Annotated in this window: 105 protein-coding genes and 7 tRNA genes (2 of these 112 running past the window's edge); 66 read left to right on the top strand and 46 right to left on the bottom strand. The window is 56.1% G+C overall.

The genetic code is table 11. The annotated features are described in order from the left end of the window. A protein-coding gene (gene mmuP / locus NHG65_RS19035) for an S-methylmethionine permease (RefSeq protein WP_099063626.1) crosses the window boundary here: on the bottom strand, positions 1-28 show its 5' end (the start). Its footprint begins 1,385 nt before the window's first position; only the first 28 of its 1,413 coding nucleotides appear in the window; its start codon is at positions 26-28; the stop codon falls past the left edge of the window. 194 nt (positions 29-222) lie between these two features. Here mmuP and NHG65_RS19030 point away from each other — a divergent pair, with 194 nt between their 5' ends. The 4 genes from NHG65_RS19030 (at position 223) to NHG65_RS19015 (ending at position 6,563) form a co-directional block, all read left to right on the top strand. Further along, the gene (locus NHG65_RS19030; RefSeq protein ID WP_499182545.1) at positions 223-1,056 is read left to right on the top strand and encodes a ChaN family lipoprotein; all 834 of its coding nucleotides are present in this window, start codon (positions 223-225) and stop codon (positions 1,054-1,056) included. Between the two features lie 119 nt (positions 1,057-1,175). Beyond that, positions 1,176-1,976, top strand: a complete 801-nt coding sequence (locus tag NHG65_RS19025) for a TonB family protein (RefSeq protein WP_099063628.1) — start codon at positions 1,176-1,178, stop codon at positions 1,974-1,976. A gap of 76 nt (positions 1,977-2,052) precedes the next feature. After that, on the top strand, positions 2,053-4,188 hold the full coding sequence (locus NHG65_RS19020) for a S9 family peptidase (protein ID WP_207978953.1): 2,136 nt from the start codon (positions 2,053-2,055) through the stop codon (positions 4,186-4,188). 131 nt (positions 4,189-4,319) lie between these two features. After that, entirely contained in the window at positions 4,320-6,563 is a 2,244-nt protein-coding gene (locus tag NHG65_RS19015) for a TonB-dependent receptor domain-containing protein (protein WP_099063629.1), read from the top strand. Positions 6,564-6,580: 17 nt separating this feature from the next. On the opposite strand, the gene NHG65_RS19010 is transcribed toward NHG65_RS19015, so the two are convergent. The 3 genes from NHG65_RS19010 to amiA form a co-directional block, all read right to left on the bottom strand. After that, complete coding sequence (locus NHG65_RS19010) at positions 6,581-7,036, bottom strand: YaiI/YqxD family protein (RefSeq protein ID WP_099063701.1); 456 nt, start codon at positions 7,034-7,036, stop codon at positions 6,581-6,583. Beyond that, positions 7,036-7,956 carry an oxygen-dependent coproporphyrinogen oxidase gene (gene hemF, locus NHG65_RS19005; RefSeq protein ID WP_099063630.1) on the bottom strand — a complete coding sequence of 307 codons (921 nt, stop codon included), beginning with the start codon at positions 7,954-7,956 and terminating at the stop codon, positions 7,036-7,038. The genes NHG65_RS19010 and hemF overlap by 1 nt, the downstream gene beginning before the upstream one ends. 69 nt (positions 7,957-8,025) lie before the next feature. Beyond that, a complete protein-coding gene (gene amiA, locus NHG65_RS19000; RefSeq protein WP_085118040.1) occupies positions 8,026-8,925 on the bottom strand; it encodes an N-acetylmuramoyl-L-alanine amidase AmiA in 900 nt (299 codons plus the stop codon). A 205-nt stretch (positions 8,926-9,130) separates the two neighbouring features. Between amiA and NHG65_RS18995 the strand changes: the two genes are divergently transcribed. Beyond that, complete coding sequence (locus tag NHG65_RS18995) at positions 9,131-9,556, top strand: GNAT family acetyltransferase (protein ID WP_129936646.1); 426 nt, start codon at positions 9,131-9,133, stop codon at positions 9,554-9,556. A gap of 43 nt (positions 9,557-9,599) precedes the next feature. On the opposite strand, the gene NHG65_RS18990 is transcribed toward NHG65_RS18995, so the two are convergent. Further along, a complete protein-coding gene (locus NHG65_RS18990) occupies positions 9,600-9,998 on the bottom strand; it encodes a YgiW/YdeI family stress tolerance OB fold protein (protein ID WP_012146173.1) in 399 nt (132 codons plus the stop codon). 174 nt (positions 9,999-10,172) lie between these two features. Here NHG65_RS18990 and NHG65_RS18985 point away from each other — a divergent pair, with 174 nt between their 5' ends. The 8 genes from NHG65_RS18985 to cysM all read left to right on the top strand — a co-directional run bounded on the left by NHG65_RS18985 (position 10,173) and on the right by cysM (position 17,391). After that, positions 10,173-10,637: a DUF2919 domain-containing protein gene (locus NHG65_RS18985; RefSeq protein ID WP_261416858.1), complete on the top strand. Its 465-nt coding sequence runs from the start codon at positions 10,173-10,175 to the stop codon at positions 10,635-10,637. A 129-nt stretch (positions 10,638-10,766) separates the two neighbouring features. Then, complete coding sequence (locus tag NHG65_RS18980) at positions 10,767-11,351, top strand: RpoE-regulated lipoprotein (protein WP_099063633.1); 585 nt, start codon at positions 10,767-10,769, stop codon at positions 11,349-11,351. Between the two features lie 167 nt (positions 11,352-11,518). Then, the gene (locus tag NHG65_RS18975) at positions 11,519-12,418 is read left to right on the top strand and encodes a Dyp-type peroxidase (protein ID WP_099063634.1); all 900 of its coding nucleotides are present in this window, start codon (positions 11,519-11,521) and stop codon (positions 12,416-12,418) included. A 200-nt stretch (positions 12,419-12,618) separates the two neighbouring features. Next, complete coding sequence (locus NHG65_RS18970) at positions 12,619-13,641, top strand: sulfate ABC transporter substrate-binding protein (RefSeq protein ID WP_085118030.1); 1,023 nt, start codon at positions 12,619-12,621, stop codon at positions 13,639-13,641. After that, entirely contained in the window at positions 13,641-14,474 is an 834-nt protein-coding gene (gene cysT, locus NHG65_RS18965; protein WP_499182544.1) for a sulfate/thiosulfate ABC transporter permease CysT, read from the top strand. Before NHG65_RS18970 ends, cysT begins: the two co-directional genes overlap by 1 nt. Next, positions 14,474-15,349 (top strand): sulfate/thiosulfate ABC transporter permease CysW, encoded by an 876-nt coding sequence (gene cysW / locus NHG65_RS18960; protein ID WP_085118026.1) that lies wholly within the window; start codon positions 14,474-14,476, stop codon positions 15,347-15,349. Before cysT ends, cysW begins: the two co-directional genes overlap by 1 nt. Further along, positions 15,339-16,427 (top strand): sulfate/thiosulfate ABC transporter ATP-binding protein CysA, encoded by a 1,089-nt coding sequence (gene cysA / locus NHG65_RS18955; protein WP_099063635.1) that lies wholly within the window; start codon positions 15,339-15,341, stop codon positions 16,425-16,427. The genes cysW and cysA overlap by 11 nt, the downstream gene beginning before the upstream one ends. Before the next feature lie 82 nt (positions 16,428-16,509). After that, positions 16,510-17,391 (top strand): cysteine synthase CysM, encoded by an 882-nt coding sequence (gene cysM / locus NHG65_RS18950; protein ID WP_099063636.1) that lies wholly within the window; start codon positions 16,510-16,512, stop codon positions 17,389-17,391. Between the two features lie 3 nt (positions 17,392-17,394). On the opposite strand, the gene NHG65_RS18945 is transcribed toward cysM, so the two are convergent. Further along, complete coding sequence (locus NHG65_RS18945; protein ID WP_198404439.1) at positions 17,395-19,344, bottom strand: MacB family efflux pump subunit; 1,950 nt, start codon at positions 19,342-19,344, stop codon at positions 17,395-17,397. Positions 19,345-19,346: 2 nt separating this feature from the next. Further along, positions 19,347-20,540, bottom strand: a complete 1,194-nt coding sequence (locus NHG65_RS18940; protein WP_099063637.1) for an efflux RND transporter periplasmic adaptor subunit — start codon at positions 20,538-20,540, stop codon at positions 19,347-19,349. Between the two features lie 175 nt (positions 20,541-20,715). On the opposite strand from NHG65_RS18940, the gene NHG65_RS18935 reads away from it, so the two are divergent. Together NHG65_RS18935 and NHG65_RS18930 are read left to right on the top strand one after the other, a co-directional pair. Beyond that, complete coding sequence (locus tag NHG65_RS18935) at positions 20,716-21,396, top strand: response regulator transcription factor (protein ID WP_012146164.1); 681 nt, start codon at positions 20,716-20,718, stop codon at positions 21,394-21,396. A gap of 5 nt (positions 21,397-21,401) precedes the next feature. Next, entirely contained in the window at positions 21,402-22,730 is a 1,329-nt protein-coding gene (locus tag NHG65_RS18930; protein WP_099063703.1) for an ATP-binding protein, read from the top strand. 76 nt (positions 22,731-22,806) lie between these two features. Here NHG65_RS18930 and crr read toward each other — a convergent pair whose 3' ends face one another. The 5 genes from crr to cysZ form a co-directional block, all read right to left on the bottom strand. Beyond that, positions 22,807-23,316 (bottom strand): PTS glucose transporter subunit IIA, encoded by a 510-nt coding sequence (gene crr / locus NHG65_RS18925; RefSeq protein WP_085118019.1) that lies wholly within the window; start codon positions 23,314-23,316, stop codon positions 22,807-22,809. A gap of 49 nt (positions 23,317-23,365) precedes the next feature. Then, positions 23,366-25,093: a phosphoenolpyruvate-protein phosphotransferase PtsI gene (gene ptsI / locus NHG65_RS18920; protein WP_099063638.1), complete on the bottom strand. Its 1,728-nt coding sequence runs from the start codon at positions 25,091-25,093 to the stop codon at positions 23,366-23,368. A 46-nt stretch (positions 25,094-25,139) separates the two neighbouring features. After that, complete coding sequence (gene ptsH, locus NHG65_RS18915) at positions 25,140-25,397, bottom strand: phosphocarrier protein Hpr (protein ID WP_004936458.1); 258 nt, start codon at positions 25,395-25,397, stop codon at positions 25,140-25,142. A 395-nt stretch (positions 25,398-25,792) separates the two neighbouring features. Beyond that, on the bottom strand, positions 25,793-26,761 hold the full coding sequence (cysK, locus tag NHG65_RS18910) for a cysteine synthase A (protein WP_099063639.1): 969 nt from the start codon (positions 26,759-26,761) through the stop codon (positions 25,793-25,795). A gap of 183 nt (positions 26,762-26,944) precedes the next feature. Continuing rightward, positions 26,945-27,706 (bottom strand): sulfate transporter CysZ, encoded by a 762-nt coding sequence (gene cysZ / locus NHG65_RS18905; protein WP_099063640.1) that lies wholly within the window; start codon positions 27,704-27,706, stop codon positions 26,945-26,947. Between the two features lie 221 nt (positions 27,707-27,927). On the opposite strand from cysZ, the gene zipA reads away from it, so the two are divergent. From zipA to NHG65_RS18890, 3 genes are all read left to right on the top strand, one after another. Further along, positions 27,928-28,923 (top strand): cell division protein ZipA, encoded by a 996-nt coding sequence (gene zipA, locus NHG65_RS18900; protein WP_112348740.1) that lies wholly within the window; start codon positions 27,928-27,930, stop codon positions 28,921-28,923. A gap of 78 nt (positions 28,924-29,001) precedes the next feature. Beyond that, a complete protein-coding gene (gene ligA / locus NHG65_RS18895; protein ID WP_499182543.1) occupies positions 29,002-31,023 on the top strand; it encodes an NAD-dependent DNA ligase LigA in 2,022 nt (673 codons plus the stop codon). Beyond that, entirely contained in the window at positions 31,023-31,238 is a 216-nt protein-coding gene (locus NHG65_RS18890; protein ID WP_099063643.1) for a DUF3820 family protein, read from the top strand. The genes ligA and NHG65_RS18890 overlap by 1 nt, the downstream gene beginning before the upstream one ends. A 36-nt stretch (positions 31,239-31,274) precedes the next feature. Here the strand turns inward: NHG65_RS18890 and NHG65_RS18885 are convergent, their stop codons facing one another. After that, a complete protein-coding gene (locus NHG65_RS18885) occupies positions 31,275-32,273 on the bottom strand; it encodes a bile acid:sodium symporter family protein (RefSeq protein ID WP_099063644.1) in 999 nt (332 codons plus the stop codon). A 95-nt stretch (positions 32,274-32,368) separates the two neighbouring features. On the opposite strand from NHG65_RS18885, the gene NHG65_RS18880 reads away from it, so the two are divergent. Continuing rightward, positions 32,369-33,289, top strand: coding sequence for a LysR family transcriptional regulator (locus tag NHG65_RS18880; protein WP_207978936.1), 921 nt, complete (start codon positions 32,369-32,371; stop codon positions 33,287-33,289). A gap of 1 nt (position 33,290) precedes the next feature. On the opposite strand, the gene NHG65_RS18875 is transcribed toward NHG65_RS18880, so the two are convergent. After that, a complete protein-coding gene (locus NHG65_RS18875; protein WP_099063646.1) occupies positions 33,291-33,767 on the bottom strand; it encodes a FlxA-like family protein in 477 nt (158 codons plus the stop codon). 58 nt (positions 33,768-33,825) lie between these two features. Beyond that, positions 33,826-34,374: a nucleotidyltransferase family protein gene (locus NHG65_RS18870; RefSeq protein ID WP_099063647.1), complete on the bottom strand. Its 549-nt coding sequence runs from the start codon at positions 34,372-34,374 to the stop codon at positions 33,826-33,828. Between the two features lie 141 nt (positions 34,375-34,515). Here NHG65_RS18870 and NHG65_RS18865 point away from each other — a divergent pair, with 141 nt between their 5' ends. Together NHG65_RS18865 and eutC are read left to right on the top strand one after the other, a co-directional pair. After that, the gene (locus NHG65_RS18865; RefSeq protein ID WP_499182542.1) at positions 34,516-35,901 is read left to right on the top strand and encodes an ethanolamine ammonia-lyase subunit EutB; all 1,386 of its coding nucleotides are present in this window, start codon (positions 34,516-34,518) and stop codon (positions 35,899-35,901) included. Then, positions 35,898-36,689, top strand: coding sequence for an ethanolamine ammonia-lyase subunit EutC (eutC, locus tag NHG65_RS18860; protein WP_099063649.1), 792 nt, complete (start codon positions 35,898-35,900; stop codon positions 36,687-36,689). Before NHG65_RS18865 ends, eutC begins: the two co-directional genes overlap by 4 nt. On the opposite strand, the gene NHG65_RS18855 is transcribed toward eutC, so the two are convergent. Continuing rightward, on the bottom strand, positions 36,668-37,570 hold the full coding sequence (locus NHG65_RS18855) for a LysR family transcriptional regulator (protein ID WP_129936630.1): 903 nt from the start codon (positions 37,568-37,570) through the stop codon (positions 36,668-36,670). The genes eutC and NHG65_RS18855 overlap by 22 nt on opposite strands. Positions 37,571-38,007: 437 nt before the next feature. On the opposite strand from NHG65_RS18855, the gene budA reads away from it, so the two are divergent. From budA to NHG65_RS18840, 3 genes are all read left to right on the top strand, one after another. Continuing rightward, the gene (budA, locus tag NHG65_RS18850) at positions 38,008-38,787 is read left to right on the top strand and encodes an acetolactate decarboxylase (RefSeq protein ID WP_099063651.1); all 780 of its coding nucleotides are present in this window, start codon (positions 38,008-38,010) and stop codon (positions 38,785-38,787) included. A 39-nt stretch (positions 38,788-38,826) separates the two neighbouring features. After that, the gene (gene alsS, locus NHG65_RS18845; protein WP_219016731.1) at positions 38,827-40,512 is read left to right on the top strand and encodes an acetolactate synthase AlsS; all 1,686 of its coding nucleotides are present in this window, start codon (positions 38,827-38,829) and stop codon (positions 40,510-40,512) included. A 139-nt stretch (positions 40,513-40,651) separates the two neighbouring features. Further along, entirely contained in the window at positions 40,652-42,259 is a 1,608-nt protein-coding gene (locus NHG65_RS18840; protein WP_219016730.1) for an ABC transporter substrate-binding protein, read from the top strand. A 181-nt stretch (positions 42,260-42,440) separates the two neighbouring features. Here the strand turns inward: NHG65_RS18840 and NHG65_RS18835 are convergent, their stop codons facing one another. Then, the gene (locus NHG65_RS18835) at positions 42,441-44,720 is read right to left on the bottom strand and encodes a TonB-dependent siderophore receptor (RefSeq protein WP_099063654.1); all 2,280 of its coding nucleotides are present in this window, start codon (positions 44,718-44,720) and stop codon (positions 42,441-42,443) included. 327 nt (positions 44,721-45,047) lie between these two features. Between NHG65_RS18835 and fes the strand changes: the two genes are divergently transcribed. From fes to NHG65_RS18820, 3 genes are read left to right on the top strand one after another with little or no spacing between them, the layout of a single operon-like run. Continuing rightward, complete coding sequence (gene fes / locus NHG65_RS18830; RefSeq protein ID WP_499182541.1) at positions 45,048-46,418, top strand: enterochelin esterase; 1,371 nt, start codon at positions 45,048-45,050, stop codon at positions 46,416-46,418. Continuing rightward, the gene (locus NHG65_RS18825; RefSeq protein WP_219016728.1) at positions 46,393-46,599 is read left to right on the top strand and encodes an MbtH family protein; all 207 of its coding nucleotides are present in this window, start codon (positions 46,393-46,395) and stop codon (positions 46,597-46,599) included. The genes fes and NHG65_RS18825 overlap by 26 nt, the downstream gene beginning before the upstream one ends. Before the next feature lie 32 nt (positions 46,600-46,631). Next, a complete protein-coding gene (locus tag NHG65_RS18820; RefSeq protein ID WP_499182540.1) occupies positions 46,632-50,576 on the top strand; it encodes an enterobactin synthase subunit F in 3,945 nt (1,314 codons plus the stop codon). Between the two features lie 74 nt (positions 50,577-50,650). Here NHG65_RS18820 and NHG65_RS18815 read toward each other — a convergent pair whose 3' ends face one another. From NHG65_RS18815 to fepD, 3 genes are read right to left on the bottom strand one after another with little or no spacing between them, the layout of a single operon-like run. Next, positions 50,651-51,454 carry an ATP-binding cassette domain-containing protein gene (locus NHG65_RS18815; protein ID WP_085117982.1) on the bottom strand — a complete coding sequence of 268 codons (804 nt, stop codon included), beginning with the start codon at positions 51,452-51,454 and terminating at the stop codon, positions 50,651-50,653. Continuing rightward, complete coding sequence (gene fepG, locus NHG65_RS18810; protein ID WP_099063658.1) at positions 51,451-52,476, bottom strand: iron-enterobactin ABC transporter permease; 1,026 nt, start codon at positions 52,474-52,476, stop codon at positions 51,451-51,453. The genes NHG65_RS18815 and fepG overlap by 4 nt, the downstream gene beginning before the upstream one ends. Further along, positions 52,476-53,549 (bottom strand): Fe(3+)-siderophore ABC transporter permease, encoded by a 1,074-nt coding sequence (gene fepD / locus NHG65_RS18805; RefSeq protein ID WP_099063659.1) that lies wholly within the window; start codon positions 53,547-53,549, stop codon positions 52,476-52,478. The genes fepG and fepD overlap by 1 nt, the downstream gene beginning before the upstream one ends. A 135-nt stretch (positions 53,550-53,684) precedes the next feature. Between fepD and entS the strand changes: the two genes are divergently transcribed. Beyond that, a complete protein-coding gene (entS, locus tag NHG65_RS18800; RefSeq protein ID WP_099063660.1) occupies positions 53,685-54,953 on the top strand; it encodes an enterobactin transporter EntS in 1,269 nt (422 codons plus the stop codon). Here the strand turns inward: entS and fepB are convergent. Then, a complete protein-coding gene (gene fepB / locus NHG65_RS18795) occupies positions 54,940-55,899 on the bottom strand; it encodes a Fe2+-enterobactin ABC transporter substrate-binding protein (RefSeq protein ID WP_489844087.1) in 960 nt (319 codons plus the stop codon). The genes entS and fepB overlap by 14 nt on opposite strands. Positions 55,900-56,096: 197 nt before the next feature. Here fepB and NHG65_RS18790 point away from each other — a divergent pair, with 197 nt between their 5' ends. The 4 genes from NHG65_RS18790 to dhbA are packed head-to-tail and all read left to right on the top strand — an operon-like array spanning position 56,097 to position 60,558. Further along, complete coding sequence (locus NHG65_RS18790; protein ID WP_099063662.1) at positions 56,097-57,305, top strand: isochorismate synthase; 1,209 nt, start codon at positions 56,097-56,099, stop codon at positions 57,303-57,305. Positions 57,306-57,313: 8 nt separating this feature from the next. Next, on the top strand, positions 57,314-58,942 hold the full coding sequence (locus NHG65_RS18785) for a (2,3-dihydroxybenzoyl)adenylate synthase (protein WP_499182539.1): 1,629 nt from the start codon (positions 57,314-57,316) through the stop codon (positions 58,940-58,942). 3 nt (positions 58,943-58,945) lie between these two features. Beyond that, positions 58,946-59,800 carry an isochorismatase gene (locus tag NHG65_RS18780; RefSeq protein ID WP_099063664.1) on the top strand — a complete coding sequence of 285 codons (855 nt, stop codon included), beginning with the start codon at positions 58,946-58,948 and terminating at the stop codon, positions 59,798-59,800. Continuing rightward, a complete protein-coding gene (gene dhbA, locus NHG65_RS18775; RefSeq protein WP_099063665.1) occupies positions 59,800-60,558 on the top strand; it encodes a 2,3-dihydro-2,3-dihydroxybenzoate dehydrogenase in 759 nt (252 codons plus the stop codon). Before NHG65_RS18780 ends, dhbA begins: the two co-directional genes overlap by 1 nt. A gap of 327 nt (positions 60,559-60,885) precedes the next feature. Here the strand turns inward: dhbA and NHG65_RS18770 are convergent. From NHG65_RS18770 to NHG65_RS18755, 4 genes are all read right to left on the bottom strand, one after another. Further along, a tRNA-Lys gene (locus NHG65_RS18770) sits at positions 60,886-60,961 on the bottom strand. Between the two features lie 7 nt (positions 60,962-60,968). Continuing rightward, positions 60,969-61,044, bottom strand: a tRNA-Val gene (locus NHG65_RS18765). Positions 61,045-61,083: 39 nt separating this feature from the next. Continuing rightward, positions 61,084-61,159: transfer RNA gene (locus tag NHG65_RS18760), tRNA-Val, on the bottom strand. Between the two features lie 40 nt (positions 61,160-61,199). Continuing rightward, a tRNA-Val gene (locus NHG65_RS18755) sits at positions 61,200-61,275 on the bottom strand. 292 nt (positions 61,276-61,567) lie between these two features. Between NHG65_RS18755 and gltX the strand changes: the two genes are divergently transcribed. After that, complete coding sequence (gene gltX, locus NHG65_RS18750) at positions 61,568-62,977, top strand: glutamate--tRNA ligase (protein ID WP_099063667.1); 1,410 nt, start codon at positions 61,568-61,570, stop codon at positions 62,975-62,977. A gap of 72 nt (positions 62,978-63,049) precedes the next feature. Here the strand turns inward: gltX and NHG65_RS18745 are convergent, their stop codons facing one another. After that, a complete protein-coding gene (locus NHG65_RS18745) occupies positions 63,050-63,835 on the bottom strand; it encodes a formate/nitrite transporter family protein (protein WP_499182538.1) in 786 nt (261 codons plus the stop codon). Positions 63,836-64,142: 307 nt separating this feature from the next. Here NHG65_RS18745 and NHG65_RS18740 point away from each other — a divergent pair. Then, a tRNA-Ala gene (locus tag NHG65_RS18740) sits at positions 64,143-64,218 on the top strand. A gap of 60 nt (positions 64,219-64,278) precedes the next feature. Beyond that, positions 64,279-64,354, top strand: a tRNA-Ala gene (locus NHG65_RS18735). A 125-nt stretch (positions 64,355-64,479) separates the two neighbouring features. Here the strand turns inward: NHG65_RS18735 and NHG65_RS18730 are convergent. After that, on the bottom strand, positions 64,480-65,667 hold the full coding sequence (locus NHG65_RS18730; protein ID WP_099063669.1) for a NupC/NupG family nucleoside CNT transporter: 1,188 nt from the start codon (positions 65,665-65,667) through the stop codon (positions 64,480-64,482). A 378-nt stretch (positions 65,668-66,045) separates the two neighbouring features. Between NHG65_RS18730 and NHG65_RS18725 the strand changes: the two genes are divergently transcribed. After that, the gene (locus tag NHG65_RS18725) at positions 66,046-67,278 is read left to right on the top strand and encodes an Nramp family divalent metal transporter (protein ID WP_112348763.1); all 1,233 of its coding nucleotides are present in this window, start codon (positions 66,046-66,048) and stop codon (positions 67,276-67,278) included. Positions 67,279-67,322: 44 nt separating this feature from the next. On the opposite strand, the gene NHG65_RS18720 is transcribed toward NHG65_RS18725, so the two are convergent. Continuing rightward, positions 67,323-67,733, bottom strand: a complete 411-nt coding sequence (locus NHG65_RS18720) for a DUF2502 domain-containing protein (protein WP_085117959.1) — start codon at positions 67,731-67,733, stop codon at positions 67,323-67,325. 230 nt (positions 67,734-67,963) lie between these two features. Continuing rightward, the gene (gene mgrA / locus NHG65_RS18715) at positions 67,964-68,953 is read right to left on the bottom strand and encodes an L-glyceraldehyde 3-phosphate reductase (protein ID WP_499182537.1); all 990 of its coding nucleotides are present in this window, start codon (positions 68,951-68,953) and stop codon (positions 67,964-67,966) included. Between the two features lie 248 nt (positions 68,954-69,201). On the opposite strand from mgrA, the gene NHG65_RS18710 reads away from it, so the two are divergent. After that, the gene (locus tag NHG65_RS18710) at positions 69,202-70,863 is read left to right on the top strand and encodes an alpha-keto acid decarboxylase family protein (protein ID WP_499182536.1); all 1,662 of its coding nucleotides are present in this window, start codon (positions 69,202-69,204) and stop codon (positions 70,861-70,863) included. On the opposite strand, the gene NHG65_RS18705 is transcribed toward NHG65_RS18710, so the two are convergent. Next, complete coding sequence (locus tag NHG65_RS18705) at positions 70,839-71,729, bottom strand: LysR family transcriptional regulator (RefSeq protein WP_099063674.1); 891 nt, start codon at positions 71,727-71,729, stop codon at positions 70,839-70,841. The two genes, NHG65_RS18710 and NHG65_RS18705, sit on opposite strands and share 25 nt — an antisense overlap. Before the next feature lie 157 nt (positions 71,730-71,886). Between NHG65_RS18705 and NHG65_RS18700 the strand changes: the two genes are divergently transcribed. Together NHG65_RS18700 and NHG65_RS18695 are read left to right on the top strand one after the other, a co-directional pair. Beyond that, entirely contained in the window at positions 71,887-72,339 is a 453-nt protein-coding gene (locus NHG65_RS18700; protein WP_112348768.1) for a multidrug/biocide efflux PACE transporter, read from the top strand. Positions 72,340-72,405: 66 nt separating this feature from the next. After that, positions 72,406-73,098, top strand: coding sequence for an aspartate/glutamate racemase family protein (locus NHG65_RS18695; RefSeq protein WP_499182535.1), 693 nt, complete (start codon positions 72,406-72,408; stop codon positions 73,096-73,098). Here NHG65_RS18695 and NHG65_RS18690 read toward each other — a convergent pair. Next, the gene (locus NHG65_RS18690) at positions 73,095-74,342 is read right to left on the bottom strand and encodes an ion channel protein (RefSeq protein ID WP_219016718.1); all 1,248 of its coding nucleotides are present in this window, start codon (positions 74,340-74,342) and stop codon (positions 73,095-73,097) included. The two genes, NHG65_RS18695 and NHG65_RS18690, sit on opposite strands and share 4 nt — an antisense overlap. Before the next feature lie 341 nt (positions 74,343-74,683). Between NHG65_RS18690 and glk the strand changes: the two genes are divergently transcribed. After that, positions 74,684-75,649, top strand: a complete 966-nt coding sequence (gene glk / locus NHG65_RS18685; protein ID WP_099063704.1) for a glucokinase — start codon at positions 74,684-74,686, stop codon at positions 75,647-75,649. Between the two features lie 97 nt (positions 75,650-75,746). On the opposite strand, the gene NHG65_RS18680 is transcribed toward glk, so the two are convergent. Then, positions 75,747-76,262, bottom strand: coding sequence for a DUF4823 domain-containing protein (locus NHG65_RS18680; RefSeq protein ID WP_413502840.1), 516 nt, complete (start codon positions 76,260-76,262; stop codon positions 75,747-75,749). A 184-nt stretch (positions 76,263-76,446) separates the two neighbouring features. Then, a complete protein-coding gene (locus NHG65_RS18675; protein ID WP_262260015.1) occupies positions 76,447-77,673 on the bottom strand; it encodes an L-lactate MFS transporter in 1,227 nt (408 codons plus the stop codon). A 398-nt stretch (positions 77,674-78,071) separates the two neighbouring features. Between NHG65_RS18675 and NHG65_RS18670 the strand changes: the two genes are divergently transcribed. Then, a complete protein-coding gene (locus NHG65_RS18670; protein WP_499182534.1) occupies positions 78,072-78,404 on the top strand; it encodes a DUF2502 domain-containing protein in 333 nt (110 codons plus the stop codon). Positions 78,405-78,414: 10 nt separating this feature from the next. On the opposite strand, the gene NHG65_RS18665 is transcribed toward NHG65_RS18670, so the two are convergent. The 3 genes from NHG65_RS18665 to NHG65_RS18655 form a co-directional block, all read right to left on the bottom strand. Further along, positions 78,415-79,149: a LytR/AlgR family response regulator transcription factor gene (locus NHG65_RS18665; protein WP_099063680.1), complete on the bottom strand. Its 735-nt coding sequence runs from the start codon at positions 79,147-79,149 to the stop codon at positions 78,415-78,417. Further along, the gene (locus tag NHG65_RS18660; RefSeq protein WP_499183494.1) at positions 79,146-80,837 is read right to left on the bottom strand and encodes a LytS/YhcK type 5TM receptor domain-containing protein; all 1,692 of its coding nucleotides are present in this window, start codon (positions 80,835-80,837) and stop codon (positions 79,146-79,148) included. Before NHG65_RS18660 ends, NHG65_RS18665 begins: the two co-directional genes overlap by 4 nt. Positions 80,838-80,946: 109 nt before the next feature. Next, positions 80,947-82,191, bottom strand: a complete 1,245-nt coding sequence (locus NHG65_RS18655; RefSeq protein ID WP_499182533.1) for a DUF1479 domain-containing protein — start codon at positions 82,189-82,191, stop codon at positions 80,947-80,949. A gap of 188 nt (positions 82,192-82,379) precedes the next feature. On the opposite strand from NHG65_RS18655, the gene NHG65_RS18650 reads away from it, so the two are divergent. From NHG65_RS18650 to NHG65_RS18635, 4 genes are all read left to right on the top strand, one after another. Next, on the top strand, positions 82,380-82,919 hold the full coding sequence (locus tag NHG65_RS18650; protein WP_099063682.1) for a GNAT family N-acetyltransferase: 540 nt from the start codon (positions 82,380-82,382) through the stop codon (positions 82,917-82,919). A gap of 121 nt (positions 82,920-83,040) precedes the next feature. Next, positions 83,041-84,261 carry an alanine transaminase gene (gene alaC / locus NHG65_RS18645; protein WP_112348774.1) on the top strand — a complete coding sequence of 407 codons (1,221 nt, stop codon included), beginning with the start codon at positions 83,041-83,043 and terminating at the stop codon, positions 84,259-84,261. A 111-nt stretch (positions 84,262-84,372) separates the two neighbouring features. Continuing rightward, a complete protein-coding gene (locus NHG65_RS18640; protein ID WP_499182532.1) occupies positions 84,373-84,897 on the top strand; it encodes a cytochrome b in 525 nt (174 codons plus the stop codon). A 107-nt stretch (positions 84,898-85,004) separates the two neighbouring features. Then, positions 85,005-86,218 (top strand): IS3 family transposase gene (locus NHG65_RS18635; protein ID WP_499182531.1). Its coding sequence is split into 2 segments (ribosomal slippage): positions 85,005-85,347 and positions 85,347-86,218, totalling 1,215 coding nucleotides; the frame shifts between segments, so codons are not numbered across the junction. 60 nt (positions 86,219-86,278) lie between these two features. Here NHG65_RS18635 and ypdK read toward each other — a convergent pair. From ypdK to NHG65_RS18620, 3 genes are all read right to left on the bottom strand, one after another. Next, a complete protein-coding gene (gene ypdK, locus NHG65_RS18630) occupies positions 86,279-86,353 on the bottom strand; it encodes a membrane protein YpdK (RefSeq protein ID WP_112349011.1) in 75 nt (24 codons plus the stop codon). A 555-nt stretch (positions 86,354-86,908) separates the two neighbouring features. Further along, complete coding sequence (locus NHG65_RS18625) at positions 86,909-87,349, bottom strand: type II toxin-antitoxin system HicB family antitoxin (RefSeq protein WP_207978899.1); 441 nt, start codon at positions 87,347-87,349, stop codon at positions 86,909-86,911. A 78-nt stretch (positions 87,350-87,427) separates the two neighbouring features. Beyond that, entirely contained in the window at positions 87,428-87,868 is a 441-nt protein-coding gene (locus tag NHG65_RS18620) for a DUF805 domain-containing protein (RefSeq protein WP_099063687.1), read from the bottom strand. A gap of 293 nt (positions 87,869-88,161) precedes the next feature. Between NHG65_RS18620 and mltB the strand changes: the two genes are divergently transcribed. Then, a complete protein-coding gene (gene mltB, locus NHG65_RS18615) occupies positions 88,162-89,247 on the top strand; it encodes a lytic murein transglycosylase B (RefSeq protein ID WP_413477972.1) in 1,086 nt (361 codons plus the stop codon). Between the two features lie 273 nt (positions 89,248-89,520). On the opposite strand, the gene NHG65_RS18610 is transcribed toward mltB, so the two are convergent. Then, positions 89,521-90,672 carry a porin gene (locus NHG65_RS18610; RefSeq protein ID WP_207978895.1) on the bottom strand — a complete coding sequence of 384 codons (1,152 nt, stop codon included), beginning with the start codon at positions 90,670-90,672 and terminating at the stop codon, positions 89,521-89,523. Positions 90,673-91,094: 422 nt separating this feature from the next. Between NHG65_RS18610 and NHG65_RS18605 the strand changes: the two genes are divergently transcribed. Both NHG65_RS18605 and NHG65_RS18600 read left to right on the top strand, forming a co-directional pair. After that, positions 91,095-91,385, top strand: coding sequence for a hypothetical protein (locus NHG65_RS18605; RefSeq protein ID WP_207978894.1), 291 nt, complete (start codon positions 91,095-91,097; stop codon positions 91,383-91,385). A 90-nt stretch (positions 91,386-91,475) separates the two neighbouring features. Then, a complete protein-coding gene (locus NHG65_RS18600) occupies positions 91,476-92,399 on the top strand; it encodes a DMT family transporter (protein ID WP_099063691.1) in 924 nt (307 codons plus the stop codon). Between the two features lie 323 nt (positions 92,400-92,722). On the opposite strand, the gene dsdC is transcribed toward NHG65_RS18600, so the two are convergent. The 4 genes from dsdC to NHG65_RS18580 all read right to left on the bottom strand — a co-directional run bounded on the left by dsdC (position 92,723) and on the right by NHG65_RS18580 (position 95,712). Beyond that, the gene (gene dsdC / locus NHG65_RS18595; RefSeq protein WP_207978893.1) at positions 92,723-93,652 is read right to left on the bottom strand and encodes a DNA-binding transcriptional regulator DsdC; all 930 of its coding nucleotides are present in this window, start codon (positions 93,650-93,652) and stop codon (positions 92,723-92,725) included. A 217-nt stretch (positions 93,653-93,869) separates the two neighbouring features. Next, positions 93,870-94,409 carry a DUF2058 domain-containing protein gene (locus NHG65_RS18590; RefSeq protein ID WP_207978892.1) on the bottom strand — a complete coding sequence of 180 codons (540 nt, stop codon included), beginning with the start codon at positions 94,407-94,409 and terminating at the stop codon, positions 93,870-93,872. Between the two features lie 168 nt (positions 94,410-94,577). Next, a tRNA-Arg gene (locus tag NHG65_RS18585) sits at positions 94,578-94,652 on the bottom strand. Positions 94,653-94,782: 130 nt separating this feature from the next. After that, positions 94,783-95,712: a formate/nitrite transporter family protein gene (locus NHG65_RS18580; protein WP_207978891.1), complete on the bottom strand. Its 930-nt coding sequence runs from the start codon at positions 95,710-95,712 to the stop codon at positions 94,783-94,785. A 253-nt stretch (positions 95,713-95,965) separates the two neighbouring features. Between NHG65_RS18580 and ccmA the strand changes: the two genes are divergently transcribed. The 10 genes from ccmA to mlaA all read left to right on the top strand — a co-directional run bounded on the left by ccmA (position 95,966) and on the right by mlaA (position 103,825). Next, complete coding sequence (gene ccmA / locus NHG65_RS18575; RefSeq protein WP_261416794.1) at positions 95,966-96,598, top strand: cytochrome c biogenesis heme-transporting ATPase CcmA; 633 nt, start codon at positions 95,966-95,968, stop codon at positions 96,596-96,598. Then, complete coding sequence (gene ccmB, locus NHG65_RS18570) at positions 96,598-97,257, top strand: heme exporter protein CcmB (protein WP_099063697.1); 660 nt, start codon at positions 96,598-96,600, stop codon at positions 97,255-97,257. Before ccmA ends, ccmB begins: the two co-directional genes overlap by 1 nt. A gap of 117 nt (positions 97,258-97,374) precedes the next feature. Continuing rightward, entirely contained in the window at positions 97,375-98,112 is a 738-nt protein-coding gene (locus NHG65_RS18565) for a heme ABC transporter permease (RefSeq protein ID WP_219016711.1), read from the top strand. Continuing rightward, entirely contained in the window at positions 98,109-98,345 is a 237-nt protein-coding gene (ccmD, locus tag NHG65_RS18560) for a heme exporter protein CcmD (RefSeq protein WP_112348790.1), read from the top strand. Before NHG65_RS18565 ends, ccmD begins: the two co-directional genes overlap by 4 nt. Then, positions 98,342-98,836, top strand: a complete 495-nt coding sequence (gene ccmE, locus NHG65_RS18555; RefSeq protein ID WP_012146100.1) for a cytochrome c maturation protein CcmE — start codon at positions 98,342-98,344, stop codon at positions 98,834-98,836. Before ccmD ends, ccmE begins: the two co-directional genes overlap by 4 nt. Continuing rightward, entirely contained in the window at positions 98,833-100,803 is a 1,971-nt protein-coding gene (locus NHG65_RS18550) for a heme lyase CcmF/NrfE family subunit (protein WP_085117899.1), read from the top strand. Before ccmE ends, NHG65_RS18550 begins: the two co-directional genes overlap by 4 nt. Then, the gene (locus tag NHG65_RS18545; RefSeq protein WP_112348792.1) at positions 100,800-101,351 is read left to right on the top strand and encodes a DsbE family thiol:disulfide interchange protein; all 552 of its coding nucleotides are present in this window, start codon (positions 100,800-100,802) and stop codon (positions 101,349-101,351) included. Before NHG65_RS18550 ends, NHG65_RS18545 begins: the two co-directional genes overlap by 4 nt. Next, the gene (locus NHG65_RS18540; RefSeq protein ID WP_085117898.1) at positions 101,348-101,821 is read left to right on the top strand and encodes a cytochrome c-type biogenesis protein; all 474 of its coding nucleotides are present in this window, start codon (positions 101,348-101,350) and stop codon (positions 101,819-101,821) included. Before NHG65_RS18545 ends, NHG65_RS18540 begins: the two co-directional genes overlap by 4 nt. Further along, positions 101,821-103,032 carry a c-type cytochrome biogenesis protein CcmI gene (gene ccmI / locus NHG65_RS18535; RefSeq protein WP_099063700.1) on the top strand — a complete coding sequence of 404 codons (1,212 nt, stop codon included), beginning with the start codon at positions 101,821-101,823 and terminating at the stop codon, positions 103,030-103,032. The genes NHG65_RS18540 and ccmI overlap by 1 nt, the downstream gene beginning before the upstream one ends. Positions 103,033-103,066: 34 nt before the next feature. Further along, the gene (gene mlaA / locus NHG65_RS18530; RefSeq protein ID WP_085117894.1) at positions 103,067-103,825 is read left to right on the top strand and encodes a phospholipid-binding lipoprotein MlaA; all 759 of its coding nucleotides are present in this window, start codon (positions 103,067-103,069) and stop codon (positions 103,823-103,825) included. A 114-nt stretch (positions 103,826-103,939) separates the two neighbouring features. On the opposite strand, the gene fadL is transcribed toward mlaA, so the two are convergent. Further along, positions 103,940-105,217: a long-chain fatty acid transporter FadL gene (gene fadL / locus NHG65_RS18525; RefSeq protein ID WP_099065652.1), complete on the bottom strand. Its 1,278-nt coding sequence runs from the start codon at positions 105,215-105,217 to the stop codon at positions 103,940-103,942. A 407-nt stretch (positions 105,218-105,624) separates the two neighbouring features. Between fadL and NHG65_RS18520 the strand changes: the two genes are divergently transcribed. From NHG65_RS18520 to sixA, 4 genes are all read left to right on the top strand, one after another. Continuing rightward, positions 105,625-105,921 carry a YfcZ/YiiS family protein gene (locus NHG65_RS18520; protein ID WP_099065653.1) on the top strand — a complete coding sequence of 99 codons (297 nt, stop codon included), beginning with the start codon at positions 105,625-105,627 and terminating at the stop codon, positions 105,919-105,921. Between the two features lie 193 nt (positions 105,922-106,114). After that, positions 106,115-107,425 carry an acetyl-CoA C-acyltransferase FadI gene (gene fadI, locus NHG65_RS18515; protein ID WP_099065654.1) on the top strand — a complete coding sequence of 437 codons (1,311 nt, stop codon included), beginning with the start codon at positions 106,115-106,117 and terminating at the stop codon, positions 107,423-107,425. Continuing rightward, entirely contained in the window at positions 107,425-109,590 is a 2,166-nt protein-coding gene (gene fadJ, locus NHG65_RS18510; RefSeq protein ID WP_499182530.1) for a fatty acid oxidation complex subunit alpha FadJ, read from the top strand. The genes fadI and fadJ overlap by 1 nt, the downstream gene beginning before the upstream one ends. A 406-nt stretch (positions 109,591-109,996) precedes the next feature. Further along, positions 109,997-110,479, top strand: a complete 483-nt coding sequence (gene sixA / locus NHG65_RS18505; protein WP_099065656.1) for a phosphohistidine phosphatase SixA — start codon at positions 109,997-109,999, stop codon at positions 110,477-110,479. 64 nt (positions 110,480-110,543) lie between these two features. Here the strand turns inward: sixA and smrB are convergent, their stop codons facing one another. Beyond that, on the bottom strand, positions 110,544-111,074 hold the full coding sequence (smrB, locus tag NHG65_RS18500) for an endonuclease SmrB (RefSeq protein WP_499182529.1): 531 nt from the start codon (positions 111,072-111,074) through the stop codon (positions 110,544-110,546). A 170-nt stretch (positions 111,075-111,244) separates the two neighbouring features. On the opposite strand from smrB, the gene prmB reads away from it, so the two are divergent. The 4 genes from prmB to NHG65_RS18480 all read left to right on the top strand — a co-directional run. Further along, complete coding sequence (gene prmB, locus NHG65_RS18495; protein WP_037423765.1) at positions 111,245-112,177, top strand: 50S ribosomal protein L3 N(5)-glutamine methyltransferase; 933 nt, start codon at positions 111,245-111,247, stop codon at positions 112,175-112,177. Positions 112,178-112,239: 62 nt separating this feature from the next. Next, positions 112,240-113,325, top strand: a complete 1,086-nt coding sequence (aroC, locus tag NHG65_RS18490) for a chorismate synthase (RefSeq protein WP_219016708.1) — start codon at positions 112,240-112,242, stop codon at positions 113,323-113,325. 5 nt (positions 113,326-113,330) lie between these two features. Then, the gene (mepA, locus tag NHG65_RS18485) at positions 113,331-114,158 is read left to right on the top strand and encodes a penicillin-insensitive murein endopeptidase (RefSeq protein ID WP_099065658.1); all 828 of its coding nucleotides are present in this window, start codon (positions 113,331-113,333) and stop codon (positions 114,156-114,158) included. A 3-nt stretch (positions 114,159-114,161) separates the two neighbouring features. Continuing rightward, positions 114,162-114,692: the 5' portion of a sulfite exporter TauE/SafE family protein gene (locus NHG65_RS18480; protein ID WP_261425381.1), read on the top strand. Its footprint extends 270 nt past the window's final position; only the first 531 of its 801 coding nucleotides appear in the window; the start codon lies at positions 114,162-114,164; its stop codon lies beyond the right edge, outside the window.

Raw genomic sequence — 114,692 nt, 5'->3', positions numbered from 1 at the left:
GTCCTTCGGTGGGAACGGCTGAGTGCATAATTTCTTGTCCGTATAGACGTCTGGGCTGCTAAGTGGCTATTGGTTATACCCGCAATACTTCATGAAATCAATGTGTGAGCGAAAACCATAAAGTAAAAAAATAGTTATCGACGTCTCAGGATCGGGTGCGACCTATATGCAAATGATAATTATTATCTATAATGTCGCCACTTTTTAAGACAGGGCAGCATCATGAGATTTCTGATTTTATTGACCGTGCTGGCGCTCGGCGCCTGTAGTCAGGCCCCGGTTTCCTCACCAAAAAATACCCTCGACAAGCTGGGGAAAATAACCGACTTGCATACGGGGGAAACCCTGACGCCTGACCAACTGCTGACCCGTTTGGCCGCTCAGCCACGGGTTATCGTTGGGGAAAAACATGACAACCCGTATCACCACCAGATTGAACTGTGGCTGGTGCAAAACCTGCCGCAGCAACGGCCGCAGGGCAGCGTGCTGATGGAGATGATTAACCCGAATCAGCAGGCCAAGGTAGATCAGGTGAAGCACTGGCTGCAGGGCAGCCCGGCGGTACGCGACAGCCGTGTGGCGGAGTTGATCGACTGGCAGCCAGGCTGGAAATGGTCGCTGTATGGCGAGCTGACGATGGTGGCGATGCGCGCACCGTACCCGCTGTGGTCGGCCAACCTGGATCGCGATGAGATCATGGCGTTTTATCAGCAGCCGTCTTTCCCACAGGGCCAACTGTCGGTGCGTCCGACGGTGCAGAAGGCACTGGAAGAAACTATCCGTACTTCGCACGGTGGGAAGATTGAACCTCAGCAGCTGCATGCGATGTTGGCGATCCAGCAGCAACACGACCGGCGCATGGCTGAACGTTTGCTGGCGGCCCCGACGCCGACGCTGCTGATTGCCGGCGGCTACCATGCTGCCAAGACGGTGGGGGTGCCGCTGCATGTGCAGGATCTGCAGCCGACGGCGTTGCCGACCGTGTTGATGCTGGCTGAACCTGGTGTGCAGCTCGATAAGCAGGTGGCGGATTACCTATGGGTTACCCTGCGATAACCCCTGAGGTTAAATGATTAAGTTAAGACAGTGAAAAGAACTGTTAATACAAATTACAAATGATTATCATTAGCAAATGAGATCTAAAATCATTCGTAATTAAATAGTCTAATATCCCTATGTTAAGTCAGTCTTTATCTTACCCGGCCGTCGCTCTGCCGCAGCCGCGTTGGGCTCGTGGTTTTCTGTGTGCGATAGCGGCACATGCGGCGCTGGTGCTGCTGTTTTACTGGCCGTCTTCGTCGTTGCCGCCGATGCAGTTGCCACCACCGGCGGTGATGATGAGTTGGGCTGCGCAGATTGAGGCATCGGATAGCCCCAGGCCGCTGCCGTTGGGCGTGCAACAGGCGGAGTCCGCAGCGGCACAACCGGCCGAACAGCAGGAACAGCCGGACTTGCCGAAGTTGGCGCGGGCTGAAAAGACCAAAATTAGCGTGGCTGAGAAAAAGCGGACCGAACACCGGCCACCGCAGAAAGCTCAGCCGAAGCCGGAAGAGCAGGCGAAAGAAGCCAGGCACGCCGCCGCGTCCAGCGCCGCAGCGCCGAAAGCGCTGAATATCTCCCGGCAGACGGCAGCGCCGCTGAACAGCGATTCCGCAAGCCGCGTGCAGGCCAAGCTGTCGTGGGAGAGTCAGGTGAAGGGAATGCTAAACCGCATCAAACGTTATCCGCCGGATGCGCAGCGTCGTCGCCGTAGCGGTATGCCGCAGGTGTCTTTTTTTGTGGATGCGCAGGGGCGGGTTTTCGATCTGGTATTGCATGCCCCGTCGGGCACTGCCTCGCTGGATCGGGAGGCGTTAGCGGTGGTGATGCGAGCACAACCGCTGCCACCACCACCGGGCGAGATGCTGCGGCAGGGTAATGTACAGGTGACGATGCCGATTGATTTTAATCTGGCGGCATTGAACGCCAGCCAATAATTTATTCCGTGAGCAGCGGCCTTGGTTTATCTAAACCAGGGGCGGGGTTGCTTATGCCAAACCATCGTGAGGGATTATGAAACATCCATTTCTGTCGGTTCGTCGTCGTTGGCGTACGGCCGCCTATGCAGCGATTTCATTGAGTTTATTGGGGCAGGTAGCCTGGGCGGAACCACTGGCACCCAGCGCTGAGATTATCCCGCATTCGTTAACCGCTCAGGGGGAAACCCGGGTGGATGATTATTATTGGCTGCGCGACGACAGCCGCCAGAATAAAAAGGTGCTGAATTATCTGACGGCGGAAAACCGTTATACCGAGCAAATGATGCAGCCGTATAAAAAACTGCGCGATACGCTGTATCAGGAAATGCTGGGCCGTATGAGCCCGGAAGATCGCTCGGTGCCTTATCAGCTTAACGGTTATCGCTATCAGGAAAGCTATGCGGCGGGCAAGGATTTTGCCCTGTATCAACGCCAGGCTTTGACGGCCGATGCGCCATGGCAAACCTTGCTGGACGCCAATCAGCGCGCTGTGGGCCAGGATTATTATCGTCTGGCCGGGTTGGAGATCAGCCAGGATAATCGGCAGATGGCGATCGCTGAAGATTTGCAGGGGCGCAGGCAGTACCGTATCTCATTGCAGGATATCGATAGCGGAAAATGGGCTCCGGAAGTGATTGAAAATACCTCCGGTGATATGGCGTGGGCCAATGATGGCAAGACGCTGTTCTATATCCGCAATCACCCGCAGACCTTGCTGCCGTATCAGGTTTATCGTCATCAATCCGGCACGCCGGTCACGGACGATAAACTGGTGTATCAGGAAAACGACGGCGGTTTTTATCTGAGCCTCGGCCGATCTTCCTCACGTGACTACGTCATTATTAGCATCAGCGGCAATACCACCTCGGAGGCGCGGCTGATCGATGCTAATCAGCCGCTGAGCACCCCGGTGTTGTTCGCTGCGCGCAAGAACGGCCTCGAGTATTATTTGGATCACTATCGCGGTGAGTTCTATCTGCGCTCCAACCACCAGAGCCCGCATTTTGGCTTGTATCACACCGCGGCGGTCGACAAGCCGTGGCAGACGCTGATAGCGCCGCAGGAAAAGAACGAGGTTGAGGGCTTTACCCTGTTCCGCGACTGGCTGGTGGTGAAGGAGCGTGGCGAGGGGCTGGTGCAACTGCGGCAAATCAGTTGGGACGGTAAAACTCAGCGTAGTATTCCGTTCGATGACGCCAGCTATATGGCCTGGCTGGGTTATAACCCCGATCCGGACAACCCGCAGTTGCGCTACGGCTATTCGGCGATGACCACCCCGACCCGGACTTACCAATGGGATCTCAATAAAGGCGAGCGCACCCTGCTGAAACAGCAGGAAGTGAAGGGGGTGGATCCCAGCCAGTATCATAGCGAGCGGGTGTGGATTCAGGCGCGTGACGGTGTGAAGGTGCCGGTCTCGCTGGTCTACAACAAAGCAATGTTCAAAGCGGGGCACAGCCCGCTGCTGGTGTACGGTTATGGTGCTTACGGCATGAGCATGGATCCGGCCTTTAGCGCTAACCGCATCAGTTTGCTGGATCGCGGTTTCGTTTATGCGTTGATCCACGTGCGTGGTGGCGGTGAGTTGGGGCAGAACTGGTACCAACAGGGCAAACTGATCCATAAGCCGAACTCCTTCAACGACTTTATCGATGCCACCCAGGCATTAATCCAACAGGGGTATGGTCAGCCGGGGCGGATTTACGCCATGGGCGGCAGCGCCGGTGGACTGCTGATGGGAGCGGTGATCAATCAGGCACCGCAGTTGTATAACGCGGTGGTGGCGCAGGTGCCTTTCGTTGATGTGCTGACCACCATGCTGGACGACGGCATTCCGCTGACGGTCGGTGAATACGAGGAGTGGGGCAACCCGAATCAAGCGCAGGCCTATTCGTTGATGAAGTCCTATAGTCCCTACGACAACGTGCGTAAGCAGGCCTATCCGAACCTGCTGGTCACCAGCGGCCTGTATGACTCGCAGGTGCAATATTGGGAGCCGGCCAAATGGGTCGCCAAACTGCGTCGCTTTAAACAGGGCGATTCACTGTTGCTGCTGGCGACCGATATGACGGCTGGCCACGGCGGAAAATCTGGCCGTCTGACGCGGCTGGAAAGTAACGCGCTGGAATACAGCTTTATTATGGCGATGGATCAGAAAACACAGAAATAACCATTACCACCGTCGGGTAATAAACCCGACGGTTTATTAAAACTATAAAAAATGAATTTACCGTCGATTTCGGCGGACTTTTTGCTGGGCATTGTCGGCCACCAAACCTTTTTGGCAATTTCTGGGGATATATGAAAATCAAATTAATAGTAAGCCTGATCGGCGCGGGAATAGCGCTGAGCGGGATGGCGACGGCTGCGCAGAACGGGGTTGAAGAGGGAAAGGGCCAGGTGGTTTTCAGCCCATTGAATGTTTCGGCGGCAGAGAGCAGTAACAGTAGCAGTGAAAAAGAAGCGCTGGAAAAGCCCGGAGCTTTCAGCTCACGCGGGGAAAATAAGAATCTGGAGTCGGTAGACAGCATCCTGCGCAGCATGCCGGGTACCTATACCCAGATAGACCCAGGCCAGGGTTCGGTCAGCGTTAATATCCGTGGCATGAGCGGCTTTGGTCGTGTTAATACCATGGTTGATGGCATCACCCAGAACTACTATGGCAGCTCACCCAGCGACGCGGCGCATGGCGGCCTGCCTACCAGTCAGTTTGGTGCGCTGATCGATCCCAACTTTATCGTCGGCGTTGATGTGGCTCGCGGTAATGCGACGGGGTCCGCGGGTGTTAATGCGCTGGCAGGCAGCGCCAACTTCCGCACGATTGGTGTGGATGACGTGGTGTTTTCGGATAACCCCTTTGGCGTGCGCACCAAATTTTCTGTAGGCAATAACGGTATTGGCCGCAGCGGTATGATCGCCGTGGGTGGGAAAACCGACGCATTCGGCGACGGCGGTAGTTTGGGAGCCATGGCGGCTATCAGCGGCAGCTCCATCACCTCTAATTATAAGAACGGCTCAGGATTTGACAGTGAAGAGTTTAATGTCGATAAAACCTATCGCCAGAATCCTAAATCCCAGTTATTCAAAGTGGATATTAAACCTGACGCCTTTAATAGCATTGAACTGTCAGCCAGAACTTATCAAAATAAGATCACCCGACGCCATATCGACAGTAATGACTTTTATATTAAATATCATTACGCCCCGTTTTCAGAGCTGATTGACTTTAATCTGACGGCCAGTACCAGCCGGGGTGAGCAGAAGTTTATGTCCGACAATATGGCGGGCTTTAGCGACAGCACAGCGAAAAATATCTCCGACGCGCTGGATGTGAACAATACCAGCCGTTTCAGCCTGCAGGAGGTTGATTTTGCCTTCAGCTACGGTGGCAAGCTGATTCGCAACGAATACAAGAAACATGCCTCCGGTCTGGTGACAGACGAGGGCCAGGCGGAAAGCTCGCCGGTCGGCATTGCAGGAAAACAAAATATTGCCAGTATTTACAGTGGCCTGCAGCTTAATTACGGCATCTGGCAGGGTAACTTTGACCTAAACTACAGCGCCTATGATATTTCCGGCTATAAACCCGCCTGCGATGAGCGCGTCGCCTGCTTCCCGCAGGGGGCCAGTAACATCAATTTGAAAGAGCATGGCTTTAACCCGGCGGTGATGTTGTCCGCGCAGGTAACGCCGTGGTTGCAGCCGTTCGTCAGCTACAACAAATCCATGCGTGGGCCGAATATTCAGGAAGTATTCTTCGCCAACAGCGGTGGGCAGTCGATGAACCCGTTCCTTAAGGGGGAAACGGCAGAAACCTGGCAGGCGGGTTTTAACGCCAATGCGCATGACCTGCTGTTTAAACAGGACAGTTTCCAGCTCAAGGCGGTGTATTTTGAATCGAAAATCAAAAATTACATTTCCAGCCAGAGCTACATGGTGTGCAGCAATCGCCAAAAATGTAATCGTGCCCAGACTAGTCAGGAGGAATGGGATAACGCCGATGTGAATGTCGCCATGACTATGTACAGCAACTCTTACGAGCCAGTCAGGTCACGCGGGGTGGAAGTGGAGGCGATGTATGATGCCGGTTTTGCTTACACCAAACTTTCTCTGAGCAAAGAACACACCAGTCAGCCGACCAATCAGGCCAGCAATGTGTTCGGTGCCGGTGACATTAGCGAGTTACCGGAGTTGTACTTCACGCTGGATACGGGGGTGCGTTTGCTGGATGAGAAATTGACGCTGGGCGGGCTGGTGAAATATACCGGCAAAACGGTGCGACTTTCTCCCGACTCCAACGTTGATGAGAATGAACAGTTGATGAAAGAACCGGCACCGCATATCCCAACGGTTATCGACCTGTACAGCACCTATCAGTTCAACCGCAATCTGCTGTTGAAATTCAGCGTGCAGAACCTGATGGACAAAGATTATTCCGATGCATTGAACAAGATGAACGCTATGCCGTCGCAGTCGCAGGATTTATCACCGACCAACACCGCCCGCGGCCGAACCTATATCTTCGGCGGGGAGGTGCGATTCTAAGCGCAATGCGGGCGCAGTTACTGCGCCCGTTTGGCCTGTTGCAGCCACTTGTCCAACTCGTTGGCGAACTGCTGACGGTCGCGCTGGTTCAGCGTATTCGGCCCGCCGGTCTGGATGCCGCTGGAGCGCAAAGTGTCCATAAAGTCGCGCATGTTCAGGCGTTCACGAATGGTGTCCGGGGTGTAGCGTTCACCGCGCGGATTTAGCGCCACCGCCCCTTTCTCTATCACCTCTGCTGCCAGCGGAATATCGGCGGTGATCACCAGATCGCCTTTCTCACAGCGGCGTACGATTTCGTTATCCGCCACGTCAAAGCCGGCCGGCACCTGCAGGGTGTGGATGTGTTTTGACGGCGGCGTTCTCAGTGGCTGGTTCGCGACCAGTGTCACCGACATCGCAGTACGTTCTGCCGCCCGGAACAGCACTTCCTTGATTACGTTCGGACAGGCGTCTGCATCAACCCAAATCTGCATCATTCTGGCTCCTTCAGCCAATCGCGCACCGGCAGGAAATCACGGTACAACGCCGCTTCCGGGCTGTCTTCTGCCGGTTGATAGTTGTATTCCCAGCGTACCAGCGGCGGCATCGACATCAGGATGGATTCGGTACGGCCACCGGTTTGCAGGCCAAACAGCGTGCCCCGATCCCAGACCAAATTGAATTCCACATAGCGGCCACGGCGATACAGTTGGAACTGGCGCTCGTGATCGCCCCAGCTCAGCGCCTTGCGTTTCTCTACGATTGGCAGATAGGCCTCGAGGAAGCCTTCGCCCACCGCCTGGGTAAACGCGAAGCAGGTGGCGAAGTCCGGGGTGTTCAGATCGTCAAAGAACAGGCCGCCGATGCCGCGTGCCTCGTTGCGGTGCTTGATAAAGAAATAGTCGTCGCACCACTTTTTGTATTTGGGATAGACCTGTTCACCGAAGGGCGCACACAGCTGTTCGGCGGTGCGGTGCCAGTGAACGGCGTCTTCTTCGAAGCCATAGAACGGCGTCAGGTCAAAACCGCCGCCAAACCACCACACCGGCTCTTCACCCGGCTTTTCCGCAATGAAAAAGCGCACGTTGGCGTGGCTGGTGGGAATGTAGGGGCTGCGCGGATGGATCACCAGCGAAACGCCCATCGCCTGGAAGCTGCGTCCGGCCAGTTCGGGGCGATGCGCGGTAGCGGAAGCGGGCAGGGTGGCACCGGAGACGTGTGAAAAATTGACGCCCGCCTGTTCGAACACCGCACCGTCGGTCAACACCCGGCTGCGGCCACCGCCGCCTTCTTCACGCGTCCAGCGGTCTTCGTTGAAAACGGCGCCGCCGTCGGCCTGGGCCAACTGGCTGCAGATGCGGTCCTGCAGCGTCAGCAGGAAGGATTTTACTTCTGCGATGGTCGATAAACTCATACGGGAAAATTCACAGCGTCTGACTGAACAAGCCGCAGAGTATACCTTTATTCATCGCGGCTGGCAGTATCAGCCGGGTTTTCGTTGGTGGGTATCGTAATAGCTGAAGAAGCTGATCACCCCGTCGGCAATGGCGCGGGCGATTTTTTCACGGAATGCGGTGGTGCCCAGCAGGCGCTCTTCGGCCGGGTTGGTAATGAACGAGGTTTCGACCAGCACCGATGGGATCGACGGGGATTTCAGCACCGCGAATGCCGCCTGTTCCGTGCTGTTGCTGTGCAGGTGGTGCACCGGACGGATCTGGCCAAGCACATGGCGGCCGAGCGTCAGGCTATTGTTGATGGTGTCAGTCTGCACCAGATCGAACAGCACCTGTTGCAAATAGTTGTCCTGGTTTTTGTATTTGCCGCCGGCCACGTCATCAGCCGCATTCTCACGGTTCGACAGGTAGCGCGCCATGGCGCTGCTGGCGCCGCGGTTGGATAGGGCGAACACCGAAGCGCCAGAGGCTTCCGGGCTGGTAAAGCCGTCGGCATGAATCGAGATAAACAGATCGGCCTGGTGCTGGTGGGCAATCTCCACCCGCTGGAACAAGGGAATAAACTCGTCTTCTTCCCGCGTCAGGCGAACTTCGACATGTTCCTGTTCGTGCAGGATGCGGCGGACGTGGTTGGCGATCTCCAGCACCACGTGCTTCTCCTGTGAGCCTTCACTGCCGACTGCGCCGGAGTCGATACCGCCATGACCGGGATCGATCATCACCAGCCTTTTGCTGCCGGAGGGTTTAGGCGCTGGTTTAGCGGTCGGTTTGGGATGTTGATTGCGCAGCATGCCGCCAGACTCGGCTTCGGCAGTGTGGCTTTTGCTGCCAAGTAACACCAATGCCAGACCGGAGAGCAGTAATTGACGTCGCGTGGGGGAAACAGAAAGCGGCTTAAAATTGAGGAATTGTTTAACCTGCTTTTTCATAACGCTACGCTCCATCGACAAATTCTATTTTGCGATGTTATATCGTATTGATAATCATTAATCGACCTGATAACTATGTCCATTTATTACTCGTGTTACCGGTGATTTCTACATAATTGAGGGGGGAAATCGCAGTTTGATATTGCGTAAGTGAATAATCACGCGATAATCAGATAAACATCTTAATTAACAGCGGCGAACATCGATGGAAATTCGCGTATTTCGACAAGACGACTTTGAAGAAATCATTACCCTGTGGGAGCGCTGCGATCTGCTGCGTCCATGGAATGATCCTGAGATGGATATTGAGCGCAAATTGAATCACGATCCGGATCTGTTTCTGGTCGCCGAAGTGGGCGGAGAAGTGGTGGGCTCAGTGATGGGCGGTTACGACGGCCATCGCGGCTCGGCGTATTATCTGGGGGTACACCCGGATTATCGCGGGCGGGGCATCGCCAATGCGTTGATTAGCCGCCTCGAAAAGAAGCTGATTGCGCGCGGTTGCCCGAAAATCCAACTGATGGTGCGGGAAGATAACGATACGGTGATCGAGATGTACGAGAAGCTCGGTTACGAAATCCAGAACGTCACCAGCCTGGGCAAACGACTGATCGAAGATCAGGAATATTGAGTGGTACTTTGGGCGGTGAAGCTTCACCGCCCTTTGCTACCGGTTACGGCAGTTTTTTGATGTTCTTCACATCCACTTCGACACTGCTCCAGTCTTTATCCACTTTCCCTTCCAACTGCACTTTATCTTTCGGGGTGATGGTCTGGCCGTTCCAGCGTTTTCTGTCGATCTCTACCGTCAGGGTGCCGCTGGCATCGCGGAAGGTATAGGTGTCGTCACCGACGCGCTGCTCAATGTTGCCCTGCAGCATCACCCAGGTGTCATCGCTCATCGACTTAACCTTGTCCACGGTGGTGAGTGCGGCGCTGGGGCCGGAGAAGCCGCCTTGCTGGGTGTTTTGCGTTTGCGTCTGCGGTGCTGCAGGATCGAGGAACCCACCTTGCTGTGCCAAAACCGGTGCGCTGCACAGAGCGATTAATGCGGCCAGGGTATATTTTTTCATTTGAAGCTTCCTTATCTCAATCGAGAATCAAAGCCCTGCCAATCAGGACTGCTGGTTTGATGGGGTTAAGTAAAGCATGAAAATCTTAAGGGGTTCTTAAGCATGCGCATTGAAAACCATAAATCGGGCTCCCATTTGAAGGAGTAATCAAATGAAATTGGCAAGGAATCGACGTTGAAGCCACTCTCCCCCCATTTTTCCCCCGACGATTACGATCATCACGGCGCGTTGCGTTTGCCGCTGTGGTTTTGGGGCGTGCTGGTTTTACAGGCCCGCACCTGGATCCTGTTCGTGATGGCCGGTGCCTCACGTCAGCAGGGGGAAGGGCTGCTGCAGCTGTTTTATCCGGATACTCAAAGGTTTTGGTTCGGCATCATATTGGGGCTGCCGGCGGCACTGGCATTTTTGTTAGCCCCGCGCCGTCATCAGTGGCCACGCCTGTGGCGAGCCTGGCGTTGGGTACTCTGCCTCTCGCTACTGGCGGCGCTGGGCGGTTCGCTGTTCAGCCTGTGGCAGCAGGCCGACAATCAGCCGCTGCTGGAGGCTGTTCTGGTGCTGCTTGATGCGTTGGCACTGGCCTGTCTGCTGCTGAGTGAGCGCCTGAAAGCCTGCTTTACCGTGCAGGACGAGGCGGGGTAATTGCCGCTGGCTGCGGCACTTTTCCTATTTTCCGCACTCCAAGCTCGCAACCGATGGCGAAGCGTGTGCAGTTATGAGAGGCTGACACGCAGCAAAACGCCGAGCGCGCTTGATATTAAGGAGTTAGAGATGAATATTCGCCCCCTGCTGTTAGGGCTCCCGCTGTTACTGACCGGCTGTTCGACGATGTCCAACTTCTCCTGGTCGAGCCTGTCACCGCTTAACTGGTTTGGCAGCAGTCTTGAGGTCAGTGCCAAGGGCGTTGGTGAACTCAATGCCGGCACCCCAATGTCGGAAAGCGCCATTAACGACGGGCTGAACGGCGATTACCGCCTGCGCGGCGGCATGGCTACCAGTCAGGGCCAGATTGTTTCTTACTATCAGGCGATGGACGGCAACGACGTGAAGCTGGTGATCACCGGTGAACCCAAGGGCCAAGTGCAGCGTGTGGACGTGATGGACAGCAAGGTCGCTACCGAGTGGGGCAGCAAACTCGGCACGCCGTTCAGCGACCTGTACAGCAAGGCGTTTGGCGCCTGTAAACCGGCCGATGGCGATGATGCCGGCAAGGTAGAGTGCGTGGCGGAGCAGAGCAAGTACGTCACCTACATCTTCAGCGGTAAATGGGCCGGTCCGCAGGACATCATCCCGCCGGATGACACGCTGAAAAGCTGGACGGTCAGCAAGATCATCTGGCACGCCAAACCTCAGTAAAACTTTCTTTTTGGGCGCCCAATCCGCGGCGCCTCCGCTCCCCTCATCATGACGGATATCCTTATTTTCTTTGCGTTCGGGCAAGGCAATTACCCTTGCTTGCGGTATGATGCTGCGCATTCGTAACAGGCCACTGTTACCCGATTCTGCTATTGAGGATAACGACAATGACACAGGTTCAGAGCGGCATTTTGCTGGAACACTGCCGTTTCGCCATTTTTATGGAAGCCACCGTGCAGGGCGAATTCGCCGATTTACGCCAGGGCTGCAAGCAGTTTTGCCAGACCTTGACCGAGCTGCAACAGCAGTTCCCCGATGCGCATTTGGGCGCGGTGATCGCCTTCGGCTACGACGTTTGGCATGACCTGTCCAGCGGTCAGGGTGCCAAAGAGCTGAAGCCATTCACCCCGCTTGGCAAGGGGCTGGCACCGGCCACCCAGCGCGACCTGCTGATCCATATTCAATCCCTGCGTCATGACGTTAACTTCACGCTGGCCCAGGCCGCACTGGCGGCGTTTGGCAACGCCATCAAAATTGAAGAAGAAACCCACGGTTTCCGCTGGGTAGAAGAGCGTGACCTGAGCGGCTTTATCGACGGTACTGAAAACCCGCAGGGCGAGCAACGTCCGGAAGTGGCGGTGATTGCCGAAGGCGAAGAAGATGCCGGCGGCAGCTACGTGCTGGTGCAGCGTTACGAACACAACCTGCGTCAGTGGCAGCGTTTCACCCCCGAGCAGCAAGAGCAGATTATCGGCCGCACCAAGCATGACAGCGAAGAGTTGCCGCCGGAGCAGCGTCCGGATACCTCGCATGTCAGCCGTGTCGATCTGAAAGAAGACGGCAAGGGCCTGAAGATCCTGCGCCAGAGCCTGCCTTACGGTACCGCCAGCGGCAAGCACGGGCTGTATTTCATCGCCTACTGCGCGCGCCTGCATAACATCGAAAAACAGCTGCTGAGCATGTTTGGCGATCTGGACGGCAAACGTGATGCGATGCTGCGTTTCAGCCGTGCAGTGACCGGCAGCTATTACTTTGCGCCATCACTGACGCGCCTGCTGTCGCTTTAACCCCTTCACCGGGGTTGGCCACGCCAGCTCCGGTTTTATATCCCCCTCCGCCATGCCGCTCCGTACCTGCCTTATAGCGTTTGATGCTTGAAAATCACTAAACGGTATATAAAAGCGTTACAGCTCCGCACCTAGTTATAAATACACTGGTCAACATCAGGGCGAAAGCCCGACGGATTGACTCAGTTATAAGGTGCACAATGAAACAAACACGGGTTAAAAATATCGTACTGAAAGGATGGTTGACGGCGGCGCTGTTAGCCAGCGGCACCGTATCGGCAACCGAATTGCTGAACAGCTCCTATGACGTTTCCCGTGAATTGTTTACCGCGCTGAACCCAGGCTTTGAACAGCAATGGAACCAGCAGCATCCGGGCGACAAGCTGACCATCAAGCAGTCCCACGCCGGTTCTTCCAAGCAGGCGTTGGCGATCCTGCAAGGATTACGTGCCGATGTGGTGACCTACAACCAGGTGACCGACGTGCAGATCCTGCACGATCGCGGCCAACTGATCCCGGCCGACTGGCAGACCCGTTTACCGAACAACAGCTCACCTTTCTATTCCACCATGGCTTTCCTGGTACGCAAGGACAATCCAAAAGGCATTCATAGCTGGAACGATTTGGTGCGTGACGACGTGAAGCTGGTATTCCCGAACCCGAAAACCTCCGGTAACGGCCGCTATACCTATCTGGCTGCCTGGGGTGCTGCCAGCCAGGCAGATGGCAACGATCAGACCAAAACTCGCGCCTTTATGACTCGCTTTTTGAAAAACGTCCTGGTGTTTGACACCGGCGGCCGTGGCGCGACCACTACCTTCGTGGAACGGGGTCTGGGCGACGTGCTGATCAGCTTTGAGTCGGAAGTGAACAATATTCGCAAGCAGTATGGCGAGGACAAATACGAAGTGATCGTGCCGCCGGTCGATATTCTGGCGGAGTTCCCGGTGGCCTGGGTAGATAAAAACGTGGCAAGAAACGGCACCGAACAGGCGGCCAAAGACTACCTGAATTATCTCTACAGCCCGGCAGCCCAGCAGGTGATCACCAGCTACTACTATCGCGTTTACGACAAGCAGGCGATGGCAGCGGCCAAGGGCCAGTTCCCGGAGACCAAGCTGTTCCGGGTGGAAGATCAGTTTGGTGGCTGGCCGCAGGTGATGAAAACGCATTTCTCCACCGGTGGTGAGTTGGATCAACTGTTAGCCGCAGGGCGTAAGTAATGTTGACGTTGACCAGCAAGCGGGTTCTGCCTGGGTTCGGCCTCAGTCTGGGGAGCAGCCTGTTTTATACCTGCCTGATCCTGCTGTTGCCACTCAGCGCGCTGGTGATGCAGTTGGCTCAGATGAGCCTGGCGCAGTATTGGGAAGTGATTTCCAACCCGCAGGTGGTGGCGGCCTATAAGGTCACGCTGCTGGCAGCGGGCGTCGCCAGCCTGTTTAACGCAGTGTTCGGCATGTTGATGGCCTGGATCCTCACCCGCTATCGTTTTCCCGGTCGCACGCTGCTGGACGGCCTGATCGATTTGCCGTTCGCGCTGCCGACTGCAGTGGCCGGCCTGACGCTGGCGGGACTGTTTTCCACCACCGGTTGGTATGGTCAGTGGTTGGCGCATTTTGACATCAAGGTAACTTTCACCTGGCTGGGGATTGCGGTGGCGATGGCGTTTACCAGCCTGCCGTTTGTGGTGCGCACCGTACAGCCGGTACTGGAAGAACTGGGGCCGGAATATGAAGAAGCGGCGGAAACCCTGGGCGCAACCCGCTGGCAGAGCTTCCGCCGTGTGGTGATGCCCGAGCTGGCACCGGCGCTGCTGGCCGGTACGGCCATCTCCTTTACCCGCAGCCTGGGCGAGTTTGGTGCGGTGATTTTTATTGCCGGCAACATCGCCTGGGAGACGGAAGTGACCTCGTTGATGATTTTTGTTCGTTTGCAGGAATTTGATTATCCGGCGGCCAGTGCGATTGCCTCGGTGATCCTGGCGGCCTCGCTGCTGTTGCTGTTCAGCATTAACGTTCTGCAGAGCCGCTTTGGCCGACGCATTGGGGGGCACTGATGGCGGATATCTCTGAGTTCAACGGTGTCGAACGCCCACGCGTCAACTGGGGCAAGTGGACGCTGATCGGTATCGGCGTACTGTTTTCGGTACTGCTGCTGGTGGTGCCGATCATTTCGATTTTCGCCGAGGCCTTTTCCAAGGGTGTTGGCGCGATGTGGGGCAACCTGATCGATCGCGACATGTTGCACGCCATCTGGCTGACGGTACTGATCGCTTTAATTACCGTGCCGTTCAACCTGGTTTTCGGCACCTTGCTGGCCTGGTTGGTGACGCGTTTCACCTTCCCCGGTCGCCAGCTGCTGCTGACGCTGATCGACATCCCGTTCGCCGTTTCACCGGTGGTAGCGGGGCTGATTTACCTGTTGTTTTACGGCAGCAATGGCCTGCTGGGCGGTTGGCTGGATGCGCATAATATCCAGGTGATGTTCTCCTGGCCGGGCATGGTACTGGTGACCATTTTCGTGACCTGTCCGTTCGTGGTGCGTGAGCTGGTGCCGATGATGCTCAGCCAGGGCAGCCAGGAAGACGAAGCCGCCATTTTGTTGGGCGCTTCCGGCTGGCAGATGTTCCGCCGGGTGACGTTGCCAAACATTCGCTGGGCGCTGCTGTACGGCGTGGTACTGACCAACGCGCGCGCCATCGGTGAATTCGGCGCGGTCTCGGTAGTGTCCGGTTCTATTCGCGGTGAGACCTTCAGCCTGCCGCTGCAGGTTGAGTTATTGCAACAGGACTACAACACGGTCGGTTCCTTTACCGCCGCCGGTTTGCTGACCCTGATGGCAATAGTGACCCTATTTTTGAAGAGTGGCCTGCAATGGCGTCTGGAACGTCAGAATGCACGTCTCGAGCGGGAGGAAAATCATGAGCATTGAGATTAACGGTATCAACAAGTTTTTCGGTCGTACCAAGGTATTGAACGATATCTCGCTCGATATTGCCTCCGGTGAGATGGTGGCGCTGCTGGGGCCTTCCGGCTCCGGTAAAACCACGTTGCTGCGCATTATCGCCGGGCTGGAAAGCCAGAGCGGCGGCAAGCTGGGCTTCCACGGCACCGACGTCAGCCATGTGCATGCCCGCGATCGTCGGGTGGGCTTCGTGTTCCAGCATTACGCGCTGTTCCGCCATATGACGGTGTTCGACAACATCGCCTTCGGCCTGAGCGTACTGCCGCGTCGTGAGCGTCCGAATGCCGCGGCGATCAAACAAAAAGTGACCCAGTTATTGGAAATGGTGCAGTTGAGCCACCTGGCTAGCCGCTACCCGTCACAGCTTTCCGGTGGCCAGAAGCAGCGCGTTGCCCTGGCACGTGCGCTGGCGGTCGAACCGCAAATCCTGCTGCTGGACGAACCCTTCGGTGCGCTGGATGCACAGGTGCGTAAAGAACTGCGTCGCTGGTTGCGCCAACTGCATGAAGAGCTGAAATTCACCAGCGTATTCGTCACCCACGATCAGGAAGAGGCGATGGAAGTGGCCGATCGTATCGTGGTGATGAGCCAGGGTAATATTGAACAGGTCGGTTCGCCGGAAGAGATTGTGCGTGAACCAGCCAGCCGCTTCGTGCTGGAATTTATGGGCGAAGTGAACCGCCTGAGCGGCGAGATCCGCGGTTCGCAGCTGTTCGTCGGTGCGCACCAGTGGCCGCTGTCGTTCCAGCCGATGCATCAGGGCAGCGTGGATTTGTTCCTGCGGCCCTGGGAAATGGAAGTCGGCACCGAAAGCAGCGACCGCTGCCCGCTGCCGGTTCAGGTGCTGGAAGTCAGCCCACGCGGCCATTTCTGGCAGATGACCGTACAGCCCATCGGCTGGCATCAGGAACCGATCAGCGTAGTGCTGCCGGATGGCAACGAACCCCCGGTACGCGGCGGCCGTTACTACGTTGGCAGCCTGAATGCGCGTCTGTATGCCGGTGACCAACTGCTACAACCTGTTGCGTTAGCTAAAAGCGCCTGATAGTTTTTAGCCCCCAACTTCATTTTAAAGGCAACCCTGGGGTTGCCTTTTTACATTACGTACTTCAACACAGGCCAAGATCGTGACAACGCTTGAACAATGCATCGGTAATACCCCGCTGGTAAAATTACAACGTCTGGCCGCAGGACTGGGCAGCGAGGTTTGGCTCAAACTGGAAGGCAATAACCCGGCGGGTTCGGTGAAGGATCGCGCCGCGCTGGCGATGATCCAGCAGGCGGAGTTGCGCGGTGAGATAAAGCCCGGCGATCGGTTGATCGAAGCCACCAGTGGTAACACCGGTATTGCGCTGGCGATGATCGCGGCGCTGAAAGGCTATTCGATGACCCTGCTGATGCCGGAAAACATGAGCCTGGAACGCCAGGCGGCGATGCGCGCCTATGGCGCAGAGCTGATCCTGGTCAGCCGGGAAGTGGGGATGGAAGGCGCGCGCGATCTGGCGCTGGAAATGCAGAATCAGGGGCAGGGCAAGGTGCTGGATCAGTTCAATAATCTGGACAACCCTTACGCCCACTTCACCACCACCGGTCCGGAAATCTGGCAGCAGAGCCATCAACGGGTGACCCATTTCGTTTCCAGCATGGGCACTACTGGCACCATTACCGGCGTGGGCGGCTACCTGAAAAGCCAAAATCCTCAGGTGCAGATTATCGGCCTGCAACCAGCAGAAGGCAGTAATATTCCCGGCATTCGCCGCTGGGCACCGGCCTACCTGCCGGGCATCTTCCGTCCGGAACTGGTGGATCAGGTGCTGGACATCGAGCAAACCGACGCCGAACAGACCATGCGCCAGTTGGCACAGCGCGAAGGCATTTTCTGTGGCGTCAGCTCCGGCGGTGCGGTAGCCGGTGCGCTAAAGATTGCGGCAGCCAATCCGGGCAGCGTGATAGTGGCGATCATCTGCGATCGCGGCGATCGTTATCTCTCCACCGGCGTTTTTGCCTGACAGTTATTCCCTTTCCAACGCATGTATCGGATCCATCCCGGCGGCGCGTTTCGCCGGGAAGAAGCCAAAAATCACCCCAATCAACGTCGAACAGATAAAAGCGGCGACGATGGATCCGGTGGAATAAACCATCTTGAAGTTGTCGCTGAATTGGCTGAACACCACGCCGATCGCCAGTGACAACAAGACCCCCAGCGCGCCGCCCAGCAGGCACACCAGCACCGCCTCAATCAAGAACTGTTGCATGATGTCGCTGGCGCGGGCACCCACCGCCATGCGGACGCCAATTTCACGCGTGCGCTCGGTGACCGACACCAGCATGATATTCATCACCCCAATACCGCCGACCACCAGCGAAATCAGCGCGATCATCGACACCAGCAAGGTCAGGGTAGCGGTGGTCTGTTCAATGGTCTGGCGGATGCTGTCGGTGTTCATCACAAAGAAGTCTTTGCCGCCGTGGCGCTGGCTCAGCAGGCGAGTGACACCGTCTTCGGCGCTGGTGAGATCGATATCGTCGTTAACCCGCACGGTAATGCTTTTCAGGTAGCTCTGGCCCAGCATGCGTTTCATGGCAGTGGTGTAGGGGATCCAGACGTTGAGGTTTTCATCGCTGCCGAAGCCGCTCTGTTTTTTGGCGGCGACGCCGATAATGCGGCACGGCAACGAACCGAGCAGGATCACTTCACCCAGCGGATTGGCGCCGTGGGGAAACAGTTTGTCGCGGGTATTTTCGTCGATCACCGCTTCCTGCATCAGATGATCGACGCTCTGGCGGTTAAACGCCATGCCGCTGTCAATGTGATAGCCGCGCACCAGAAAATACTGTTCGCCAACGCCGTTGACCGTGCCGCTGACCGACTGATTGCCATAGCGAAAAGTGGTGCTGCTGGAAACGGTCGGCGTCACGCTGTGCACGTAGTTCTGCTGCGCCAGCGCGTCGGCATCGGTGGCGCGCAGCGTTTGCACTGCGGCTGAACGCATATCACCGAAATCCTTGCCTGGATAGACCTCCAGCGTGCTGGTCCCCATGGCATTAATGTTCGCCAGCACCTGCTGTTGGGAGCCTTTGCCCAGCGCCACCACCGACACCACCGAGGCGATGCCGATAATAATGCCAAGCATGGTCAGCAGGGTGCGCAGACGTTGGGAAGCCATCGCCAGCAGCGCCATTTTGAACGCCTCACGCAGACGGTCGCGTTGTGATTGCCAACGACTGCTGGTGCTAGTTGGCCTCTTTGGCAGGCGTGCGACGGTCTGGGCGCTTTTCTGTCGGTCGGCGATGATTTCGCCGTCGCTAAGCTCGATGATGCGTTGGGCATGTTCCGCGACTTGCATGTCGTGGGTGACGATCACCACCGTGTGACCACGGGCGTGCAGGTCTTTCAGGATGCCGATCACCTCCTGACCACTGTGGCTGTCCAGCGCACCGGTCGGTTCGTCCGCCAGGATCACTTCGCCACCGTTCATCAATGCACGGGCGATGCTGACCCGTTGCTGCTGGCCGCCGGAGAGCTGGCTGGGACGGTAATCCAGCCGTTGTGCCAAACCAAGCCGCTGCAACAAATCGGCGGCGCGCTGTCGGCGAGCACTACGCTGATGGCCCGCATACACCGCCGGGACTTCCACGTTGCCCTGTGCGCTAAGATCGCCCAGCAGATGGTAGCGCTGGAAGATAAAACCAAAGTGTTCGCGGCGCAGTTCGGCCAGGCTATCGCGATCCAGCCGCCCGGTACTGCGACCCGCCACCTGATAGTCGCCCTCACTGGGATGGTCAAGGCAGCCGAGAATGTTCATCAGCGTCGATTTACCGGAGCCGGAAGCTCCCACTATCGCCACCATTTCGCCCTGGCCAATGGTGAGGTTGATATTGTTCAGCACCGTCACGGTTTGCTCACCGGCCTGAAAATGGCGGCTGATGCCATGCAGTTGCAGCAGAGGCTGTTGGCTCATGATTACATCCCCATCGGCGGCGGGCCCATACGGCGGGTGCTGCTTTTAGTCGTGGCATTGACCTGGCTGACAATCACCTGCTCGCCGGCCAACACGCCGCTGATTATCTGCGCATCAACGTTGTTATTGATGCCGACCTTGACCGGGCGGCGGGCGATATTGCCTTGTTTATCCACCACCTGTACCCAGTTGCCCTGCAATGCGGTGGCGGGGATCACCACCGCGTCTGCGGCCTTGGCCAGCACGATATACACCTGTGCGGTCATGGAGATGCGTAGCGCGCCGTCCAGGTTGGCTACGTCAAACAGGCCGTTGTAGTAAATCGCAGTGCTGGTGCTGGAAGTGCTGCTGGAACTGCTGGTGCTGGACGAGGTGGTGTCGTCATTGATGGAGTCCGGTGCCGGCTCTATCGCCCGCAGGGTGGTGCGGTAGCGCTTGCCCGGCTCGCCGAGAATGGTGAAATAGACCGGCATGCCGGTTTTCACCTTCACCACGTCGGCTTCGGAGATTTGCGCTTTGATGGTCATGGTCGCCAGTTGAGCGACTTTGACGATGGTCGGTGCGCTCTGTACCGCGTTCACCGTCTGGCCTTCCTCCACCGGCAGGGCGACGATGGTGCCGTCGATCGGCGAGGTGATTTTGGTGTAACCGAGGTTGACCTGGGCGGTATTGACCGCGATCTGCGCCTGAACCGTCTGCGCGTCCAGCGCATTGATGTCAGCGCGGGTCGCAATCAGCGTGGCCTGGGCGTTGTCCAAATCTGCCCGCACACCAACGCCGCGCGCCACTATGGCCTGCTGACGCTGATAAGCGAGCTGATTGTTATGCAGTGCCGCCATCTTGGAAGCGCGCTGGGCCTGAACGTTTTTCAATGCCGCTTCTGCGTCCCTCAGGGCGTTCTGCTGCGTTAAGTCGTCAATCTCGGCTACCCGTTGCCCCTTATGTACTTTATCGCCCAGCGTCACGTACAGGGCCTTTATCTGGCCGGAGACCTGGGCACCGACGCTGACCTGCTTTTGCGCCTCGATGGTGCCATCGGCCAACACCGTTTGTTCCAGCTCGCGCGTTTGCGCCACCGTAGTGATATAACGGGGAGTTTCTTCGCCGCCTTGCGACCTGAAGTAGAGAAATAAGGCGATAGCAGCCACAATAACGGTGGGCAGCAGATAGCGTTTTGAGCGTTGAAACGATGGCATGACGATGGGATTCCCTGGCATAAAAGCGCGGCAAAAATCTGTTGGCACTAATTTAACGCGCCGTCGCTCAGGCTGCGGTTAAGTGGCGTTCAGGAATATGTAAGGATTGAGTAAAACCGGCTGCGAAGCAGACAAATAGGCGTGAAAATGGCGAAAATCCGCGAAGGAGCAAGGCATGAAAATTTTATTGGTCGATGATGACCTCGAACTCGGCACCATGCTGAGTGAGTACCTGACCGGCGAAGGCTTTAACGCCACGCTGGTGCTAACCGGCAAAGCAGGGGTAGAAGGCGCGCTGTCAGGCGATTACACCGCGATGATCCTCGACATTATGCTGCCGGACATGAGCGGCATCGACGTATTGCGTGACGTGCGTAAAAAGAGCCGTATGCCGATCATCATGCTGACGGCCAAAGGCGATAACATCGATCGGGTGATTGGCCTGGAAATGGGGGCCGACGACTATATGCCCAAGCCGTGCTATCCCCGTGAGCTGGTAGCGCGCCTGCGTGCGGTACTGCGCCGTTTTGACGAGCGTCCGGATGAAGTGGACGACGAGATTGCGATTAATTTTGGTGAGCTGACCCTTAACCCTTCGACCCGCAGCAGTGAATGGCGCGGCAAGGCGTTCGATCTGACCGCTTCCGAGTTCAACCTGCTGGAGCTGTTGCTGCGTGCGCCCGAGCGTGTGGTGTCAAAAGATGAGCTGTCAGAGAAAGGGTTAGGCCGCCCGCGCGAAGCCTATGACCGCAGCGTTGATGTGCATATCAGCAACATTCGCCAGAAGCTGGGGGCGCTGACGGACAACGCGCTCAGCATTGAGACGGTGCGCAGCATCGGCTATCGCATCCGATAATGCCCATGCGCGGAAGATTATTCTGGAAAATCCTGCTCGGCTTCTGGCTGACTTTTATCATCATGACCCAGGCGCTGTGGGTCGCTTTTTCTTTGTATGGCGATCGCTACGAACCGCCGGAAAATGCCATGGCCCGGCGGGTGATCACACTGCAATTGACGTCGGCCGCCACCCAACTGCGCAGCGGTGGCATGCCTGCGCTGAATGCGATGCTGAAAGACTGGTCAGATGATGACCGACGTTTGCTGTCTGTGACCCCCATGGCACAGCCACCGGCACCGGTACCAGAACCCGAGGAGCCGGTGTTTGAAGGCCGCCGGATGCCGAAAGCGATCACCGCCTGGGTAGAAGGTGAGGGCGGTAACGGCTATTGGCTGAGTTACGACATGCGTGGCCTGCGGGAAGAGTATCGCCCCAACAAGCGTTCGCATTTCTTCAATATTCCCGCGCCGATGCTTTGGGTCGGGGGGCTGGCGGGGCTGTTGTTCAGTGCGATGCTGGCCTGGAACCTGACCCGGCCGATGCGCAAGCTGCGTGACGGTTTTGATCGCGTGGCGCAGGGGGACTTGTCGGTACGTTTGTTCCCGGCGATGCGCCGACGGCATGATGAACTTTCTGAGGTCGCGCGTGACTTTGACAGCATGGCCGAACGGCTGGAACTGTTGGTCAGCGCCCGCGAGCAGTTGCTGCACGATGTTTCGCACGAGCTGCGTTCGCCGCTGGCCCGTTTGCAATTAGCGATTGGCCTGGCGCGGCAGAATGAGGGCAACGTAGAGAACTCGCTGCAGCGCATTGAGCATGAAGCAGGGCGGCTGGATAAAATGATTGGCGAACTGCTGGCGCTGTCGCGTGCCGAGAGCAACAGCCTGCCGGATGAAGAGTATTTCGATCTGTACGGGCTGGTGGACGCGGTGGTGAGCGATGCGCGTTATGAAGCCCAGATCCCTGGGGTGGAAATCGTGCTGCAGGCCAGTTCGGACGTGGATTACACCGTCAAGGGCAATGCCGAACTGATGCGACGTGGGGTGGATAACATCGTGCGTAACGCGTTACGGTTTTCCAGCCACGGACAGCGGGTGACGGTGGTGCTGACGCGTATCGAGCAACTGTTCCAGATTGAGGTCAGCGATCAGGGGCCGGGAGTAGAAGAGTCGAAGCTTTCGAGCATCTTTGATCCGTTCGTCAGGGTGAAATCGGCGATGTCGGGCAAGGGCTACGGGCTGGGGCTGGCGATCACCCGCAAGGTGGTACTGGCACATGGCGGCCAGGTTGAAGCGCGTAACGGCGAACAGGAAGGGCTGGTGATTACCCTGCGCATTCCACGCTGGAGTTAATCGCTATCGCGACGTTGCACAAATCACAGACATAAAAAAACGGCGCCGAGGGCGCCGTTCTTGCGTTCATTCGCTATTACTTCTTGATGCGGATGATCGGGGTCTCACCAACGGTCACGGTACCGGACAGTTTGATCAGCTCTTTGATCTCGTCCATGTTGGAGATAACGACCGGCGTCAGGATAGACTTGGCTTTCTCTTCCAGCAGGGCCAGATTGAACTCGATGACCACATCGCCTTTCTTGACACGCTGGCCTTCTTCAGCGATGCGTTTGAAGCCTTCGCCTTTCAGTTCAACGGTGTCGATACCGAAGTGGACAAACAGCTCGATGCCGCTGTCGGATTCGATAGAGAAAGCATGGTTGGTTTCAAAAATTTTACCGATAGTGCCGTCAACCGGAGCAACCATTTTGTTGCCCGTTGGTTTGATAGCAATACCGTCGCCAACGATTTTTTCAGCGAATACTACGTCAGGTACATCTTCGATATTAACGATTTCGCCAGAAAGTGGAGCTACGATCTCGATAGTGCCCGTGTCTTTCTTGTCATCAGAAACCAGAGATTTCAATTTATCGAACAAACCCATGATCTTCTCCTAAGCATTAAATTGGGCGGCGTTCCAGTGTCGTGGAAGTTTAGCAGAGCGTCTTTTCTTCGATGAATTTATTCACGCAATTCATCAGATCTTGCGCCGTTGGCTGTGCCAAGGCTTGCGCTGCCAACGCCTTCACATCTTCGAAATTCGTATTACGAATAATTTTCTTGATGCGCGGGATTGAAATCGCACTCATGCTGAACTCATCCAGCCCCATGCCCAATAACAACAGTGTAGCACGCTCATCGCCAGCCAGTTCACCGCACATACCGGTCCACTTGCCTTCTGCGTGAGATGCATCAATAACCTGTTTGATCAGGCCAAGCACTGATGGGGACATCGGGTTATAGAGATGAGAAATCAGCTCGTTGCCGCGATCTACCGCCAGAGTATACTGGGTAAGATCGTTTGTCCCAATACTAAAGAAGTCGACTTCTTTCGCCAGGTGGTGAGCAATCACCGCTGCGGCCGGTGTTTCCACCATCACGCCCACTTCAATTGTTTCGTCAAATGCCTTGGCTTCTTCACGCAGTTGCGCTTTCAGCGTCTCGATTTCACCTTTCAGATCGCGGACTTCTTCCACGGAAATGATCATCGGGAACATGATGCGCAGTTTGCCGAACGCGGAGGCGCGCAGGATGGCACGCAGCTGGGCGTGCAGGATTTCTCTGCGATCCATGGCGATACGGATGGCGCGCCAGCCGAGGAACGGGTTCTCTTCTTTCGGCAGGTTCATGTACGGCAGGTCTTTGTCGCCGCCGATGTCCATGGTGCGGACGATCACCGCCTGTGAGCCTACGGCTTCCGCAACGGCTTTATAGGCCTGGAACTGCTCGTCTTCGGTTGGCAGTGAGTCGCGGTCCATGAACAGGAATTCGGTACGATACAGGCCGACACCTTCAGAACCGTTGCGCTCTGCACCTGCGACGTCGCGCACGGTGCCGATGTTGGCACAGACTTCAACCTGATGACCGTCCAGCGTAATCGCCGGCAGATCTTTCAGCTTGGCCAAATCGTTTTTCTCGGTCAGATATTGGTTCTGTTCGGCTTTCAACTGATCGATAACGTCAGCGGTTGGGTTAACGTAAATTTTATTGTTAACCGCGTCCAGAATCAGGTAGTCGTCGTTCTTCACCTGTTTGGTCACGTCGCTGGTGCCTACGATTGCCGGCAATTCCAGGGAGCGAGCCATGATGGAGGTGTGGGAAGTACGACCGCCGAGATCGGTGATGAAGCCCAGCACTTTGTCCAGGTTCAACTGTGCGGTCTCAGACGGAGTCAGATCGGTAGCTACCAGAATCACTTCGTTCTGGATTGAGCTCAGATCGACGATAGCCAGGCCCAGAATGTTCTGCAGCAGGCGTTTACCGATGTCCCGTACGTCGGCCGCACGTTCTTTCAGGTACTCATCGTCGAGTTCTTCCAGCGCTTTCGCCTGGCCTTCGATGATGGTGTAGGCAGCCGCGTCCGCAGAAGCCAGATCATCTTTGATTAGGGCTATGATTTCCTGCTCAAGCTCTTCGTCTTCCAACAGCATGATATGGCCTTCGAAGATAGCTTCTTTCTCTTCGCCGAAGGTTTCGCCAGCTTTGGTCTTGATTGCTTCCAACTGCACGGATGCCTTGGCGCGGCCATCAAGAAAACGTTGGACTTCCTGCTCTACAGCGTCTGCAGAGATTTTCTTCCGGTTGATGACAATTTCATCTTCTTTCAGTAGGAGAGCCTTACCAAAAGCGATACCCGGTGATACTAAAATGCCTGAAATCATAACCCTACCTTACTCTTGACTGGTGTTAACTAAGAAGACGGGCCGATTACTCAAGCTCTGCCATCAGTTTTACCAGGTGCTCAACGGCTTTCTGCTCGTCTTCACCCTCAGCGGAGATGGTCACTACGGTCCCTTGAGTCAGCCCCAGAGTTTGCAGTTTGAACAGGCTTTTGGCGCTGGCGCTTTTACCGTTGGAGGTCACGGTGATGTCAGACGTGAAGCCTTTGGCTTCTTTCACGAACTGAGCGGCAGGGCGAGTGTGCAGACCATTCGGAGCGGTAATAGTAACTTCTTGCTGGAACATTGATGTTTCCCCAACTTATTGGTGTGTTGTGGAGCTAAAGTTTAGCCCAAGGGTATGACTTTAGCTTGTCTGGTTAGCGCCTGACTATGGTACAGGGGCGAGCATTGATGCAACAGAAAACGACGAGTTAGGCACTTCAGATCAAAAAATTCGGCTTCCATCGTCGTTTTAATCCGCTCTCCATTATGCCGTGTTTAACGCCTTGGCGACAAATGAGTAAATCGATTCAGCTTAAACCAGAAATGAAGGGTGATTAATTTCGCGCATCGAAATAATGCACCGTTAAATACTAAAGCTGGCGGGTAAAATCAATCTTTGACTGCTATAAACTTTGATCCAGTCCACAAAAAAGCACCCCGGAAGGTGCTTTTTTAGCGATTAGTGCGCGGTTGGCACTACTGTTGTAATTCTTGTTCGGTGAACAAATCGGCGAACAACGCGGTGCTCAAATAGCGCTCACCGGAGGACGGCAAAATCACCACGATGGTCTTGTCGGCGAACTCGGGTTCTTCAGCCAGTTTCACCGCAGCAACCACTGCTGCACCAGAGGAAATGCCCGCCAGAATGCCTTCTTCGTCCATCAGACGGCGCGCCATGCTGATGGCTTCGTCGTTGGTGACTTGCTCAACGCGGTCGACCAGATCGAGATCCAGGTTGCCGGGGATAAAGCCAGCGCCGATGCCCTGAATTTTGTGCGGACCCGGTTTGATTTCTTCACCGGCCAGCGCCTGGGTGATCACCGGGGAGTCGGTAGGCTCCACCGCCACGGTGGTAATCGCCTTGCCTTTGGTGTTCTTGATATAGCGGCTGACACCGGTCAGCGTACCGCCGGTACCGACGCCGGAGATGAAAACGTCGACTTCGCCATCGGTATCGTCCCAGATTTCCGGGCCGGTGGTTTGTTCATGAATCGCCGGGTTGGCCGGGTTGCTGAACTGCTGCAGGATGAGGTAGCGGTTGGGATCGGTGGCGACAATTTCTTCCGCCTTGGCGATCGCGCCTTTCATGCCTTTAGCGCCTTCGGTCAGCACCAGATTGGCGCCCAACGCTTTCAGCAGCTTGCGGCGTTCGATGCTCATGGTTTCCGGCATGGTCAGCGTCAGCTTATAGCCGCGCGCTGCGGCGACGAACGCCAGTGCGATACCGGTGTTGCCGCTGGTTGGCTCCACCAGTTCTTTGCCGGCAACCAGTACGCCGCGTTTTTCTGCGTCCCAAATCATATTGGCACCGATGCGGCATTTAACGCTGAAGCTGGGGTTGCGTGATTCAACCTTGGCCAGAATGCGTCCGTTGCCGATACGGTTCAGACGAACCAGCGGCGTATGGCCGATTGTTAATGAGTTGTCTTCATATATCTTGCTCATAGCCCGTCCTTTAACTCTATGAAAATGTGGGGAACGTCGAAAGCATACGCTAACAGTACCGGCAGGGAAGTAAAGAATTGGTATATCTATATGTTATTAGGAAATAAGTTTTAAGCACAAGGGTAAGGGCGCAGATTGCGCGCCCTGTCGAAGAATTAATCGTGAAACGGTCAGTAAAACGACTCAGGAACGAACAAATTGTGGGCGGTAACGATCGACCCACATTGCAGTAGCACCGCAAACCGCGACCGGCAGGATCACCAGATTAAGGATGGGGATCATGGTGAACAGGCTGACCATCGCGCCAAACTGCAGGTTGTCGGTTTTATGCTGGCGCAGTGCGCGGCGCATATCGGCGAAGCTCACCTTGTGGTTGTCGAACGGGTAGTCGCAATACTGGATCGCCAGCATCCAGGCGCTGAACAGGAACCACAGCACCGGCGCCACCGTCTGGCCGATGCCCGGAATGAAATAGAGTATCAACAGCAGCAGCGCACGTGGCAGGTAGTAGGCCAGCTTGCGCCATTCACGCGCCATAATGCGCGGCAAATCTTTCACAATGCCGAAGATGCCGGTGTCCGGCAGCGGTTTGCCGGTCAGGCTGCCCTCCAGGTGTTCGGCCAGCAGGCCGCAAAACGGAGCGGCAATCAGGTTGGTGATGGTGCTGAACAGATAGCTGAACACCAGCAAGACGGAAATGACCGCCAGCGGCCACAGCAAATAGCTAAGCCACTGCAGCCAGGTAGGGACATGGCTCATCATGCTGGGGATCCAATCCCCTAGCTGGCTGAACAACCACCAGAAGGCGGACCCCATCAGCAGTACGTTGACCAGTAACGGTAATACGACATAGCGTTTAATCCCCGGGCGCGAAATCAGGCGCCAGCCTTCGGCAAAATAATGAAGGCCGTTGGTGGAGTGAGAAGGTGACTGCGTATAGGACATATCTTAAGTTATCTCTTTGTCTGAACAGGCTTAGCTATCATATCGGGATGATTTTCTACTGGCTAGGGTGACATTGGCTGAAAAAACAGCAAAAAAAGGCAGTATAATCATCTTTATTGGCATAAAGTTCAGCACGGACTTGCACTTGTGTGCTCGGGCAAATAGAGTTAAAGAGTGAATGTTTGCCGCGGTGGCAATGTATTGGAACAACAGAGATAGCAATGATGCAGGATTTGCGTCTGATATTAATCGTTGTTGGCGCGATCGCCATAATAGCGTTGTTATTGCACGGTCTTTGGACCAGTCGTAAGGAACGCTCATCGCTTTTTCGCGATCGCCCAGCCAAACGTTCCAAAAAGGAACGTGAACAATCCCCGATCGACGAACTCGATGAAGGTGTGGGAGAGGTGCGTGTACGCTCCGCTCACCCGGAAGATGAGCCGTCCTTTGGTCATTTTGATGCCGCTCGCGAAGAACCCGTGGTTGCGCCCAAGCCTGCTCCGGCGGCTGAGCCAGCACCGCGTGCCGTTCAACCGGCTGCTCATCAGGCTCCGCCACCGCTGTCTCAGCGGCCGGATTATGATGACATCCTGTTGGACAATTACGCGCAGGACGAAGACGACGAGCCGCAGCAGCCTGCGCCACGCCGTGAACCGCGCGTTGATGATCTCCCGCCTGTGGCACCAGTAGCAGAGCCGGCATTCCACGCCGAACCTGCTCATCAGCCGCAGCCGGAAGTGAAGCCAGCCGTGGCACACGAGCCTCAGCCAGCGCCTGCTGCCATCAAGGCTAAACTGAAAGAAACCGTACTGGTGCTGCACGTTACCGCACATCAGGGTGGCGTGATCGGCGGCGAAATTCTGCTGCAGAGCGTACTGCAGGCGGGCTTCCAGTTTGGTGAAATGGGTATCTTCCATCGCCATATCAGTCCTGCGGGCAGCGGTCCTGTGCTGTTCAGCCTGGCGAATATGGTTAAGCCGGGGTCCTTTGATCCTGAGATGATGTCCGATTTCTCTACGCCGGGCGTGTCGATGTTTATGATGGTGCCGTCTTATGGCGACGCTAATCAGAACTTCAAGCTGATGCTGCAGTCGGCACAGCGGATCGCCGACGATGTGGGTGGTGTGGTGCTGGACGATGAGCGCCGCATGATGACCCCGCAAAAGCTGGAAACCTACAAAGCGCGCCTTCGTGAAGTGTTGGAAAACAACGCCTGATCGACGGCCACGCGCACTGAACATCCGTAACAACAAAGCCCCCGCTTGCCGGGGGTTTTTTATCTTTGATGGTGAGCCATGGAATCGATAATCCAACAAATCAATCAACTACGAACCTCACTGCGCCATCACGAATATCAATATCATGTGCTGGACGCGCCGGAAGTGCCGGATGCGGAATATGATCGCCTGATGGGGGAACTGCGTGCACTGGAAAGCGCAAACCCGGAGCTGATCACCGCGGACTCTCCGACTCAGCGTGTGGGCGCAGCCCCGCTGGCGGCGTTCGATCAGGTGCGTCATGAAGTGCCGATGCTGTCGCTGGACAACGTTTTCGACGAAGAAAGCTTCCTGGCGTTCTATAAGCGAGTGCAGGATCGCCTGAAGAGCAGCGACCCGCTGACCTTCTGCTGCGAGTTGAAGCTGGACGGTCTGGCGGTCAGCCTGCTTTACGAAGAGGGCGAGCTGGTTCGCGCGGCCACGCGTGGCGACGGCACCACCGGTGAAAATATTACTTCCAATGTGCGTACCATCCGCGCCATTCCGCTGCGACTGACCGGTGACAATATCCCGCGTCGGGTGGAAGTGCGTGGCGAAGTGTTTATGCCGCAGGCCGGTTTTGAGCAGATGAACGAAGAGGCGCGTCGCAAGGACGGTAAAATTTTTGCCAACCCGCGTAACGCTGCTGCCGGATCGATCCGTCAGCTTGACCCACGTATTACCGCCAAACGCCCGCTGACCTTCTTCTGCTATGGCGTTGGCCTGCTGGAAGGCGGCGAGTTGCCGCGCAGTCACTGGCAGCGCCTGATGCAATTCAAAGACTGGGGTTTACCGGTCAGCGATCGTGCCAAATGCTGTACCGGCAGCGACGAAGTCCTGGCATTCTACCGCCAGGTAGAACAGGACCGTGCGCAACTCGGGTTTGATATCGACGGCGTGGTAGTGAAAATCGACGATATTGACCTGCAGGAAACGCTCGGCTTTGTGGCGCGTGCACCGCGTTGGGCGACGGCGTTCAAATTCCCGGCGCAGGAGCAGATCACGCTAGTGCGTGAGGTGGAATTCCAGGTTGGCCGTACCGGTGCCATTACGCCGGTGGCGAGACTGGAGCCGGTGCTGGTGGCCGGGGTGATCGTCAGCAACGCCACGCTGCATAATGCCGACGAAATTGAACGTTTGGGCTTGCGTATCGGTGACACGGTGATTGTACGCCGCGCCGGTGATGTGATCCCGCAGGTGGTGGGAGTGATGACCGAACGCCGTCCGGCGGATGCGCGTGAAATCGTATTCCCACAGCATTGTCCGGTATGCGGTTCCGACGTTGAGAGAGTGGAGGGCGAAGCGGTGGCACGTTGCACCGGCGGGTTGATCTGCGCTGCACAACGTAAAGAAGCGCTGAAGCACTTTGTTTCCCGTCGGGCATTGGATGTCGACGGCATGGGCGACAAGATCATCGAGCAACTGGTCGAAAAAGAGTACGTGAAGAATCCGGCCGATCTGTTCCGTCTGTCCGCCGGTATACTGACCGGGCTGGATCGCATGGGGCCGAAGTCGGCGCAGAATCTGGTTAACGCGCTGGAAAAATCCAAACAGACCACTTTTGCCCGTTTTCTGTACGCGCTGGGTATCCGCGAAGTCGGCGAAGCCACGGCGGCCAATCTGGCGGCACATTTCGGTTCGCTGGATAAGCTGATGTCTGCTGATATTGAGGCACTGAAACAGGTGCCGGAAGTAGGCGAGGTGGTGGCGAAGCACACACGTCATTTCCTCGACGAAGAACTTAATCAGCAGGTAATCCAGGAACTGGTCAGCGACGAAATCGGCATTAACTGGCCGGCACCGGTAGTGATAGTGGCGGAAGAGATCGACAGCCCGTTCGCCGGCAAAACCGTGGTGCTGACCGGCTCGTTGAGCCAGCTTTCCCGCGACGAGGCCAAAGATCGCCTGACGGCACTGGGCGCCAAGGTCAGCGGCAGCGTATCTAAGAAAACCGATCTGGTGATTGCCGGTGAAGCGGCGGGCTCCAAGCTGGTGAAGGCGCAGGAGCTGGGCATCGCGGTCATCGACGAAGCGGAAATGATCCGCCTGTTGGGTGTCTGATGGAAAAAGAGAACCTGATCGAAATCGCCAACACCCTGATGCCGTTCGGCAAGTACCAGGGTCGAGTGTTGATTGACCTGCCGGAAGAATACCTGCTGTGGTTTGCCCGCAAAGGGGAGTTCCCCCAGGGGAAACTCGGTATGCTGATGGAAATGACGTTGGCGATTAAAATCGAAGGGCTCGACCACCTGGTCAAGCCGCTGAAGAGAACTTGAGTTGCCGGGCGCGGTATCTGTGCCGCGCCCATTTTATTATCCCCGTACGGTTTCGGCTTCTGCGCTTAGCGCCGCCTGTTTTTCCTGCTGTTTCTTCTGATAACGCCGAGCCAATACCGCACAGGTCATCAACTGCACCTGATGAAACACCATCAACGGCAGCACCATAATCCCCACGGTCGCGGCCGGGAACAGGATATTGGCCATCGGGATGCCGTTCGCCAGGCTTTTCTTCGAGCCGCAGAACACAATGGTGATTTCGTCGGCTTTACTAAAGCCCAGCCAGCGTGCCATATAAGTGTTCACCACCAGCACAATGGTCAACAGCACCAGGCTGCCCACCACAATAAACACCAGTGAACCCAACCCCACCTGATGCCAGATGCCGTGCGTCACCGCTTCGCTGAAGGCGGCATATACCACCAGCAGAATCGAGGTCTGGTCAGTTTTGCCGATCAGCTTGCGGTTGCGTTCAATCCATTTGCCGATCAACGGCCGTGACAGATGACCGGCAACAAATGGCACCAGCAGTTGCAGCACGATGGAGCCCACTTGTTGCAGGCTGCCGGTTTCTCCGTGCACGTTCATCAACAGCCCGACCAGCAATGGTGAGACGAAGATCCCCAGCAGGCTTGAGGCAGACGCGCTGCACACCGCCGCAGCCACGTTGCCGCCCGCCAGTGAGGTAAAGGCGATGGCCGATTGCACGGTAGCAGGCAGAATGCACAGGTAGATAAAACCGGAATACAGCTCGGGGCTGACGTTGACCGGCGACCACCATTTAAACAGCACGCCGAGCGTCGGGAAAATAATAAAGGTGCTGAACATCACCCACAGGTGCAGCCGCCAGTTGTTGCTGCCGGCCAGAATGGCTTCGCGAGACAGCTTGGCACCGTGCATAAAGAACAGCAGGGCGATGGCGGCGATGGTCAACGCGTTCAGCCAGCCGACGAACTCGCCGCGCGCCGGCAGGAACGAGGCCAGCAGCACGGTGGCGATCAGCGTCAGGGTAAAGCGATCGGGCAAAAATCTCATGGCGGCGTACTCGAAGAAAAATCAATGCACCCATTGTCGCGCGACGGCATATAATAATTAAATTGATTTATTTAATTCATTTATGAATAAAAAACATGAATTACTCGATTAAACAACTCAGGGTTTTTGTCGCCATTGCCCGGCACCGCAGCTTCAGCCGGGCCGGTGAGGCGATTGGCCTGACCCAGTCGGCGGTCAGTCACAGCGTAAAAGAGCTGGAGGCGGAAATCGGCGTACGCCTGCTCGATCGCACTACCCGCGAAGTGCTGCTGACCGACGCCGGGCAGCGGTTGGCCAACCGCGTTGAACGATTGCTGGATGAATTACAGTCGTCATTGCTGGATGCGCGCAGCTTTGGCGTGCTACGCAGTGGTACGGTGCGGGTGGCGTCGAGCCAGACCATCTCTGCGCACCTGATGCCGCAATGTATCGCCGCAGGGGAAAAGCAGTATCCGGAGATCCGCATTATGCTGCGTGACCAGGCGCAACAGCAGGTGCTGCACAGCATTCGCAACGCCGAGGTCGATTTTGGCATCGTGGTCGATCCGGTGCAGGCGTTGGATCTGGACTGTGAACCGATCCTGCATGAACCTTTCCTGCTGCTGTGCCGTAACGATCATCCGTTTGCCGAATTGCCCGAAGTGCACTGGTCGGCGCTGAACGGCAGTCGGCTGGTGTTGCAGGATTATGCCTCCGGCAGCCGACCGTTGATTGACTGCGCACTGCGCCAACAAGGGGTGGAAGCTACGGTGGTGCAGGAGATTGGCCACCCGGCTACGTTGTTCCCGATGGTGGCGGCGGGTATCGGCATCAGTATTTTTCCGGCGTTGGCATTACCCTTGCCGGAAGGGGGCCAGTTGAAGGTTCGGCGGCTGGTGCCGGAAATCAACCGTGCGCTGATGCTGGTACGGCGTAAAAACCGCTCGCTGACACCGGCGGCGGAGGTCATCTGGCAGGTGGTGGGACAGCAGGCGGCGTTGTTGCAGCAGCAGCGCCAACGGCAGGCGGATTACTGAGTTAAATATACACATCCACGGCGTTAAGTGCGGTCGGGCGGTTGATGCCGTCGCCTTTGGCGGGGGTAACGCTGTCAGCCGTTTTGGCCATTTGCTCTGCCTGCTGTTTTTCCATCTCTTCTTTCTGAATCCGCGCGATTTCGGCCTGCAGCATTTTGATCTGTGCCTGGATCAGCTGTCTCTGTTTTTCGATCTCTTTAGGATCACCATCCGAGTCTTTCAGATCTACCAGCTTTTGTTGCAGATCCTGGATTTGTTTATTCAGCGATTTGATCCGTGCTGAGGCGCTGCTGTCGGCCACTTTTACCTGATCGCTACCGCCCGCTTCCCTGGTTTCTTTCATCTTGCCGCCTTCCGGCTGCTGGTTGACCGGTTTGGCCATCAGCAACTGGCCTTCGTTACCGGGGGCGCTAAAAACCTTGCTGATGCCGGGTACGGTGTTTTTCACCGGGACAATCATGGTAATGCTGGTCGACATAATACTCTCCCTGAGTTTGATTCTGCTGCTCAGGGTATCGGCCGCGCGGGGGAAAACTTTACCCGCGGATTTGCCGCAGGCGTGGCCAGTGTTGCAACCAGCCTTTGCTGGTTACCCGTTGTTCATAGGCGCTGAGGTCGCCGTTTTTGGCATTGAAGGTGATGGTGTCATCGAACAACCCGTCGAGGCCGAATGGCGCGACCAGTTGGATGCTGTCGTCAGCGTTCAGACGTGCGCCCACCGCGGTTTCCCGCTCGGTCCAATAGCTGATGGCATCTTCGCTGTTAAGATAGGGCGCCCGGCCGCTGCGCAGATGCATACGCGCCTGGTTTTTCACCGACCACGGCTGTGGCAACCACTCTTGCAGTCGCGTTTCCAGCATTTGGTCACGCTCCGCTTCCGGGCGTTGTGGATCAAAATGGATCACGTCGATGTCGTTAAGCGGCGTTGACGTGGTGTAACCGTGCAACCGATCCCACACCAGATTACGCACAAAACCGGCCCCCAGGCACCAGTCATTCAGACCAAGCCGCCGTGCGGTGCGCAATGCCGCCATTCTTTCACTATCTTGCTGTAACCACTGGATAATTTTCTGTTGCCGGGTCATTACCTCTCCTTTGTTGCGGCTACTGTAACCTGAAGTGCCCGTGGGTGAAACAGCGAGCGAATATATTCGCTGGCCGACTGACTACACTTGGTACAGGGTTTGCAACTTCAGGTGAGTATTCAGGGCACAACAGGGGACACTATGTATCAGGCAACGCTTAGCCGGCGCAGCTACCGTTTCAGTGATTTACGCCAGTTGATGGCCAAGGCGTCACCGGCCCGTTCCGGCGACTATCTGGCGGAAGTGGCGGCGGACAGCGCAGAGGAACGCATGGCAGCGCGCATTGCGTTGGCAGAGGTGCCGCTGAAAACTTTCCTCCAGCAGTTGCTGGTGCCGTACGAACAGGACGAGGTGACACGGCTGATTATCGATAGCCACGATGCGTTGGCCTTTGCGCCGATTTCGCACCTGACGGTGGGGGACTTTCGCGACTGGCTGCTGAGTGAGCAGGCGGACAGCGCTATGTTGGCGCGGGTGGCCGCCGGCATTACGCCGGAAATGGCGGCGGCAGTGAGTAAACTGATGCGCAATCAGGATCTGATCCTGGTGGCTAAAAAGTGCCGGGTGATCACGCGTTTTCGCAACACCATTGGCTTGCCGGGCCACCTCAGCGTGCGACTGCAGCCGAACCATCCTACCGATAGTCTGCAGGGCATTGCGGCCAGCATGCTTGATGGCCTGCTGTATGGCAGCGGTGATGCGGTGGTGGGCATCAACCCGGCCAGCGACAGCCTGCCGCTGCTGGAGAAACTCAATTATATGCTGGACGACGTGATCCAGCGTTTCGCCATTCCTACCCAATCCTGTGTGTTGACGCACGTCACCAATACGCTGCGCCTGATCGAACGTGGCGCGCCGGTGGATTTGGTGTTCCAGTCGATCGCCGGTACCGAGGCGGCCAACAGCGGTTTTGGCATCAATCTGGCCCTGCTGGCGGAGGCGCAGCAGGCAGCGCTGAGCCTCAATCGCGGCACTCTGGGTCATAACGTCATGTACTTTGAAACCGGGCAGGGCAGTTGTTTGTCGTCCAATGCGCACCACGGTGTTGATCAACAAACCTGTGAGGCACGTGCCTATGCGGTAGCGCGACATTTCTCGCCATTGCTGATCAACACCGTGGTCGGCTTTATCGGGCCGGAGTACCTGTACGACGGCAAACAGATTATCCGCGCCGGTCTGGAAGATCATTTCTGCGGGAAATTGCTCGGCCTGCCGCTGGGTTGCGACGTGTGTTACACCAATCACGCGGAGGCGGATCAGGACGATATGGATACGCTGTTGACGCTGTTGGCCACCGCCGGGCTGACCTTCCTGATTGGCGTTCCGGGGGCGGATGACATCATGCTCAATTACCAAAGCACCTCATTCCACGACGCGCTGTATATCCGCGAACTGCTGGGGCTGAAGCATGCGCCGGAGTTCGCCGACTGGCTGACGAAAATGCATATCATCGACGATCTGGGGCGACTGCGCGACACCGCCGCTAATCATCCGCTGTTGCTGGCGTTACAGGGAGAGCAACCATGAGCAAGCCGGTCCACGTTAATAGTTGGGATGCGCTGCGTGCCTTTACCGATGCGCGCATTGCGCTGGGGCGCACCGGCGCCAGCCTGCCCACCGAGGAGCTGCTTAAATTTGGCCTGGCGCATGCGCAGGCGCGTGATGCGGTGCACCAGCCGTTCGACAGCGATACGCTGGCCAGCGCTTTACAGCATCAGGGCTGGCAAACCTTGACGGTGCACAGCCAGGCGGCCGATCGTACCGCTTATCTCAGTCGACCGGATCTGGGGCGTCGGTTGGCCGCGGACAGCCGCAGCCTGCTGCAGGGCCTGTCGGACAAGCCGGCTGACTTACTGCTGGTGGTGGCGGACGGTTTGTCCTCCAAGGCGGTACATCGTCAGGCGCTGCCGTTGTTGCAGGCGCTGCGGCCTTATCTCGACCTATTGGGGCTCTCGGTCGCACCGGTGGTGTTGGCGCATCAATCGCGGGTGGCATTGGGGGATGATATTGGTGAATGTTTGCGGGCCAGAGCGGTGGCGATGTTGATCGGCGAGCGGCCGGGCCTGTCATCGCCGGACAGCCTGGGGATCTACCTGACCTGGGGGCCGAACACCCAGCGGCGGGAGTCGGAGCGTAATTGCATTTCCAACGTGCGTCCGGAAGGGCTGGATTACCCGCAGGCGGCGTTTAAACTGGCGTGGCTGCTGGAGCAGGCTTTCCAGCGTCGCCTGACCGGAATAGAGCTGAAAGACGAAAGTGACAACCCGGCGCTGTATGGCCAGGTATCACCGCTTCACTCCCAACTCGGCGGCTGACCGATACTTTGCTTGAGCAGAGTAATAAACAGATTCAGCCGTGTGGACACCTTCGCCAGCGGCCGCAGCAGATAAATCCCCTGTTGCTCCTGCCGCGGATCTTCCAGCAGCGGCAGCAACCGACCGGCCTGAATATCCGGCCCGACGACCCAGTTGGGTAAAAAGGTGATCCCCAACCCCAGCAGCGCCGCCTCGCGCTGAGCGGTAAAGTCATCACAGCGCAATACCAGATTGCAGCGATCCATCAACGGAGCGCTGAGAATTTGTGCCCAACAGGCCGGCTGTTGTTTGTGATAGCGGGCAATCAGCCGATGTTCCGGCAAGGCGTTCAGGTCGGCTGGGCGGCCATAGCGCGCGAGATAATCAGGGCTGGCGCACATCATCCAGCGCTGGGTGGCTATCCGGCTGGCATACAGCCCACTGTCTTTCTGCTCGCCGATGCGGATGGCGGCATCCAGCAGTTCCTGGGTCGGATCGGTCTGACGCTCTGTTAAATCCAGCTCAACAAACAGCTGCGGATAGCGTTCAGCCAGCGTCGGCAACAGTGGCAGAATATAGGTTTTGCCAAAGGTCGGCAGGCAACTGATGCGCAAGGTGCCTTGCGGCCTGTCACTCAGCGAAGTCAGTTCGGCGCGGATATCGCTGATATCCGTCAGCAACGTGGTGGCTCGCGTCTGCAGCATTTCCCCGGCGTCCGTCAGCATCAGACCGCGCGTTGAACGAATAAACAGCGTCGCGCCCAAGGCACTTTCCAGTGCATCAACGTGGCGCACCAGCGAAGAAGGCACCATTCCCAGCTTGCGGGCGGCGGCGGAGAAGCTGCCCAACAGGGCCACCTCGAGAAATATCGGCAGATGTTCAACATAGCGGGCGTCATTCATCTTTGCATTATATGCAAAAGCGTTTCTTATGAATACCTGGTTCTCCGTCCGTCGCAATGCGGCTACTCTTTTTTGGTGCTTACGGCGGATAACAACGTGCCATGAGCTCACCGCACAGAGCAAGAATGCATAAGACACGCGGTTTTTAGAACTTCAGATAGCTTGTTTTTCCCAGGCACCGCCGTGTGCCTGCGGTATTGATAACTGCTTCAACACCAGACTAACCGTTCAATTTGGCACCCTGTTTAACGACAATGATTAGTGAATCTAAACCGTTGTTGACCTTGGGTGTCACCGGCCTGCCGTGCCGGTTTTTTTGTCATCGTTGGCTGAATCGTTCCAACTGAACGCGTCGCCGGTGACATCTTTGCTCACCTTCAGGTGAGCATTTTTGAACGCGCGGGGCATTCCACTCCGCGCTGGTGGAGGAGTAGTTTATGAACGAAGACCACGGGTGTTCCTGTGCGCAGCATTTGGCGCAAGGGTTTGCCAGGCAGTCGCTGAGCGTTGGGGAGGGCGAGATCTACCAAATCTCGCTGATGAGCGCGTTAATCAGCGGCGTTTACGAAGGGGAGGTCACTATTGCCGAATTGCTCCGGCACGGTAACTTCGGCCTGGGCACCTTCAATCACCTTGACGGCGAACTGATCGCCTTCGACAAGGAAATTCACCAGTTGCGCGCCGACGGCAGTGCGCGGCCGGCCAGTCTGCAGCAGAAAACCCCGTTTGCCGTTGTCACCTTTTTCCAACCGAGCATTACCCAAAACTTTGATCGCCCGATCACCAAGGCGCAACTGCACCAGTGCATTGACGAACAGGTGGCTTCACCAAATCTGTTCTGCGCGGTACGCGTTGACGGCGAATTCAGCCACGTGGAAACCCGCACCGTACCCCGCCAGGAACGCCCCTATCGCCCGATGCTGGAAGCGATAGAGGAGCAGCCAACCTTTGCCTTTCATCACTGCCAGGGCACCCTGGTCGGTTTCCGCTCGCCTGACTATATGCAGGGCATTGGCGTGGCCGGTTATCACGAACATTTTGTCACCGAGGATCGCAACGGCGGCGGCCACGTGCTGGATTACCAGCTCGACCACGGTCGCCTGCAATTTGGCGTGATCACCCGTCTCAATCTTCAGTTGCCGCATGATGCGGATTTTCTGCGCGCCGACCTCTGTCCAGAGGATTTGGACCGCGCAATTCGTTCTGCCGAGGGTTAAGTCCGCGACAGTCTTGGGTTAATTTTCAGGAGGTATTCCATGAGCAAGGCAAAAACAGACCATAACTGGGCGTGCGGCGCAGATTTAGTGGTGAAAAATCTGGAAGCGCAGGGGGTTAACTACGTATTCGGCATCCCGGGAGCCAAGATTGATCGGGTATTTGATTCGCTGGAGGACGCCCCCTCGATAGAAACGGTGGTGGTGCGTCACGAAGCCAACGCCGCGTTTATGGCAGCGGCGGTCGGGCGTTTGACCGGTAAGGCCGGGGTGGCACTGGTGACCTCCGGGCCGGGCAGTTCCAATCTGATCACCGGGCTGGCGACCGCCACCTCGGAAGGGGATGCGGTGGTGGCGTTTGGCGGGGCGGTGAAACGTGCCGATAACCAGAAGCAAACCCACCAGAGCATGGACACCGTCAGCATGTTCCGGCCGGTGACCAAGTATTGCGCCGAGGTGCATGCCGGTTCGGCGATTTCGGAAGTGATCGCCAATGCTTTCCGCCACGCCGAGTTTGGCCGTCCGGGGGCATCGTTCGTCAGCCTGCCGATGGACATCGTCAATGAGCCGGTCAGTGCACCGGTGCTGGCGGGGTGCCGATTGCCGCGCATGGGGGCAGCGGCGGCGGCGGATATTGGTGCGGCGGTCAAACTGATCCAACAGGCGAAATGCCCGGTGCTGCTGTTAGGCCTGCAGGCCAGCCGTCCGGAAAACAGCGAGGCGGTGCGTCAGTTGCTTCATCGCACCCATATGCCGGTGGTGGGTACCTATCAGGCGGCCGGGGTGATCGACGTCAATCACTTCGCGCGTTTTGCCGGGCGTGTTGGGTTGTTCAACAACCAACCCGCCGACCAGCTATTGCAGAAGGCCGATCTGGTGGTCAGCGTTGGCTACGGGCCGATCGAGTACGATCCCTGCATGTGGAACAGCCAGGGCCGATTGAAACTGGTGCATATCGACGTGCTGCCGGCGGACATCGACACCTGCTATCGCCCGGACGTCGAGCTGGTGGGCAATATCAGCGCCACTCTCGACATGATGACCGAAGCCTTTAACAGCGTGGTGAGCGTACCGGCGGAGGTCGAACTGATCCTCAGCGATCTGGGGCGTCAACGCAATGAATTGGCGGAACGTGCCGCACGGCGCGGCGGTATGCCGATCCACCCGTTGCGCATCGTGAAAGAGTTGCAGGACATTGTCAGCGACGACGTAACGCTGTGCGTGGACATGGGCAGTTTCCACATCTGGATTGCACGTTACCTTTACAGTTTCCGCGCGCGCCAGCTACTGATTTCCAACGGCCAGCAGACCATGGGGGTGGCGTTGCCGTGGGCCATCGGTGCGGCGCTGGTGCGCCCGGGGGACAAAGTAGTGTCTATATCCGGCGACGGCGGTTTTATGCAGTCAAGCATGGAGCTGGAAACCGCGGTGCGGCTGAAAAATAACATCGTGCACGTGATTTGGGTGGATAACGCCTACAACATGGTGGAAATGCAGGAGGTGAACAAATACCAGCGTAAATCCGGGGTGGAATTCGGCCCCATCGACTTTAAAGCCTATGCTGAGGCCTGTGGTGCGGTCGGGTTTGCCGTGCAGTCGGTGGAGGACTTGCGGCCCATGCTGCGTAAGGCGATGGAAATTCAGGGGCCGGTCGTGGTGGCCATTCCGGTGGATTACGCCGACAACTACAAACTGATGGCGCAGATGAACTTCAGCCAGATGATTTAATTTCAGCAAGTCGTTAAACCACGGGGAATGCCGCCTCTGGCACTCCCCGTTTTCCATGCTCAGAATTTGTTCTTTACATCCCTAACTGCATGATTTATTGGTATCCCTCGAGTCTGTTTTTTACTCTGGGGATGGCACGATGAATCAGAAATCAAAAGCAAAAGCGATAACAATGACGCTGGGATTATTGGCCCTGGCGGTGATGGGCGGCGCGCGCGCCAGCACGCTGGTTTATTGTTCCGAAAGCTCGCCGGAAGGTTTCAATCCGCAGCTGTTTACCTCCGGCCCGACGGTCGATGCCAGTTCGGCGACCATTTACAACCGGCTGGTGGATTTCAAAACCGGTACCGTCGAGCTGCAACCGAGCCTGGCGGAAAGCTGGCAGGTGAGCGAAGACGGCAAGAATTACACCTTTCATCTGCGTAAAGGCGTGAAGTTCCAGAGCAACAAATACTTTACTCCCACCCGCGACTTTAATGCCGACGACGTCATCTTCTCCTTTATGCGGCAAAAAGACGCCAATAACCCTTATCACAAGGTCTCCAACGGGGCTTACACCAACTTCGAATCGATGGAGTTTGGTTCGCTGATCAACCAGATTGTCAAAGTGGATGACAACACCGTGCGCTTTGAACTTTCGCGCGCAGAAGCGCCGTTTGTGGCCGATCTCGGCATGTATTTCGCCACTATTCTATCCGCCGAATATGCCGATGCGATGCTGAAAGCCGGCACCCCGCAGCGGGTGGATAACGATCCTGTCGGTACCGGCCCCTTCCAGTTGGTGCAGTACCAGAAGGATGCGAAGATCCTCTACAAGGCGTTCGACCAGTATTGGGAGGGCAAACCGAAGATTGACCGTTTGGTGTTCTCGATCACCCCGGATGCGGCGGTGCGCTTCGCCAAGCTGCAAAAGAATGAATGCCAGGTGATGCCATTCCCCAACCCGGCGGATCTGACGCGTATGCGTGAGGACAAAAATATCCAGTTGATGGAGAAATCCGGGCTGAACATCGGTTTCCTGGCGTTCAACACCCAGAAAAAGCCGTTGGATAACCTCAAGGTTCGGCAGGCGCTGGCTCTGGCGGTGAACAAGCCGGCTATTCTCGAAGCGGTGTTCCATGGCGCGGGGCAGCCGGCGAAGAACCTGCTGCCACCGACCCAGTGGGGCAGCAATGATAAAATTGAGGACTATCCGTACTCACCGGAAAAAGCCAAACAGTTGTTGCAGGAGGCCGGGCTGGGCCAGGGCTTTGCTATTGACCTGTGGGCGATGCCGGTACAACGGCCGTACAACCCGAATGCCAAGCGCATGGCGGAGATGATCCAGGCCGATTGGGCGAAGATCGGCGTGAAGGCCAAGATTGTCACCTTCGAGTGGGGTGAGTACCTGCAGCGGATAAAAAACGGTGAACATCAGGCAGCACTGATGGGTTGGACCACTGCCAACGGCGATCCGGATAACTTCTTCGGCCCGCTGTTTACCTGCGTGTCGGCCAATGGGGGTTCGAACTCGGCCAAGTGGTGCTACCCACCCTTTGATAAGCTGATTTTGCAGGCGCGTGAAGAGAATGACCACGCCAAACGGGTGGCGATGTATCAGCAGGCGCAGGTGATGATGCATGACCAAATGCCGGCAATGATGATTGCCCACTCAACCATTTTTGAACCGGTGCGCAAAGAAGTGAAAGGTTACGAGATCGACCCGTTTGGTAAGCACATCTTCAAACAGGTCTCGCTGGAGAAATAATAAAAAGGGGCTGCATGGCAGCCCCTGAGGTCGTTGGCAATCGGCTCTGCTTTTTAATGGTAGGGGCGCTGCATGCTGCGCCCAGTTGCATAAACACTGGGTTAAATCGGGTCGAACATGTTCGACCCCTACCGGTTTAGCCCCTTAGTGGGGGGTTAGCAGTCTTGATTAAGCTGGCCGTTTAGAAATGGGTATTCACGCTCATATAGTAAGTCCGGCCCGGTTCGTTATAGGTGGCTGCCCCTGCACCGGCGATATTAATCGCGCCGGTGGTTGGATCACCCACGTTCTGCGAGTTACCTTCACGGAACTGGCGTTTGTCGAACAGGTTGTCGATACCGGCGGTCAGGCTGATGTTCTTGGTCACATCATAGGTGGCGCTGGCGCCCACGACGGCGTAAGGGCTGACTTCCTTGGTTTCGGTGCCGCTAACCGGCTTACCCTGGTAGTTATACTTCTTCGGTTTCTGGCGGCCGTACCAGGTCAGGGTCGATTGCATCGACAGCTCCTGGGTTGCCTGCCAGCTCAGGGTCGAGTTGATGGTGAACTCAGGAATAATCGACAGGTAATCACCGGTCGTCTTATTCTTGTTTTCAATCATGTAGGTGGCGTTGTTGGTCCAGGAAACGGTCTCGCTCACCGGCACGTTCAACGACCCTTCCAGCCCCTGTACTACCGCTTTAGGCACGTTTTCCCACTGGTAAATGGCGGTACCGGTGCTGCTGGTGCCGATTCGGGAGTTGCCCGCTTCAATTTTGTTGTGGTAGTCGTTACGGAAATAGGTCACGCCGGCCAGCCAGCCGTCGTTATGAAATTCCAGACCAATCTCTTTGTTGACGCTGGTTTCCGCTTTCAGATCGTCGTTACCCAGCAGGTAACAGCCATTTTTGACGTCGCTGGACGAACAACCTTGCCCCTTGCTGTAGAGCAAATAGTTTTGGTTGGTCTGGTACAGGTTTGGTGCCTTATAGGCACGGGCGATGCCCATCTTCAGGGTGAAGAAGTCGCCCAGTTCCTGCGACAGGTTCAGTGACGGGCTCCAGTTGTTGCCAGCCTCGGAGTGCAGGTCGTAACGCAGGCCCGGTGTCAGCATGGTGCTGTCAGTCAGCTCCATATTGTCTTCGGCAAACAGCGAGAAGATATGCGCGGAGGCGTAAGGGCTACGGGTGCCGGTGTCTTGGCCTGGAATGGTGCCGCCCATCTGAGTTTGGCTGGTGGAGGAGCCGTCCTTCATCTTCTGTTGGTTCCACTCGGTCCCGACCGTGGCGGTTTGCGTCACGCCCAGTTCGAATGGCACGCTGACTTCGCTGTGCGCCAGGAAATCGTCCAGCTTGGTGGTGCCGAAACCCTCGTTTTTGGTATCGAAGATGCCTTCGGTACCGCCGGCCAGGCCTTCGTTCAGACGGGTATTACGCGTGCGTTCGAACTGAATATAGTTGTTGGTGCTGACGCCGTTATCCCAGGCACCACGATGGTTGAGGCCGAAGGTTTCACGGTAAATACGGTTGGTCTCTTTGCCGTAGTTGCTTTGCACCAGCGCGTTGGAGTTGGTGTTTTGGGTATCCCCGGCATACAGGTTGCCCTGGCGACCGTAGGCATACTCAAACTCCAGTGACTGCAAGTGAGCAAAGTCCCAGTGCAGCATGGCATCGATGTTTTTGTCTTCTACGCCTTCACGTCCGGAGGGCGTGCTGCTGGCATAAGCACCCACACGCGCGGATTTGTGTGATTCGTTGATATCCCAGGCATCGGCCTGAGTTTTGCTGTAGCCGCCAAACAGGCGGAAGCTCAGATCGTCGGTCAACGGACCGGACAGGCTGAAGTCGGTGCGCTTGGTAGAGCCTTCTTGCTTGTGCTGCGGGACGTTGAAGTAGGCATTTAACGAGCCGTGCAGCTCTTTGGTGTTCTTCTTGGTGATGATGTTGACGACGCCACCGGCGGCACCGTTGCCGTAGCGTGCTGCCGCCGGGCCGCGCAGCACTTCGATGCGTTCAATCATCTCCGGTGGCACCCAGGCGGTATCGCCACGGGTATCACGTTCGCCACGCCAACCCTGACGCACTGAATTACGGCTGGTAGCGGGTTTGCCGTCGATCAGGATCAGGGTATTTTCCGGACCCATGCCGCGAATATCGATCTGGCGGTTGTTGCCGCGCTGGCCGCTGGTGGAGTTACCGGTCAGGTTAACGCCAGGCATGGTACGGATCAGTTCGCTGATATCGCGCGCCGGTGGGCGCTTTTTGATTTCGTCGGCGCTGATGGTAGAAACGCCTGGGGCCTGCAGGTTCTGCTTGGCGGCGGTCACAACAATGGTTTCTTCAGCGGGTTGTTTTTTGTTTTTGGCGACGGAGTCTGTTTCTGCGGTGGTTTCTGTTTGCTGTGCGGCGTGCGCAAAGGCGGACGCGCCTAATCCTAACCCGATGAGTGTGGCTAAGGAATAACGAGATAATTTGCGGTTCATGTGAGTGTTCCTACCTTGCTGCCTTTCCCGGGGCACCCAAGCTGTAGGCCACCGGCGGAGAGAAGGGCGGTTGTAGTTTTTGTGTTTTCGAAAATAAAAATCCAGCCAGCCGAGACGCGACGACACCGATACCGACATTGGATTCAGCGCTAAAACCCGGTATCCATCCCTGTTGAAGAATACCTGCCCCGTTTGCGGGCCTACACACACTATTGCAAACGCAAATAATTATCAATAGTATTCGGTTTACGGTTTTCTTGGGCAGCGCCTCGCGCCGCGAATTTACCGGCTTTCCTGAAGCTGCCAGCTAAAAAGTGAATAGGCGTTTTGAAAACAAAATCCGAGTCAGAAAGCAGCAGATTATTATCGAGCAAGCACGCCGGGCGCCATGGATGGTGGCTGAATATCGCCAAACGCGGCACGCCGCTGGTGGAGCTGCTGGGGGATGGGCGAGGGAAGGTCACATTTTTATGGCGCGATCCGCAGGGATGTGAGCTCACTTCAGCCTATCAACGCGTTTGGATCCACATCAATTGCCTGACCGACCACCATCAGTCGTCGCCGCCACAGAGCCTGCAACGGCTGGAAGGCACCGACGTCTGGTATTGGCAAACCGAGCTGAGCGCGGACTGGCGTGGCAGCTACTGCTTTATCCCCTGTATGGACGACCGACCGCTGGAACACAGTGGTGACGATGCGCACGCCAATATGCATTCGATCCGTCACTGGTGGCATCAGGTGTTTGCCGGTGCGACTCAGGATCTGCTTAATCCCCATCGTTCATGGACCGGTGTTGGCGGCAATGTGCTGTCCGGGCTGCATATGCCGGAGGCCCCATCGCAACCGGCCTGGCTGGATTTTGATCGCTACGCCGTGGCCAGTGGGCGCTGTACGCCAGCGCCGCCTGCGCGACTGCAGCGTCATAGTTGGCACAGCGAGCGACTGGGTAATACCCGTAACGTCTGGGTTTACACCACCGGCGACAGCAACCCGGCGCAACGGCCGCTGGCGGTAATGCTGGACGGGCAATTCTGGTCGAGCAACATGCCGGTCTGGGATCCGCTGATGCAGTTGACCCGCGTAGGCAAACTGCCGGAAGCGGTTTATCTGCTGATCGACATCATCAGCCTGAAACACCGTAGTCAGGAACTGGCCTGCAATGAAGATTTCTGGCTGGCGGTGCAAGAAGAACTGCTGCCGCAGGTGGCCGAATGGGCGCCTCACCGCCGTGATCCGGCCACGACGTTAGTGTGCGGCCAGAGTTTTGGCGGCCTGTCATCGCTGTATGCCGGCTTGCACTGGCCGCAGTGCTTCGGCGGCGTTATCAGCCAGTCTGGCTCCTTCTGGTGGCCACGTCGCGATATGTATCAGCGTGAAGAGATACCCGCCGATGCCGGCTGGTTGCTGCATCAGGTTGAGCAGGGCGTTGGCAAGGGTAGGTTGAAGGTGTTTATGGAGGCCGGTGTGCACGAAAAAGTAGCGCACCGGGTGAACGACCAAATGGCGGCATTGCTGCGTGACGCCGGACATCGGGTGCAATACCGGGTGGTAGCGGGGGGACATGATCACCTGTGCTGGCGTGGCGGTCTGATCGATGGGCTACAGGCGCTGTGGGCGGATCAAGTTCCTGCTCCTTCAGCCAAGCTAACCTTCACTGTCCAAGGAGTCCGTGATGGAAACTCTGAACCCGTTCGATGACGAACAACAAATCTGCCTGATTGTGCAGAATGACCAACGGCAATACAGCCTGTGGCCGGATTTCAGCGCAGTACCGGCGGGGTGGACGCCGGTATTCGGCCCGGCGGCCCGGCCGCTGTGCGTGCTGTGGCTGGAACAACATTGGCAGGATATGCGGCCCGCATCACTGCGTAAGGCGTGATGGCATCAGTCCCGAAAACAGGAGTCAGTCCCTTGTCAGACAGCATTTTATTATCGTCCGAACAGCAGCTCGCCACTGAGCTGCCGTTGGTCGCCGCGCAGCCCGGGATCTGGGTTGCCGATCAAATTTCACCGCATGCCAATGCTTACGCGGTTTCCCACTATATTGAGCTGAACGGCCCGCTGGACCAGGATTGCCTACTAAAGGCGATCGCGCAGGGGCTGTCCGAAGTGGATACCCTGCAGTTCCGTTTTGCAGAGCGTGACGGGGTGCCGATGCAGTGGCATGACCCGGCGCTGGCGATCCTGCCGGTCGAGTTTATTGATCTGCGTGATTCTCCTGACGCAGCCGTTGCAGCACGCGCCTTGATGCAACTGGATATGTCCGGTGATTTACGCATCGGCAGCGGCAATGCGCTGTACCGCCATATGTTGATCCGCCTGTCGGATCAGCGCTGGTTCTGGTATCAGCGTTATCACCATATTTTGGTAGATGGCTTCAGTTTCACCGCCATTGCCCGCAGAATTGCCCATATTTATACCCGAACGTTACGTAATGAACAGCCGGACCCGACGCCGTTTAGCGCCTTCAGCGAAGTGGTTGAAGAATATCAACGCTACGCCCAGTCGCCTACCTGTCAGCGCGACGCGGCCTTTTGGCTGAACAAGGCGCAGCAGTTGCCGACCCCGGCTACGCTCTGTCCGCAGCCGTTGGCCGGCCAAACGCCGACCACCCGCATTCATCGGTTATCACAGCTGTGTGACCGCCAGGACTTTAGCCAACTGGTGAACGCCGGTCAGCAGCAGTTCAGCGTGGCAGATATGGCGCTGGCATTGGTGGCGCTGTGGGTGTCTCGCCTGAGCGGCCACGCCAGCTTCAGCGCCGGTTTTATCTTTATGCGCCGTACCGGCTCGGCGGCACTGTGTGCCAACGGGCCGGTGATTAACGTATTGCCGATCGAAATGCACCTCGACCCTCAGGCTACGCTGAGCGAAGTCGCCGGCAATATCGGCCGAGAGCTGAAAAGTGTCCGTCGTCATCAGCGTTACGAGGCGGAACAGGTGCAGCGTGACCTGGGGCGGATTGGCGATGCTCAGCCGCTGTACGGCACCGTTTTCAACTTTAAGATGTTCGATTTCCAATTGGATTTCGGTGATATCGAAGGCATTACCCATGAGCTGGCCTCCGGGCCGGTGCGTGACCTGGAAATCGCGTTGTACCTCGATGAGGCCGGTACGCTGAAGGTTGATCTGCTGGCTAATGCCGAGCGTTATCAGCCGGATGAGTTGGCGGCGCATCTGCAACGCCTGCCGCTGTTGCTGCGCCAGTTTGCGGCACAGCCACAGATGCCGATCGGTGAAGCCGATTTGCTTACCGAGCAGGATCGTCAATTGTTGGCCCGGGTTAACGACACCGTTCATCCAGTGGCGCCGCAAACCCTCAGCGGCCTGTTGGCGCAACAGGCGCAGAAAACCCCGGATGCCCCGGCGCTGGCCGATGCGCAATACCAATTCAACTACCGCGAAACCCGTGAACAGGTCACTGCGTTAGCGCGTCAACTGACGGCACAGGGTGTGCAGCCCGGCGATATCGTCGCCGTTGCCTTGCCACGGTCGGTGTTTTTGTCGCTGGCATTAATGGCCATCGTCGAGGCCGGGGCGGCTTATTTGCCGCTGGACACTGGTTATCCTGACGAACGCCTCAGCATGATGCTGGAGGATGCCGCACCACGCCTGATTATCACCGAAGCCAGCCAGCAGGCGCGTTTTGCCGGCCAGGGTGAGATCTTGCTGTATGACGCACCGCTGCCCGCAAACAGTGCGGCGGACGTGGTGCTCAGTGGGCCAACGCCGCATCATCCGGCCTACATTATCTTTACCTCCGGCTCAACCGGGCGGCCGAAAGGCGTGCTGGTGGGGCATCAGGCGATCGTCAACCGTCTGCTGTGGATGCAGCATCAGTATCCGATGGCCGCGGGCGATGTGGTGTTGCAGAAAACCCCCTGCAGTTTTGACGTCTCGGTGTGGGAGTTCTTCTGGCCGTTGATGGTGGGTGCCCAGTTGGTGATGGCACCGCCGGAGGCGCATCGCGATCCGGAACAGCTGCTGCAACTGATTGACCGATATCGGGTCACCACTATGCACTTTGTGCCTTCGATGCTGGCGGCCTTTGTCGGTGCATTGGACACTCGGCAGGCGGTGGCGTGTTGTGTGCCGTTGCGGCAGGTGTTCTGCAGTGGTGAAGCCTTGCCGGCCGAGCTGTGCCGCCTGTGGCAAAGCCGCACCGGGGTGCCGTTGCATAACCTGTACGGCCCGACCGAAGCGGCAGTGGATGTCACCTGGCATCCGGCCTGGGGCGAGGCGTTGGCCGCCGTCACCGGGGCTAACGTGCCTATTGGTCTGCCGGTATGGAACACCGGTCTGCGTATTCTCGACGCACGCTTGCGGCCGGTGCCGCCGGGTGTCGCGGGTGATTTGTATCTCACCGGTGTACAGCTGGCGCACGGCTATCTGGGCCGACCAGAACTGACCGCCAGCCGCTTTGTGGCCGATCCGGAAGGTGACGGTGGGCGGATGTATCGCACGGGTGACGTCGCACGCTGGTTACCGGGGGGCGAAGTGGAATACCTCGGCCGCAGCGACGATCAGCTAAAAATTCGTGGTCAACGCATAGAACTGAGTGAAATCGATCATGCGTTGCTGTCATTACCGGGCATCAAGCAGGCGGTGACTCATGCGCTGGTGCTGGATAATACGCCGACAGATCCGGCCGGTGGCGATGCCCGTCAACTGGTAGGTTATCTGGTGGCGCAGTCCGGTGTGCGCCTCGATCTGGAGGTGCTACGAGCCGCGCTGACCGATCGTTTGCCGCCGCATATGGTGCCGGTGGCGTTGGTCGAGATGGGATCCTTGCCGCTGAGTGCCAATGGCAAGCTGGATCGCAAAGCGTTGCCGCAACCACAGAGCGGCGTCAGAGCCGCCGGGCGTGAACCTGAAGCCGGGCTGGAAACGGCGATTGCTGCGGTGTTCGCCCGTCTGCTGCAGCGTGAAACCGTGTTTGCCGACGACGATTTCTTTGCCCTCGGTGGTCACTCGCTGCTGGCGATGCGTCTGGCGGCGGAGCTGCGCCGTGAGCTGGGTAAAGCGGTCTCGGTAGGGCAGGTGATGGTGGCTTCCCGGGTGGAACAACTGGCGCAGCTGCTGGCGGAAGAACGCACGCAGGAAGAGGCCGATCAGACCGGTTTTGACAGCGTACTGCCATTACGTACCACGGAAGGCCCAACGTTGTTCTGTCTGCATCCGGCATCCGGATTCTCCTGGCAGTTCAGCGTATTGCCGCGCTATATCGATCAGCATTGGTCGCTGGTGGGTATTCAGTCACCACGGCCAGAGGGTCCGTTGGCGCTGAGCGAGGATATGGATCAGGTCTGCGACGCACATCTGGAGACGGTATTGCAGGTGCAGCCGCAGGGCCCGTACCACTTTATCGGTTACTCATTGGGCGGCACATTGGCGCAGGGCATTGCCGCCAGGTTGCAGGCGCGGGGTGAAGAAGTGGCCTTCCTTGGGCTGCTGGATACCTATCCGCCGGAAACCCAGAACTGGGACGTGATGCTGGATGACAACGTACTGAAAGAAGTCCAGCGCGAACGTCAGCAGTTCCTGGCAGTTTCCGAGGATGCGTTGGATCCGGCATTGGGCGAAACCCGTGTGGCGATGTTCGATAATATCGAAGCCAATTATGCCGATTCGGTGCGCCTGCTTTCAGCGACTCATACGGCGAACTTTAAAGGGCAGGCGACGCTGTTTGTCGCGCGTCAGACGCTGCAGGAAGGGATGGACGTGCAGCAGACCTGGTCGCAATACGTGGATGCCTTGCAGGTGCATGAGCTGGATTGTGCTCACGTCGATATCGTGTCACCGGCGTCGTTCAAGGTGTTAGGGCCGTTGCTGAACCGGATTCTAAGAGCGCTGTAATCCCCAGTGACGGTAGGGGGCGAATACATTCGCCCCGATTAATGCGGGCCCAGCATGCTGGGCCCCTACAATATCTATGACTTACCCAGCGGTACCACCAGCGGCGTGTGCGAGACCGGATCGTCAATGATCATGCAGCGCAGGCCGTACACTTCTTCGATCAGTTCTGCGGTCACAATGTCCTTCGGCGCCCCTTCGGCCACCACCTTGCCATTGCGCATGGCAATCAAGTGCGTGGCGTAACGGCAGGCATGGTTGAGATCGTGCAGCACCACCACTAGCGTATGGCCGTTTTCACGGTTTAACTGACGCATCAGCTCCAGCAGGTCAATCTGGTGGGTGATATCCAGCCAGGTGGTCGGTTCATCCAGCAGCAGCAGTGGCGTTTGCTGCGCCAGCACCATCGCGATCCACACCCGCTGACGTTGTCCGCCGGAGAGCGTATCGACCGGCTGTTCGGCCAGCTCGAATACGCCGGTAGAGCGCATCGCCTGGTCTACCGCCTGTTGATCCTCCTCACTCCAGCGACTGAACAGGCGCTGATGCGGATAGCGACCACGGGCTACCAGATCAAACACGGTGATATCACCCGGTGCGGTCGAGCTTTGTGGCAACAACCCCAACTGGCGCGCCACCTCTTTGGTGGCGTATTCGCTGATTTGTTTACCGTTCAGCCAGACTGCGCCGGCTTGCGGCTGCATCAGGCGGCTGAGGGTACGTAGCAGGGTCGATTTACCGCAGGCGTTCGGCCCGATAATTACCGTCAGTTCGCCGTGCGGGATAGAGACGGACAGGTCGCTGGCGACAATTTTTTTGTCGTAGCCGAGCGTCAGATGTTCGGCGCGCAACGGCGCGGGCTGCAGGGGTTCAGCATTCATTTTTTACGTGACTCACGGATTAATAGCCAAATCAGATAAATGCCGCCCAGGCTGACGGTCAACACCCCGACCGGCAACTGATAAGGCATAAACAGGCGCTGTGCAACGACATCGGCGAGTAACAACAACAGGGCACCGATCAAGGCGGTCAGCAGCAGGACGCTGCGGTTGGCGCACAGGCGTCGTGCAATCTGCGGAGCCACCAGCGCAATAAAGGAGATCGGCCCGGCCACGGCGGTCGCGGCGGCCGTCAGCAACACGCCGATCAGCAGCAGCATAACGCGCGATCGTTCTACCGGTACGCCGAGTGCGCAGGCGGTATCATCACCCATTTCCAGCAGCCGCATGCGGCGGGACAGTGTCAGCAACAGCAAGCAGCACAGCGCGAACACCACCAGCACCGGCAGGCTTTTCGCCCAGTTCACTCCGTTGAGTGAACCGGCGCTCCACAGTCCGGCGGTCATGGCGGATTCCAGCGAGGCGCTGATGATCAGCCAGGTATTGCCCGCCACCAGCAGGGCGCGGACGGCAATGCCGACGATAATCAAACGGAAAGACTCGACGCCGTTGCGCCAGGCCAGCAGATAAATCAGCGCGGCGGTCAACAGACCCCCGACCAGCGCCCCGGAAGTGATGCCGATAACGCCGCCGTTAAACAGCACTATGGCCACCAGCACGCCGCTGTAAGCGCCGGTATTAAAGCCAATCACGTCCGGACTGCCGAGCGGGTTGCGCAGTATCGACTGGAAAATGGCACCGCTGATGCCCAGTGCCGCCCCCAGTAGCAGTGCCATCACCACGCGTGGCAAGCGCCATTGGGTGACGATCACCGCCAGGTTGGCCGGGCCTTCACCGCGCAAGGCGTCGATCACCTGCGAGGCGGTCAGTGACAGAGCACCGGAACCCAGCGCGTAAATCGCCAGCGCCAGCACGGCCAGCAACAGTAGCAGCGCAGTCAGCGCCGGACGCGAAAGGGCGCGCATTTTGTGGTTGGCCATCAGGCGGGCTGCGGACATCGACATTAGCGCTGCCTCCTGAACATATGGCGTTGCCGCACCAGCATGATCAGCAGCGGTGCGCCAATCAGAGCGGTGACGATGGAAACGCGCAGTTCACCGGCCACCAGGAAGCGGCCGATCAGATCGGCGCTCAGCAGCAGGATCGGGGTTAATACCAGCGTCCATGGCAGCATCCAGTGTAGCTCGGAACCGGCCAGCCGCCGGGCGATGTGCGGCATCATCAGACCGACAAAGGCAATTGGGCCGACGGCGGCAGTGGCACCACCACACAGCAAGGTAATCGCCAGCAGACCCAGCAACTGGGTACGCACGATACCGGTGCCCAGTGCGGTGGCCAATTCATTACCCATGCTCAGGCTGTTCAGTGACTTGCTCATCCACAGGGTAATCAGCGTACCCAGCAGGATCGGCAGGGCCACGGTACGCACCACCTGCATATTTTGAATATCCAGCGAACCGGCCTGCCAAAAACGGAGCTGATCGAACACCAGTGGGTTCAGCAGGGAAATCCCGGAGGTCATGCCCTCCAGCACCGCGGCCAGCGCGACACCGGCCAGCGTCAGACGTACCGGGTTAAGGCTGCTGCCGCCCAAAGCGCCGATCAGCGCCACCAGCAGCGCAGCGAACATCGCACCGGCAAAGGCAAACCACAGATATTGGCTGACCTCGGCAGCACCAAAGAAGGTGATCCCCAGTACCACGGCAAAGCCCGCACCGGCGTTAACCCCGAGAATGCCCGGATCGGCGAGGGGGTTGCGGGTGAGGGTTTGCATCAGTACGCCGGACAGGCCCAGTGCGATACCGGCCAGCACGCCCACCAGTGTACGTGGCAGCCTGGCATTGGTAATTATGGCGCAGTCTGCACCGCTGCACTGGCCGTTCAGCGCCTGGATAACCGTGTCGAAGGGAATAGATTTAGCGCCAAGTGACAGGCTGAGCAGAATCACGACCAGCAATGCACAAAAGGCAATCAGCAGGCCAAACAGCCTGCGGCGAAATGAGCGGGGAGTGCCGCCAATAAGACGCTCCCGGGGGGCAGGAACGGGCTGTGTGCCAGGGTGTGAAATCCGTAACATACCAATCCATTATTTAATTGAATATAAATGAGTTTTATTATCATTATTGATTGCTTTCATCTATGGTACCATGAGTCCCTTCGCTATTGCAGCACAGACGCTGCCCCTTTTTCTTTAGTTGTGGTGAGAAAGCTCATGAGTAAGCCCTCTATTTTGCTTGATTTTGGCCTGCTTAAGACCAATGGCGCGTTTCGTGCCGTTTTTTGCGCGCGTTTTATTTCCATTTTAGCGCTGGGGTTGATGGCCATTGCGATCCCGGTGCAGATCCAGGCCTTGACCGGGTCGACGTTGCTGGTTGGTTTGTCCGTGACGCTGGCGGGCAGTGGCATGTTTGCCGGTTTGCTGATGGGGGGCGTGCTGGCCGATCGTTACGAGCGCCGTCGCCTGATTTTGTTCGCCCGCTCCACCTGCGGCATCGGTTTTGTCGGTCTGTGTCTGAACGCCGCTTTGCCTGCCCCCTCATTAACGCTGATTTACCTGCTGGCCGTCTGGGACGGCTTCTTCGGTGCGGTTGGCGTTACGGCGCTGTTGGCGGCCACACCGGCACTGGTGGGGCGTGAAAATATCGTGCAGGCCGGGGCTATCAGCATGCTGACGGTGCGTTTTGGCTCGATCCTCTCCCCGGCGATCGGGGGGCTGGTGATCGCCAACGCCGGTGTGGCCTGGAACTACGGTCTGGCAGCGTTTGGCACCTTGCTGACGCTGATCCCGTTGCTGCGCCTGCCGCAGTTGTTGCCACCCCCGCAGCCACGTGAGCACCCACTACGTGCGCTGGCCGGGGGCTTCGGTTTTCTGTTCCGTAACCGGGTGATTGGCATGGTGGCGCTGATTGGCGCGCTGTTGACCATGGCCAGCGCGGTGCGGGTGCTGTATCCGGCCATGTCCGGCATGTGGCAGGTCAGTGCGGCGCAGTTGGGCTTTATGTATTCCGCCGTGCCGCTGGGTGCGGCGATTGGCGCCTTTACCAGTGGTCGTGTAGCCCACGTGGCGCGGCCGGGCTGGATGATGCTGATGACGGCGATTGGCGCTTTTGTCGCTATCGGCCTGTTCGGTTTGATGCCGTGGTATGGCCTGGCGCTGTTTTTCCTGGTGGTCTTCGGTTATCTGAGCGCGCTGAATTCACTGCTGCAGTACGGGTTGATCCAGAACCTGACGCCGGATGCGTTTCTCGGACGTATCAATGGCCTGTGGACGGCGCAAAACGTGGTGGGTGACGCCTTGGGCGCGCTGCTGCTGGGGGCTATGGGGGCGTTTATGCTGCCGGCGATGACCTCAACCAGTTTTGGCTTTGGCGTGGCGCTACTCGGTGTGGTGCTGGCTTTTGCGATGCGCGGTCTGCGTCAGGTGGGCCGTGGCGGGCAAGAAAGCGATCTCCAGCCCGCCGCAGAATCTACTGAGAAATAAACTGTTTTTCCAACAGCGTCAGCAGGTTGCTGGCGCTGTAGTAATCCAGTCGGAAGGTGTCACTCCCCAGTGCGTAAACCCGCTGGTGCTGCACCGACGGCAGGTCCGCCAGGAAAGGATTGGCCATCAGCCGCTGGACATCGCTGTCGTTGTTGGCGAACAGCATCAGCGTCTGGCCGTTCAGGCCTTCAGCCAGGTTTTCACCGCTCAGTTGAATAATGTCCTTACGCATCCCCATGCTGCGGCTGTTGTTCAGCTTGGCCGGTAGCGGTGCCAGGGTAAAACCCAACTGCTTGAGCATCTGCCCCTGGGAAGAAGCGGCGGTCCACAGGTTGGCGGATTTGCCATCAGCGTTGAAGACCAGGGCGGAAATCGGTTGTTCCGGCAGTTTCATACGCTGCTTCAGTGATTTTTCACGCGCATCGAAATCACTGACCACTTTCTGTGCCTGAACTTCATGCCCGGTAGCCTGACCCAGTTCGGTCGCCAGTGCCTGCCAGCTTTTGTCGTCGTAATTGACCACCAGCACCGGGGCAATGGCGGAGAGCTGATCGTACAGGCGCAGGGCGGAATCGGCACCGGTGGCCGAGATGATAATCAGATCGGGGGCTTCACCGGCAATGGTTTCTGCGTTGGGTTCGCCGATATACAGACGCTTAACGCCGCGCTGTGCCGCGATAGCGCCCCATTGATGGAAGAAGCCCTGTGAGTCCGCCAGACGGTTGCCGGGCGTGGTGGCGCCACTGGCGATCACCGGGGCGTCGATTGCCAGCAGGGTACCGGTGACGGTGACGCTGGTGGAAACAATACGCGCAGGGGGCTGGCTGAGTGTCACCACGCCGTGTGAAGTTTCAATTTTACGCGGCCAACCGGCGTCTGCGGCATGGGCAGTACCGATGACCATCAGGCCAAACAGCACCAGGCTGAAGATCGGGTTCTTCTTCATAAAGCATCCTTAGAAGTTAAATAGTAATACTTATCATTTATATAATTAAAACTGCTGGTTTTATATCACGATTATGAATGGAAGAACTGTTTACATTTATTGACATAGCATATTCACGAGGGTAATTTAACGCGATTCAATACAAATGATAATCATTATTATACCGGTTATTGTTCATGATACGAAAGGGAGTACCGATGAGCGTTACAGTAAAGAGTTCCGGGCAGAAGAAGCCGCAAAGCAAGGATAGCGAACAGTCTGCTGCAGGCGTGTCGCCGACCTCCGGCTTTTTCTTTACCTCTCCTTTCCGTAGCCTGAGTACTCAAGGCTGCTTCGCCAAAATCACGCTGCCGGCCCAGGACGGGGACCAGCTTAACGGCGAGTTCCAGCAGGCGGTACAGCATGCTTTTGCCGAGGCCAAACTGGCGGGGGTGAAAAACCCAATACTGTGCGGTGCGATCCCGTTTGACACTCATCAGCCCTCCGCGCTGTTTATTCCCCAGCAAACCCAATGGTTTGAGCGCGATGCCTATTTGGCTGGCGTAGCTTCACCGCAGGACGCCCTGCCGGAAATTACTCGCCAAAATGAAGTGCCTGCCCAGCAACCCTTTATGCAGATGGTGGCGGATGCGGTGGAAGCGACCCGTGGCGACCAGTTGGATAAAGTGGTGCTGTCGCGCTTGCTGGAGATTGAAACCCGCGAGCCGGTAGATCGCCAGGCGTTGATGGCGCGTATCATCGCCCAGAATCCTCATGGTTTCCACTTCCATGTCCCGCTGGAACAGGGGGCACTGTTGGGGGCCAGCCCGGAATTGCTGCTACGCAAATCCGGCGCGCAGTTTTACTCCAACCCGCTGGCCGGCTCTGCCCGTCGTGATGCCGATCCACAGCGGGATCTGGAAGTCAGCCAGCAGTTATTGGTGTCAGAAAAAGATCGCTATGAGCACCAGTTTGTCACCGAAGGGATGCGTCAGGTGCTGGCCGATCGCTGCCGTTATCTGAATATCCCCACCGTCCCTGAATTATTGAGCACCACCACGCTGTGGCACCTGTCGACACCTATCGACGGTGAAGCCGCCAGCCGCGCTGAAAATGCGCTGTCGCTGGCCTGCCTGTTACACCCGACGCCGGCGCTGTGCGGTACGCCGACCGCGTTGGCACATCAGGTGATTAAACAGTTGGAACCTTTTGATCGCGGCCTGTTTGGCGGCATCGTCGGCTGGTGTGACGCCGAAGGTAACGGCGAGTGGGTGGTGACCATCCGTTGCGGCACCGTGCAGGGCAATCAGGTGCGACTGTTTGCCGGAGCCGGCATCGTGCAAGACTCTTCGCCGGAATCCGAATGGCATGAAACCGGCACCAAACTCAGTACCATTTCGCGGGCGTTTGGCCTGAACCAAGGATAGACATTCCCATGAGTATTGCTTTTACCCCCTGGCCTGAGGCCTTGGCCCGTCGTTATCGTGAGCGCGGATATTGGATCGACCGGCCGTTGACCGACATCATCACTCGCCAGGCCAAAAATGACGCCATCGCGCTGATCGACCCGGAGCGCAGCCTGAGCTATCGCCGGCTTAATCAGCTTTCCGATCGGCTGGCCGCCGCCTTGCAGCGTCGCGGCATCCAAAGCGGTGACACTGCGCTGGTGCAGCTGGGCAACGTAGTCGAATTCTATGTGACCTTCTTTGCGCTGCTGAAAATTGGCGTAGTGCCGGTGAATGCGCTGTTCAGCCATCAACGCAACGAGCTGAACGCCTACGCCGTACAGATCAAACCAGCGTTGCTGATTGCCGATCGCCAGCATGGCTTGTTTGGCAACGATGAATATCTGACGGCTTTTCATGCTGAGCATCCTTCACTGCGCGTGGTGGCACTGCGTAATCAGGCCGAGGGCGAACAGTCGCTGGCGGCCTGGCTGGAAGAGGACAGCGGTGATTTTGTTGCGACGCCAACCCCGGCCGATCAGGTAGCATTTTTCCAGCTTTCCGGTGGTAGTACCGGCACGCCAAAACTGATCCCGCGTACCCACAATGATTACTACTACAGCATTCGCCGTAGCGTGGAAATTTGTCATTTCGATGTCGATACCCGCTATCTGTGCGCGCTGCCGGTGGCCCACAACTATCCGATGAGTTCCCCGGGCATCCTGGGCGTGTTCTATGGTGCCGGGCTGGTGGTATTTGCCAGCGATCCGGATGCCGGACAATGTTTCCGTTTGATCGAGCAGCATCAGATTAACGTGACGGCGCTGGTACCGCCGGCGGTCACGCTGTGGTTGCAGGCGATTGAAGAGTGGGGCGGTTGCCAGCAACTGGCCAGCCTTAAGCTGCTGCAGGTGGGCGGCGCCAAGCTGGGAGAAACCCTGGCGGCACGTATTCCGGCCGAGATCGGCTGCCAGTTGCAGCAGGTGTTCGGCATGGCGGAAGGCCTGGTGAACTACACCCGACTGGACGATGACGACCAGCATATTCTGACCACCCAGGGCTGCCCGATGTCGCCGGATGACGAGTTGTGGGTGGCCGATGATGAGGGCAACCCGCTGCCGGTGGGCGAAACCGGACGTCTGATGACCCGTGGTCCTTATACCTTCCGTGGCTATTACCAAAGCCCAGAGCACAACGCCGCCGCCTTTGATGACGACGGTTTCTACTGCTCCGGTGACCTGATCAGCCTGACCGAAGACGGTTATGTGAAGGTTGAAGGTCGTCAGAAAGATCAGATCAACCGTGGTGGGGAGAAGATCGCCGCCGAGGAGATCGAAAACCTGCTGTTGCGTCATCCGGAAGTGATCAACGCGGCATTGGTTTCGATGCCGGACGAACTGATGGGTGAAAAAAGCTGTGCCTATATTATCGCGACCAGCGCGCTGAAAGCGGTGGTACTGCGCCGCCATTTGCGCGCCGAGGGCGTGGCCGAATTCAAATTACCCGATCGTTTTATACAGGTTGATACGCTGCCGCTCACCCCGGTTGGCAAAGTGGATAAAAAACTGTTGCGCCAACGCCTGGAGGCGCAACAACTGACTCTGGTCCAGGGAGAATAAGTCATGGCCATTCCAAAACTTAATGATTACGCGTTGCCGACTCAGGCTGAACTGCCGACCAACAAAGTGAGCTGGAAGGTGGAACCGCAGCGCGCTGCACTGTTGATCCACGATATGCAGCAGTATTTCCTGAATTTCTGGGGTGAAGACAGCCCGCTGATCAAACAGGTGGTGGAGAACATCGCCAACCTGCGCCGTTACTGCAAATCCCAGGGGATCCCGGTGTTTTACACCGCGCAACCTAATCAGCAGAGCGATGAAGATCGCGCCTTGTTGAATGACATGTGGGGCCCAGGTCTGAATAAGCACCCGGAACAGCAGGCAGTGGTTGCTGCCCTGGCACCGGAAGCAGACGATACCGTACTGGTGAAGTGGCGTTACAGTGCTTTCCACCGCTCACCGCTGCAGGAGATTCTGCAGGAGTCGGGGCGCGATCAGTTGATCATCTGTGGCGTCTACGCGCATATCGGCTGCATGACTACGGCGATCGATGCTTTTATGCGCAATATTCAGCCGTTCATGGTGGCCGACGGCCTGGCCGATTTCTCCCGTGAAGAACACCTGATGGCATTGCGTTATACCGCCGGCCGTTGCGGTCGCGTGGTGACCACCGCCGAGCTGTTGCCGGGCATTGCCAGCAAGGCTGCGCTGCGTCAGCAAATCATGCCTTTCCTCGATGAAGACAGCGAAGACATGGGCGACGACGAAAACCTGATCGACTACGGTCTGGATTCGGTGCGTATCATGGAATTGGCGGCACGCTGGCGCAAGATTCGCGGCGATATCGATTTTATCGCGCTGGCCAAGAACCCAACCATCGATGGCTGGTGGGCGTTGTTGTCAGAGGGGAAAGCCTGATGGAGCAACAGGGCGATTTCGCCGGTAAGCGAGTCTGGGTGACTGGTGCTGGTGCCGGAATTGGTCTGACAACGGCACTGGCGTTTGTGCAGGCCGGTGCCGAAGTGGTTGGCTTTGATAAACACTTTGGTGAGCCGGAATACCCATTCCGTACTGAAGTGCTGGATATCGCTGACAGTGATGCAGTAGACCGCGTGTGCGGACGTTTGCTGGCGGAGCAGGGGGATTTGGACGTGCTGGTCAACGGTGCCGGTATTTTGCGCATGGGGCTGACGGATGAAACCAGCACCGCAGACTGGCTGGCTTGTCTGGCGGTCAATGCCGGTGGGGCATTCAATATGTTCCGCCATGCCTTGCCGGTGTTTCGTCGCCAACGACGCGGTGTGATTGTCAGCGTAGCGTCCAACGCCGCCCATGTGCCGCGCGTCGGCATGGCGGCCTACTGCGCTTCTAAAGCTGCATTGCGCAGCCTGTGCCAAACCGTGGGGTTGGAAATGGCCCCTTATGGCGTGCGCAGCAACCTGGTTTCGCCGGGCTCGACCAATACGCCAATGCAGCGTGGCATGTGGCAGGATGAAACCGGTGAGCAGAACACCATTAACGGTTTCCCGGAACAGTTCAAACTGGGCATTCCGTTGGGCAAAATTGCTCAACCACAGGAAATCGCCGATGCCATTCTGTTCCTGGCTTCCGATCGCGCCAGCCATATCACTATGCAGGATATTGTGATTGATGGTGGAGCGACGCTGGCGGCCTGATAATCAGGTTCTACCTTCGCGATAGCCGTAAGGCGCTGCTTGCAGCGCCTTTATTAGTTGTCTTTAATCTCGAGATGCCCGGGCCTAGCGCACCGAGGGGCCATTATGGGACACATCCTTGTGTCCCACCCTGCGGGCCGACTGGAAGTCGTTCCAACTTGTTCCCGACAAGTTGGTCGGCGGGCAAGCCGCTACGACCCCTTCGGCACGCTCTCCCTAATAACGAGCATTGTTAGTTGTATGGAGATATTGGGAGAATTACTGAGGTTTTGAGCGCTTCCGGACGTCAGATGCGAAAAAAGCGCCAAAAGGCGCTTTTTTCTGTAGTGGTGGGTCGTGCGGGATTCGAACCTGCGACCAATTGATTAAAAGTCAACTGCTCTACCAACTGAGCTAACGACCCGCAGAAGTGGTGGGTGATGACGGGCTCGAACCGCCGACCCCCTCCGTGTAAAGGAGATGCTCTACCAACTGAGCTAATCACCCACTTCAGAACTTCCGGGTACTGCCAAACAAGAGAATGAGTGGTGGGTGATGACGGGCTCGAACCGCCGACCCCCTCCGTGTAAAGGAGATGCTCTACCAACTGAGCTAATCACCCTCATTCTTCTCATTTCTTACTGCTTTACTGCTCAACAAGATGGTGGGCGATGACGGGCTCGAACCGCCGACCCCCTCCGTGTAAAGGAGATGCTCTACCAACTGAGCTAATCGCCCCGTCTTGTTGGAGTCGCATTATAGGGATAGTTGAAAGTGAGTCAACGGTTTTTAAAATGATTTCAATCGTTCGCCGCAAATTTAAACAGGATGAGATATTTATAGCCCGCAATGACGGATCTTTGCACATTGTTATGCGAAACCTGCCGCAGAGATAACGAAATCAGGGGCAGCAATATCGTGTCAGCGTTGAGGAATTAGCGCGTGGTGGTACAATGTTGCCCACTTTTTTAAATTCCGAGCAATCGTCGGCAACCGCCGACACGCGTTGCGTAATAAGGCAGTGAACCCAATGAAAATCAAAACCCGTTTTGCACCGAGCCCAACCGGCTATCTTCACGTCGGTGGCGCCCGTACTGCGCTTTACTCCTGGTTGTTCACCCGCCATATGGGCGGTGAGTTCGTTCTGCGTATCGAAGATACCGATCTGGAACGTTCAACCCAGGACGCTATTGACGCAATTATGGATGGCATGAACTGGTTAAACCTGGATTGGAACGAAGGCCCGTACTTCCAGACCAAGCGTTTTGACCGCTATAACGCGGTGATTGACGACATGCTGGTGCAGAATACCGCCTATAAATGCTATTGCTCGAAGGAACGTCTGGAAGCGCTGCGTGAAACGCAGATGGAAAACGGTGAAAAACCACGTTACGACGGTCATTGCCGTGACAGCCAGTGCAGCCATACCGACGACGAACCCTACGTGGTGCGTTTCCGTAACCCGCAGGAAGGCTCGGTTATCTTCGATGACAAGATCCGTGGCCCGATCGAATTCAGCAACCAGGAGCTGGATGACCTGATCATTCGCCGTACCGACGGTTCACCGACCTATAACTTCTGCGTAGTGGTGGATGACTGGGATATGGAAATCACCCACGTGATCCGCGGCGAAGACCACATCAACAACACCCCGCGTCAGATCAACATTCTGAAAGCGCTGGGCGCGCCAGTACCGGAATACGCGCACGTTTCGATGATCCTCGGTGACGACGGCAAAAAACTGTCGAAACGCCACGGTGCGGTAGGCGTAATGCAGTATCGTGACGACGGCTACCTGCCGCAGGCGCTGCTGAACTATCTGGTGCGTCTGGGTTGGTCCCATGGCGATCAGGAAATCTTCTCTATTGATGAGATGAAAGAGTTCTTTACTCTGGAAGCGATCAACAAATCTGCCAGCGCCTTCAATACCGAGAAGCTGCAGTGGCTCAACCACCACTACATTAACCATATGCCTGCCGAAGAAGTGGCGGTGCACCTGGCGTGGCATGTTGAGCAACTGGGTATTGAAACCCGCAACGGTCCTGAGCTGAAAGATATTGTTAAGCTGCTGGGCGAGCGTTGCAAAACGCTGAAGGAAATGGCCGAGTCCTGCCGTTACTTCTACGAAGACTTCAGCGAGTTCGACGCTGATGCTGCCAAGAAACACCTGCGTCCGGTTGCACGCCAGCCGCTGGAGGCAGTACGTGCCAAACTGGCTGCTATCACTGCCTGGACCCCGGAAAACGTGCATGACGCCATTCAGGGCACGGCTGATGAGCTGGGTGTAGGTATGGGCAAGGTCGGCATGCCGCTGCGCGTAGCGGTGACCGGTGCCGGTCAGTCACCGGGTATGGATGTTACCGTTCATGCTATTGGTCAGAAACGTTCTCTGCAGCGCATCGACCTGGCGCTGGCTTTCATTGCCGGGCGTGAAGCTTAAGGCTGATAGTTTCCCAGCCTGTGAATGAAAAAGCCCCGTGGAGCAATCCCGGGGCTTTTTTATCGGTGTCGATCAGGCCTGTTCGCTGGCCGGAACGGCGGGGCGGTAGGCGAGGAAATACATCAGGCCGACGAAGCCTGCGCCGCCCAATGCGTTACCGAGAAACACGGCGGTGAAGTTGGGCAGATACTGGCTCCAGCTCATGCCACCGGCAAAGATGGCCGCCGGGATAATGAACATGTTCGCCACCACGTGCTGGAAACCGATAGCGACGAAAGCCATCACCGGGAACCACATACCAATCACCTTACCCGGCACGTCTTTGCTGGCAAAGGCCAGCCACACCGCCAGACACACCAGCCAATTACAGCCGACGCCGGAAATAAATGCGTGCAGGAAGTCAGCATCCACTTTGGCTTGCGCGATGGACAAGGTTTTGTGCAGGAATGTCCCTTCTGTCAGGCCAAGCAGGTGGCCAAAGAAATAGGCAACGGCCACGCTGCCGGCCAGGTTGGCCAGAGTGACCCAGAACCAGTTGCGCAGAATGGCAAACAGCGATATTTGGCGGGCAAACCAGGCCATCGGCAGAGTCATCATATTACCGGTCAGTAACTCTCCTCCGGCCAGAATTGTCAGGATCAGGCCGATCGGGAACACGGCGGCGCCCAGTAATGCCCCAAACGAGCCCCATTCGGCTGGCAGGGTGCCGATCACATGGATATCCAGCAGGAAGCCGGTAGCGATAAAGGCACCGGCGAGAAAGCCCAGAATGAGCAGATTGGCGAGTGGCGCCTGGCTTTTGTTTACGCCGGCCTGAATGGCTAACGCAGCGATTTCTTTTGGTGAATGCAACGACATAACTGACTCGGTTTATAGTTGTGGATTTTACGACGCGGGCAGTCTATGCCTGTGGGGATGATGACTCAAGCGTATTTCGCTAACATTCCATTAAATAAAAATCAACACAATGGGTAAGGTTTTTTGTATTTTGTGAGATGACCAGGGTAATGGCTGATTTTCACCCGTCCTGGCGATTTTTTAGCGTGAAACGCGCTGATTTGGCGGCTTTTTCAGCGCTTGATCGAGTAATTCAATTTAGCCGTTGACAGTGTTTCAGGGGTTTCATATTATGCGCCCCGTTCACAGGATTTTGTGATTGTGGATTGGGGCTATAGCTCAGCTGGGAGAGCGCTTGCATGGCATGCAAGAGGTCGACGGTTCGATCCCGTCTAGCTCCACCAACCTTTATCTCAGAAGGGTTGGGGAATACCGTAACGCCGGTTAAAGCGTACCACTTTTGTGGGGCTATAGCTCAGCTGGGAGAGCGCTTGCATGGCATGCAAGAGGTCGACGGTTCGATCCCGTCTAGCTCCACCACCATTTAAAAAGCCGACCTCAGGGTCGGCTTTTTGCTTTCTGTCTTTCCTCCTCCATCCCGAACACCGAATTACAGGCATTAAAAAAGGCCGCCGAAGCGACCTTTGTCTCACTGAGGTTTCGGCTTAGCCCAGAACCAGGCCTGCGATGGACGCAGACAGGATGCTGACCAGCGTAGAACCGTATACCAGCTTCAGACCAAAGCGGGACACCACATTGCCCTGATGTTCGTTCAGCCCTTTAATCGCACCGGCAACGATACCGATGGAAGAGAAGTTGGCGAAGGAAACCAGGAACACCGACAGGATCCCCATGCTGCGAGGAGAGAGTTCAGCAGAGATTTTCTGCAGTTCCATCATCGCCACGAATTCGTTGGAAACCAGTTTGGTCGCCATGATGCTGCCTACCTGCAACGCTTCGTGCTTAGGAATACCCATAATCCAGGCGAATGGATAGAAGAAGTAGCCCAGGATTTCCTGGAAGCTCAGGCCGAAGATGGCGCTGAACAGGCCGTTGAGCGCGGCGATCAGGGCGATAAAGCCGATCAGCATCGCAGCAACGATAATAGCTACTTTAAAACCAGCCAGAATGTATTCACCCAGCATTTCGAAGAAGCTCTGGCCTTCGTGCAGATTGCCCAGATGCAGTTCTTCTTCTTTACTGGTGTCATACGGGTTGACCAATGACAGCACGATAAACGTGCTGAACATGTTCAGTACCAGCGCGGCGACCACAAACTTGGCATCCAGCATGGTCATGTAAGCACCGACGATGGACATGGAAACCGTAGACATCGCGGTTGCTGCCATGGTGTACATGCGCTTTTCTGACATCTTGCCCAGAATATCTTTATAGGCAATGAAGTTTTCAGACTGGCCCAGGATCAGCGAGCTGACGGCGTTGAAGGATTCCAGCTTGCCCATACCGTTTACTTTTGACAGCACGGTACCAATAATGCGGATGATAAACGGCAGTACTTTAATGTATTGCAGAATACCGATCAGCGCAGAAATGAAGACGATCGGGCACAGTACCTTCAGGAAGAAGAAGGCCAGACCTTTATCACCCATACCGCCGAATACAAATTCAGTCCCTTGCCCAGCAAACCCGAGCAGCTTGTCAAACAGCGCTGCGAATCCTTTTACAAAGCCTAAACCCGCTTCCGAATGCAGGAAGAAATAGGCCAGCAGTACTTCAATAACCAACAGTTGTATAACGTAGCGAATGCGGATGCTTTTACGATCGCGGCACACTAACAGTGCCAGAACCGCAACCACCACTAACGCCAACGCAAAGTGCGCAATATGGGACATGTTTGCTCCAAACTTGAGGCAGGCTGAATTTCGGATGTCATTTTATGTAACGCCACGTTTAAAAACGAGAGGTCTATTGCAAATATGGAAAGTCATAGTGGGATATGTCTTAAATTAGTACGGTAAAGCATAAAAAATCAAGAGCTTAATGAAACCATATGAAATTCCTATTCCTGTGCTAATTCCATTATAAGACCGATTGTGCTCTGAATCAGGCTCGGCAGAGTACGGAAAATATCCATCTACCCGCTAAACCTTTCGTTAAACCCGTGGTTTTTCTCTATCGCAGAGATAAGTATTACCGCTCCAAATGCACTTGATAATTATTATCATTTACATAAAATAACCTCAGGCTTAATAGAAGTAAGGGTTCAGAGCATGCTGAACAGTCGCGTGGTAGAGACCACTCAGCGCCCATCCAGAAAGATCAAACTCTCCCTGATGGGGCCCGCATTTATCGCGGCTATCGGCTATATCGACCCTGGCAATTTCGCCACCAATATCCAGTCAGGGGCTTCTTTTGGCTATACCCTGCTGTGGGTGGTGGTGTGGGCCAATGTGATGGCGATGCTGATCCAGCTGTTGTCCGCCAAACTGGGCATTGCCACCGGTAAAAACCTGGCGGAGCACATTCGCGATCGTTTTCCACGCCCAGCGGTCTGGGCCTATTGGGTGCAGGCAGAAATCATTGCGATGGCGACCGATCTGGCCGAGTTTATTGGTGCGGCTATCGGTTTCAAACTGCTGTTGGGCGTAACGCTGCTGGAAGGGGCGATCCTGACCGGTATTGCCACCTTCCTGATCCTGATGCTGCAAAAACGTGGGCAAAAACCGCTGGAATGGGTGATTGGCAGCCTGCTGCTGTTTGTCGCCCTGGCTTATATGGTGGAGCTGGTGTTCTCCCAGCCGCAGTTGGGACCGTTGTTAAAAGGCATGGCGCTGCCGGATTTGCCGAACGGCGATGCGGTGTTTCTGGCTGCGGGCGTACTGGGCGCTACCATTATGCCGCACGTGATTTATCTGCATTCGTCGTTAACCCAGGCCGCTGGCGAGAATTCAAAGGCAGATCGCTACGCTGCTACCAAGTTCGATGTCGCCATTGCCATGACCATCGCCGGGTTTGTTAATCTGGCGATGATGGCCACCGCCGCCGCGGCCTTCCATTTTAATGGTCATAGTGGCGTCACCGATCTCGACCAGGCCTATCTGACGCTGCAACCTTTGCTGGGTCAGGCGGCAGCGACCATTTTCGGGCTGAGCCTGGTGGCTGCCGGGCTGTCTTCTACCGTGGTGGGCACGCTGGCGGGGCAGGTGGTGATGCAGGGGTTCGTGCGCTTTTACATTCCGCTGTGGGTACGCCGCGTGGTCACCATGCTGCCGTCATTTATCGTGATTATGCTGGGGATGGACGCTACGCGCATTCTGGTGCTAAGCCAGGTGCTGCTGAGTTTCGGGATTGCCCTGGCACTGGTGCCATTGCTGTCGTTCACTGGTAATCGTGAGTTGATGGGCGAGATGGTGAACAGCCGTACCATACAGACGATGGGTAAGCTGATCGTGGTGGTAGTGGTGGGGTTGAACGGTTATTTGCTGGTCAGCAGCCTGCTGTGAGCTCCTGTTAAATGAAAGGCCGGCATGATGCCGGCCTTTTGCTGTTAGTCGTCGTGGTCGCCATGACCACGGTGACCGTGATCGCGGTCATCATGGCGACGATCTTTCCAGTGGTGTTTATCATGATGCTTGTAGTAGTGCTTATCGTATTTGCGATAGCGGCCTTCATGATAGTAATAATTTTTGCGCCAGTAGTCGTTGTCGCGCCAGCGATAACCGTCCCAGTTGTAACCCCGGCGGTTGCGATCGCCCAGGTAGCGGCCCTGATGGCCCTGCCACCAGTCGCGGTCACGCCAGTCATAACCGTCCCAGTAACGGCCACGGTTGTCTTGTTCACCGATACGTAATGACACGCCCGGCATCAGATCAATACTGAGGCCGTCCGCCTGGGCTTGCTGCATGACAGGCACCGTTGACACCACCAACAGGGCGGCCAATAACAGAGGTTTAAACATGAATTCTCCTTTCCGCCGCAGCGGGTTGGCCGGTTTTATAAGTAATGAAGCGCGTTCATCAGTTTATAAAATGGCCTTATAGTTTTACCTGCAATAGCGGCATCTTAGCCTGTGGGGCTAGGGTTGAATCTTAGAGAGATTCTGAAAAGCGGTGTGGAGCAGTTGATTTAAGATTTGTCTGGCGAGGATAGACGATCGCCGGCGTGGGATCCGGCGATCATTGTAACCGATTACACTAATATTTGTTCGATCTGGGCAATTTCGGCATCGCTGAAGCTGCGGTTAGCCAGCATGCCTACCGCGTCTTCAATCTGACTGGTCTTGCTGGCACCAATCAGTACCGAAGTGACGCGATCGCCGCGTAATACCCAGGCCAGTGCCATTTGCGACAGCTTTTGCCCACGCTGTTGCGCCAATGCATTGAGTCGACGCACTTTTTCCAACTTATCGTCGGTGAGCTGACCGGGCTGCAGAAACTGACTGCCGCTGGCGGCGCGCGAATCTTGTGGAATACCGTGCAGATAGCGATCGGTCAGCAGACCACCGGCCAGTGGTGAGAAGGCAATGGAACCTACGCCGTGTTCTTCCAGCGTATCCAGTAACTCGGGTTCAACCCAGCGTTCGAACATCGAGTATTTGGGCTGATGGATCACGCAAGGCGTGCCGAGTTTTTGCAGAATGCGAAACGCTTCGCGTGCACGGTCGGCCGGGTAGTTTGATAGCCCGACGTACAGTGCCTTGCCCTGACGCACCAGCAAATCCAGCGCGCCCATGGTTTCTTCCAGCGGCGTATCCGGATCGGGACGATGGTGGTAGAAGATGTCCACGTACTCCAGCCCCATGCGTTGCAGGCTTTGATCCAGGCTGGCGACCAGATACTTTTTCGATCCCCAGTCGCCGTAAGGGCCAGGCCACATGGTGTAACCGGCCTTCGAGGAGATAATCAGTTCATCACGCCAGGGCTTCAGGTCCGCGTTAAGAATACGGCCGAAGTTTTCCTCGGCGGAACCGGGAGGCGGACCATAGTTGTTGGCCAGATCAAAGTGGGTAATACCACGATCGAACGCGCAGTGGATCAGCTTGCGCGCATTGTCATACAGCGTGGTGTCGCCAAAGTTATGCCACAAGCCGAGAGAAATGGCCGGCAGTTTCAGGCCGCTACGGCCGCAGCGGCGGTATTCCATATTTTGATAACGCGAAGAATCAGCCTGGTAGAGCATAGGAACCCTTTTCAGCAGAGGTGGAATGAATTTTAGTGTATGCGTTTCCATAGCCTTTGTCAGAGTCGCCGATCACGCTTAATCGCCATAACGTTATAAATACAACTTATGAGGTATAACTTATGCCTGCCAAGGGTGCGTCGATGTAACGCTGGGTTGCCAATCCCTTTTTAAACACAAAGCTCGAAATTCATACCACATCTTCGATACTTAATACTGACAATCTCAACTGTTGGCAGGTGATGATCATGAATAAAACCTATAGGGTGGCCGATTACCTACTCGATCGTTTGGCTCAGATCGGTATCCGACATTTCTTTGGCGTGCCCGGGGACTACAACCTGCAGTTTCTCGATCATGTCATCGCTCATCCGCAGATCACCTGGGTAGGCTGTGCTAACGAGCTGAATGCCGCCTATGCCGCAGATGGTTATGCACGCTGTAAACCGGCTGCCGCTTTACTGACCACTTTTGGCGTGGGTGAACTGAGCGCGGTCAACGGCATTGCCGGCAGCTACGCTGAGTACTTGCCGGTGATCCACGTAGTGGGTGCCCCCACATTACGTGCCCAGCAGGCTGGAGATTTATTGCACCATTCTCTGGGCGATGGCGATTTCGGCCACTTTGCCCGTATGGCGAAAGAGGTCACCGTCGCGCAGGCCAGCCTAACCGCCGACAACGCCGAAGCAGAAATAGATCGGCTGCTGACCATCGCGTTGTTTGAGCATCGTCCGGTTTATCTGCTGTTGCCGAGTGAGGTGGCAGAAGCGCCGCTGGCATCCCGACCGGCACCGCTGATGCTGCGGCAGGCCCATTGTTCTCAGGTGTCACTACAAGCCTTTATCGCCGCCGCGCGGGAAATGCTGCTGCCGGCCAAGCGGGTCTCCCTGCTGGCGGACTTTCTGGCGGAACGCTTTGGGGCTGAGAAGGTGCTGGCACAGTGGATGAATGAGGTTGATATGCCACATTCAACCCTGTTGCTTGGCAAGAGCGTATTGGATGAAACCCATGCCTGTTTTACCGGCACCTATGCCGGTGCGGCCAGCGATCTGCAGGTGAAGCAACTGATTGAGGGCGCCGATGTCGTCATTAACGTCGGCGTGCGTTTTACCGATACCATTACCGCTGGCTTCACTCATCATCTGCCGGCGGAGAAATGCATTGATATTCAGCCGTTTGAAGCACGGGTAGGGCAGCAAGTCTTCAGCCAGATCCCAATGCGAGACGCGGTCATTGCGTTGCACCAGTTGACGCTGACGCTGGTAAAACAATGGCAATTACCGGCGATTAAACGCCCGGTATTACCGGATCCGAACGGCAGTGGTTTGGATCAGCACGGTTTTTGGCAACAGATGCAGGACTTTCTGCGGCCGGGCGACATTGTGATCGCCGAGCAGGGCACGGCCTGTTTTGGTGCTGCGGCGCTTAGCCTGCCGCAGGGCTGTCGGTTTATCGTCCAGTCGTTGTGGGGGTCTATCGGTTATACCCTGCCGGCGGCATTCGGTGCCCAGACGGCGGAGCCGGACCGTAGGGTGGTGCTGTTAATCGGCGACGGTTCGGCACAGCTCACCGCGCAGGAGCTGGGCTCGATGCTGCGCGACGGGCTGAAACCGGTGATTTTCCTGCTCAATAATGACGGTTATACCGTTGAGCGGGCTATCCACGGCCCGCAACAGCGTTACAACGATATCGCCCAGTGGAACTGGACGCAGTTGCCGCAGGCGTTAGCCGGCGAACATCAGGTGAAAACGCTGCGGGTTACTGAACCGGAACAGTTGCGCCAGGCGCTGAGAGAAGTCGGCGACAGCCCGCAACTGGCTTTTGTGGAAGTGGTGCTGCCAAAGATGGATATTCCCGAATTGCTGGATACCGTCTCGCGCGCCATTCAGTCGCGTAACGCGGCGGCCTGATCCGTCGCGTTCTCCAGCAGGCGTTCCAGCAACCAATACCCCGCCGGCCCTGGCGGGGTCAGTTTCGACCAAACCGCATCCACTGAAATCAGCTTCGGCCATCCGCGTGGCTTAAGTTCGGTTAATTTGTCATGGCCATATTGCCGCACCAGCCAGTTCGGCAATGTGGCCCAACCGACCCCTTGCTCGGCCATTTCCAGCAGCATCAGGTAACTGGGTGCCGACCAGACCCGGCCCTGAGGACGGGACGCACCGGCGCCGGTGTAGGTGTTCAGATAGAGTTGGCGGGTGCTGGACAGTTGTTCCGGCGTGGGGGAAGGCGTCTGCGCCAGCGGGTGCGAGTGGGTGACGAACAGCCCCATCTCCGTCTGTTCCGGCAGCCGTGCAAAGCCGATATCCGGTGGATAGCTGGCCTGCACTTCCACCATACCCAGATGCGCACGGCCACTTTGCAACAGATCCAACACGTCGCCGTCCTCGGCGATCATGCACTCCAGCTCTATATCCTGATAGCGTTGTTCAAAGTGCTGCATCAGGCGATCGTGGTGGGTGGGCTGGTAGGTATCGGAAAAAACGATGGTCAGGCGGGGTTCTATATTGTCCGCCAGCCGAATACTCAGCGCGTCGAGTCGTTCGCTGGCCGTGAGAATGTCCTGCACATGGGCCAGCACTTTGTGGCCGGCGGCGGTTAAAACCGGCTGACGCGCCTGGCGATCAAACAGGATCAGCCCGAGATCGGCTTCCAGATTGGCGATCGCGGTACTGACAGTGGACTGACTTTTGCGCAGCTTGCGCGCGGCGGCTGAGAAAGAACCGAGGGCGGCGGCCTCAACAAACGCCTGTAGGGCTTCGGGAGAATAGCGCATGATGTATCTACTTTATCGATGGAACCTATTTTTAATCTACCCAAAAAATCGATGATAATCACCTGAGTTTATTAGGGGGCGAATATATTCGCTCCAATTTATGCGGGCGCGGCATGCAGCGCCCCTACAAATTCATAAGGGATAAAACAGGTGATGTATGCAACTGCAAAACAAGTCTTTCATTGAACGTATCGTCCACGCCGTCGGTTTCGAAGCCATTGCCGTGATGGTCTGCGCCCCGTTGGGCGCGTGGTTGTTGAACCGTTCGATGGTACAGGTCGGTGCGTTGGCGGTGATGTTGTCCACCGTCGCCATGGTATGGAACATGGTTTATAACACCGTTTTTGACCGCCTGTGGCCGGTGGGCCGCGTGGTGCGTAATCTTAAGGTGCGGGTGTTTCATGCCCTGGGCTTTGAGGCCGGTTTTGTGTTGATCGGCGTGCCCATTGCCGCCTGGATGCTGAGCATTTCTTTAGTACAGGCGTTTATGCTGGAGATCGGCTTCTTCCTGTTCTTCCTGCCGTACACCATGTTCTATAACTGGGCGTACGATACCCTGCGTCAGCGTTGGTTTGAGGCTCGTCAGCCGGTCAACTCTTCCGCTAAATAAGGCGTCGTCATCCCTGCGATTCTCAGGTAATGTCGGATAATTGCAGCAATGACTGAGGAGCAAACGATGAAAGTGTTGGGCCTGCTGGGCGGCATGAGCTGGGAATCGACCATTCCTTATTACCGCATGATCAATGAACAGGTTAAGGAGCGACTTGGCGGCCTGCATTCGGCCAAAATCGTGCTCTACAGCGTCGATTTCCACGAGGTGGAACGCTTGCAGCATCAGGGCGATTGGCAGGGGGCGGGGCAACTGCTGGCTGCCGCTGCGGCCTCACTGCGTGCTGCGGGGGCACAGGCCATCGTCATTTGTACCAACACCATGCACAAGGTAGCGGATGCGGTTGAACAGGCCAGCGGCTTACCGCTGATCCACATCGCCGACGCCACGGCGTTGCAGGTGAGTCAGCAGGATATTCGCCGCGTCGGGCTGCTCGGCACGCGTTTTACCATGGAACAAGAGTTCTATCGTGGGCGACTGCAGGAAAAGTATGGCATTGAGGTGGTCACCCCGGTGGCGGCCGATCGCGATATTGTGCACCGCATTATTTATGAAGAGCTGTGCCTGGGGAAAATCCGTGATGCGTCGCGCGATGAGTATCGCCGCATTATCGGCAATCTGGAACAGCAGGGCGCTCAGGGGATTATTTTCGGCTGCACCGAAATTGGTCTGCTGGTTGGCGCGCAGGATGCGTCAGTGCCGGTATTTGACACCACCGCTATCCATGCGCGCGCAGCAGCAGAATATTCGCTAGCCTAATTGTCGTGCGGCGGTTGGAGTTTACCCACCAGCATCAGCGGTTTGCCCGCCAGCACCAGCCAGGCGGGCAGCATCACCACACACAGCACCGGTAGCAGGTGCAACTCCGGCACCACCGCAACGGCCATAAACAGGCTGAGCCAGCCGTCACGCGTGACCACCAGCACCAACCCCATAATGGCGCAGGAGACGGTAATGGCCGCCGGCACCGCCGGAACATGCTGATGCAGCATCAGGCCCAACGCCACCCCGACAAACACTGCCGGGAAGATGCGCCCACCACGAAAACCGCTGGCGGCAGCAATCACCAGTGCCGCCAGTTTGGTCAGCGTGATCAGCAGCAGTTCCGTGACCGAAAAATTCTCGCCGATCGCCAGCCGCTTCATTTCATCCAGCCCTTTAAACAGGGTGACCTCGCCGCCGATTAATGCCAATAGCCCGAGCACAAAGCCGCCCAGCCCCAGCATCAGTACTGGGTTCTTGATCGAATGGAACAGGCGATGGATATGCGGAAAACTCCACAGCGCCACCATGCCCAGCGCGATGGCGATCAGCGCGACGATAGATCCACTGAAAATATCCGTCAGCCGGGTAACGCCATAGGCATCAAGCTGCAGGGTAAAGTTCGGGGTGAAAAAGAGTTGGGTGGTGACCGCACCGGCTGCTGCTGCCATCAGCGGGGCAAACAGCCGATCCCACAGCGGCACATCATTATTGCCCGCCAGCGTTTGTGAAAAGATCAGCGCAGCGGCGACCGGAGTGCCGAACAGTGCGCCGATGGTGCCGGCTGCGGCCAGAATAATCCAGTCCATGCGCGGGACTCTCGGCAGCAGACGTGAACCGATTGCCACCACCAACGCGATATTGATGGCAGTGATCGGGTTTTCCGGCCCCAGGCTGACGCCACCCACCAGGCCAACGATCAGCGCCAACGCAAGACCGGGCACCGCCGACAAGGGCAGAGGCATGCCGATCAGCGATTCCGTTGCCGGGTCTGGCCCCGCATGGCCGGGCATATAGCGGATAATTAACCCGACGGCGACGCCGGTCAGCGTCAGAATGCCGATCAACCACCAGGGCGACTGGGTGTCGATATTCATAACCGCGGGAATATTCACCCACAGCAGCCGCTGCAGTGCATCGGCGAATTTCATCACCAGAATGAGCACCAGGCTTGAAGCCGAACCGATAACGAGAGCGGGCAGAGCGAAAGCCAACATGGCATTGGCGCGCGGGTGCAACATGCGGGGATCCCTTGTTAATGGCCCCGGATGGCAGGGCGAACGGGTGATTGAATTGTGACCACAGCTTGCCAGACAATCAGCACTCTGGCACGCAAAGAAATTTCCGGCCAGGCCTGGGGCCACAGCCGATTAATAGTGCCTTTCTGTGTTGATGGTTAACAGCCGTGGTAGCGCGTTTTTTGCCGCAATTTGTTTCAAATCGCCCTGAAAGGGATGGGCTGAAATGTTTTTTGTGATCTGGATCGCTAATGGATGGCCGCGTGAAGGATGGTGATTGTTGTTTTTGCAGCGGGATTTTACAGTGTGGGCAGCTTTCAATTATTCATTCCGCGGAGAAGATACTGATGACTTATGCCCTCGTAGGTGATGTAGGCGGCACCAATGCCCGCCTGGCGTTGTGCACTGTGGCGACGGGTGAAATTACCCAGGCGAAAACCTATTCCGGCCTGGAGTTTGACAGCCTGGAGGCGGTGATCCGCCAATATTTATCCGAGCAGGATATTCAGGTGCAGGACGCCTGTATTGCCATTGCCTGCCCGGTCACTGAAGACTGGGTAGCGATGACCAACCATACCTGGGCGTTCTCGATCAAAGAGATGAAGGCCAGCCTGGGGCTGAGCCACCTGGAAGTGATCAACGACTTTACCGCCGTGTCGATGGCGATCCCGATGCTGTCGCAAGACGACGTGTTGCAGTTCGGCGGTGGCAGCGCGCAGAAAGACAAGCCGATTGCAGTGTATGGCGCCGGTACCGGTCTGGGGGTGGCGCATCTGGTGCACGTTAACCGTCGCTGGGTGAGCCTGCCGGGCGAGGGCGGCCATGTGGACTTCGCACCGAACAGTGAAGAAGAAGATATCATTCTGGAGGTGTTACGCGCCGAAGTGGGCCATGTGTCTGCCGAGCGTGTGCTGTCCGGGCCGGGGCTGGTCAATCTCTACCGCGCTATCGTTAAGTCGGATAAGCGCCTGCCGGAAAAGCTGGAGCCAAAGGACATTACCGAGCGCGCACTGGCCGACAGCTGCATTGATTGTCGCCGCGCCTTGTCGCTGTTCTGCGTCATTCTAGGGCGTTTCGGCGGCAATTTGGCGCTGAGCCTGGGCACCTTTGGCGGCGTTTATATTGCCGGGGGCATAGTGCCGCGCTTTATGGAGTTCTTTAAAGCCTCTGGCTTCCGTGCGGCGTTCGAGGATAAAGGGCGTTTCAAAGATTACGTGCACGACATTCCGGTATTTATGATCACTCACGGGCAACCTGGCCTGCTGGGTGCCGGCGCTCATCTGCGTCAAACGCTGGGCATGCATCTGTAATGCATAATCCCGGCAAAACAGCGGTATGCTGATTTGCCGGGATTATTTGTACCAAGATTATTGTGGGGGGGGGGACGAATCTTGGCGGTAAGTTCACTTAATACAGACTGGAGATATACGCGTTAACGGGTTCAGGCAATAAGTCTTGTGGATGGTCACCTCCAAATGTTGCCCATTTGCTTTTCCCGCTAATAATTGTTGAAGCAACTCTAGTATTTGATTCTGCATTGTATATGGTGATTTTTACTTCTATTTTGTCAGGTATGCCGGACCATTCAGTAGCTCTGTCTTCCCAGTGTAATATCTGTGGGATTACGTAATACCCACGACTAATTGGGTGATTACTCTTCAGGCAAGCAGTGTCCTCGCAATCTGTGAAAACACTCACGTTATCTGAGTGTTGCAAGAATGCGGCTTTAACAGCCGTTGCTGTAGCATTACCCGAACCTGCGTAATTATGCGTTTCATATGCGCCATCAGCAGGTTTCGCTATGACTACGGGGGTATCTTTAATTAAAAGCTCTGTGTTTTTTTGGATGTTATTTGTGTTGTATTTGGCTGAGCAACCAGTCAGCAATAATATTGCAGAAGAAAACAGTAATAAACTTTTCACTTCCCTATCCTCGACATTGAATTCCGCTCATCATAACAATGTTTTACAAACCCAGAACAATAATTATTAATTTCTTTGCTAATTATTTTTTGTTGGGCCAATTACTATTATTTCGCTATCAATATCTCTACTATAAAAAAAGGGGCGCAACCGTTAAGTTGCGCCCCTTTTATCGTTTGAGGAGTTAGGCTTTTGCCAGCTCCGTCTGCGGGAAGTGTTCTTCTTCCTGCGCTACCGCCTTCGGTGCCTTGATGAACAGGGTGATTATCAGAGAAGCCACTGACAACACGCCAATCACGATGAAGGTGGCATGGAAGCCGCCGAAGTATTTGGCGACAAACGAACCGGCCAGTGCGCCCAGACCGAAGCCCTGATAGATGATGCCGTAGTTTTTGCTGTGGTTTTTCAGGCCGAAGAAGTCACCGACAATCGCTGGGAACACGGTGATGTTGCCACCGAAGCAGAAGGCGACGGCGCCGACGCAGATGAAGAACAGCGTGTGGTTCAGGGTAAGGAAGCTCAGTGCCACAATCGCCAGTACGGTAACCAGCATGGTGAAGCTGATGACGCGCATGCGGCCCACTTTATCGGACAGCGTACCCAGAATGATACGGCCCGCAGTGTTGAAGATGGCGACGGCAGAAACGGTGTTGGCGGCAGTAGCTAAATCCATTCCGGCCAGTTGCACGCCCATGTCTTTGACGATACCAATCAGGTACAAGCCACTCATACAGGCCGCGAAGAAAATGATGAACAGCAGGTAGGCTTCTTTGGTGGCCAGCATCTGGCGCACGCTGTAGTCATTGCCCAGGCCGTGGGTGCCTTGTTGTGCAGAGTTGTTCACCAGTACCGGTTCTTTCAACAGCAGGGAGCCGAACACGATCAGCGCCATTACAATGGCACCCCAGTAGAAGAAGGCGGAGGACACGCCGACGTCGGCAATCAGTGCGGCGTTAACGTATTTGAACAGCAGGCTACCGGTACCGAAAGCCCCGACTGAGATACCGGAGATCAGCCCTTTGTTGGCCGGGAACCACTTGATCAGGTTAGACAGGGTAGAGATGTAAGCGATACCGACCGCGAAACCGACCACTACGCCGGCCAGCAGATAGACCATATTCAGTGAGCTGACGTAGGCGCTGGCCATCAGGCCCAGACCCACCAGGATACCGGAGCACAGCGTCAGGTTGCGGATACCGAAACGTTCCTGCAGTTTGCCGGCAAACAGCGTGGCGAAAGCCAGGAAGAAGCTGGTGATGGAGAAGGTGGTGGCGACGTCGCCTAGGCCCCAGTGGAACTTATCGACCAACGGCTGGTTGAACAGGCTCCAGGTATAGATAGTACCGAGACCCATCTGGCAGATGATGGTCCCCAGAACGATTAAGCTGCGATTTGCCGGTTTGGTGTTCATGGCCGGACTCCTTCCTGTGTGTGCATTGCCGGGCGTTAGCCGTTGGCGGAAATTTGCGGATAGCGTCTAAGGCCCCGCGGTATGGGCTTATTATAAGGCTGGTAATACCACTGGACGGCGGATCGGGAATGAGTTGCACAAGGGAAGGAATGAAATGCATCAGAAGGCGCATGAGTTGCCGTTTTTTGCGCTTAAAAGGGCGTGAAATGCGGCGGGTGCCACGTGATCTATATCAAGAATGTTAGCGATTTATCGCCGATCACCCGGCGGTGATTGTGGTTGAATTGTGAAGGATCTGTGTGAAAGGCGTAAATGGGCATTGTTCCTATAGAGCGGCGGCTGGCGCAGATCTATGTTATCTGCGAACGGACGGGTTCCGCTCTGCAGGAGTCGTTGAGATGAAGAAAATACTGTTGTTACTAGCCGCACTGCTGTCGCTACCGTTGGTGAGCCACGCAGTCGTATCGATTGGCGTCAATGTACCGGGCCTTTCATTGCACATTGGCGATCGCGATAATCGTGGTCACTATTGGGACGGCGGTCGCTGGCGCGATCCGCGTTGGTGGTCTGAACACCGTGGCTATGAACGCCCACGCGGTTATTACTATGGTCCGCCACCACGGGTGATTTATTACGGCCCGCCACGACGCGAATGGCGCGACCGCCCGCATTACCGTATGCCACCACCACCGCCGCCGGGCTATTACTATCGCCCGGGGCCACGCTGGTAACGGCTGGCGATTATAAACGCATCAGTTTGCGAAACTCTTTTACCTTGCTGCGGCTGACCGGCACTTCAAAATCCAGATCGCTCAGCCGCAGAATATAGGTGTTGTTGAACCAGGGGACGATCTCGCGAATTTTTGACAGATTGACGCAGTAAGAACGGTGGCAGCGGAAGAAATGTTCTTCAGGCAGACGACCGTAAAATTCGCTGAGGTTCATCGGCATCACAAACTCTTCGCGTCGGGTATACACCCGTGTCACTTTCTCATCGGCGGCAGCATAGTAAATGTCGTTGATGTCGGTAACGATAATCCGCTCGTCTTTGATCAGGTTAATGCTATGGCTGCTGCGGTTCGGTGCGCTGGCCTGTTCCGGCAGGCTGGCGGGGCGGTTATGCAGCGCCTCCAGCTTTTGCAGCATGGTGACGATACGCGCTTCGTGATAAGGCTTGAGGATGTAGTCAAAGGCCTCGATTTCGAAGGCTTCCACCGCATGCTCTTTATAGGCGGTGATGAACACAATAGAAGGGCGATGGGCGAATTTGCTGATGTTCTGCGCCAGTAATACCCCATCCAGCGACGGGATATTGATGTCGAGGAAAATGGCATCGACCTGATGGTTCTGCAGGTATTTCAGCACGTCCAGCCCGTCTTCGAAGGTGGCTTCGATAACGATATTGCTGTGTTTTTTGATCAGATAGCTGAGTTCTTCCTGCGCGAGGAACTCGTCTTCAACGATGATGGCTTTCATGAGGGTTCCCCGGCCGGCAGTGCGTTGTTCTCTACCGGCAGTTTGCCGCCATTTTTGCTGATATAAAAGGCAATTTCGGTGCCCGGCTCCAGGCGACGAATGCGCAACCCTTCACCGTACAGCAGGGACACCCGGTGATGCACATTCAGCAGGCCGATGTTGTGCCCAGGCATCTCGTTGCGCGCTACCCGTTCGATGACCTGCGGGTCAATGCCGTGGCCGGTATCTTTGATCGAAATCCTGACCCGGTCCCCCTGATCTTTCACCGCAATCACCACCACCCCCTTGCCTTTGCAGGGTTGAATGCCGTGCACGATGGCGTTCTCCACCAGCGGCTGGATCAGCAGGCTGGGGATGCGCACCGAGATATCGTCATCGATGTCATAAATCACCGTCAGCTTGGCACCGAAGCGCGCCTGCTCGATGGCGATATAATCCTGAATTTGGTGCAATTCCTTGCGAATGTCGATCAACTCGTCGTTCAGCTCCAGGTTATAACGCAGGTAGCGGGACAGGTTGATAATCAGTTGGCGCGCGGTGTCCGGATTGATGCGGATCGAGGACGAAATGGCATTCAGCGCGTTGAACAGGAAGTGCGGGTTGATCTTGCTTTGCAGAGCGCGCATTTCCGCTTTGTCTGCCATCTGCCGCAGATGTTCAATGCGCGACACCTCCATTTGGGTGGAGATAATCTGCGACAGGCCCACTGCCATCACCTTCAGCGTATTGGTGATCTGGTGTGCATGACAGTAGTAAATTTTCAGCGCGCCGGTCACTTCGCCTTTTTCCCACAGCGGGATCACCAATTGCGAGTGGATCTGCGGCGTGGCCGGGTTTTCCAGATTATTTTTGATGATGATCTTGCCGTGCCGGATGCTTTCACGGGTCACCCGGCTCAGCCCTTCACGGCCGATCGGGTAAGCCTCTTCACCCACGCCGACATAGGCCTGTACCTGATGGGTATCGGTGATAGCCACCGCATCGGCCTGAATGTCCTGGCGAATAATGTCACAGATGGTGGCCAGCGATTCACTGTTGATATTGCGGAAATACGGCAGCGTTTTGCGGGCAATATCCAGCGCCAGTTTGGCCTGCCGGGCGGCGATCACTTCTTTTTCATCTTCCACGCTCTGCACCAGCAGCACAATCAGACCGATGCACACCGTACCGAGGATCATCGGCAGCGCGATTTTGGAGACGATATCCAGCCCCAGTTCGGTCGGCTTGGCCCACAGCACAATCAACAGCATGGTCAGGCATTCGCACAGCATGCCGCCGATGATCCCGGCGCGCCAGCGCTGCTCTTTTTTCACCTTCAGGTTGATATAGCCGGCGCTGATACCGGCAATGATGCTGGTGATCAGGCAGGGAACCGAGGTAATGCCATCGATATCGATCAGATAACGGTGCACCCCGGCGATGATACCGGTAATGATCCCCACCCAGGGGCCGAACAGGATACCGCCGGCCATGATGGCGATCACCCGCACGTTGACCAGCGAGCCTTCAACATTAACGCCGGAATAGGTGCTGAACAGCGCAAACAGCGAGAAGATGGCGGTGACCATGCCCAGTTCCAGCGGCGTATGGTCTTCTTTTTGCAGCAACTGGCGGAACAACCGGGTGCGGGTGAGGAAAAACAGGCAGATCAACATCAACGCGGCGCGATCAAATACCGCTAACAGCATTTCAAAAAAAGGGTGCACGACGGGCTCTCGCTGCGGCGGAAAGATGCGGGGAGTATATCACAGCGAATTGGCCCCGTGGCGGCCGGGCGGCGCGCCACGGGGAACGGCGCTATTTGATGCCCAGTTGTTCCTTGCCGAGCGGTGTCAGCAGTTCAAGCGTGGCGCGGCCGATGAAATCCACTTCGAAATCGTCGGGGGCGAAATCCGGCGGGGTTTTACCGGCAATAAAGCTGGGCAGTTGGCGCTGCAGATAGGTATCGTTTTTCTCGCAGCCCGGCGCAGCAGCGATATACATTACGTTGCTGTCGAACTCGCCGTTATGCTCGTTTTCCACCGCGTGGATCACGTCGCAATGCCAGAAAACCGTGTCGCCCGGTTCTAAATCGGGAATAGGGGAAATCCCACTGATTAAAAGGGGATGCCATTTTTCGGAGATCGACAGCGCACGGCCCGGGGCGGCATCGCACAAATCGTCGTCGGCGACGTCATCCTGTAACGCACGCAACAGCACGTAGGCCATGGCGTTGGCAATCGGGACCAGATTCAGCGTGCCGGCGTGGGTGCGCTGTGGCGTCAGTGCCGTCCATCCCTGGAAGGTACGGAACATTGAGCACACCGCCGGTGATGCGATTTCACGGACTTCGGTGCGCCCGTCGGCGGCAAAGGGATCATAATCCTGCCAGTTGCCAGAGAACACGTGGCGATAAACGTAGCGGAAGTTCTCATCCAGCCAGCGCTCAATGGTGCCGCTGTCTACGTGTGGCGACAGGCCGAGTGACGAGGAGTTCGGTGGGCGGCGGCGGGTGCGATCGGCGTAGGTGGCCACGCGCGTTGGGTCAAAATGCTGTTTGCCGTTGCTCTCGGTTTCCCACAGGCTGTTGAGGAACACTTGCACCGCGTGCATGCGGGCGTCCTGACGGGCTTCCACCTGCGGTTTGGACCAGTAAATACCGTAGATTTGCGGCTTGCTGGCGGCCAGTTTGCCAAAGTAATTGTCTTCGGCGGCCCCTTTCAGGCGTTCGACGAAGTTGTTGCGCTCGAGATAGTCGCCGATTTCCTGGTTCCAGGCTGCGGCCTTGTCGCGGGGGAACACGCCACGAATGGCACAGGCACCGCGCTGTTTGATCAGCGCTTTTTGCTGCTCGCTGACGCGTTGTTGCAGGATATCTTCGGCATTGACTTGCGGCACCGGACTTTGACCGGCGGCCAGTTCCCGGCGGATTTGTTCAACCTGCTGGCGGATGTTTTCTTCCAGCGCCAAAAAGGTCTCACGGTAATCAGGCAATGCCTGGCGGAGCTGCTGTTTGACGGTTTTAATTGTGCCTGGAATATCGTCAATCTGTAAGGAAGCCATGGTGTTCTCCTCGCGCTGCGGATGGGCAACGACGGACGGTTGTAGGTGACCGGGTAAGGCGTTATGGTTTTGTTGTTTTGACGTTAATGATTATCTGGATTTAATAGGGGAAAATAAAGGGATATCTTTCATTCGTAACTTCCTTATTTTCGTTTTTCGGAGCTCCCCGTTTTTAGGAGATAAAAGCAATGAAGTTGGTCACTGAGCGTTTGACCCTGGAGTCGCTGACGGCCGACGACTGGCCGCTGTTTTTAAGCCTGTATCAGGATCCTGATGTGATCCGTTACATCTCCGACCCGTACTGCGAGGAAGGTATCCTCAGTCGTTTCGAGGCCCGTTTACCAACCTGGGACAAGCATTTGGATCAATGGTTGTGCCTGGTGTTGCGAGAGAAAGAAAGTGGAGAAGTGGCTGGCATGACCGGTTTTCGCTCGATGTGGCTGCCTTACCAACAGGCGGAAGTGGGATACGCCTTGCTGCCGTCCGCGCAAGGTAAGGGCTATGGCAAGGAATCACTGCGTGCAGTGCTGGATTTTGGTTTTAACGCCTGTGGTTTCCATAAGCTGACTGCCACGGTGACCGAGGGCAATATCGCTTCGCGCCGGTTGCTGGAGTCTTGTGGCTTCTTGTTGGAAGGTACGCTGCGCGATAACTACCGGCTGGCGGGGCAGTGGCGTGATGACTGGCAGTTCGGGCTGTTGGCCAGGGAGTTTAAGGCCGGAAAATAAAAAAGTTGTGCCGGGTATCGACAACCCTGCTGAAGCTGGGATATGTTCAATATCCGGTCAATCTTTAGGTTGGCCAGCGTCGCTCGGATGGTCCGGGCGCTAACGTCTCTTCGAGGTATCTATGGCTGATAATAGTCCGCAACGCCGTTTCACGCGTATTGAACGTCTTCCCCCTTATGTATTCAACATCACCGCCGAACTGAAGATGGCTGCACGCCGTCGTGGCGAGGATATTATCGATTTCAGCATGGGTAACCCCGACGGGCCAACGCCGCCGCACATTGTGGAAAAACTCTGCACCGTTGCCCAGCGTGACGACACCCACGGTTATTCCACTTCGCGGGGTATTCCGCGTTTACGTCGTGCTATTTCACGCTGGTACGCCGACCGATACCAGGTGGAGATCGATCCCGAAAGCGAAGCCATTGTCACCATAGGTTCAAAAGAAGGGCTGGCACACCTGATGCTGGCGACGCTCGACCACGGCGATACCGTACTGGTGCCGAATCCGAGCTATCCGATCCACATTTACGGTGCGGTGATTGCCGGCGCCCAGGTGCGTTCGGTGCCTTTGGTGGAGGGCGTGGATTTCTTTGGTGAGCTGGAGCGCGCCATTCGTGAAACCATCCCTCGTCCGAAAATGATGATCCTCGGCTTCCCGTCGAACCCGACCGCCCAGTGTGTGGAACTGGACTTTTTTGAACGCGTAGTCGCGCTGGCCAAGCAATACGACGTGCTGGTGGTTCACGATCTGGCCTATGCCGACATTGTGTATGACGGCTGGAAAGCACCCTCGATTATGCAGGTGCCTGGCGCCAAGGACATCGCGGTGGAGTTTTTCACCCTGTCTAAAAGTTACAATATGGCGGGCTGGCGTATCGGCTTTATGGTCGGTAACCCGGAGTTGGTCAACGCGCTGGCGCGCATCAAGAGTTACCACGACTACGGTACCTTTACGCCACTGCAGGTGGCCGCCATAGCTGCGCTGGAAGGCGATCAGCAGTGCGTGCGGGATATCGCGGAACAGTACCGTCAGCGCCGCAATGTGCTGGTGAAAGGGCTGCATGAAGCGGGCTGGATGGTGGAAAACCCGAAGGCTGCGATGTACGTCTGGGCCAAAATTCCCGAGCCTTATGCGCATCTCGGTTCACTGGAGTTTGCCAAACGCCTGTTGGCAGAGGCCAAGGTTTGCGTATCGCCAGGTATCGGCTTTGGTGACTACGGTGACACCCATGTGCGTTTCGCGCTGATAGAAAATCAGGATCGCATCCGTCAGGCGGTACGCGGTATCAAAGCCATGTTCCGGGCGGATGGGTTGATCAAACCGAGCACCACCAAATAATTGCTTCAGGCCGGCGCATTCGCACCGGCCTTTTTTCTCGTCGCTAAGGTTTTCTTCATCATTTACCCACTATGATCCAATAAGATTTTCTTTATTTATCAGGATGAGTGTATGGGTAACCGTTATGCAAAATCACAAATTGTGTTGCACTGGCTGACGCTACTGATGGTGATCCTCACCTATGCGGCGATGCTGTTAAAGGATTCGGTGCCGGATAACCTGGTATCGCTGGTAAAAAATCTGCATTTTAACTTTGGCCTCGCGGTCTTTTTGCTGATGTTCATCCGGCTGGGGTTACGTCGGCGATATGGCACGCCGGCCACCACACCGCCGCTTGAAGAATGGCAGGAATGGGGCGCCAAAATTTTCCACTGGCTGCTGTATCTGCTGTTCCTGGCTTTACCGGTGCTGGGGGTGTTGACGCTGGCTTACGGCGGGAAGGAGTGGGTGCTACTGGGTTGGCAGGTGCCGCAGTTCGTTACGCCGGATCCCCTGCTGCGTCGGTTCATCAAAAGTACTCATGAGACCCTGGCCAATACCGGTTATTTCATCATTGGTGCACATACGCTGGCGGCGCTTTACCACCATTATCTGCGCAAGGATGACACCTTACGCCGCATGATGCCGGGCAAATAGCCCAGATTCAGAAACAACAAAGGGGCGCTGGTGCGCCCCTTTATCTATGTATCTGACCCGTCCTAAATAGCGTTGACACATTTTACTCACGCACAGAGGAAAATGTGATGAACCAGTATGTTAAACGCACGCAACGCGATTACTCTCTATCCTTTAAATTAGCCGTCGTCGAACAGGTCGAAAAAGGTGAAATGACCTGCCGTCAGGCCACTGACCGTTACGGTATTCAGGGAAACGCAACGGTGTTGAACTGGCTACGCAAGCACGGTCAACTCGACTGGCGTTCATCCTCCCCCACAAGAACGTGCGGAGTCACCATGCCCAAAATGCCGCTTACGCCCGAACAACGCATTAAAGAACTGGAGCAGCAACTGGCTGAATCAGAAGTCAAAGCCCAGTTTTTTGAAGCCGTTGTGAAAGTGATGAATACCGAGTTCGGAGCAACACTGACAAAAAAGCAGTTGGCCGTCTTATCACGCAAACACAAACGCCGAGACTCACAATAACGCGCGTCTGCCGGTATATGGGCATCAGTCGGCAGGCGTGGTATCAGTCATTGCAACGTGAGTGCGGGAAAGAAAGACAGGCCCGGCACATCGTTGAGCAAGTGACCGCCATTCGGTTGCACCAGCCCCGGTTGGGCACACGCAAACTGCATTACTTGTTGCGACAGCAGCCAGAGCCCGCGTTGCACGTTGGCCGGGACCGTCTGTTCCAGATACTGCGCTGTTCACGATTGCTGGTGATGCCCAAACGGGCCTATCACAAGACGACACACAGCCACCATCGTTTTTACCGTCATCCCAACTTGTTGAAGCCGGGTGCAAATCAGGTCATTGCCCATCGCCCGGAACAGGTGTGGGTAGCGGATATCACCTACCTTCCGCTGAGGACAGGCACGGCGTATCTGAGTTTGGTAACCGATGCCTGGTCGAGAAAAATCGTGGGTTATCATGTTCATGACAGCCTGCATACCCGGCATGTGGCCAACGCGTTCAAAATGGCGTTAGCCGGGAGGCGCACAACCCATGCGCTGGTTCATCACTCAGACCGGGGTATCCAGTACTGTTCGAAGGAATATCAGGAATTACATCAACGGCATGGTGTCATCTGTTCAATGACGGATGGGTATGACTGTTACCAGAATGCCCTGGCGGAACGGGTAAACGGGATATTAAAAATGGAGTATCTGCTCGGCAGCCCGGAAGATATCGGGCAAGCAAGAAAGATGGTCAGGCAGTCAGTGGAAATCTACAACACACGACGGCCACATCTGTCGCTACAATACAAAACGCCCGATGAAGTTCATCGGGCGTTATAAGGCTGAAAAGTGTCAACCTATAGCCGGACTAGTCAATCTATATTCCCGGTCATGCCGTGGTTATGCAACCATCAGCATAAAGGTGCCAATCCATGTAACCAACATGAATGAAACGCCAAATACAAAATATTTCACTGAACAACTCCCGTCTGGAGTCCCTCGCAAGCCAATGATCCCGATTGTTGTGCTGAGTATTTTGTGGGTAGTCGGCAGTGGAGAGGCGGATCCTTCAATAGGAAGAACAACGTCCTTGACCACAGATTACCCGGTTGTCGTGCTTCAAAGTCCGTGAGGTAAAACATGAACCACGACAGGATCGGCGTTAATGTACTCCCAATGCCAGCCAGATTACAATACTGTGTTTTTGATCACACTTTTTGACGGTTTTTTAACCAGCGCAGACTGTTTTTAAACGATTTTTATTTCGCTTTTTTATCAGGGAAAAGGGGAATAGCCCGCTTGAGCGGGCTTTATTATTGTGTTTGCTGTGATGTTATGAAAAGGGATCAGGCGACGGCGTTGGCACCGGTCAGCAGGATGGCCCAGAAGACAAGGCACGACAGCAGAATAACGGCCCAGATATTGCGGCGACTCCACTCCATTTTTAGCCTTCACTTTTGCTCTTGAGGATTCGGTAATGAACACATCGGCGAAAAGTGGCGGAAATTTAGCCCCCGGCAAAAATATTTTTTATTGTTGGCGAATTTCTGCTACTGCGGTTTGCACCTCATAGCCCAACAGGTAAAGAGCCTGTTCCAGAGCTTCGACCTTGGAGGCATAGGCAACGTCCAGCAGGCGATCCATTTGCCCGGCGTTAAAGCCCAGTTTACGTGCCAGTTCCGCTTTTGAGGTGGTTCCAGCCAGCATAATGTTATGCAGTTCGAGCTTGAGTTTAACCAGCACCGGCAGGTGGATTGCCAGTTCATCCTGCAGGGGGCGGGAAGGGGGCGGCACCGGGCGACCTTCTTCCATTTCCAGCGCAATGGCAATCAGCAGACTTTCCTGCGCTTCCAGTTCTATGTCTTCACGTTTATAGCAGGCGGCCTGTTGTTCAGGGAAATCACGAAAGTGAATCTGCCAGGCATCGCTGTCGTTATCAAAGGCGTAGTGGGCGGGATAGTGGCAAGACATGGTATTTCCTGTTTGGGCCGGGAATGATGCGGCATTGTGACCGCTTGCCCCACAGATAGCCAGTGGCGATACTGACGGTTAACCCGCTTTGCGCGTGCGCCATCCGGTAGGTAACAACAGTGCGCAGGCCACGCCAATCAGACTGATAACCACAAGCCAGCGCTGTATCGGGCCGGGATAATAGTTATTCACCACGCTAAGCAGATACATCACCAGTGCCAGCGGCCAGCCAGGCGTGCCGACGTCATTGAGACGAAAGGCGGTACGGGCGACGAGCCAGACGGTTAAACTTATCCAACTCAGTGACCAGAACATAATGCACAGTAAATAGACAAATACCGAAAAGAACTCGGCAATGTCGCTGTGCGCATAGGCGCGAAAAAGATTTTTATCCAGATAGGGTGACAGGTATGACAGCAACGTCAGACCGGCGGCGAACACAGCCACCGAGAAAACATATTCCCTGCGGGTAATACGGCGTTTAAAGATGTTTTTAGCGATCTGTCCTAGAGTTTCCACAGTGACATTCCGTTGTTTCAGTGATGACTGCCAGCGCAGTCAGCCAAAGAGGGGGAGTGTAGTGATGCTTTTTTTTGAGTCAATATGATAATTGTTCTCATTTATTCAATGTTTAGGTTCTGTTTGTGCGGTTGCTTACCCTAAGTAATTCCTTGTTTCTGTGCTTCCCGTCACGTTTTATAAGGTTTTGGCGTCAAGACGCCATGATCGGCCACATAATCCAGTTTGTTCGCACCTGACAATGGATTAACATAACCCACACTTATCACTGGCCTGGCTTATATGGATATCCGATGCGTCATTTAGTTGTTCTTCTCCCCCTGCTTACCTTACTCACTGCCTGTAGCAGCGGGCCGAAGTCGACCCCAGCCACGCCTCAGGACAACAGCGTCAAAGGCGGTTTTTTGCTGACGCCAGCGCATTCCGGCCAGCCGCTGGGCGGTGATTTCGCCAACAATCCGAACACCGCCCGTTTTATCGATAAAATGGTGCAGGAACACGGTTTTGATCGTCAGCAACTGCATGACGTGCTGGCCCAGGCCAAACGCCTGGACTCTGTACTGCGGCTGATGGATCGCCAGGCACCGACGCCAACCACTCAGGCGCCGTCCGGCCCGAACGGTTCCTGGCTGCGGTACCGCAATAAGTTCATCACGCCGGATAACGTGCAAAATGGCGTGCAGTTCTGGAATCAGTACCAGGACGCGCTGCAACGTGCTTACCAGGTTTACGGCGTGCCGCCAGAGATTATTGTCGGCATTATCGGCGTTGAAACCCGTTGGGGCCGCGTGATGGGTAAAACCCGCATTATCGATGCGCTGTCTACTCTGGCCTTCAACTACCCACGTCGTGCCGATTACTTTGCCGGCGAGCTGGAAACCTTCCTGCTGATGTCGCGTACTGAAGGGGATGATCCGCTGGAGTTACGCGGTTCTTTCGCCGGAGCAATGGGTTACGGCCAGTTTATGCCGTCCTCGTTCAAGAGTTATGCGGTTGATTTCAACGGTGACGGCCACGTTAACCTGTGGGATCCGGTGGATGCCATCGGCAGCGTCGCCAACTACTTCAAAGCGCACGGCTGGAGCAAGGGTGAACCCGTTGCTGTGCCGGCCAACGGTCAGGCTCCGGGGTTGGAGAATGGCTTTAAAACCCGCTACTCGGTTGCCAGTTTGTCTGAGGCCGGGCTGACGCCGCAAGGGTCGCTTGGCGGCAATCAGGAAGCCAGCCTGCTGCGCCTGGATATGGGGACCAGTTACCAGTATTGGTACGGTTTACCTAACTTCTACACCATTACCCGCTACAACCACAGCACCCATTATGCGATGGCTGTGTGGCAACTGGGCGAAGCGGTGGGTCGCTCGGCGCGTGGCGGATTCTGATGCTGGGCAAATAATGGAAAGGCCGCAGAAGCGGCCTGATTTTGATGACAAAGTTGTTTTTGAATCCGAGATACCCGGGCCTAGCGCACCGAGGGGCCATTATGGGACACGTCCGTGTGTCCCACCCTACGGGCCGACGGAGTCGTTCCAATTTGCTCCCGGCAAATTGGTCGGCGGGCAAGCCGCTACGACCCCTTCGGCACGCTCTCCCTAATAACGGGCTTTGTCCGTAGTCTGAGGCCGCTTAAGCGGCCTTTTTTACGTCGCTAGCAATTAGAAATCGTAACGCAGACGCACCAGCGTCATATCGCCGAGGTTGTCAGTGCTTGAAGTCAGCACGTGTTCCACATCTACCCGGAAACCGTAATCAAACTGCACGGTAACGCCCAGGCCGTTATCAATGCGTTGATAGTCACGGCCGCTGACGTACTCCAAACGGTCGCCCATAAAGTACGGCATTACGGATTTCACCGCATATTGCCCTACCGGCACGGTATAACCGGCCAGATACTCAATACCCCAGGCGTCACCGGCGAAGTAGTCGTCAAGGTTGGCTTTTTTGGTGGTCAGGAAGTTGTTGTACCAGCCGCCGCCAAAGGTCAACGTCCAGTTATCCGGTTTCCAGCTCAGCGCGGTACCCAGGATGTTTTGGTCGTAATCTTTTGTGCTGTTGCTGGAGGGATCACGCATTTCGGCGCGGGTATAGTTCCACGCGGTGCCCCAGGTCAGGTCCGGCGTCAGGTGGTAATCCACACCCAGTGAACCCCCGCCTTCGCGCTTGTAGCGCAGGCCGTTACCCGGCAGGTACTCGTTATCGCTGAACAGGTATGAGGCATAAACGTCAGCATCACCAAAGGTGTTTTTGTACTTCAGCATCTTGCGTGAACGGTAGGAGCCGTCGTAATCCCCGTTGATACCGTTGCCCGGAGCCTGGGCCAGCATGTCGTAATCCCAGATATCGGTTTTGGCGCCGACCACGTCGTAATACACGCTGTTCTGCTGACCAAAGGTCAATTGTCCCCAGGTTTTGCTTTTCAGACCGGTGTACAACATGCGGCGGCTGGTGTTGTTGGCACCGTCGGCATAGTGGCTATCCCAGTTGAACAGCGCAGGGATATTCACCCCCAACTCGTAGTAGCTGATCCAGCTAATGTCATCGAACAGGTAGTAATCGGCGGCAAAGCGGAAGCGGGTGCCGCCGTCGAAACCGTTACGTTTGTAAGAACCTTTATCGCCATCGCCGGTCATGTTGTTGAACTGCGGGCGGATGCTGCCGCCGACGGTAAAGTTAAGACGGCTCAGCGGATCACCCGCTTGTGGATCCTGCTTCAGCAGGGTGATTTCAGCCTGAGCAGCGAAAGAAGCACTGCCAACTACCAATCCCAGAGCAATTGCCTGAGTTAATGCGCGCAATTTGTATGTCATTTTATATCCCTGTGTGTACTTGCCAACTTCACTGAACCTTCTGGCATCAGTGATTTGCTCAGGAAGTTTTCTGAGCGTTTTCATTGCTTTTAGCGTGGGTAAAGCGAAATGCATATGTAACACAACGTGCGTCACAAAAAGTTACTTTTCCTGCTAATTATTGGTTTTTTTTGTAACTGGCAGCAGTGCGGTGCTGCGATGCAGCCAGGCGATGGAAAAACTTAACTTAATGGCACAACAATGACGATGATGCTCGGATGAATTCATCTAACACGAAGGTTTATATTTTTCACTTGTCAGTGAAGGGCAGATGCCGTGTAATTTCATCGCGCAGAACGATATTTAAATAAGCGGATATAACGTCATTGACTAGGGTGATATCTGAAAAATGGATAAGGCTAATAAGGATCATGGAGAGGGTTATGAAAAAGTATTTAATGTTGATTATCGGTCTGTTGCCATTGCCGTTGATGGCGGCCGAGTCGCACGTTTGCCAGTCACAAGCTTATGATTATGCAAGTATTGGTAATCTTAGACTGAGTGATGACACGATCTTTAACTGTCGTGATATTGGGCGCGTCACTATCCCTGAGCTGGCCAAACGGGGCTGGAAGGTGACCCATGTAGCGCAACAGACGGAATATACCGGTGAAGTCGACAGTGATAGCGAAGTCATTAAGATGTACCAGGAAATAGTGGTTTATAAAGACTAACCTTTTATATTTCCCTCAGATTTATCCATCACCTTTTTATTAGCGGTGAGGGAAGAGTGTATTTTTATTTAAGCGGCTTGAGGTGGTGTGATGAGTGCCAGAAACAACATAGACAGCAGGGCTGCCGCCGCCATGATGATGATATGCGCCATATGGGGGCTGCAGCAGGTGGCGATCAAGGCCGCCGAGCCGGACATTTCTGCCGTACTGCAAATCGCCATTCGATCGGGCATTGCCGCCCTGGCGGTTTACCTCCTGGCGCGCTACCGAAGCGAAAAGTTCGTTTTCGATCGCCCCACGCTGCTAGCAGGCCTGTGCGTTGGGGGGCTGTTCGCGTTGGAGTTCTTTTTCGTCTCCGAAGGTTTGCGCTATACCAGCGCGTCGCACATGGCGGTATTTTTGTATACCGCACCTTTATTCTCCGCCATCGGGCTGCATTTTGTTATTCGGCATGAACGGCTGTCGTTGATACAGTGGGTCGGTATTGCCATCGCCTTCGGCGGTGTGGTGCTGGCCATCTCCGGCATGAGTGGTAGCTCGGGCGCAGAAAGCCAACTGCGTGGTGATATTTATGGCCTGCTGGCGGGAATGTCCTGGGGCGGTTCGACCATCGTCATTCGCACCACCGGGCTGGCAAACTGCTCGTCAAAACAGACCCTGTTGTTCCAGCTCTCGGGTGCCTGCATTCTGCTATCTCTGTTGGCGCTAACCACGGAGAACGTTCATTTCACTTTGAGTGCTGTGGCCTGGAGCAGCCTGATATTCCAAACGGTAGTGGTCTCTTTTATCAGCTATTTGATCTGGTTTTCTTTACTGCGTCATTATCAGGCGTCCTCGTTGGGTATCCTGACCTTTATGACGCCCATTTTTGGAATTTTAGCCGGCGTGGTGATATTGGGGGAGCCGCTGCAGATTGAGTTTATATTGGGTTCTGTGCTGATCGTTTTAGGATTGATTGTCGTGAGCTGTTCTTATTTATTTTATCTCAATAGAGGAATTGTACCTAAAATATAAGCTATGGATGTAGATGTTAATACCTATCAAATTACTTGTGAAAGTCAATTCACCATTACTGTGCAAATATCAAAGTATGCCTGGGGTTATCCTTTGATTACACTCAGTGATAATGGTGACTTTTTCGTGGTGAAAAGCACTAAGCGCGGTCGGTTATCTAACCAGACACCGGTTGAGATAATAAAATTCTCTAATAACGCTACAGTAGTGTGGGATAACGGCCGCAAGCATATTTATTATTCAAAGGCCGGGCGGTTGTACAGCTGCGCACTTGAATTTTCTTATACCCCAAAGAAGTGGTAATCATTTTAAACCTCTGGCAATCAGGCCAGAGGCTCTATCTTCATCATCCACTGTTTGAACGCGATGATCTTCGGCCACTGACGTTCGGATACGGTCGACACAAAATAACAGTGTTCGCAGGGCAGGATCATGTGGGGAAATGGGATAATCAGTTCGCCGCTTTTGATCCAGTCTTGCACCAGATTAAGCCGTCCCATGGCAACGCCAAGGTGTTGAGTCGCCGCCAGCACCGCCAGGTCAGAACGATCGAACTCCATGCTTTTGCTGTCGGTATCCAGGCCCAAATCAAAATGTTGTGACCAGGTTTGCCACTCGTCTTCGCCGGAATTATATCTGTCATGCAACAGGGTGCTGTGCGCCAGATTTTCAGGCGCATTGTAGAGGTTATGCGTTTTGGCGTACTGCGCAGTACAGACCGGGACCATGGACTCTGACATAAAGGCTTCATCCAGCTGCTGGCCCGACGGCAGCCGGCCAAAATATAGAGCCAGATCAACCCCTCTGTTGGCCAGGTTAATGTTTTCCTGCCCGGTGAGAATGTTTAAATGAACGGTGGGGTACTGGGCAATAAAGTCACCGATCCTCGGTATCAGCAAACACTGTACGATGGAGGGGTGGGAGTAAATGGTCAGGGTACCCGTCAATTCACGGTTCCTGATATCAAGAATTTCCTGAGTCAGGGCATCGAAGGAGCTGCTTAACGACCATTGCATCCGCTCGCCTTCCGGCGTTAGCGTAATTCTGCGGTGAAAACGCTGAAATAAAAGAAAGCCCAACTCTTTCTCAAGCAAATTTATTCTGTGACTTACGGCGCTGGGGGTAATTGACAGTTCTTCCGCCGCCAATGAAAAGGAGAGGTGACGAGCGACACATTCAAAAGTATGCAAGCGTGAAAATTGATAACTGGTCAGCGGATTGGCTCGTTGTGAATATTTTTTGTTGGGGAACATGCTATTACTCCATTCGCGTCATGTTACCAATGTTAGCATTTTAATTTATGGATATAAAATGAGAATTCACTTATTTATGAGGGGTGGCGATATTTGAATAATTTTTTTGCGCTGGGTTTAATATTTTCAGGGAATATAGCTTGGCATTATTACCGACCAGGGCGGGCGGAACTGAGAGGTGAGGGCAAGGGTTATTGTCCGTTGCCCCAAGCATTTCTTACCACATTAGATCATCAGGCACGACAAAATCGGCATACGGATCTTCATCGTCTTGATCCTCCTGATTCAGTACATTACTGACTACAATGCTGCTGGCATCACGCTGCGCAATTTTATTTGCCACGATTGCGGGGATAATCGCGTAATCGTTATCAAGGCCATTATCAGCAACCAGGCGCGCAATGGCGAGACGACCACTGATTAACTGGGATTGCGTCGCTTTATCCACACTGATATTTTTAATTAAATTATTGTCTGTGAAGTTATAGCTAACATTGCCTTTTGAAATAATGATCCGGTTCATTTCAATTAACTGTTTAACCTGAGCTTTATACTCTTTAGACAAGGCCGCTTGCTTTTGTTGCTCACTAAGCTGTTTATCACGTTCAACTTGTGCCTTTTTATTGACTTCCACCGCCTCTCTGGCCTCACGAGCCTGAACTCGCGATTTTTTAGCGGTTTTCTGCACTTTCGCCAGTTTCTTACTGTTGACCAATCCGGCTTTAAGCATCTGCTCTTGTAATGTGAGTTTTGTCATGTTCGTTTCTAAAATCAATTAAATCGTGTGTGAGATTATACCTTTAATAGTCGACCTTGCGCCAGATTGTGAGGCAGGGTGATGCATCATGCTGATAACACGGTAAGTTTTAAGGCCTGGTGAGGCAAGGGAGCTGGGGAGGCGAAAGTGCTGAATAGGCAGGCTTAATGGTGTCCCCGACTGGAATCGAACCAGTAACTAGCCCTTAGGAGGGGCTTGTTATATCCGTTTAACTACGGGGACGCTGCGGGCTGGCAACCTGAGGCTGCCGGGGCAGTATACCTTTTTTTACCCGCAGAATAAGCGCTTAGCGGTGCGTTTGCTCATTCCCTCGCCAATATGCGCGGAATTTCGTGTGCTGCGCTGACCGCGATCACGGTTTTCTCGCCTTGGCAGTCTGTTTTTCTGCCTCCAGCCGCGCCGCTTTGTTTTTATCACTCATATCATTGCGGATCTGTGCATGGCTGATTAACGCAAAGATAAAGGTGCCGCCGATAATGTTGCCGGCCAGCGTCGGAATGGCGAACGGATAGATAAAATCTTGCCAGGGGATCACACCGCTAAACACCAGATAAAGGATCTCGACCGATCCGACCACGATATGGGTCAGATCGCAGATCGCCACCAGATAGGTCATCAGGACGATCACCCAAATCTTGGCGGCGCCGGCGGAAGGGAACATCCACACCATGGTGGCGATGATCCAGCCGGCAATAATACCGTTGGCGAACATTTCTGACGGTGAGTTTTGCATCACCTCTTCCGACAGGCTAACGAAGGCACTGCGGGTGTTTTCATCAAAAATCGGCATGTGAATAAATGCCAGTGACACCAGCCCGGTGCCAATCAGGTTGCCGAGCAGCACCACGCCCCACAGGCGGAACAGGATGATGAAATTTCTCGGCGTCGGTTTATGCATAATCGGCAGCACGGCGGTCACGGTATTTTCGGTAAACAGCTGCTGACGGGCCATAATCACAATGATAAAGCCAAAGGTATAGCCAATATTCTCGATAAAGAAGCGGCTGGGGTCGTCCGGTAAACGGGCATGAAAAATGCCCTTTGCCATCAGTGAAGCCCCCATCGACAACCCGGCGGCCACCGCTGACCACAGTAAAGCCAGCCAATCGCGTTCCAGCTCTTTCTCACCCTCCATGCGGATCTGCTCATGCACCGCTGCCGCGCGTGAGGGCAGGTTTTGTTCCTTTACCTCTATTTCGCTCTTGCCCTGTTCATGCTCCTTGCTCTCCACCTGCAGATGATCGTCGCTATCTGTATCAGGGCGCTGTTGTGGGTCGCTCATTATCTGCTCTCTCCTTTAACTGCTGTCTGGGTCACGGATTAAGCATAGTTGGCGTGTCGGCACGGCGAAAGCCATGTCGCAAATTGCAGAAAAAAGTAACAAGAGTTTAACGCCGTCGGTTTTTTCTTCGCATTATTGATCTGGGGCGCAATATTACCCCTATTGGAGTAGTTGAGTGACCCGCGGCGGGCTACGTGCCGCAGCATGGCTTATGCTATGATCGCTATCCCAAAGAAAAATATGAGTTCTCCCGATGCTGGAAGCTAAAAATCTGAGTTGCGTCCGCGATGAGCGCACCCTGTTTAGCGGGTTAAGCTTTACGGTGAAACCGGGCGATATTATTCAGGTGGAAGGGCCGAACGGCGCGGGCAAAACCAGCCTGTTGCGTATTTTGGCCGGTTTGGCGCGGCCGGAGGGGGGGGAAGTTTGCTGGCACGGGAAAAATACGTTGCGCCATCGCGAACGTTATTACCAGGATCTGCTGTTTCTCGGCCATCAGCCGGGAATTAAAGCCCAGTTAACACCTTTTGAGAACCTGCAGTTTTACCAGGCGGTACGTACCACGCCCGATCGTCAGGCCATTTGGCAGGCGCTGGAGCAGGTCGGGCTGGTGGGCTACGAGGATTTGCCGGTGGCGCAGCTTTCCGCCGGGCAGCAGCGCCGGGTTGCACTGGCGCGCTTGTGGCTCAGTGATTGCCCGCTGTGGATCCTGGACGAGCCGCTGACGGCCATCGACAAGCAGGGCGTGGCTGAATTAATTAGCCTTTTTGAGCAACATGCGCAGCAGGGCGGCATGGTATTGTTGACCACGCATCAGGATTTGGCCGGCGTAACGCAGGCGGTAGGAAAAATCAGCCTGACGGAAAACCGCGCGGAGAGTGTTTGATGTTTTTGACTATATTGCGCCGTGAGCTGAAGATTGCCTTTCGCAAAGGGTCGGAAATCGTTAATCCGCTGTGGTTCTTCCTGATCGTTATCACCTTGTTTCCACTGGGGATCGGGCCAGAGCCGCAGTTACTGGCGCGTATTTCGCCGGGGATTATCTGGGTCGCCGCGCTGCTGGCGGCATTGTTGTCGCTGGAGCGTTTGTTCCGTGATGACTTTCTGGATGGCTCACTGGAGCAACTGCTGTTGCTGCCGACGCCGCTGCCAATGACGGTGTTAGGCAAAGTGTGTGCTCACTGGGTAGTAACAGGCTTACCCCTGTTAATTCTGTCGCCGCTGGTGGCGTTGTTACTGTCGTTGGATATGAATACCTGGCTGGCGGTGGCGTTTACACTGCTGTTGGGGACGCCGACGCTGAGTCTGATCGGCGCTATTGGTGTGGCGCTGACCGTCGGGCTGCGCAAGGGCGGTGTATTACTGAGCCTGTTGGTGTTGCCACTGTATATACCGGTGCTGATATTTTCCACCGCCGCCATTGATGCTGCGTCTATGGGCATGCCGATAGACGGTTACCTGGCGATTCTGGGCGCGATGCTGGCGGGCAGTATAACGCTGGCACCATTCGCCACCGCAGCGGCGCTGCGTGTGAGCGTGCACTAGCTAACTTATTGAAATGCGGGTTAACGCCATCAAGAGCGTGTTCCACCGCACTGTAATTTTCGTCGCCTTGGTCAACGGGGCGGCCACCGTATAAATTTACCGTGAGCAATGACGACAATGTGGAAATGGTTACATCAATTTGCCCAGCCTGAACGGCTGTATCGTGTCTGCGGCCGCTTTATCCCCTGGTTGGGGCTGGCCGGTGCGGCCTGCCTGCTGCTGGGTTGGGTATGGGGTTTTGGCTTTGCCCCCAAGGATTATCAGCAGGGTGACAGCTTCCGCATCATGTATATCCATGTCCCGGCCGCCATGTGGTCGATGGGGATTTACGGTTCGATGGCGGTAGCGGCGTTCATCGGTCTGGTGTGGCAGATGAAAATGTCCGATACGGTGGTGGCGGCCATGGCGCCGGTCGGCGCGGTATTTACCTTTATTGCCCTGGTCACCGGCTCTGCCTGGGGCAAGCCGATGTGGGGCACCTGGTGGGTGTGGGACGCGCGCCTGACCTCTGAACTGGTGTTGCTGTTCCTTTATATTGGCATTATTGCGCTGTACAACGCCTTTGAAGACCGCCGCCTGGCGGGCCGCGCCGCCGGTATTCTGGTACTGGTGGGGGTGGTGAACATCCCAATTATTCATTTCTCGGTCGAATGGTGGAACACGCTGCATCAGGGATCGACCAATATGCAACAGAGTATCGCGCCAAGTATGCGCACCCCGCTGCGCTGGGCGATCCTCGGCTACCTGCTGTTCTTTATTACCCTCACTCTGATGCGCCTGCGCAATTTGATTTTGTCTCAGGAAAGTCAGCGCCCATGGGTCGTCGGGCTGGTCAATAAGGAGCGCCAACCATGAATGCCGCATTTACTTCCTGGCAGGGGTTTTTCGCTATGGGGGGCTATGCCTTCTACGTCTGGCTGGCGGTAGCCGTCACGCTGCTCTCGTTGTTGGGCCTGGTGGCTCATACTTTCTGGCAGCGTCGGCAATTGCTCGATGAGATCGGCCGCCGTCAGGCGCGCGAGCGACGTATTCGTCAGTCGCAGCAGTCGAAACAAAAATCCGCCAACCCGCGGGAGAAATCATTGTGAATCCACGTCGTAAAAGTCGCCTGTATCTGGCGATCGTAGTGCTGATCGGCGTTGCGCTTACCGCGACCCTGATGCTGTATGCGCTGCGTTCCAACATCGATCTGTTTTATACCCCGAGCGAAATTCTGCAGGGCAAGGGCGAAAATCATGAGAAGCCGGAGGTGGGCCAACGTCTGCGAATCGGCGGCATGGTGATGCCCGGCTCGGTGAAACGCGATCAGAAAACGCTGCAGGTCAGCTTCAAGGTCTACGACGCGCGAGGTGCGATCGACGTCACCTACACCGGCATTCTGCCGGATCTGTTCCGTGAAGGGCAGGGCGTGGTGGCGCAGGGCGTGCTGGGTGAAGGCAACGTGGTGAACGCGCGTGAAGTGCTGGCGAAACATGATGAAAAATACACGCCGCCGGAAGTGGCCGACGCGATGAAAGAAAATCATAAGGGGCCGGCTTCGGCTTACGCTACCCCGCAGAATGAGGGTGCCAAATCATGATGCCGGAAACGGGAAGTTTTCTGCTGTGCCTGGCGCTGGCGATATCGCTGCTGCTGAGTATTTACCCGCAGTGGGGCGCTGCGCGTCAGGATCGCCGCATGATGGCGGTGGCGCGCCCACTGACCTACGGCATGTTTGGTGCTATTGCGCTGGCATTCATCTGCCTGGTGTATGCCTTTGTCACCAATGATTTTACCGTGGCCTATGTGGCCGCCAACTCCAATACGCAACTGCCGGTGTATTACCGCATCGCCGCCACCTGGGGTGCCCATGAGGGATCGCTGCTGCTGTGGGTGCTGCTGCTGAGCTGCTGGTCGCTGGCGGTGGCGTTGTGCAGCCGTTCGATGCCGCAGGATGCGGTGGCACGCGTGTTGTCGGTGATGGGCATGATTACCGCAGGCTTCCTGCTGTTCATTATCATGACCTCCAACCCGTTCACCCGCACCTTGCCGAATTTCCCGATCGACGGCAGTGACCTCAACCCTCTGCTGCAGGATATCGGCCTGATTTTCCATCCGCCGTTGCTGTATATGGGCTACGTTGGTTTCTCGGTGGCCTTTGCCTTTGCGATTGCCTCACTGATGGCCGGCCGGCTCGATACTGCCTGGGCACGCTGGTCGCGTCCCTGGACCACTGCGGCCTGGGTGTTCCTCACCATGGGTATCGTGCTGGGCTCTGCCTGGGCTTATTACGAACTGGGCTGGGGCGGCTGGTGGTTCTGGGATCCGGTAGAGAACGCTTCATTTATGCCGTGGCTGGCCGGTACGGCGCTGATGCACTCGCTGGCAGTGACCGAAAAGCGCGGGACTTTCAAGGCCTGGACGGTGCTGCTGGCGATTACCGCCTTCTCGCTGTGCCTGTTGGGGACCTTCCTGGTGCGCTCCGGCGTGCTGGTCTCGGTGCACTCCTTTGCCTCCGATCCGGCGCGCGGTATGTTTATCCTCGCCTATCTGGTGATTGTGATCGGCGGTTCCTTGCTGCTGTACGCCGTCAAGGGTGGGCAGGTGCGCAGCCGGGTGCAGCATGAGACTTTCTCGCGTGAAACCTTCCTGCTGGGTAACAACGTACTGTTGATTGCCGCGATGCTGGTGGTGCTGTTGGGCACGCTGCTGCCGCTGGTGCATAAACAGCTCGGCCTGGGCAGTATTTCTATCGGCGAACCCTTCTTCAATACCATGTTTACCTGGCTGATGGCGCCGATGGCGCTGCTGATGGGGATTGGGCCGCTGGTGCGCTGGCGTCGTGATGAACCGACCAAGTTGTGGCGCCGCCTGAGCGTGGCGCTGGTGATTACGCTGGTGTTGTCGATCCTGCTGCCGTGGCTGTTGCAAGACAGCATCGCCGGCATGACGGTGGTGGGGCTGATCATGGCGGTCTGGGTCATTATCCTGACGCTGATGGAGTTGCACGAGCGTGCCACCCACCGTCACGGTTTCTGGCGTGGTTTGAGCCATCTCTCCCGCAGTCACTGGGGCATGGTGCTGGGTCACCTTGGCGTGGCGGTGACGGTGATCGGTATTGCCTTCAGCCAGAACTACAGTGTGGAACGTGATGTGCGCATGAAGGCTGGCGACAGCGTGGATATCCATAACTATCACTTTGTGTTCCGCGATGTGCATGATATTCGCGGGCCGAACTACACCGGCGGTGTCGGTATCATCGACGTTACGCGCAACGGTAAGCCGGAAGCGACGCTGCACGCGGAAAAACGCTACTACAGCGTGGCGCGCAGCATGATGACCGAAGCGGCTATCGACGGCGGCTTCAGCCGTGATCTTTACGCGGCACTGGGTGAAGAGCTGGACGATGGCTCCTGGGCCGTACGGTTGTACTATAAACCCTTCGTACGCTGGATCTGGTTCGGTGGCGTGTTTATGGCGATTGGCGGCATCCTGTGTATTCTCGATCCGCGCTATCGGATGAGCAAAAAACTCAAGCGTGAAGGTAAACTGGAGGAGCAGGCATGAATCGTAAGCTGCTGTTTATCCCGTTAATCCTGTTCCTGCTGCTGGTGGCGGCGTTTATGGTGCAACTGACGCGCAATGCCGGTGGCGAAGATCCGACCATGCTGGAGTCGGCGCTGATCGGCAAACCGGTACCGGCCTTCAAGCTGGAGTCGCTCGATCACCCCGGCAAGACTTACGATCAGGCGGTGCTGCGCAATGGCAAGCCGATGTTGCTGAATGTCTGGGCCACCTGGTGCCCAACCTGTCGGGCCGAACATCAATACCTCAATACGCTGGCCGCGCGCGGTATTCGCGTGGTGGGGCTGAACTATAAAGACGATCGCAGCAAGGCGGTGACCTGGCTGAATTCGCTGGGCAACCCTTATGCGCTCAGCCTGTATGACGGCGACGGCATGCTCGGGCTGGATCTGGGCGTGTACGGCGCACCGGAAACCTTCCTGATCGACGGGCAGGGCATTATTCGTTACCGCCACGCCGGGGATATGAACGAACGCGTCTGGCAGCAGGAAGTCTTGCCGCTGTACAAAAAGTACGGGGGTGAGGCATGAGGCTCATTGCTCTGCTGTTTGCCGCGCTGCTGAGCTGGAGCGCCGCTGCGGCTATTGATACCTATCAGTTCAAATCGGTGGAGCAGGAACAGCAATACCGTGAACTGACCGAGCAACTGCGCTGCCCGAAATGCCAGAACAACAGCATTGCCGACTCTAACGCCATCATCGCGGCGGACATGCGTACCAAGGTATACGAGCTGATGATGCAGGGGCAGAGCAAGCCGCAGATCATCGACTACATGGTGGCGCGCTACGGCAATTTCGTCACCTATGAGCCGCCGGTGACCCCGGCGACGCTGATCCTGTGGGTTGGCCCGTTACTGTTTGTGCTGATCGGCGGTGCGGTGGTGATACTGCGTACCCGCCGTCGCCGCAGCAGTGCCGCTAACGCTAACGATGAATTCTCCGAGCAGGAGCAGCAGCGTTTGGCGGCGCTGCTGAAAGAGACTGACAGGAAGAAACCCTAATGGCTTTTTGGCTGATTATTATTGTATTGCTGGTTGGCGCTGCGGCGTTGCTGGTGGTGCCGGCGATGCGCCAAAGCGACAAAAGCACTGCCGCTAGCCGCGATACGCTGAACAAAGCATTTTATCAGGACCGTCTGCACGAGCTGGAGCAGGACGAAGAGCAGGGGGTGGTTGCCGAACGTCCGGAGTTGGTGAAGGAGCTGCAGCAAAACCTGTTGAATGATATTCCCGGTCAGCAGGAAGCACAGGCGAAACCGATCAACCGTTGGGCGCTGGTACCCGGCGTCGCGTTATTGGTGGTGGTCACCCTGGGTTTTTATCTGAAAACCGGTGGGCTGGCGCAGGTGCTGGACTGGCAGCAGGTGGAAGCTCAAATGCCGGATCTGCGCGCACGGGTTGCCAATGAACGCGCTCAGCCGCTGAGTATGGAAGAGATTGCCCGTCTCGGCCTGGGCCTGCGTACCTCACTCCAACAGGACGATCGTAATATCAACGACTGGATGATGCTGGGCCGGGTAGGTATGGCACTGAATAACGCCACCACCGCGACTCAGGCATTCGCTCATGCTTATCAACTGGATCCGAATAGTCTGGAAGTTCGTCTCGGCTACGCGGAAGTCTTGACGCGATCCAACGATCCAGAGGATAACAAGCAGGCCACGCAGATGCTGCGCAAAATGATCGCCGAAGATCATACCAATCTGCGGGTGCTGAGCTTATTGGCCTTTAACTCCTTCGAACAGGGTGATTTCAAGCAGGCGATCGGTGCCTGGCAGGTGATGTTGAAACTGCTGCCGGCTAACGATCAGCGCGCCGAGGTGTTAAAGCGCAGCATTGAACAAGCAAAATCCCAGGCGGGCGGAGAAACTGTTAAACTTGGTATTAACGTGACGTTATCGCCGCAGGCGAGTAACGCTTTACCGCCGCAGGGGACGCTGGTGATCTCTGTGACCGATGGCACCAATCCGGTGCCGGTGGCGGTAAAACAACTGCCCTTAAGCCGTTTCCCGCTGTCATTCTCCCTGGATGACAGCAACGCCATGATGCCTGAGCGCCTGCTTTCGGCTCAGCATCAGGTCAAGGTGCGGGTGCGGATTTCTCAGGATGGTCTGGCCACGCCACAGGCGGGTGACTGGTTCGGTGAGAGTGCGCTGCAGAATTTCAGTGGTAAAGAGCAAATTGACGTTCAGATAAACAAACAGGTCCCCTGAATAAAAGACCGAACGTGTTTTCATGGAGAAGAATATGAACTTTCGCCTGACTGGGCTGGCTTTCACAACGGTGTTATTGGTGGGCTGTGCCAGCGCGCCACAAGATGAACCACAAGGGCGATCCGATCCTCTGGAAGGATTTAACCGGACGATGTTCAACTTTAACTATAACGTCCTGGATCCGTACGTACTGCGCCCGGTGGCCGTGGCCTGGCGCAACTATCTGCCGATGCCGGCACGTAATGGTATCAGCAACTTCACTTCCAACCTGGAAGAACCGGCCAGTATGGTCAACTCCTTCCTGAAGGGCGATCCGTACAAGGGGATGATCCACTTCAACCGTTTCTTCCTCAACACCCTTCTGGGGATGGGCGGCCTGATCGACGTGGCTGGCATGGCTAACCCGAAACTGGCGCGTGAAGAGCCGAACCGTTTCGGCAGCACTCTGGGGCATTATGGTGTCGGTTATGGCCCTTATGTGATGTTGCCGGGCTATGGCAGCTTCACTCTGCGTGAAGAGGGCGGTGACTGGGCAGATACCGTTTATCCGGTGCTGAGCTACCTGACCTTCTGGATGTCGGCGGGCAAATGGGTGGTTGAGGGGATTGAAACCCGCGCCGAACTGTTGGATTCCGACGGCTTGCTGCACAACTCTTCCGATCCGTACCTGATGGTGCGTGAAGCCTACTTCCAGCGCAACGACTTCCTGGCGAACGGCGGCTCGCTGAAGCCGGAAGTTAACCCGAACGCCCAGGCGATCCAGGGCGATCTGGACGAGATCGACTCGCAATAACCTCGGTTAGCGAAGATAAAGAACCTGCCATCCGGCGGGTTTTTTTTTGTCTTGTGAATGCGTAGGTAATAAAAAAGCGCCCCGCAGGGCGCTTTGGCTTCATCGTCGAAAGGATTAGAAGCGGTAGTTGAAGTTGGCACCGTACAGCCAGGCCTTGCCCACCGATTCGAAGGTGTATGGGCCTTCTTTAATGGTGACTTTCTGACCGTGCATGTAGGAGATACCGACGTCAACCGAAGCGTCTTTGTTGAACGCGTAGCTGGTACCGGCGCTCAGCCAGAAACGGTCCTGATCCGGGATAGAGATAGAACGGTTTTGAGCCGGTACCGGGCTGTCATCGAAGGCGATACCGGTACGGAAGGTCCAGTTATCGTCGTAGAAGTAGGTGGTACCCAGCGCGATGCGGTAAGCGTCTTTGAAGCCTTCATGCTTCTCGAACAGCGTCTGGCCGTTGTTGCCGGTAGCTTTCAGCTCCTGGAACTGACTCCAGCTGGTGTAAGCCAGGCTGTAGTGGACAGCCCACTGCGGCGCAACCTTGTTGTAGCCTGAGATTTCCCACATTTCCGGCAGGTTCAGGGTCAGAGAGCCAGGAATGGTATTGCCATCGGTCCCCCATGGCAGACCGGTTCTTCCCTGCAGCGGGTTAAAGCGGGATGGAATGCTGCTTTTGTAGTCGCCGTCGAAGTCGACTTTCACTTCTGAACGGTAAGTTAAGCCATAGCGGTTGTTTTCGTCGACTTCATACAGCAGGCCGGCGTTCCAGCCAAAGCCCCATTCATCGCCCTTCAGGTGAGAGATTTGAGTATCAGCCGGCATTCCGAGGGCTGCACCACTTTCACCCGCATAACGCTCAAGTTTGGCTTTAGCATAAACCGCATCAAAACCCAGACCGAAGCTGAAGTTTTGGTTCAGACGATAAGCACCGCTCAGGTTGAGGTTTACGGTGGTCAGGTCAGTTTTACCGCCGTAAGCGCCTGCGGTATAGCCATCGTTGAATTCGGTAGCCAGGCCGTAGTTACTGGTGACAGAGGCACCCACGGCAAATTGGTCATTAATCGGCTGCACATAGTGCAGGTTCGGCACCCAGGCGGTAGGGGCGATATTTTTAGAATCCAGGCTGGCACCAGAAGGTGACTTGCCGGTGATGTCCACGTCCGGATCGATAAACACCGCGCCGAAAGACAGCTCTGGGCGAGTGTACATCATCAACAAGGCCGGGTTGCGACTGGCGGAAGCCGCAGTGTCTGCCATGGCGCCTTCGCCAGAATACGAACGTCCCAAACCAGCTGATGAGAACTCATTCAGCTGGAATCCTGCGGCAGACACGTTTGAAGAAATAATTGCCACTGCAGCTGCGAGAGCTGATTTAGTCAATAGGTTTTTCTGGCTCATGACCAAAACCTCATTTTATGTGTTTATTATTTAAACATGTTACATAAAGTAACAAGGAAGCGCGCGATTGTAGGGTCCGATCCCATTCAGACAAATCAGACCAGTGGCTGAATTATAGGTCCGACCTGTGAGAATGTTGCAACATTGTTTTTGAAATATTTCCAAATTGATATCAAAAGAGAGATCTGGCTAACAAAAAACCAGCGATAGATAACAAAATTCTTACCATTTCTTAGCAGACGACGATTTTCATTTGTGATTTCCATCACTTAAAACACCTATAAAAAGTAAGTGCTAGTGATCGGTTTCGTCGCAGAGTAAAATGAGCGCAGAATCTTGTGTCTTTGCGCCAGTAGTTAAATGGCAATTCGGATCCGCGTCATGGCGATCCCTGAGGAGAATTAATCATGTCAAATGCACTTAATAAATGTAGCGCCCAGGAAACTGCCGCTTGTTGCTGTGTTGATGTCGGTACCGTCATGGACAATACCGATTGCACCGCCTCCTACAGCCAGGTGTTTGCTAATCAGCAAGATGCAGAGAAAATGCTGGCGGTGTTGACTGAAAAAGCCCGTAGTGTGGAATCCGACCCTTGCGACATCAGCAGTAGCATTAAACCGGTTGACGGTGGTGTGGAACTGGTGGCTGATTTCACCTTTGCCTGCCAGGCAGAAACCTTTATTTTCCAGCTCGGCCTGCGTTAATTGCTGCTTTAAAACGGTGCGGGGTTCACCCGCGCCGCTGACTACCCCGATTATCCCCCCTTAGAAAGTTGCTCCTGCTCTCAGTTTTCACTTCTGCCGGTTTGCCAAATATAAACATTTGGTTAACAATGACCCCATCAGGTCAGACCTCTTTTTAGCCGTTGCGCTGACGTTATTCTCTTCAGGAGCGTTTATGAGTAAGGCACTGCCGTTGGTGACCCGTCACGGTGACCGTATTGCGATTGTAAATGGACTGCGCACCCCCTTTGCCAAACAGGCGACCGCTTATCACGGTATTCCTGCGGTGGATTTGGGTAAAACGGCGGTGAGTGAATTGTTGGCCCGCAGCGGTATCGATCCTGCATTGATTGAACAACTGGTGTTCGGCCAGGTGGTGCAAATGCCTGAAGCACCGAATATCGCGCGTGAAATCGTGCTCGGCACCGGCATGAGTGTGCATACCGATGCCTACAGCGTGTCGCGTGCCTGTGCGACCAGCTTCCAGGCGATTGCCAACGTGGCGGAAAGCATCATGGCCGGCAGCATCAGTATCGGCATTGCCGGTGGCGCTGACTCTTCCTCCGTACTGCCTATTGGCGTCAGCAAGGCGCTGGCGCGTACATTGGTGGACGTCAACAAGGCCCGCACCCTGTCGCAGCGCCTCAAGCTGTTCAGCCGACTGAAATTCCGTGACCTGATGCCGGTCCCCCCGGCGGTGGCGGAATACTCTACCGGCCTGCGTATGGGTGATACTGCCGAGCAAATGGCGAAAAGCCACGGCATCACCCGGGAAGAGCAGGATGCGCTGGCGCACCGTTCTCATCAGTTGGCGGCCAAAGCCTGGGAACAGGGGCTGTTGCACGATGAGGTGATGACCGCCTACGTGCCGCCATACCGCACGCAAATCACCGAAGACAATAACGTCCGCAAAGACTCCAGCCTGGCTTCTTACGCGAAGCTGAAACCGGCATTTGACCGTAAGCATGGCAGCGTTACTGCCGCCAACAGCACGCCGTTGACCGACGGTGCGGCAGCGGTACTGATGATGAGTGAATCGCGAGCGAAAGAATTGGGCCTGCAGCCGCTGGGCTACCTGCGCAGCTTTGCCTTCTCCGCTATCGACGTGTGGGAAGACATGCTGCTCGGGCCGTCTTACGCCACGCCGCTGGCCTTGGATCGCGCCGGCATCGGTCTGGCCGACCTGACACTGATCGACATGCACGAAGCCTTTGCCGCACAAACCCTGGCCAACCTGAAGATGTTTGCCAGCGACGAGTTCGCTCAGCAAAAATTGGGTCGCAGCCGGGCCATTGGCGTGGTAGACATGGATAAATTCAACGTATTGGGCGGCTCGATTGCCTACGGCCACCCGTTTGCCGCTACCGGTGCGCGTATGATCACCCAAACGCTGCACGAGCTGAAACGCCGTGGCGGCGGACTGGGGTTGACCACCGCCTGCGCCGCCGGGGGGTTAGGGGCCGCAATGATCGTAGAGGTGGAATAATGAGTTTTGAAAATGCATTGCACGAACAGCGAGCCAAACCCTCAGCCTTTCAACTGACGATACGTCCGGACAACATTGGTGTGATCACCATTGATGTTCCGGGTGACAAGGTGAATACGCTGAAGGCCGAGTTTGTCGAGCAGGTCAACGACGTACTGATCCGCGCACAGCAGCACCCGGCACTGGAAGGGCTGGTGATCATTTCCGGTAAGCCGGACTCATTTATTGCCGGTGCGGACATCACCATGATTGCCGCCTGTAGCACCGCCAAAGAAGCCGAGGTGCTGGCGAAAAAAGGGCAGAGCACCCTGGCTCAGATTGCCGCGTTCCAGGTTCCGGTGGTGGCGGCTATTCACGGTGCCTGTCTTGGCGGTGGGCTGGAGTTGGCTTTGGCCTGCCACGGTCGCGTCTGTTCACTGGATGATAAAACCGCCCTCGGCCTGCCGGAAGTTCAGTTGGGTTTGCTGCCGGGTTCCGGCGGCACCCAGCGTTTGCCAAGGTTGATTGGTGCCAGCAAGGCGCTGGACATGATCCTGACCGGCAAACATATTCGGGCGCGTCAGGCACTGCGCATGGGTCTGGTGGACGATGCGGTGCCTCAGTCTATCTTGTTGCAGGCTGCTATCGAGCGAGTCAAACAGGGCTGGCAGAGCCGACGTGAACTGCCATGGCAGGAGCGTCTGCTCAACGGCCCGTTGGGGAAAAGCCTGCTGTTCAGCATTGTGCGCAAGAAAACGCGGGAAAAAACCCACGGAAACTACCCTGCGGCGGAACGTATTATCCAGGTGGTGCGCACCGGCCTGGATCACGGCAGTGCCAGCGGTTATGAAGCCGAGGCTCGCGCCTTTGGCGAACTGGCCATGACGCCGCAGTCGGCGGCGTTACGCAGCCTGTTCTTCGCCTCCACCACGCTGAAGAAAGAGCGCGGTGGCAATGCACAACCTCATGAATTGCACCGCATCGGCATTTTAGGTGGCGGCCTGATGGGCGGGGGTATCGCGTGCGTCACCGCCACGCGCGGCGGCCTGCCGGTAAGAATTAAAGACGTTAACGAAACGGGCATTAACCACGCGTTGAAATACAGCTGGGATGTGCTCAGCAAGCGGGTTCGCAGCAAACGCATGCGCCCGATGGAGCGGCAAAAGCAGATGATGCTGATCTCCGGCTCGACCGATTACACCGGCTTTGAACAGGTGGATGTGGTGATTGAGGCGGTGTTTGAAGACTTGTCCCTGAAGCAGCAGATGGTGGCTGAGATCGAACAGCACGCTGCGCCGCACACCATTTTTGCCTCCAATACCTCATCGCTGCCGATTGGCCAGATCGCCGCCAGGGCGCAGCGGCCGGAGCAGGTGATCGGCCTGCATTATTTCAGCCCGGTAGATAAAATGCCGTTGGTTGAGGTGATCCCGCATGCCACGACCAGTGAAGAAACCATAGCCACCACCGTGGCGTTGGCGCACAAGCAGGGCAAGACGGCGATTGTGGTGGCCGATCGCGCCGGTTTTTACGTGAACCGCATTTTGGCTCCTTATATAAATGAAGCGGCGCGCTGCCTGTTGGAAGGCGAGCCTATCGAAGCGCTGGACAAGGCGCTGGTCGATTTCGGTTTCCCGGTGGGGCCGATAACCCTGCTCGATGAAGTGGGCATTGACGTCGGTACCAAGATTATCCCGGTACTGGTGGAACAGTTGGGGCCGCGCTTTGCCGCCCCGGCGGCTTTCGATGCGGTGCTGAAAGACGGGCGAAAAGGGCGCAAAAACGGCCGTGGTTTCTATCTGTATCCGAGCGAAGGCCAGCAGCGCCAGCGGAACAAACGTGCCGATACCTCGCTGTATATTCTGTTGGGCATTACACCGAAGTCGCATTTGCAGCCGGCGGTTATCGCTCAGCGTTGCGTGATGATGATGCTGAACGAAGCGGCGCGCTGTCTGGACGAAGGTGTGATCCGCAGTGCACGCGACGGTGACATCGGCGCGGTGTTCGGCATTGGCTTCCCACCCTTCCTTGGCGGGCCATTTCGTTATATGGACCAGTTGGGCGCCGAGAAGGTGGTTAAAACGCTGGAGCACCTGCAGCGGCAGCACGGGGAATATTTTGCGCCCTGTGAACGCCTGCAGCGCATGGCTCAGCAGGGGGAACGTTTCTACCCGCAGGGGGCGTGAGCGGCACGGTGACGTGATTTGTACTAGAGTAGGATCAAGGATGCATTGTGATCGTTATCACTCCTTGCAACACCAGTAATCCCGGACCCTATACAGGGAGATAGGGACGAGGTAACGTAACCTGATGGCGGTGAAACCCTGGCCGCCATCAATAAAATTCATGATGAAAAGGTTAAAATTTAACCTGTTGAATTGGTTGTTAAGTGAGCGCCTAATAGGTATCAAGACGCCATTGATGTAAAAAACAGCGTTTTCTTTACGTGAACTTTCAGGCAAAATGCCCGGCCGCCATAAAGAGACGGCGCGTTATCGTTTCAAAGCTTTTGCTTTGGGGTTGTAAAACTCGGCGATACAGCACGCTCGGCGTTTCTGTATAGCGTTATTTTGTCAACAACAGCGGTGCAATATGCAAGTTTTGATTATGCGTCACGGAGAGGCGGCACTTGATGCGGCCAGCGATTCGGTAAGACCTCTTACTGTTTGTGGCCGTGATGAGTCACGTCAGATGGCGGCCTGGTTAAACACCAAGTCTGTGGATATTGAACGAGTGCTGGTCAGCCCTTACCTGCGGGCCGAGCAGACGCTGGCCACGGTGCGCGAAGCCTTAAGCTTGCCGGCAAGCGAAGAAGTGCTGCCTGAGCTGACGCCGGGCGGGGATGCCAGCCTGGTAGGCAGTTATTTGCAGGTGCTGGCGCAGCAGGGGATTACCTCGGTGCTGATCGTCTCCCACTTACCGCTGGTGGGTTACCTGGTGGCAGAACTTTGCCCGGGTGAATGCCCGCCGATGTTTGCCACCTCGGCGATCGCCAATGTCGATCTGGCGGCTGACGGCAGCTGCGGTAAATTTGAATGGCAGGTCAGTCCGTCACAGGTGATGGCTAAAGTGTAGGGACCGCAGGTCGGCCCCAAACAAAAGGGCGATGTTTAACATCGCCCTTTGTCATTTCTGCAGTTTACTCGGCCAGTTCGACCAGCAGCAGGATCGCCGCCGTGCCGCCCCATTCTTTGGGCGCCTGATGGAATACCAGTACGTCGGGGTGCTGTGCCAACCACAGTGGGGTTTGCTGTTTAAGGATGTGCTTGCCGTGGCCGTGCATCACACAGGCGCAGTGCACATGTTCGCGTCGACAAGCGGCGATCAATGCGCCCAACTCCTGCTTGGCCTGCATTTGGGTCAGGCCGTGCAAATCGAGAAACAGTTCTGGCGAATAGTCGCCGCGACGCAATTTTTTCAGCTCAAAGGCGCTGTAACCGGGGCGCACATAGCGCGTCGGCCCTTCCTCTTCCAACTGCGGTTGGTATTCATCCGAGAAATAATAACTGGCGTCTACCTGCTCCTGCAGCAGGCGCTGCGGAACAATTTGTTTGGTTTTTGGCTTGGGTTTACGGTGGACAATGGTGTCCTGACGCAGCTTTTTTGCGTCTACTACCGACTCTCTGAAGAGCTGCAATTCATCTTTGCTCAGAGGGTGCTTGTTCTTCATTTTTTATTCACCGGAAATCATTTATCGCGGTAGTTTACCGTGTCGCGGGTATCTGTCGACGCAAAATTCGCGCCAAAATGAAAAGCGCAAGGGGTTAGCGTGATTTGTCGCGGGCTTCATGGCAAACTATGCGGCTAAATCATGAATCACAGTGCCTGCCGGAGGGCAAATTGGACAAAATTTTCGTCGAGGAAGCAGTGAATGAACTGCACACCATTCAAGATATGCTGCGTTGGACAGTAAGCCGTTTTAACGCCGCCGATATCTACTATGGTCACGGAACCGATAATCCGTGGGACGAAGCGGTGCAATTGGTGCTGCCAAGCCTGTTCCTGCCGCTGGATATTCCAGAGGACATGCACACTGCACGTTTGACCTCCAGCGAGCGCCACCGCATCGTTGAACGCGTGATCCGCCGCGTCAACGAGCGTATTCCGGTAGCCTACCTGACCAACAAAGCCTGGTTCTGTGACCTGGAGTTTTATGTCGATGAGCGCGTGCTGGTTCCGCGTTCCCCGATTGGCGAACTGATCAACGATCGCTTTAGCGCGCTGATCCCTCATCCGCCGAGCCATATTCTCGACATGTGTACCGGCAGCGGCTGTATTGCCATTGCCTGCGGCTACGCTTTCCCGGAAGCAGAAGTAGACGCGGTAGACATCTCCGCCGACGTGCTGGCGGTGACCGAGCGCAATATTCAGGCGCTGGGTGTTGAACAGCAGGTGACCCCGATCCGTTCCGATCTGTTCCGCGACGTTCCCGCGATCCAGTACGATCTGATCGTCACCAACCCACCGTATGTCGATGCGGAAGACATGTCCGATCTGCCGCAGGAATTCCGCTTTGAACCTGAGCTGGGCCTGGCGGCGGGCAGCGACGGCCTGAAGCTGGTGCGTCGCATTCTGGCCTGTGCGCCGGATTACCTGAGCGACGACGGCGTGCTGATTTGTGAAGTGGGTAACAGCATGGTACATCTGATGGAACAGTATCCGGATATTCCGTTCAACTGGCTGGAGTTTGAAAACGGCGGTGACGGGGTGTTCATGCTGACCAAACAGCAACTGGTAGATTGCAAGGATCATTTCAGCCTCTACCGCAGCTAAGCATTCTTCGGGCCTGCTGTGGCGGGCCCAACAAAGATAATAATCAAGGGTAAGGATCCGCGATGGCAGGAAACAGTATTGGGCAGATTTTCCGCGTCACCACTTTTGGTGAATCTCACGGTGTGGCGTTGGGATGTATCGTAGACGGCGTGCCACCGGGCATTCCGCTTACCGAAGCTGATTTGCAGCACGATCTGGACCGCCGCCGTCCGGGCACCTCGCGTTACACCACTCAACGCCGCGAGCCGGATCAGGTGCGTATTCTTTCTGGCGTGTTTGAAGGCGTGACCACCGGCACCAGCATTGGGCTGATAATCGAAAACACCGACCAGCGCTCGCAGGACTACGGTGCCATCAAAGACGTGTTCCGTCCGGGACATGCCGATTATACCTACGAACAAAAATACGGCGTGCGCGACTACCGTGGCGGCGGCCGTTCTTCGGCGCGTGAAACCGCAATGCGCGTTGCGGCAGGGGCAATCGCCAAGAAATACCTGCAGCAGAAATTTGGCGTACAGGTGCGCGGCTATCTGGCGCAAATCGGTGATGTGGTCTGTGAGCTGAAAGACTGGGAGCAGGTTGAACAGAACCCGTTCTTCTGTCCGGATCCGGACAAGCTGGAAGCCTTGGACGAACTGATGCGCGCGCTGAAGAAAGAGGGCGACTCCATTGGTGCCAAGGTCAGCGTAGTGGCAGAAAACGTGCCGGTTGGCCTCGGTGAACCGGTGTTTGACCGCCTCGACGCGGATTTGGCGCATGCGTTGATGAGCATCAATGCGGTTAAAGGCGTGGAAATTGGCGACGGCTTTGCTGTAGTGACCAAGCGCGGCAGCGAAAACCGTGATGAAATCACCCCGGAAGGTTTCCAGAGCAACCATGCTGGCGGTATTCTCGGCGGCATCAGCAGCGGCCAGGCGGTGATTGCGCATCTGGCGCTGAAACCGACTTCCAGCATTATGGTGCCGGGCAGAACCATCAATCGCCAGGGCGAAGCGGTGGAAATGGTCACCCGTGGCCGCCACGACCCTTGCGTAGGCATCCGTGCGGTACCGATCGCCGAAGCGATGATGGCGATTGTGCTGATGGATCACCTGTTGCGCCAACGTGCGCAGAACGGTGATGTGGTTTCTAACGTTCCACGCTGGTAATCACCATGAAAAACTGGATGTTGGGCATCGTTGCCCTGATGGCTTCGGGCTCTGTCATGGCGCTGACGCCGTGGCAAAAAATCGATCACCCGGTGGCCGGTGCGCCGCAGGCGGTGGGCGGTTTTGCCAATGGTTGCGTGATCGGCGCCCAGCCGCTGCCGCTGAACTCGCCGGATTATCAGGTGATGCGTCCCGATCAACGCCGCTACTTCGGTCACCCGGATTTGCTGGCGTTTATTCAGCGTCTGAGCAGCAAGGCGAACCAAAAAAACCTCGGTACGGTGCTGATCGGCGATATGGCGATGCCGGCCGGCGGGCGCTTTAGCAGTGGTCATGCCAGCCACCAGTCCGGGCTTGATGTCGACATCTGGCTACAGTTGCCGCGCCAACGCTGGAGTGCACAACAACTGTTGAAGCCGCAGCCGATCGATTTGGTTTCCAGCGACGGCAAGCAGGTGGTCGCACGCCAGTGGCAGCCGCAGATTGAAACGTTGATCAAAGCGGCGGCGCAGGATCAGGAAGTGACGCGCATCTTCGTCAATCCGGCGATCAAGCAGCGTCTGTGCCTGGATGCCGGTGCCGATCGTGACTGGTTGCACAAGGTACGGCCGTGGTTTGGGCATCGTGCGCACATGCATGTGCGTCTGCGTTGTCCTGCCGGTAGCCTGGAGTGTAAAGAACAGGATACCCCGCCGCCGGGTGACGGCTGTGGTGCCGAACTGGCAAGCTGGTTCGTCCCGCATCAGCCAAGTGCCAAACCGGGTAAACCGGTACCGCCGCCTTTACCGCCAACCTGCCAGACTTTGCTGAATAACCATTTCGCTGCGGAATAATAAATGGATTGGTTCGTCGTTGGCCCCGAGATGCTCGGGGTCTTGTTTGTGGTGGCATTGCTGGCGGGTTTTATTGATTCGATTGCCGGTGGTGGTGGCCTGTTGACCGTGCCGGCGTTGCTGGCGGTGGGCGTTCCCCCGGCGCAGGCGCTGGCGACCAACAAGCTGCAATCGGTGGGCGGTTCCTTCTCCGCCAGCCTGTATTTTATCCGCCGGCGAGCCGTCGATCTCAAGGATCAGAAACTGACGATCCTGTTGGCGTTGATCGGTTCCGTCGCCGGGACCATCCTGGTGCAGCACATGCGTGCCGATCTGCTGCGGCAAATGCTGCCGTTACTGGTGATCGGCATCGGCCTGTACTTTCTGCTGACCCCGCGTCTGGGAGAAAGTGACCGGCAGCGCCGTTTGAGCGCCTTGCCGTTTGGCCTGGTGGCGGGTGGCTGCGTAGGCTTTTACGATGGCTTCTTTGGCCCCGGTGCCGGTTCCTTCTACGCACTGGCCTATGTGACGCTGTGTGGTTTCAATCTGGCCAAG

Source organism: Serratia myotis (assembly GCF_027474885.1).
Taxonomy (GTDB): Bacteria; Pseudomonadota; Gammaproteobacteria; order Enterobacterales; family Enterobacteriaceae; genus Serratia; species Serratia proteamaculans.
This window is presented reverse-complemented; position numbering and strand designations above follow the sequence as displayed.

Excerpts from the sequence above, each read along its gene's own strand:
- NHG65_RS19030 (WP_499182545.1), top strand. The coding sequence starts at position 223 with ATGAGATTTCTGATTTTATTGACCGTGCTGGCGCTCGGCGCCTGTAGT.
- NHG65_RS19025 (WP_099063628.1), top strand. The coding sequence starts at position 1,176 with ATGTTAAGTCAGTCTTTATCTTACCCGGCCGTCGCTCTGCCGCAGCCG.
- NHG65_RS19020 (WP_207978953.1), top strand. The coding sequence starts at position 2,053 with ATGAAACATCCATTTCTGTCGGTTCGTCGTCGTTGGCGTACGGCCGCC.
- NHG65_RS19015 (WP_099063629.1), top strand. The coding sequence starts at position 4,320 with ATGAAAATCAAATTAATAGTAAGCCTGATCGGCGCGGGAATAGCGCTG.
- NHG65_RS19010 (WP_099063701.1), bottom strand. The coding sequence starts at position 7,036 with ATGCAGATTTGGGTTGATGCAGACGCCTGTCCGAACGTAATCAAGGAA.
- hemF (WP_099063630.1), bottom strand. The coding sequence starts at position 7,956 with ATGAGTTTATCGACCATCGCAGAAGTAAAATCCTTCCTGCTGACGCTG.
- amiA (WP_085118040.1), bottom strand. The coding sequence starts at position 8,925 with ATGAAAAAGCAGGTTAAACAATTCCTCAATTTTAAGCCGCTTTCTGTT.
- NHG65_RS18995 (WP_129936646.1), top strand. The coding sequence starts at position 9,131 with ATGGAAATTCGCGTATTTCGACAAGACGACTTTGAAGAAATCATTACC.
- NHG65_RS18990 (WP_012146173.1), bottom strand. The coding sequence starts at position 9,998 with ATGAAAAAATATACCCTGGCCGCATTAATCGCTCTGTGCAGCGCACCG.
- NHG65_RS18980 (WP_099063633.1), top strand. The coding sequence starts at position 10,767 with ATGAATATTCGCCCCCTGCTGTTAGGGCTCCCGCTGTTACTGACCGGC.
- NHG65_RS18975 (WP_099063634.1), top strand. The coding sequence starts at position 11,519 with ATGACACAGGTTCAGAGCGGCATTTTGCTGGAACACTGCCGTTTCGCC.
- NHG65_RS18970 (WP_085118030.1), top strand. The coding sequence starts at position 12,619 with ATGAAACAAACACGGGTTAAAAATATCGTACTGAAAGGATGGTTGACG.
- cysT (WP_499182544.1), top strand. The coding sequence starts at position 13,641 with ATGTTGACGTTGACCAGCAAGCGGGTTCTGCCTGGGTTCGGCCTCAGT.
- cysW (WP_085118026.1), top strand. The coding sequence starts at position 14,474 with ATGGCGGATATCTCTGAGTTCAACGGTGTCGAACGCCCACGCGTCAAC.
- cysA (WP_099063635.1), top strand. The coding sequence starts at position 15,339 with ATGAGCATTGAGATTAACGGTATCAACAAGTTTTTCGGTCGTACCAAG.
- NHG65_RS18945 (WP_198404439.1), bottom strand. The coding sequence starts at position 19,344 with ATGAGCCAACAGCCTCTGCTGCAACTGCATGGCATCAGCCGCCATTTT.
- NHG65_RS18940 (WP_099063637.1), bottom strand. The coding sequence starts at position 20,540 with ATGCCATCGTTTCAACGCTCAAAACGCTATCTGCTGCCCACCGTTATT.
- NHG65_RS18935 (WP_012146164.1), top strand. The coding sequence starts at position 20,716 with ATGAAAATTTTATTGGTCGATGATGACCTCGAACTCGGCACCATGCTG.
- NHG65_RS18930 (WP_099063703.1), top strand. The coding sequence starts at position 21,402 with ATGCGCGGAAGATTATTCTGGAAAATCCTGCTCGGCTTCTGGCTGACT.
- crr (WP_085118019.1), bottom strand. The coding sequence starts at position 23,316 with ATGGGTTTGTTCGATAAATTGAAATCTCTGGTTTCTGATGACAAGAAA.
- ptsI (WP_099063638.1), bottom strand. The coding sequence starts at position 25,093 with ATGATTTCAGGCATTTTAGTATCACCGGGTATCGCTTTTGGTAAGGCT.
- ptsH (WP_004936458.1), bottom strand. The coding sequence starts at position 25,397 with ATGTTCCAGCAAGAAGTTACTATTACCGCTCCGAATGGTCTGCACACT.
- cysK (WP_099063639.1), bottom strand. The coding sequence starts at position 26,761 with ATGAGCAAGATATATGAAGACAACTCATTAACAATCGGCCATACGCCG.
- cysZ (WP_099063640.1), bottom strand. The coding sequence starts at position 27,706 with ATGTCCTATACGCAGTCACCTTCTCACTCCACCAACGGCCTTCATTAT.
- zipA (WP_112348740.1), top strand. The coding sequence starts at position 27,928 with ATGATGCAGGATTTGCGTCTGATATTAATCGTTGTTGGCGCGATCGCC.
- ligA (WP_499182543.1), top strand. The coding sequence starts at position 29,002 with ATGGAATCGATAATCCAACAAATCAATCAACTACGAACCTCACTGCGC.
- NHG65_RS18890 (WP_099063643.1), top strand. The coding sequence starts at position 31,023 with ATGGAAAAAGAGAACCTGATCGAAATCGCCAACACCCTGATGCCGTTC.
- NHG65_RS18885 (WP_099063644.1), bottom strand. The coding sequence starts at position 32,273 with ATGAGATTTTTGCCCGATCGCTTTACCCTGACGCTGATCGCCACCGTG.
- NHG65_RS18880 (WP_207978936.1), top strand. The coding sequence starts at position 32,369 with ATGAATTACTCGATTAAACAACTCAGGGTTTTTGTCGCCATTGCCCGG.
- NHG65_RS18875 (WP_099063646.1), bottom strand. The coding sequence starts at position 33,767 with ATGTCGACCAGCATTACCATGATTGTCCCGGTGAAAAACACCGTACCC.
- NHG65_RS18870 (WP_099063647.1), bottom strand. The coding sequence starts at position 34,374 with ATGACCCGGCAACAGAAAATTATCCAGTGGTTACAGCAAGATAGTGAA.
- NHG65_RS18865 (WP_499182542.1), top strand. The coding sequence starts at position 34,516 with ATGTATCAGGCAACGCTTAGCCGGCGCAGCTACCGTTTCAGTGATTTA.
- eutC (WP_099063649.1), top strand. The coding sequence starts at position 35,898 with ATGAGCAAGCCGGTCCACGTTAATAGTTGGGATGCGCTGCGTGCCTTT.
- NHG65_RS18855 (WP_129936630.1), bottom strand. The coding sequence starts at position 37,570 with ATGAATGACGCCCGCTATGTTGAACATCTGCCGATATTTCTCGAGGTG.
- budA (WP_099063651.1), top strand. The coding sequence starts at position 38,008 with ATGAACGAAGACCACGGGTGTTCCTGTGCGCAGCATTTGGCGCAAGGG.
- alsS (WP_219016731.1), top strand. The coding sequence starts at position 38,827 with ATGAGCAAGGCAAAAACAGACCATAACTGGGCGTGCGGCGCAGATTTA.
- NHG65_RS18840 (WP_219016730.1), top strand. The coding sequence starts at position 40,652 with ATGAATCAGAAATCAAAAGCAAAAGCGATAACAATGACGCTGGGATTA.
- NHG65_RS18835 (WP_099063654.1), bottom strand. The coding sequence starts at position 44,720 with ATGAACCGCAAATTATCTCGTTATTCCTTAGCCACACTCATCGGGTTA.
- NHG65_RS18825 (WP_219016728.1), top strand. The coding sequence starts at position 46,393 with ATGGAAACTCTGAACCCGTTCGATGACGAACAACAAATCTGCCTGATT.
- NHG65_RS18815 (WP_085117982.1), bottom strand. The coding sequence starts at position 51,454 with ATGAATGCTGAACCCCTGCAGCCCGCGCCGTTGCGCGCCGAACATCTG.
- fepG (WP_099063658.1), bottom strand. The coding sequence starts at position 52,476 with ATGTCGATGTCCGCAGCCCGCCTGATGGCCAACCACAAAATGCGCGCC.
- fepD (WP_099063659.1), bottom strand. The coding sequence starts at position 53,549 with ATGTTACGGATTTCACACCCTGGCACACAGCCCGTTCCTGCCCCCCGG.
- entS (WP_099063660.1), top strand. The coding sequence starts at position 53,685 with ATGAGTAAGCCCTCTATTTTGCTTGATTTTGGCCTGCTTAAGACCAAT.
- fepB (WP_489844087.1), bottom strand. The coding sequence starts at position 55,899 with ATGAAGAAGAACCCGATCTTCAGCCTGGTGCTGTTTGGCCTGATGGTC.
- NHG65_RS18790 (WP_099063662.1), top strand. The coding sequence starts at position 56,097 with ATGAGCGTTACAGTAAAGAGTTCCGGGCAGAAGAAGCCGCAAAGCAAG.
- NHG65_RS18785 (WP_499182539.1), top strand. The coding sequence starts at position 57,314 with ATGAGTATTGCTTTTACCCCCTGGCCTGAGGCCTTGGCCCGTCGTTAT.
- NHG65_RS18780 (WP_099063664.1), top strand. The coding sequence starts at position 58,946 with ATGGCCATTCCAAAACTTAATGATTACGCGTTGCCGACTCAGGCTGAA.
- dhbA (WP_099063665.1), top strand. The coding sequence starts at position 59,800 with ATGGAGCAACAGGGCGATTTCGCCGGTAAGCGAGTCTGGGTGACTGGT.
- gltX (WP_099063667.1), top strand. The coding sequence starts at position 61,568 with ATGAAAATCAAAACCCGTTTTGCACCGAGCCCAACCGGCTATCTTCAC.
- NHG65_RS18745 (WP_499182538.1), bottom strand. The coding sequence starts at position 63,835 with ATGTCGTTGCATTCACCAAAAGAAATCGCTGCGTTAGCCATTCAGGCC.
- NHG65_RS18730 (WP_099063669.1), bottom strand. The coding sequence starts at position 65,667 with ATGTCCCATATTGCGCACTTTGCGTTGGCGTTAGTGGTGGTTGCGGTT.
- NHG65_RS18725 (WP_112348763.1), top strand. The coding sequence starts at position 66,046 with ATGCTGAACAGTCGCGTGGTAGAGACCACTCAGCGCCCATCCAGAAAG.
- NHG65_RS18720 (WP_085117959.1), bottom strand. The coding sequence starts at position 67,733 with ATGTTTAAACCTCTGTTATTGGCCGCCCTGTTGGTGGTGTCAACGGTG.
- mgrA (WP_499182537.1), bottom strand. The coding sequence starts at position 68,953 with ATGCTCTACCAGGCTGATTCTTCGCGTTATCAAAATATGGAATACCGC.
- NHG65_RS18710 (WP_499182536.1), top strand. The coding sequence starts at position 69,202 with ATGAATAAAACCTATAGGGTGGCCGATTACCTACTCGATCGTTTGGCT.
- NHG65_RS18705 (WP_099063674.1), bottom strand. The coding sequence starts at position 71,729 with ATGCGCTATTCTCCCGAAGCCCTACAGGCGTTTGTTGAGGCCGCCGCC.
- NHG65_RS18700 (WP_112348768.1), top strand. The coding sequence starts at position 71,887 with ATGCAACTGCAAAACAAGTCTTTCATTGAACGTATCGTCCACGCCGTC.
- NHG65_RS18695 (WP_499182535.1), top strand. The coding sequence starts at position 72,406 with ATGAAAGTGTTGGGCCTGCTGGGCGGCATGAGCTGGGAATCGACCATT.
- NHG65_RS18690 (WP_219016718.1), bottom strand. The coding sequence starts at position 74,342 with ATGTTGCACCCGCGCGCCAATGCCATGTTGGCTTTCGCTCTGCCCGCT.
- NHG65_RS18675 (WP_262260015.1), bottom strand. The coding sequence starts at position 77,673 with ATGAACACCAAACCGGCAAATCGCAGCTTAATCGTTCTGGGGACCATC.
- NHG65_RS18670 (WP_499182534.1), top strand. The coding sequence starts at position 78,072 with ATGAAGAAAATACTGTTGTTACTAGCCGCACTGCTGTCGCTACCGTTG.
- NHG65_RS18665 (WP_099063680.1), bottom strand. The coding sequence starts at position 79,149 with ATGAAAGCCATCATCGTTGAAGACGAGTTCCTCGCGCAGGAAGAACTC.
- NHG65_RS18660 (WP_499183494.1), bottom strand. The coding sequence starts at position 80,837 with ATGCTGTTAGCGGTATTTGATCGCGCCGCGTTGATGTTGATCTGCCTG.
- NHG65_RS18655 (WP_499182533.1), bottom strand. The coding sequence starts at position 82,191 with ATGGCTTCCTTACAGATTGACGATATTCCAGGCACAATTAAAACCGTC.
- NHG65_RS18650 (WP_099063682.1), top strand. The coding sequence starts at position 82,380 with ATGAAGTTGGTCACTGAGCGTTTGACCCTGGAGTCGCTGACGGCCGAC.
- alaC (WP_112348774.1), top strand. The coding sequence starts at position 83,041 with ATGGCTGATAATAGTCCGCAACGCCGTTTCACGCGTATTGAACGTCTT.
- NHG65_RS18640 (WP_499182532.1), top strand. The coding sequence starts at position 84,373 with ATGGGTAACCGTTATGCAAAATCACAAATTGTGTTGCACTGGCTGACG.
- NHG65_RS18625 (WP_207978899.1), bottom strand. The coding sequence starts at position 87,349 with ATGTCTTGCCACTATCCCGCCCACTACGCCTTTGATAACGACAGCGAT.
- mltB (WP_413477972.1), top strand. The coding sequence starts at position 88,162 with ATGCGTCATTTAGTTGTTCTTCTCCCCCTGCTTACCTTACTCACTGCC.
- NHG65_RS18610 (WP_207978895.1), bottom strand. The coding sequence starts at position 90,672 with ATGACATACAAATTGCGCGCATTAACTCAGGCAATTGCTCTGGGATTG.
- NHG65_RS18605 (WP_207978894.1), top strand. The coding sequence starts at position 91,095 with ATGAAAAAGTATTTAATGTTGATTATCGGTCTGTTGCCATTGCCGTTG.
- NHG65_RS18600 (WP_099063691.1), top strand. The coding sequence starts at position 91,476 with ATGAGTGCCAGAAACAACATAGACAGCAGGGCTGCCGCCGCCATGATG.
- dsdC (WP_207978893.1), bottom strand. The coding sequence starts at position 93,652 with ATGTTCCCCAACAAAAAATATTCACAACGAGCCAATCCGCTGACCAGT.
- NHG65_RS18590 (WP_207978892.1), bottom strand. The coding sequence starts at position 94,409 with ATGACAAAACTCACATTACAAGAGCAGATGCTTAAAGCCGGATTGGTC.
- NHG65_RS18580 (WP_207978891.1), bottom strand. The coding sequence starts at position 95,712 with ATGAGCGACCCACAACAGCGCCCTGATACAGATAGCGACGATCATCTG.
- ccmA (WP_261416794.1), top strand. The coding sequence starts at position 95,966 with ATGCTGGAAGCTAAAAATCTGAGTTGCGTCCGCGATGAGCGCACCCTG.
- ccmB (WP_099063697.1), top strand. The coding sequence starts at position 96,598 with ATGTTTTTGACTATATTGCGCCGTGAGCTGAAGATTGCCTTTCGCAAA.
- NHG65_RS18565 (WP_219016711.1), top strand. The coding sequence starts at position 97,375 with ATGTGGAAATGGTTACATCAATTTGCCCAGCCTGAACGGCTGTATCGT.
- ccmD (WP_112348790.1), top strand. The coding sequence starts at position 98,109 with ATGAATGCCGCATTTACTTCCTGGCAGGGGTTTTTCGCTATGGGGGGC.
- NHG65_RS18550 (WP_085117899.1), top strand. The coding sequence starts at position 98,833 with ATGATGCCGGAAACGGGAAGTTTTCTGCTGTGCCTGGCGCTGGCGATA.
- NHG65_RS18545 (WP_112348792.1), top strand. The coding sequence starts at position 100,800 with ATGAATCGTAAGCTGCTGTTTATCCCGTTAATCCTGTTCCTGCTGCTG.
- NHG65_RS18540 (WP_085117898.1), top strand. The coding sequence starts at position 101,348 with ATGAGGCTCATTGCTCTGCTGTTTGCCGCGCTGCTGAGCTGGAGCGCC.
- ccmI (WP_099063700.1), top strand. The coding sequence starts at position 101,821 with ATGGCTTTTTGGCTGATTATTATTGTATTGCTGGTTGGCGCTGCGGCG.
- mlaA (WP_085117894.1), top strand. The coding sequence starts at position 103,067 with ATGAACTTTCGCCTGACTGGGCTGGCTTTCACAACGGTGTTATTGGTG.
- fadL (WP_099065652.1), bottom strand. The coding sequence starts at position 105,217 with ATGAGCCAGAAAAACCTATTGACTAAATCAGCTCTCGCAGCTGCAGTG.
- NHG65_RS18520 (WP_099065653.1), top strand. The coding sequence starts at position 105,625 with ATGTCAAATGCACTTAATAAATGTAGCGCCCAGGAAACTGCCGCTTGT.
- fadI (WP_099065654.1), top strand. The coding sequence starts at position 106,115 with ATGAGTAAGGCACTGCCGTTGGTGACCCGTCACGGTGACCGTATTGCG.
- fadJ (WP_499182530.1), top strand. The coding sequence starts at position 107,425 with ATGAGTTTTGAAAATGCATTGCACGAACAGCGAGCCAAACCCTCAGCC.
- sixA (WP_099065656.1), top strand. The coding sequence starts at position 109,997 with ATGCAAGTTTTGATTATGCGTCACGGAGAGGCGGCACTTGATGCGGCC.
- smrB (WP_499182529.1), bottom strand. The coding sequence starts at position 111,074 with ATGAAGAACAAGCACCCTCTGAGCAAAGATGAATTGCAGCTCTTCAGA.
- aroC (WP_219016708.1), top strand. The coding sequence starts at position 112,240 with ATGGCAGGAAACAGTATTGGGCAGATTTTCCGCGTCACCACTTTTGGT.
- mepA (WP_099065658.1), top strand. The coding sequence starts at position 113,331 with ATGAAAAACTGGATGTTGGGCATCGTTGCCCTGATGGCTTCGGGCTCT.